The following is a 112,729-nucleotide window of genomic DNA, read 5'->3' on the forward strand; positions in this document are numbered from 1 at the left end:
CAACACGGCCCCGGTCGTCAACATCACCGGCTTCGAGGTCAGCGACCGCATGCACGCCGCAACGCTCGGCGTGAACTATCGATTCTGAGACCGCGGGCTCGCACGCACGGGATTTGTCAAGGCGGACGGCTGCCGCCGTCCGTTTCTACTTTGGCTCGCCGGGCGATGCCGCGGGCCATAAGACGCCCTTCTCGACCGCCACCTTGCGCAACAGATCCGGACGATCGGAGATGATGCCGTCGGCTCCGATATCGATCAGCCGCGCCATGTCCTCGGGCTTGTTGACCGTCCACACGACGGCTCGCAAGCCGAGCGCATGCGCCTCACTGATCAGCTCGGGCGTGACATCGGCGAAATAGGGCGACCACACCTTGCCGCCGGCCGCGCGGATTGTGCGCGGCAGCGAGCCGCCGTGATCGGCGGGGTTGAAGCCGGCAGTCCAATGCGTGGCCTGTGCGAGAGAGACGTTCGGCGACCTGCCGCGCTGGATCGTCAGATACACCGTCGGAATCTCAGGCGCACGCTGCTGCACCAGCTGCAGGGTGCGCCAGTCGAACGACTGGACCATGACGCGGTCGGTGAACGCCTCCGCCTTCAGCAGATCGAGCAGCAGCGTGACGAAGCGTTCCGGATCGGGCGCCTCCTCGGGATGATGGGGATCGAGCTTGGTCTCGATGTTGAGGCGCACATGCGTGTTGCCCGCGCTGCGCACCAGATCGATGAGCTGTTTCAGGGTCGGAATGCACGGCGGAGGAACATCACCCGACAAGGCCCGCTGCTCCGGAAACTGCCTGGCGTAGTCGCTGCCTGGACGGATCTGGCCGAGGTCGTAGGACTGCACCTCCGAGAGCGGCAGCTCGATCAGCAGCGGCCCGGGCTGAGCGACGTAGTTGCCGGCGGCATCGCGGGCGAGATCCGGATTGATGCGCCGCTCATGCGAGACCACGAGCACGCCATCGCGAGTGGCACCGATATCGAGCTCGAGCGTGTCGACACCCATTGCCAGCGCAGCGGCAAAGGCCTGCAGCGTGTTCTCCGGAAACAGACCGCGGCCGCCGCGATGAGCCTCGATGTCGAAGGCCATGGCTAGGCTCCCAGCAAAAGAGAGAAGCAGGGACAGAGACAATACGAGACATCGGCGCCACATGGCGCCAGCCTATCATACCTGCACGGAGAGCCCATTCCCCTTGTCTCCGCGCGCCTTCTGAACTAGGCCTTTTCCCATCAGACCGGCAGACGATGCCTGTCGTGGATCGAGGGGAGGCGATTCCCGCGCGCGCTGCAGCGCCCGCGCCCCCATGCCCTTTGACCCTCCTTGCGAGCCTTGTTTTCCGAGTTCACGCGCGACGGACCATGCCCATGACCGACCTCCCTGTCATCATCGCCGGCGGCGGCATCGGCGGCCTGGCGACGGCGCTGACCCTGCAGCAGATCGGCGTGCCCTGCATCGTCCATGAAAGCGTGCGCGAGATGCGGCCGCTCGGGGTCGGCATCAATTTGCAGCCCAATGCCGTGCGCGAGCTCTATGATCTCGGCATCGGCGCAGATGATCTCGACCAGGTCGGGGTCCCAGCGAAGGAATGGGCGCTGGTCGGGCTGAACGGCAACGACATCTATTCCGAGCCGCGCGGCCTGCTCGCCGGCTACAACTGGCCGCAATATGCCGTGCATCGCGGCAAGCTGCACATGCTGCTGTACAGCCGGCTGGTGGAGCGTGCCGGGCGCGACGCCGTGCGGCTCGGCAGCCGCGTCACTGGATATGACAAGAATGCCGATGGGTCGGTGATGGCCCGCGTCGAGCATGCCGACGGCTCGCGCTCCGAGCAGCGCGGGCGGCTCCTGATCGGCGCCGACGGCATCCACTCGGCGATCCGGGCGCAGATGCATCCCACGCAGCCGCCGATCCATTGGGGCGGCGCCGTGATGTGGCGCGGCGTCACCTGGGCGAAGCCGATGCGCACCGGCTCGTCCTTCGTCGGGCTGGGCACCCACCGCCATCGCGTCGTGGTCTATCCGATCTCGCATCCCGATCCGAAGACCGGACTGGCGCTGATCAACTGGATCGCGGAAGTGACGATGGACAACACCGAGGGCTGGAAGCAGACCGGCTGGTTCCGCCAGGTTCCGGTGAGCGAGTTTGCTCACCACTTCGCCGGCTGGACCTATGATTGGCTCGACGTGCCCGCGCTGATCGCCGGCGCCGACGGCGCCTACGAGAACCCGATGATCGACCGCGATCCGGTGCCGACCTGGGTCGACGGGCCGGTGGCGCTGATGGGCGACGCCGCGCATGCGATGTACCCGACTGGCTCCAATGGCGCGAGCCAGGCGATCGTCGACGCCCGCGTGCTCGGCACCTGCCTGCTCGCGCACGGCGTGACGCCCGCCGCGCTCGCGGCCTATGACGAGAAACTGTGCGCCCCGATCTCGCAGGTCATCCTGCGCAACCGCGGCGCCGGACCGTTCGGCCTGCTCAATCTGGTGGACGAGCGTTGTGGCGGGACGTTCACCGATATCGATGACGTGATCCCGCCGGCCGAACGCGACGCGTTCATGGCCGGCTACAAGAAGGCGGCCGGCTTTGCGATCGAGCAGCTGAACGCGGCGCCGCGGACGATTGCGGAAGGGGCAAGGGTCGGCGGTCTGGCGACGATCTGAGTCCTGCGGTCAGCGACGTGATCTGAACCGGTGAACCTGAGTCGCCGAAACAGCCGCCAAGCGGGGATCGCCATGCTCCGACGATTTGGCCGACGGTCCCTGGCGGCCGCATTCCTGACGCTGTCGGGTCAGACCGGCCTTGCTGCCGACTGCAGCAAGAGACCGGCAACCGCGCAACTGGTCGGCCCGATGATCATGGCCGGTTTCTTCGGGACCAAGACATCGGATCCGGGATTTCAGCAAGTCCTGTCCGATCTCGAGGAGGGGTTGATCGGCGGCGTCGTCATCCTCGGCCGCAACGTCGGAACATCGGACGATCTCACCGCGATGATCGACCGGATCCGATCATGCAAATGCGCGTCTCCTCCGTTCATCGCCATCGACGATGAAGGCGGTACGGTCGAGCGGCTCGGATCGAATGTCGGCCTTGCGGAAACACCGTCGGCCGCAGAGGTCGCTCGCGGCTCCATCACGGCGGCGCGAAGCGCTTACACCGCGCTCGCCGAGAAGCTCGCGACGCTGCACATCAACATAAATCTCGCGCCGGTGGTGGACCTCAACACCAACCCGTCGAACCCGGTCATCGGGCAGCGGCAACGCAGCTATGGCGCCGACTCCGACGCCGTCGTGCGCTATGCGGCGGCGTTCATCCAGGCGCACCGGAAGAAGGGCATCCTGACGGTGCTCAAGCATTTTCCCGGGCATGGATCATCGACCGCCGACAGCCATGCCGGCATTGCCGACGTCACAACCACCTGGTCACCGGCAGAGTTGAAGCCGTACCGGCGGCTGATGAGGCGAGGGCTCGCCGGGGCGATCATGGTCGGACATCTGGCCAATTCCCGGCGATGGGGCGGCGTTGCCACCCAGAGCGACGGACATGCGATCGATCGCCTGCTGCGCCGCGACCTCGGCTACGACGGCGTGGTGATGACGGACGATCTCGCCATGAAAGCCATCCTCGATGCCAAGCCGCCGGCCGCCGCCGCCATCGACGCGGTCAAGGCGGGCGCGGATATCATCATGTTCACCAAATTGAGCGACGCGGATCAGACCTCCGACGTCGGCCGCGAGATCAATCGCGCGCTGACCGCCGCCGTCTGCTCCGGCGAGCTCAAGGCCGGCAACCTGCAACGCTCCGCCGCGCGCATCCGAAAGTGGACGTCGGGCTGGACGCAGCACGGCCGCTCGTAAGCACAGCATCACGCGCGCGTCGCCGTGCGCTGATCTCAGCCCCATGCTGCCAGCAGGTGTGAGGCGGCATGCTGGAGCGAGCAGTGTGCGCAAGCACGCCGGCCTGCGGTTATGGATCCCGGCGTTCGCCGGGATGACGGCGGTGGGTTCGGCACACAGCTCGATCAACAGCGTCATTGCGAGCGCTGCGAGGCAATCCAGAGTCGCGGGCGGGACTCTGGATTGCTTCGCTTCGCTCGCAACGACGATGGAGAGACTGCCGCGCGCAGACCCGCGCCTACGCGTACTTTCCGTGGCAGTGCTTGTACTTCTTGCCCGAGCCGCACGGGCAATCCTCGTTGCGGCCGATCTTGCCCCAGGTGGCGGGGTCGTTCGGGTTGCGCGCTTCGGCCGGGACCGGGGCTGCACCTGACGACGGCACGAGCGACACGTTGGCGAAGGCCATTTCGTCCTCGCCGGTGTTGGGATCCGCGTGGTGCGCCTGCATCGGCGGCAGCACCTGCTGCTGCTCCTCCGGCGGCACGATCTCGACCCGCATCAGCTGCGCGGTGACGGCCTCGCGCAGATGCGCGATCATGGCCTCGAACAGCGTGAAGGCTTCCGACTTGTACTCCTGCAACGGATCGCGCTGGCCGTAGCCGCGCAAGCCGATGACCTGGCGCAGATGATCGAGCATCACCAGGTGCTCGCGCCAGAGATGGTCCAGCGTCTGCAAGAGGATCGTCTTCTCGACGTAGCGCATCACGTCGGGGCCCCATTGCGCAACCTTGGCGGCCATGCGCTCATCGGCGTGGGTCTCGATGCGCTTGAGCAGCTCCTCGTCGGCGATGCCCTCTTCCTTGGCCCAGTCCTCGACCGGCAGGTCGAGATCGAGCACGCGCTTCAGCTCCTCCTTCAGCCCGGTCACGTCCCACTGCTCGGCATAGGCGTGCTCCGGCACGTGCTTGGCGACGAGGTCGTCGATGAAGGCGTGGCGCATGTCGGTGATGGTCTCGACCACGCTCTCGTCCTGCATCAGCTCGACGCGCTGGTCGAAGATCACCTTGCGCTGGTCGTTCTGGACGTTGTCGAACTTCAGGAGGTTCTTGCGGATGTCGAAGTTGCGCGCCTCGACCTTCTGCTGCGCCTTCTCCAGCGCCTTGTTGATCCAGGGATGGATGATGGCCTCGCCTTCCTTCAGGCCGAGCCGGGTCAGCATGCTGTCGAGCCGGTCGGACCCGAAGATCCGCATCAAATCGTCTTCCAGCGACAGGAAGAACTTGGAGCGGCCGGGGTCGCCCTGACGGCCGGAGCGGCCGCGCAACTGGTTGTCGATGCGGCGGGATTCGTGCCGCTCGGAACCGATGATGTAGAGGCCGCCCGGCTTGGTCACGGTCTTGGCAGGCTTCGAGCCCTTGGCCGGCTCGATCTCGACCGTCTCCTCGGCCTTCAGCACGATCTCGCGGAAACGGGCGATGTCGGCCTTGATCTGCTCGATCTTGGCGGCCTTCTCGGCCTCATCAGTAATGCCACCGGTCTCCTGCTGGATGCGCATCTCCAAGGAGCCACCGAGCTTGATGTCGGTGCCGCGGCCGGCCATGTTGGTCGCGATCGTGATCGCGCCGGGCACGCCGGCTTCCGCCACGATGTAGGCTTCCTGCTCGTGGAAGCGCGCGTTCAGCACTGCGAACAGCTTGGCCGGCTTGCCGGCGCGGGCCGCAGCATAGAGCTTGTCGAGCGCGCGCTCGCTGCCGAAATCGATCTGCTTGTAGCCGTGCTGCTTGAGATAGGCGGCCAGCACCTCGGACTTCTCGATCGAGGCGGTGCCGACCAGCACCGGCTGCAGGCGCGAATTCGCTCGCTCGATCTCGGCGAGGATCGCGGCGTATTTCTCCTGCTGGGTGCGATAGACCTCGTCATCCTCGTCGAGACGCGCGACCGGCAGGTTGGTCGGGATCTCCAGCACCTCGAGCTTGTAGATGTCGAACAGCTCGTCGGCCTCGGTGGCGGCCGTGCCGGTCATGCCGGCGAGCTTGGCGTACATGCGGAAGTAGTTCTGGAAGGTGATCGAGGCCAGCGTCTGGTTCTCGGGCTGAACCGGCTGATGCTCCTTGGCTTCGAGCGCCTGGTGCAGGCCTTCCGAATAGCGCCGGCCCGGCATCATGCGGCCGGTGAATTCGTCGATGATCACGACCTCGCCGTCGCGGACGATGTAGTCCTTGTCGCGGGTGAACAGCGTGTGTGCGCGCAGCGCCTGGTTGATGTGATGGACGACGGAGACGTTCTCGACGTCGTAGAGCGAGTCGCCCTTGAGCTGGCCGGCGTCACGCAGCAGGGTCTCGATCTTCTCCATGCCGGCTTCGGTGAGCGTCACCGTGCGCTGCTTCTCGTCGACCTCGTAGTCGGTCTTGTCGAGCTTCGGCACGAAGGTGTCGATGGTGTTGTAGAACTCCGAGCGATCGTCGAGCGGGCCGGAGATGATCAGCGGCGTGCGCGCCTCGTCGATCAGGATCGAGTCCACCTCGTCGACGATCGCGAAATAGTGCCCGCGCTGGACCATGTCCTCCAGCCGGTACTTCATGTTGTCGCGCAGATAGTCGAAGCCGTATTCGTTGTTGGTGCCGTAGGTGATGTCGCAGGCATAGGCCGCCTTGCGCTCGGCATCGTCGAGGCCGTGCACGATCACGCCGGTGGTCAGGCCGAGGAAGCCGTAGATCTGGCTCATCCAGCCGGCGTCGCGGCGGGCGAGGTAGTCGTTCACCGTCACGACGTGGACGCCCTTGCCGGCGAGCGCGTTGAGGTAGACCGCGAGGGTCGCCACCAGGGTCTTGCCTTCGCCGGTCTTCATCTCGGCGATGTCGCCCTCGTGCAGCACCATGCCGCCGATCAGCTGGACGTCGAAATGGCGCTGGCCGAGGGTGCGCTTGGAGGCCTCGCGGACGGTGGCGAAGGCCGGGACCAGGAGGTCGTCGAGCGTCTTGCCGTCGGCGAGCTGCGTCTTGAACTCCTCGGTGCGCGCCTTGAGCTGCTCGTCGGTCAGCTTGGCGAGCTCCGGCTCCAGCGCGTTGATGGCGTTGACACGGGACTGGTAGCCCTTGACGCGACGGTCGTTGGCGGAGCCGAATAGCTTACGGGCGAGCGCGCCGATCATTGCTGAAATCCTGCCTCTATGGGGTCTGCGTAGCAGCCGTAACTCGTGGTTTGGGTTTGCTGTTCCCGACGTGATGCACCGCAGCACCCGCGCCAGCCTCGACCTTCGGCGCCGGGCGGCGTCCGCCAGATGAGTGGGAGACAGGCAAACCAGGGTTCAACGGCCAAAAACGCAGCAAAATAAGCGCTATCGCCCTTGAAGCGACCGGGGAGAGATATGGCTGGGGGGGAACGTTGTCAACGGCGCCCGACGGCGGGCCGTCGCCGCCAACATGTCGCCGATTTCACGAAATTGACAGACTTTTCGCGTTGCCAAGGCCCGGCGATTGGGCGAGTGTCCCGGCCGCCCTGAGGCCTCCCCCTCGAGCCCCCTCTTCTCAACAAGGATTTTCCATGACCACGTCGTTCCCGGTTACGAAAACCGGCCTGCGCCTCGGCCTTGCCACCGCTCTCGCCGGAAGTCTCGCGTTGTCCCTGCTTGCCGCGCCCGCACGCGCCGCCGACGATGCCAACCCGGTGCTGGCCAAGGTGAACGGCGCCGAGATCCGCAAGAGCGACGTGACGCTCGCCGAGGAGGAGCTCGGACAGAGCCTCGCGCAGATGGATCCGGCGACCAAGGACGAGAACGTGCTGTCGTTCCTGATCGACATGAAGCTGGTCGCCAAGGCGGCCGAGGACAAGAAGGTCGCCGACACCGAGGAGTTCAAGAAGCGCCTCGCCTTCACCCGCAACCGGCTGCTGATGGACAGCCTGCTCGCCACCGAGGGCAAGGCCGCGACCACGCCGGACGCGATGAAGAAGGTCTATGAGGAAGCCGCCAAGCAGATCGGCGGCGAACAGGAGGTCCACGCCCGCCACATTCTGGTGGAGACCGAGGACGAGGCCAAGGCCGTCAAGGCCGAGCTCGCCAAGGGTGCCGATTTCGCCGAGCTCGCCAAGAAGAAGTCCAAGGATCCCGGCGCCTCGGACGGCGGCGACCTCGGCTTCTTCACCAAGGAGCAGATGGTGCCGGAATTCGCCAACGTCGCCTTCTCGCTGGAGCCGGGCAAGATCTCCGATCCGGTGAAGACCCAGTTCGGCTGGCACGTCATCAAGGTCGAGGAAAAGCGCAGCCGCAAGCCGCCGGAGTTCGACCAGGTCAAGGGCCAGATCGAGACCTACGTCACCCGCAAGGCGCAGGCCGACTACGTCGGCAAGCTGCGCGAGGCCGCCAAGATCGAGCGCCTGGACAAGCCGGCCGCGACCGACACGGCCAAGCCGGCGGATGCCAAGCCCGCCGATGCGAAGCCGGCCGAGCCGGCGAAGAAGTAAGCGGCATCGCCACTTGGCTTGAGACGCGACGGCGCCATCTCAAAAGAGAGCCGTCACCGTCGCGTCACAAAAGGTGTCGTCCCGGCGAACGCCGGGACCCCTACCGCGTGATCTGTGGAACAGGCACGTGGCCAGTACCGAGCCTTACAACAACGCCCTGTGGTTATGGATCCCCGCGTTCGCGGGGATGACAGCGGAGTATTGGGAGCGCATCTACTCCCACAACGCCGACTGAGATGATACAGAGCGCTTCCCGCTCATCCTGCCGGAAGCCTCTCCGATGTCCTCAGCCGTCTCCCCGCTCGCCCCGACCGAAATCCCCGACATGCCCGCCGTCGCGGGCGTCAAGCTCGCGACTGCGGCGGCCGGCATCCGCTACAAGAACCGTACCGACGTGCTGCTGGCGCTGGTCGATCCCGGCACCACGGTGGCCGGCGTGTTCACGCTGTCGAAATGCCCGTCGGCGCCGGTCGAATGGTGCCGGGCCAAGCTGAAGGGCGGCAAGGCGCGCGCGCTGGTGGTGAACTCCGGCAACGCCAACGCCTTCACCGGCAAGACCGGCAAGCAGTCGACGGCGCTGACGGCGGCCATCGCCGCCAAGGCGGTCGGCTGCAAGCAGGACGAGATCTTCCTGGCCTCGACCGGCGTGATCGGCGAGCCGCTGGATGCGACCAAATTCGACGGCGTGCTCGAAGGGTTGGCCGGCACCGCGGCGCCTGAGGACTGGATGGGCGCGGCGCGCGCCATCATGACCACCGACACCTTCCCGAAGGTGGCGACCGCCACCGTGAAGCTCGGCAAGGCCAGGGTGACGATCAACGGCATGGCCAAGGGCGCCGGCATGATCGCGCCAGACATGGCGACAATGCTGTCGTTCATCTTCACTGATGCGCCGATCACGGCCCCCGCACTGCAGGCGCTGCTCAAGGCCGGCGTCGAGGACACCTTCAACGCGGTGACGATCGACGGCGATACCTCGACCTCCGACACCCTGCTCGCCTTCGCCACCGGCGCCGCCGCGGCGAAGGGCGCGCCGAAGATCAGCCGCGCCAGCGATCCGCGCGCCAAAGCATTCGTCAAGGCGTTCAACGCCGTGCTGGCCGACCTCGCCGAGCAGGTCGCGCGCGACGGCGAGGGCGCCCGCAAGCTGGTCGAGATCATCGTCGAGGGCGCCAAGAGCAAGCCGTCGGCGCGCAAGATCGCCATGTCGATCGCCAACTCGCCGCTGGTGAAGACCGCGATCGCCGGCGAGGACGCCAACTGGGGCCGCGTGGTGATGGCGGTCGGCAAGGCCGGCGAGCCGGCCGATCGCGACAAGCTCTCGATCTCGTTCAACGGCATCCGCGTCGCCTCCAAGGGCGCGCGCGATCCGTCCTATGACGAGGCGGAAGTCTCCGAGGCGATGAAGGCGCAGAAGGTGCAGATCAAGGTCGCGCTCGGCCTCGGCAAGGGCCGCGACCGCGTGCTGACCTGCGATCTCACCAAGGAGTATGTCGCGATCAACGGCGACTACCGGTCCTGATTCCGCAACCGACCGCGGCAAGGAAGCGCGCAAATGCCGGCGCGCTTCCGGGGGGCGTTTTGATCAGCTCGCGATCCGTGCGTCGGCGACCGCCTTCTGGAACAGGGCCTTCATCGCCTCGGCGATGCCCTGGGTCGGCGAGACCTCGAAGTAGAAGCCGTCTGAGGCGCAGGCCTGCATCTTCTGCGCGATCTCGCTGTTCGGCGACGGACCGAACGGTCCTTTGTTGAAAGGATCGATCCAGCTCATGTACCAGCTGTTGGTCGGCAGCTGCAGATAGGTGGTATAGAGCACGGCGATCTTGATGCCGCGGTTCTTGAGCGTGGTGCAGAGCGCCGGATTGATCGGCGACTGGCAGCGATTGCCGCTGGCCTTGGGCTTCAGGCAGGACGCGTTGCTCTCGTCCGCGACCCCGTCGGAGACGAAGAACAGGTATTTCAGCGGCGAGCCGGTGGTGCCGTCGCCGGGCGTCGCGATCTCGTTGTTGATGGCCGGGAATACCGAGGTGAACGGCGTATCCTTGTCGGCGGTGTAGGCGTCATTGTTGCCGTAGACGCCCATCAGGTCGATGTTGCCGGCGGCGCTCTTGGCGCTGGACAGGCTCGACGACAGCGAAAACAGCGCCCGCAATCCGATCGTCTTCGACGCCGCGCCGAAATCATAGATCGCCATGCGGAACTGGTTCGTATAGGTCTGCGTCTGCTGCGCCGTGTCCATCAGCTGCTGGGTGGCGTTGCGCAGCACGTCGATCCGGGTGGTGACGTTGAGCGTCTTGGCGAGGTTGTAGTAGTTGTTGGCGTCGTTGTAGTCGTGGCAGGCGAAGGCGCATTTGTCGGAGGTCGCATTGACCATCTTGGTCACGTCCGCCGGCGTCGCCGCCACGCCCATCGACGGCGAATTGTCGAGCAGCAGGTAGAAATCGATGTATCGCGGCATCGAAGCCTTGGCCGTCGACGAGCCCTGCAGGGCCAGGGTCTTGAACCCGACGATGTTCATGAACATCATCGGCACGGTGGCCGAGAACGACACGGTGGCGGTCAGCACCGAGCCGGCCTTCTTCACCTCCGGCGTCAGGCTGGTCAGCGTATAGCCCGACGTGCCGGACATGTTGCCGTTGAAGATCTTTGCCGCGTCGTCGTTGCCGGCGGCAATCACGCCGTCCGAGGTCATCGTGCCCGCGGCGATGAAGGCCGGCGCGGTGCGGGACACTGCGCCGACCGAGGCAGCGTCGACCGCCGCCTGCAGCTTGGCGCGCATCTGGTTGGCGCGGCTGTAGTCGACGCCGCAGCCGACCGCGGTGATCAGCGGAACGCAGACGATCGCGAACGTCACTGCGACGTTGCCGCTGACGTCGCGGCGCAGGCGGCCGAGCAGGCTAGATAGAATTCGCATGAATGATGCCTAACAAACCATGAGGAGGCCACGGCGTTCACCCGTGAAAATACGCGGCCGGCCATTAAGGTTGGCTTATTTCAACCGTGGAAACGGGGCGCGAAACGGCCTAGGTTAAAATTCCCTCAACAGCGTGCCTGGTTCTCGGACCGGCGCATCCCTCTCGCAACCGATCGGATCATGCCCGACCTGAAACTCACGCTCGTCGTCGCCTGCGCGCTCGTCGACGCCGATAATCGTGTGCTGCTGGCGCAGCGGCCGCCCGGCAAGACGCTCGCGGGACTCTGGGAGTTTCCCGGCGGCAAGCTCGAGCCGGGTGAGCGCCCCGAAGCGAGCCTGATCCGCGAACTCGACGAGGAGCTCGGCATCACCGTGCGCGAGGCCTGCCTCGCACCGCTGACCTTTGCCAGCCACGCCTATGAGACGTTCCATCTGCTGATGCCGCTCTACATCTGCCGGCGCTGGGAAGGCCTGGTGACCGCGCGCGAGGGCCAGCAACTGGCCTGGGTGCGGCCGAACAAGCTGCGCGACTATCCGATGCCGCCCGCGGACATTCCGCTGCTGCCGCATCTGATTGATTTATTGATGTAGCTGGGACGGCGCCCAACCTCACTCGTCATGCGCGGACTTGATCCGCGCATCCATCCTCTTCCGAAGACTCTCGAAGAGGATGGATCGCCGGGTCAAGCCCGGCGATGACGAGTCTGCTTACTCGCGATCACCGGCTCCCTGGCTCCGCTTCACCGCGGCCTCCAGGCTCGCTGTCGCCGAGCCCGGCTTCAGCGGCTTCTGCTGGCTTTCGTGCGGCGCCCAGCCGGAGATCCAGATGATGTCGAAAGTGGCGCGGATGCGGCCGTCGGGATCGGCGAAGCGCTCGGCATAGATTTCGGCCATTCGCAGCAAGGTCGCACGACGCAGCGGCGTGCGGCGGCGCTCGACCAGACTGTTGGTCGCGCCCATGCGGCGGAGATCCTGCATCAGGCCGAACGCACTGGCATAGCGCACCACGACCCGGTCGACGTCGGTGACCGGCAGCGCGAAGCCGGCACGCTGCAACAGCCCGCCGACATCGCGCAGATCGGCGAACGGGACGACACGCGGCGACACACCGCCCTCGCATTCGGCCTCGGCGGCCGCGAAGGATTGCCGGAGCTCGGCCAGCGTATCGCCGCCGATCATCGCCGCAAGCAGCAGACCATCTGGGCGCAAGGCCCGGCGAACCTGCACCAGCAGGCCGGGCAGGTCATTGACGAATTGGAACGCCAGCGCCGACAGCGCCAGATCGAGCGATTGCGGCGCCAGCGGCAGCGTCTCATCCGCCGTGGCGGGCGCCGCCAGATGGGCCAGTTGCGCAACACCGCCTGTGAGATGTGGCGCCAAACCGGCGCCGGGCGTCCAGATATCGGCGGCCGCATCGAACGACCGGTTCACCGCGGCGAGGCGGTCCGCGATGTCCTCGGCGACGCGCTCCAGCAGGAACGTCTCGGGCGCGCCCGCAGCCCGCCGCTGCCGCTGCGCAAGCAGGGGACGGTCGAACAGAATGGGAGCTGTCGCGGGCTGGGTCATCGGGGCTGGTTACGCCGATCCTGGTGGCCGGGCAATGCGCCGCTTGAGCGGCGCGGGTTGCGACGCTAGCCTCAACACATGGGCGTGACGTTTGCTCCAATCAGCGTCGGACGACTTCGTGCAGCCGTAGGCGCGCTGCACGGCGGTCTCGCGCATGTCGCGAAGCTCGCACTCGACGTCGCGCTCCCCACACTGTGCATCGCCTGCCGCGCGCCGGTCGACGGCGAGGGCGTGTGCGCCGCCTGCTGGGGCAAATTATCGTTCATCGAGCGGCCGTATTGCCCGAAGCTCGGCATCCCCTTCGTCTACGATCCCGGCCCCGAGCTGCTGTCGATGGAAGCGATCGCGGCGCCGCCGGCTTACGCCCGCGCCCGCGCGGCGGTGCGCTATGACGAGGTCGCACGCACCCTGGTGCATCAGCTGAAATATCAGGATCGCACCGATCTGGCGCCGATCATGGGACGCTGGATGGCCCGCGCCGGCCGTGAGCTGCTGGCCGAAGCCGACCTCGTGGTCCCCGTGCCCCTGCATTGGCGGCGCGGCTTTTCCCGCCGCTATAACCAGTCCGGCGCCCTTGCCCGGGTGGTCGCCCGCTGTAGCCGCGTCCGAATGAGCGGCGATACGCTGCGCCGTGTCCGCGCCACCGAGCAGCAGGTCGGCTTGTCGCGCGCCCAGCGCGCCAGCAATGTGCAGGGCGCATTCCAGGTATCTTCAGACCGCCTGCATGACGTGCAGGGGCGCCGCATCGTGATCGTCGACGACGTGCTGACCACCGGCGCGACGGTGGATGCCTGCGCCCGCGCTCTGCTGCGCGCCAAGGCGGCCGAGGTCAGCGTGCTGGTCTTCGCCCGGGTTGTCGATGCCCCCCGCGCCCCCATATAATCTGTCGTTCCGAAACAGCTGAGCGCGACATGACCGCTGCGATCGAAATCTATACCCGTCCGGGGTGCGGCTACTGCACGGCCGCCAAATCGCTCCTGACCCGCAAGAACGTTGCCTTTACCGAACACGACGCGGGCAAGGATCCGACGGTTCGGCAGAAGATGTATGATCGTGTCGGCCCGGGCTCGACCTTTCCGCAGATCTTCATCGGCCACACCCATGTCGGCGGCTGCGACGATCTCTATGCGCTCGATCGCGAGGGCAGGCTCGACGCGATGCTGGCGGGAGACAAGGCGACATCATGAGCAACGACCGCAGCTTTACCGCCGCCATGGTGCAGATGCGCACCTCGCTCCTACCCGAGCCGAGCCTCGAGCAGGGCACCAGGCTGATCCGGGAAGCGGTCGCGCAGGGCGCGGAGTACGTCCAGACGCCGGAAGTGAGCAACATGATGCAGCTCAACCGGACGGCGCTGTTCGAGCAGCTCAAGAGCGAGGCGGACGATCCCTCGCTGAAGGCCTATCAGGCACTCGCGAAGGAGCTGGGCATCCATCTGCACATCGGATCGCTGGCGCTGCGCTTCTCGGCAGACAAGGCCGTGAACCGCTCGTTCCTGATCGGGCCCGACGGCAACGTGCTGGCGAGCTACGACAAGATCCACATGTTCGACATCGACCTGCCCGGCGGCGAGAGCTATCGCGAATCCGCCAATTATCAGCCGGGCGAGACGGCCGTGATCTCGGATCTGCCCTGGGGCCGTCTGGGGCTCACGATCTGCTACGACGTGCGCTTCCCGGCGCTGTATCGTGCGCTGGCCGAGAGCGGCGCCTCGTTCATCAGCGTGCCCTCCGCCTTCACCCGCAAGACCGGCGAGGCGCACTGGCACACGCTGCTGCGCGCCCGCGCCATCGAGACCGGCTGCTTCGTATTTGCCGCCGCCCAGTGCGGCCTGCACGAGAACAAGCGCGAGACCTTCGGACACTCGCTGATCATCGATCCCTGGGGCGAGATTCTCGCCGAGGGTGGCGTCGAGCCCGGCGTCATCATGGCGCGGATCGATCCCGCGCGGGTCGAGAGCGTGCGCCAGACCATTCCTTCGCTGCAGCACGGCCGCCGCTTCGGCATCGCCGACCCCAACGCGGGCCCGGACTATCTGCACCTGGTGCGGGGCTCGGCATGATCCGCTATGCGCTGCGCTGCGAGCGTGACCACACGTTCGAAAGCTGGTTCCAGAGCTCCTCGGCCTACGATTCGCAGGTGAAACGCAAGCTGGTGGAATGCCCGGCCTGCGGCTCGACCAAGGTCGAGAAGGCCATCATGGCGCCGCGCATCGTCAGCAAGAAGGGCCGCGACGCGGCGCCCGTGCCTGCCGCGCCTGCTCCGGTACCGACGCCCGCTCAGGAGGTCATTCCGCCCGGATCGACGTCGCTGATGATGGCGCAGGAGCGCGAGCTGCGCGCCAAGCTCAAGGAGCTGCGCGACCACATCGTCAAGAACGCCGACGACGTCGGCGAGCGTTTCCCGACGGAAGCGCGCAAGATGCATTATGGCGAGACCGAGCACCGGCCGATCTATGGCGAGGCTTCGCTCGACGAGGCCCGCGAGCTGATCGAGGAAGGCATCGAGGTCGCGCCGATCCCGGTGCTGCCGGACGACCGGAATTGACAGGCTCGGCGCGTTCTTCGGCGAGAGCCTGCCAGTGATGCGCGCACGATCTCGGCAACCTCTCCGTCATTGCGAACGCAGCGAAGCAATCCAGAGTCCCACCTACAGCCCTGGATTGCTTCGCTGCGCTCGCAATGACGGTTGAAATGTCTCGACATGCACTGCGACCCTTCCTCCGAGAGATGACATGTCTCCCCTCTCCGCCTCCTGGCAGCTCTGGGCTCTGCTTTCCGCGCTGTTCGCGGCGCTGACCGCGATCTTCGCCAAGGTTGGCGTCGAGGGTCTCAACTCCGATCTCGCCACGCTGATCCGCACCGCGATCGTGCTGGTGACGCTGGCGCTGATCCTGTTCGCGACCGGCCAGCTGACGAGCCCCGGCCCGATCTCGATGAAGAGCTGGCTCTTCCTGACGCTGTCGGCGCTCGGCACCGGCGCCTCGTGGCTGTGCTATTTCCGCGCCCTGAAGCTCGGGCCGGCGACGCTGGTCGCGCCGATCGACAAGCTCAGCGTCGTGCTGGTCGCCTTGTTCGGGGCCGTGTTTCTCGGCGAGCGACCGAGTCCCCAGGGCTGGATCGGCATCGCGCTGATCGCGGCCGGTGCCGTGCTGATCGCGCTCAAGGGTTGACTACACCGCGATCAGCAGCGCCACCCCGGCGACGATCAGCGCGATGCCGCCGATCTCGCGCAGCGAAACCGGCTGCTTGAACGAGTAGTACGACACGCCTTGCGCGAACAGCACCTCGATCAGCGCCAGCGTGCGGACATTGGCGGCCGCGGTCAGCGCAAACGCCAGGAACCAGAATTGCGACGCGAAGGCGCCGACGAAGCCGGCCATCATCGACGGCCGCCACAGCGACAGGATCCCGCGCAGGATGCCGGGGGCGCGCGCCAGCAGATAGACGGTGAGGAGCGCCGTCTGCACGAACAGGCCCCAGACCAGCGTGTAGGACGCCGCCGTGACGAAGGAGACGCCGTCGACGGTGATGATGGCACCGCGGAAGCCGACGGCCGACAAGGCGAACGCGGCGGCTGCGACCAGTCCGGTCACCGTCGGCTTCAACTCTGCGAAGCCCTTCTCGCCACCGGGACGCAGCGCGGTGATAACGACGCCGATGGTGGCGATCAGGATGGCGACCAGCTTCGGCAGCGAGAGCGGATCACCGAGGAAGATGAAGCCGAAGATCGCGGTCTGGATCGCCTCGGTCTTCAGATAGGCGGTGGTGACGACGAACGAGCGATCGGTCATCGCCAGCAGCATCAGCCCGGTGGCGATGATCTGGCTGAGCGCGCCGAGCAGCAGCCACGGCCAGAACACAGCAGGCGGCCATGGCAGATGGTCGCCGGTGGCCAGCAGCACCACGGTCAGGAACACCAGCGAGAACGGAAAGCCGAACAGGAAGCGGATATTGGTCGCACCCCAGGTACCGAGCTTCGCCGTCAGCGACCGCTGCATCGCGTTGCGCGCGACCTGGCCGGCGGCGGCGACCAGGGTGAAGGGAATCCAGAGGGAGGCGATGGAGAGCATGGGGCACGGAGCGGCTATGAGGGCCGGCCACCGTGACCAGCGCGGAGCGCCCGGTCAACAGCGCACGTGGCGATTCAGCCGCATGTCAGGCTTGCAGCTCTCGCTGGATGGGCGGGCATTTTCGGCGCTTTGTGGTACGCTCGCGCCACAACAACGGTGTCGTCCCTGCGTTCGCAGGGACGACACTGGAATTTGGAGCGGCTACCTGTTGTTCTTCGCGCGCCATGCCGCGAAGTCGGCGGGCGTCTGCGGGTCGGTTGCCGGATAGAGGCCGAGGATCGAGCGGCCCTTGGCAACTTCCTCGGCAACGAAATCCTCGAACGCGGTCATCTCGAACGTCTCGTCCGCGATCTCGTCGGCGAGATGGGCTGGGATGACGATGACGCCGTCGGAATCGCCGAGGATGACGTCGCCGGGAAACACCGGGGCGTCGCCGCAGGCGATCGGGCCATTGATCTCGATGGCATGATGCAAGGTGAGATTGGTCGGCGCGCTCGGGCGCTGGTGGAAGGCGGGGATGCCGAGTCTCGCGATGTCGGCGGCATCACGGAAGCCGCCGTCGGTGACGACGCCGGCGACGCCGCGCTGCTGCAGCCGGCTGACCAGGATCGCGCCGGCCGAAGCAGCGCGCGCGTCCTTGCGGCTGTCCATCACCAGCACGGCGCCGGGCGGACAATCCTCGACGGCCTTGCGCTGCGGATGGCCGCGGTCGCGAAACACCTCGATCGTGTTGAGATCCTCGCGCGCCGGGATGTAGCGCAGCGTGAAGGCCTCGCCGACCATGGTCGGCTGCGCCGAGCTGAGCGGATGGATGTTCTGGATGCACTGGATGCGCAGGCCGCGCTTGAACAGCGCGGTGGCGACGGTCGCGGTCGAGACGGTCTTGAGCTTGTTGCGGGTGGCGGTGCTGAGTCTGGTCATGTCTTGGTCTTGCTCGCTGCGCTCCCTCCCCCTTACGGGGAGGGGTTGGGGGTGGGGGTCCACATCAATGGTGTCGCTTGGGGCTACCCCCTCCCCAGCCCTCCTCCACAAGGGGGGAGGGAGCGCGCCTTTGTTGCGGTGATAGCTTGAATCCCAATCTCGAAGTTCCAGACTCAGGCTTCGCCTGCCTAGGAACGACAATCGCTAACTAATAAATAGCCGGCTCGCCCACCGGCGCGCCGAAGCCGGTTTCCAGGAAGTCGAAGTCGCAGCCATCATTGGCCTGCCTGATGTGGCGGGCGAACATCCAGCCATAGCCGCGCTCGAAGCGCGGCGTGGGCGGCTGCCATTCGGCACGGCGGCGGGCCAGCTCGTCCTCGGGAACGTCGAGATCGATGGTGCGGGCGGCGACGTCGAGCGTGATGAGATCGCCGTTGCGCACCAGCGCCAGGGGACCGCCGATATAGGACTCTGGCGATACGTGCAGGATGCAGGCGCCGTAGCTGGTGCCGCTCATGCGAGCGTCCGACAGGCGCACCATGTCGCGGACGCCCTGCTTCACCAGCTTGGTCGGGATCGGCAGCATGCCCCATTCCGGCATGCCCGGGCCGCCCTGCGGCCCGGCATTGCGCAGGATCAGCACATGATCAGCGGTAACATCGAGATCGGGATCGTCGATCGCCTTCTTCATCGACGGATAGTCGTCGAACACCAGCGCCGGGCCGGTATGCTTGAGGAAGCGTGACTCGCAAGCCGAAGGCTTGATGACGCAGCCGTCCGGCGCAAGATTGCCCTTGAGCACGGCGAGTGCGCCCTCGCGGTAGATCGGGTTGGACTGCGGACGGATGACGTCGTCGTTGTAGACGCCGGCATCCGCGATGTTGTCACCGAGCGTACGGCCGTTGACGGTGAGGCATTCGAGATGGAGGTGCTCCGTCATCCGGTTCATCAGTCCCGGCAAGCCGCCGGCGTAGTAGAAGTCCTCCATCAGATAGGTGTCGCCGCTCGGCCGCACATTGGCGAGCACCGGCACCTTGCGGCTCGCGGCCTCGAAATCATCGAGGCCAATGTCTGCACCCGCGCGGCGCGCCTGCGCGATCACATGGATGATGGCGTTGGTCGAGCAACCCATTGCCATCGCCACCGCGATCGCGTTCTCGAACGCGGCCTTGGTCTGGATCTTCGACGGCGTCAGGTCCTCCCACACCATCTCGACGATGCGGCGGCCGCATTCCGAGCTCATCCGGATGTGCTCGGCATCGGCGGCGGGGATCGACGAGGCGCCCGGGAGGGTCATGCCGATCGCTTCCGCGATCGCAGTCATGGTCGACGCCGTGCCCATGGTCATGCAGGTGCCGTGGCTGCGGGCGATACCCGCCTCCATCGCATTCCAGTCGGCGTCCGACAGCTTGCCGGCGCGGCGCTCGTCCCAGTATTTCCAGGCGTCGGAGCCGGAGCCGAGCGTCTTGCCTTTCCAATTGCCGCGCAGCATCGGCCCCGCGGGAAGATAGATCGCCGGCAGGTTCATGCTGGTGGCGCCGAGCAGCAACGCCGGCGTGGTCTTGTCGCAGCCGCCCATCAGTACCACGCCATCGACGGGATGGCTGCGCAAGAGCTCCTCGACATCCATCGCCAGCATGTTGCGATAGAGCATCGTGGTCGGCTTCAACAGCGACTCCGACAGCGACAGCGCCGGCAGCTCGATCGGGAAGCCGCCGGCCATCAGCACGCCGCGCTTGACGTCGTCGACGCGCTGCTTGAAGTGCATGTGGCAGGGCTGCGCATCCGACCAGGTGTTGACGATGGCGATGACCGGGCGGCCCTTCCATTCCTCCTGGGCGTAGCCCATCTGCATCACCCGCGAGCGGTGGCCGAAGGAGCGGAGATCGTCGGGCGCGAACCAGCGCGCGCTGCGCAGCTGATCGGGTTGCTTGCGGTCGTTCATGATTGGGTGCCCCAGGTCAGCACGGTCTTGCGCTCGATGGTCCGGAAGATCAGGTTCTCGACCACGAGACCGATCAGGATCACGGTCAGGAGGCCGGCGAACACCGCCGGGATTTCGAGCAGGTTGCGGTTCTCGAAGATGAACCAGCCGAGACCGCCCTGGCCAGAGGAGACACCGAAGACCAGCTCCGCGGCAATCAGGGTGCGCCAGGCAAAGGCCCAGCCGATCTTCAGGCCGGTGAGGATGGCCCCGAACGCCGCCGGGATCAGGATGCGGATCACGTAGGAGAAGCCGGTGAGGCCATAGTTGCGGCCGACCATGCGCAGCGTGTTCGACACGCTCTTGAAGCCCGAATGGGTGTTGAGCGCGACCGGCCACAGCACCGAATGGATCAGCACGAACACGAGACTGCCGCTGCCGAGCCCGAACCAGATCAGGGCCAGCGGCAACAGCGCGATCGCCGGCAAGGGATTGAACATCGCCGTGATCGTCTCGAGGAAATCGGTGCCGATGCGGGTCGAGATCGCGAGCACAGTCAGGATCGCCGCGAGAACGATGCCGGCGGCATAGCCCATGAACAGCACCTTCAGCGAGGTCCAGACGCGCATCGGAATGGTGCCGTCGCGGACCTTCTCCCACAGCGCCGCGATGGTGTCGGAGAAGGTCGGGAACAGCAGGGGATTGTCGAGATAGCTGCCATAGGCCTGCCAGATCGCGGCGAGCAGGACAATGATCAGGGTCTTGCGCACGAAGCCGTCGTTCCACAGCAGCTCGAGCACGCCGAGCTTGCGCGCGACATCTGCAGGCGCGGCGCTCGCGGCCGACGTATCACGCAGGATGATCTTGGCTTCAGCCATGGGCGCCGTCCTCAATGCGTCGTTGCGGGTTCGGAGAACAAGAGATCATGGATCTGCTTCTCCAGGCGCGCCGCGCTGCCGTCCTCGGCCGACACCTTGTCGACGTCGATGACCTCGGCCTTGACCCGGCCGGGATGCGGCGACAGCAGCAGGATGCGGTTGCCGATCTTGATCGCCTCCGCGATCGAATGCGTCACGAACAGCACCGTGAACTTGGTCTCATTCCAGAGCTGCAGCAGCTCGTCCTGGCAGGTCCGCCGCGTCAGCGCATCGAGCGCCGCGAACGGCTCGTCCATCAGCAGGATGTCCGGCTCCATCGCCATGCCCCTGGCAATTGCGACGCGCTGCTTCATGCCGCCCGACAGCGTGTGCGGATAGGCATCGACGACGCGCGTCAGCCCGACCTTTTCGATGTAGGCGCGGGCGCGGCTCTCGGCCTCCTTGCGCGGCATGCGTCGCGCCGTCAGCAGTGGAAACATGACGTTGGCGAGCACGGTCTTCCAGGGCAGCAGCTGGTCGAACTCCTGGAAGATCATCATGCGGTCGGCGCCGGGCCCGGTGATCTCGCGGCCGTTGATGCGCATCCGGCCTTCGCTCGGCTTGATGTAGCCGCCGACCGCCTTCAGCAAGGTCGACTTGCCGCATCCCGACGGCCCCAGCAGCACGAAGCGGTCGGAGCGGTCGACGGAGAAGCCGACCCGCTCCGTCGCGGTGATCACCGCGCTGGAGGTCTTGTAGCGGAGGGTGACGCCATCGACGTCGAGCAGCGCGGACATCAGTTGCCCTTCAGATCATGCGCGACCGGCAGATAATAGTCGGTCCAGGCCTTTGGCTGGGTCTTGATGGTGCCGATCTTGGCGAGATGGGCGGCGAACTTCATCGTGCCCTGCGGCTCCAGATTCCATTCCATCATGCCGGGCTCCTTGAGCCAGGCAAGCAGGTCCTCGACCGAGGTCTTGTCGCCGGTGATCTCCTTGTAGATATCAACCGCCGCTTTCGTATCGCTACGGATGAAGTCCTGCGCTTCCTTGGTGGCGTCGCGCACCGCCTGGATGATCTTCGGATTGGCGTCGGCGAACTTCGTCGTGGTGAAGAACTGCGCCTGGCTGAGCGGCCCGCCCATCACGTCGGCCGAATTCAGCACGACATGCGCACCGGGCACGTTCTTCAATTCGAGGAACGTGTAGGGCGGGATCGAGAAATGATTGTGCACCTCGTGCTGCGGATTCGACAGCGCCGTATAGGCGTCGGGGTGACCGAGCTGCACGGTGTTGGCGTCGAGTTTGTTCCACTGATCGGCGCCGAACGCCTCGGCGGCCGCGATCTGCAGCACGATGGCTTGGGTCGAGACCTTCACGGTCGGCACCGCGATCTTGTCGCTGGGGCCAAAATCCTTGATCGACTTGATGTTGGGATCGCGGCTGATCAGGGTCATCGGCTGCGCCGAGGTCGCGACGATGCCCTTCACGCCACCGCGGGTGCGATCCCACAGCAGCAGCAGATTGCCGGTGCCGGTGTTGAGGATGTCGACGCTGCCCGACAGCAGCGCATCGGTCTGCGCGCCGCCGCCGGAGAAGGTCAGCCATTTGGTGGTGACGCCGGGCACGCCGAGCGCGGCAGCATGCTTCTCGATCAGCTTGTTCTTCTCGATGATGTGGCTCGGCATGTAGAAGATGCCGGGCTGGCGCGACAGCGAGATTTCGGTCTTCTGCTGGGCCTGCGCGGCGTCATTCCAGGCCGGCGCGACCAGCAGCGCGGCCAGCAGGCCGGCGGCTCGTGCGGCCGAGCGCGCGAACTTCTCGAACATGGGACATCCCTCCTCGCGTGCCGGCTCCTTCTTGACGGCCGGCGGGGAGATGCACTAATGCATTAGTGCATCTCTGACAAGGGCTGTTCTCCCCCTGCGACATTCGAGCCGGACGTCCGACCCCATGGCATTGCCTGCGACGCCTGCTGCGGTTCTACCGCCCGAACGGCTCGATCCGAGCCGGCGCGCGGCACCGCAGGTCTTCGAGCGGTTGCGCGACCAGATCATCGCCCTGGCGCTGCCACCGGGAGCACCATTGTCGCGGCCGGCGCTGCAGGCCGAGTTCGGCCTCAGCTCGACGCCGATCCGCGACGCGCTGATGCGCCTCGCCGAAGAAGGCCTCGTCGACGTGTTCCCGCAGCACGCGACCCTGGTCAGCCGCATCGATGTTGGTCGGGCGCAGCAGGCGCAGTTCCTGCGCCAGGCGCTGGAGCTCGAGATCGTGCGCCTGCTCGCGCTGCGGCCTGCGACGGCCCCGATCGACGAGCTGAACGCGCTGATCGCCCAGCAGCGGCGCTTCGCCAGGGACGGCGACTTCGCGTCATTCACGGTGGTCGACAACGCATTCCACGAGCGGCTCTACACCGCCGCGGACAAGCACGAGCTGTGGACCCTGGTGCGGAGCCGCAGCGGTCACATCGACCGGCTGCGCCGGCTGCATCTGCCGTCCCCCGGCAAGGCGCAGACGATCCTGCGCCACCACAAGCAGATCGTCGACGCGATCGCCGCGGGCCGCCCGGACGACGCGCAGACGCATCTGCGCGAGCACCTGACCGGCACGCTGAGCGACCTCGCGACCATTCGGGGCCGCTGGCCGGACTATCTCAGCGGCTAGTGGCACGCCGATACGAGCAAAACAGGAGCCCTGGCAAATCGTCCATCACCCAGATTAATCGAATGTGAAAGCGTTCCAGCCTTACAACCACGGCGCGAATGCCTCAAATGCAGGCAAGAACGCCGTTCGAGCACACGCCTCGCTCCCGCAACGCAAGGCGCCCGGATTGTCTCCCGATTGGCGCGTCCGGAACAGCGGTGTCTGCCCGCGTCCCATCCTGCATGTGACTTGTCCGGCGAAACGCTTGCGGCGCGCCGCGAATTGGGCAAAACCTTACAACTGACCGTTGGTCTTGCTGCCAGCCAATCGGGAGATGCGGAGCGTGGCGAAGATTCTGGTCGTGGACGACGATCCGCTCATGCAGCTGACAATTCAGCGCGTGCTCGAACGGGCCGGTCACGTCGTCGGCATCGCCGGCGACGGCCAGAAGGCGCTCGTCCGCTTCAAGAGCGAGAGCTTTGACCTGGTGATCCTGGACATCTTCATGCCGGGCATGGACGGGCTGGAGGCGATGCGCATGATCCTCAGGCACACGCCGGGTGTTCCGATCATCATGACCTCGGGACGTTCCCACACCCCGGCCTCGATGTCTGAGCCCGACTATCTTACCATGGCCACCAAGCTCGGAGCGGTTTCCGCGTTGCCCAAGCCGTTCAAACCGGCAGCCCTCCTGACGATGGTTTCCGAATGCCTGGCATCGGCAGGCGATCGGGCTACTCGACCCCGGCCAGGCCAAGATGCTGTTCCGAAATCCTGACGGCCGAACCGAAGGGCTGCTGCTCAGCAGCGCGCAGCGCGCGAGCGAGGCTTCGCGGTTCGGCGGGCGCCTCACGCTGACGACGCGGCTGGCGATCGCGATGATCCTGCTGGTCGCGATCGCGGTGTTCGCCGTCGGCTGGCTCGGCTATCGCAGCCTCGAGCGGGCGCTGTTGCCGCGCGCGCTCGATCGAATCGAGTCGCATTCGCGCCTGATGGCGACCGAGCTCGAAAACTATGTCGGCAGCGCCCGCAACGACATCAACGGCTATCGCGCCTCGCCGAATCTGGCAACGTTGATACGCACACTGAAGACGGGGGCTCCCGATCCCCGCGAAGGGCTGCCGGCGCAGTCGTGGCGCGAGCGGGTCGCAACGCGCTACTTCGCCGAGCTGCAGGCCAAGCAGACCTACGCGATGATCCGCCTGGTCGGGATCGAGAACGATTATCGCGAGCTGATCCGGGTCGACCGGCTCGGGCCGGGCAACACGGTGCGGATCGTTCCGGAGAACGAGCTGATCACGCGCGGCGAGCGCAACTACATCAAGGAGACGCTGAGCCTGCCGCCCGGCGGCATCCGGCTGTCGCCGATCATTCTCGACGGCAACACGACGGACCCCAAGACAGGCGTGCCGATGCTGTGCGTCGGCACGCCGGTGTTCGGGGCGGACGGCAAGCCGTTCGCGATCCTGATGGTCGATCTCGACATGCGCCCGGTGTTCGCGCATCTGCGCACGGCGGCCCGCCCGGGCGCACAGCTCTATGTCGTGAACGCCCGCGGCGACTATCTCTTCCATCCCGAATCAGACCGGGAATTCGCCTCGAAACGCGGCCGATCGACGCGATGGCAGGACGATTTTCCGACGCTCGCAGGCGCAACCGGCAGCGCCGAGGGTTTCGCGCAGATCCTGCACGACGAGGCCGATCGTCCCGGCGGCGTCGCCTTCGCGCCGGCGCTGCTCGCAGGACAGGAATGGGTGGCGGTGATCGAGACGATCCCGAACACCGCCTTCATGGCGCCCGCCCTCGCCATCCGCAAGACGGCGATCGAGGTCGGCCTGATCGCAATGCTGTGCGCGGCCGCGCTCGCCTTCGTGGTCGCGCGCTCGCTGACGCGGCCGATCAACCAGCTCACCCAGGCCGTCGAGGGCGTGGGGCGCGGCGAGACGGTGAATATCCCGCTCGAGGCGGTCGGCGAGACCGGCGTGCTGGCGCGGGCCTTCGCCCGCGTGCTGGACGAGGTTCGCACCAAGACCGCCGAGCTCGAGCGCGAGGTCCAGGAGCATTACCTGACCGAAGCGGCGCGCGACCATTTCGCCGCCCGCGAACGGCTCTACAGTGCCGCGGTGGAATCGTCGAACGACGCGATCGTGACGCTGTCGCTGGACGGCACCATCACCGCCTGGAATCCGGCAGCCGAGGCCATGCTGGGCTACTCCGCCGAGGAGGCCGTGGGCCGCCTTGCCGATTTCCTCGTGCCGCCCGAGCGCATGCCCGAGGCCCAGGACTTCCTCGTGCGCGTGGCGCGCGGCGAGCGGATCCAGCATTTCGAGACGGTGCGGATCCGCAAGGACGGTGAGCTGGTCCAGGTCTCGCTCAGCGTCTCGCCGATCAAATCACCGACGGGCCAGATCATCGGCGCCTCCAAGATCGCACGCGACGTCACCGAGAGCCGCCGGACCGAGCTGGCGCTGCGCCAGCAGACCGAGGAGCGGCGGCGCATCTTCGAGACGTCGCAGGACCTGATCCTCATCACCGACCGCAATGGCATCCTGATTCAGGTCTCACCGAGCGTGGAGACGATTCTCGGCTATACGCCAGCCGAGATGATCGGCCGCAGCGGCGCGGATTTCATCCACTCGGACGATCTGCTCAAAGCACGCGAGGAGCTGCGCGCCTCGCGCCTCGGCCTTCGGGCGCGCACCTCCGACTGCCGCTACGTCCACAAGGACGGCCGCGTGGTGACGCTGTCCTGGACCTCGAACTGGTCGGAGCCGGTGCAGCGCCACTTCTTCATCGGCCGCGACATGACCGAGAGCCGGCTGGCGCAGGAGACGCTGCGGGAAAGCGAACAGCTCGCCCGCAACATCATCGAGACCGCGCTCGATGCCTTCGTCCAGGTCGACGACAACGGCGCCATTCTCAACTGGAACTCCCAGGCCGAGAAGATCTTCGGCTGGTCGCGCGCCGAGATCATCGGCAAGGACGTCTTCGACGTCATCACGGTCGGGGATGTCGGCGAGGAGCTGCGCGCCGCGCTCGGCCGTATCCTGATGACCGGACAAGCGAGCGCGCTCGGGGGCGGCCGCCGACGCGAGGTCATGGTGAAGCGGCGCGACGGTCGCGAGTTCAAGGCCGAGCTCAGCGTGACCGCGCTGAAGACCCGCAACGGTGTCGTGCTGAACGGCTTCTTCCGCGACCTCACCGACAAGATCGCGACCGAGGAACGGATCCGCCAGTCCGAGAAGATGGAGGCGATCGGCCAGCTCACCGGCGGCATCGCACACGACTTCAACAACATCCTCACCGTGATCACCGGCACGATCGAGATTCTCGCCGCGGCCGTGGCCAAGGAGCCGCAGCTCGCCGCGATCACCAGGATGATCGACGAGGCCGCCGCGCGCGGGGCCGATCTCACCCAGCATCTGCTCGCCTTTGCGCGCCGGCAGCCGCTGCAGCCGCGCGAGGTCGACGTCAACACGCTGATGATCGACACGGCCAAGCTGCTGCGGCCGACGCTCGGAGAGCAGATCGAGATCGAGTCCGTCTTCCAGGACGAGACCTGCGTGGCGCATGTCGATCCGAACCAGCTCGCCACGGCGGTCATCAACCTCGCGCTCAATGCCCGCGACGCGATGCTGAATGGCGGCAAGCTCATCCTGGAGACCGGCTGGGCCGACCTCGACGAGAACTACGCAAGTCTCTACGACGACGTGCGGCCCGGTCGCTACGCGATGATCGCGGTGAGCGACAGTGGCAGCGGCATTCCCGCCGCCATCATCGACAAGGTGTTCAATCCGTTCTTCACCTCGAAGGGGCCGGGCAAGGGGACGGGGCTCGGATTGTCGATGGTGTACGGCTTCGTGAAGCAATCGGCCGGCCACATCAGGATCTACAGCGAAGAGGGCCACGGCACCACGATCCGGATGTACCTGCCGCCGGGCAGCGAAGAAGCGATCACGCAGCCATCGGGCGCCGCGCCGGCGATCCAGGGCGGCCAGGAGACGATCCTGGTGGTGGAGGACGACCGGCTGGTGCGCGGCTACGTTCTCGCCCAGCTCCATGCGCTGGGCTACGCGACGCTGGAGGCGGCCAATGCCGCCGAAGCGCTGGCGATCACCAATGCCGGAGAGCCGTTCGATCTACTCTTCACCGACATCATCATGCCGGGGACGATGAACGGCCGCCAGCTCGCATCCGAGATCCAGCGGCTTCGTCCCACGCAGCGGGTCCTGTTCACCTCCGGCTATACCGAGAATGCCGTGGTGCATCACGGCCGGCTCGACGAAGGAATTCTTCTGTTGCCGAAACCGTACCGCAAATCCGAGCTGGCCAGGATGATCCGCAAGGCGCTCGCCGCGACCGAGGCTTGAAAAGCGAGGCTTGACCAATGCGGCCTGACCGACGCGGCCTGCGCCTGCGATTGCCGCTGCTCCAGAGCGCGGCCACGTGCGGGCGGCCCGGCCATCGGCTCAATTGGCGCGCGACGCCGTCATCACGATGCGGATCAGATCGGCCGCGTTGCGCGCACCGAGCTTCTTCATGATGTTGGCGCGGTGATCCTCGATCGTGCGCGGGCTGATGCCCAGCGTGCGCCCCGCCTCCTTGTTCGAGGCCCCCGCCGTGAACTGTTCCAGGACCTCGCGCTCGCGCCGCGTCAGCGGCTCGCGGCCGGGGAAATGCAGCGAGCCGATCTTCGGCGAGGCATTCTCCTTCTGCCGCCGCGCGAACGCGCCAATCGCCTCGTTCAGACGGGCCACGATCTCACTGCCGCGGAACGGCTTCTCGATGAAGTCGAGCGCCCCGTTCTTGATCGCATTCACGGCCATCGGGATGTCGCCCTGGCCTGAGATCATGAAGATCGGAGCCGGATAGTCCTCGCCGTGCAATTCCCTGAGAATGTCGAGACCGGACTTTCCGGGGATGTGCACATCGAGCAGGATGCAGGCCGGTGTCCTGCTCCGCGCCACCGCCAGGAGCGCGGCGCCGTCCGCAAAACAGATCACTTCATACCCACCTGCCGACAAGACCATCGAGAGGGTGTCGCGCACGGCTGGGTCGTCATCGACGACAAAAATCTCACCGCGGGAAGTTGTTTGTTCGGCCATGGGCGATTGCTCTTGCAAAGGAGAAGAAACAATGAAAGCGCGTCTTATGATACCATACTCGTCGGGTGCTTTGGGCACCCGTATTTGTACGGTTTATGATCCTAACCCACAAGTAGTAGCTGCAGATCGGTGATCGCCTTCACGAGACCACGATCTGGACACGATCTCAAGGCAGTCGTCTCAAGCAGCATGCTGCCTTGCAAAACACATCAACGCCGACAGCATCATGATCGACATCAAACTCTGATCGCATCAGCGTTGCCGACGTGCACCACGCCGAACAGACATGCTCGGCGCCAGACGCGTGCACGGCTCTCTGTCCACGAAAATCTGCACGGCATTTGACACAAGACGTACAGGCGTCAGCCGGCCTTGCCCTCGTTTTGATCAGAGATCGGCGGGATTTGGACGTTGCACAGGATTGTGCACTCCGGACGGCGGCTTGCGCCGATGCGGCTCTCTCAGGACCGATGCTTCGCGGCAACACTTTCGGCTGCGACGCCGCCCCAGGTGTGAACCACGGGCAGGCCGAGCGCAGTCTTGCCGAGATTGGCCAGGCAGATGCGCAGCGCCGCCAGATCGACTGGCTTCGGCAGGCTCTGCAGGTCGATTCCGAGCGAGCGCGCGAACAGCCGGGCCTCAATTCGCTTGGCCGCGTCCATGCCGCTGATCACGATCACGGAACCGGCGAAGCGGGTATCTGCGATGACCTTGAGGACCTCGGTCCCGTCGCCGTCCTCGAGCATGAGATCGAGCGTGACGCAGTCAAAGCGCTTGTTGCGCACCTCGCGGATCGCATCGCTGCACGTGGCCGCGACCGTCACGGCGTGGCCGGCCTGCTTGGCCGCCAGCGCGATCAGCGTCCGCTGCGCGGCGTCGTCGTCGACGACCAAGAGCTGCAGCGCGCGCCGCTCGCCATCATCGGCGCGCTCCGACCGGCTGGATGCAAGTTCCGAACTCATGACCGGCATTGGCCGTCCCTGGAAATTTGACCGACGTCATTGTCTTACACGTCCGAGCCTGCGGCGACGTAAAGCGGCTCTCCGAAAAACCGCCACCCGTCTTAGGACTTGCGCAGGACCCGGGCTGGCGCGTCTCCTCGTCGCTCCGCGCGCGGAAGCTTCCCAAGCCGCGGGCGAGCAATGCGCCGTGCCGCCGGAAGGCGAACTAGTTGACGGTCGCTTCCTGGCCGGCGGAGGCGTTGCCACGCTTCTTCTTGTTCTTTCCCTTGATGAACTGGATGTCCATCTCGGAGCCGTTGACCCGGACCAGCTCGCAGCGGCGGTAGGCGAGCCCCGTCGAGGACAGCAGTAGAAAGAACTCCTTCAGGTTCAATCCCTGGATCGATCCTTCGACCGTCAGCACCGCGTCGTTGTCCGAGATGGCGTTGAGCTGGCAGTCCCTGCGCCAGGTCCCGTCGATGCCCATGATGCAGACATCGTAGCCGCGGCTGAAGGTGACGCGCTCCGTACCTTTGTTGTCGTCAGACATCTTCGCGTCCTGCTCTATTGGGCTGCCGAAACATCTAGTTGCCCGCGGCCGCGATCCTGGGCATTCCCGGAGCCGGCGCCTTCGCCGCGGAAACGATCCCGCTCGGGCGATACAGGCCACGCCGGTCCGTAAGGGGCTTGAACACGTCGGTGAGGCCGACGACGGTCTCCGCGGCGCCGAGAACGAGGAAGCCGTCCGGCTCCATCAACTTGGCGAGCCGGCCGAAAATGTTGATCTTGGTGTCCTGGTCGAAATAGATCAGCACGTTGCGGCAGAACACGACGTCGAACGTGCCGAGCTGGGAGAAGTCGTGCAGCAGATTGAGCTGGCGATGCTGGACCATGCCGCGCACGTCGGAATTGATCTGCCAGAGTTCGCCCGCCTGCTTGAAATATTTGACCAGAAGCTGGATCGGCAGCCCGCGCTGCACCTCGAACTGGCTGTAGAGACCCGCCTTGGACTTCTCGAGCACCTCCTGGGAGAGATCGGTGGCGATGATCTCGATGCGCCATCCACTGAGCGCAGATCCCATCTCCTTGAGCGACATCGCCAGCGAATACGGCTCCTGGCCGGTCGAGCAAGCGGCGCACCAGATCCGGATCGACTTGCGGTTGGCTCGCGCCTTGAGGAGCTCCGGCATGATCACGTCGCGAAAGTGATCGAACGGGACCTTGTCGCGGAAGAAGAACGTCTCGTTGGTCGTCATCGCTTCGACGACCTGGCTGATCAAGGCGCTCGACCCGTCCTTCAGCTTCTGGACGAGATCGCTGATGCTGGCCAGGCCGGCCTTGCGCGCGAGCGGAAGCAGGCGGCTCTCGATCAGATATTGCTTGTCGGCAGACAGATCGAGACCCGATTTGTCTCGAAGCAGTTTGCGCAGGAACTCATAATCGGGCTGGTTCACGGGCGGCCTCTTCTGGGCAGACGAAGGGATCAGGCGGATTCGGCTGACAGCGCCTGGATGAGACCGACTTCCTGGAATTTGGCGGCGACGATTTCCTTGTCGAACGGCTTCATGATGTACTCGTTGGCGCCGGCGTTGAGCGCGCGCGAGATGTGATCGATGTCATTCTCGGTGGTGCAGAACACCACCTTCGGGCCTTCGCCGCCCGGCAGCCGGCGCAGGCGCCCGAGGAAATCATAACCGTCCATGACGGGCATGTTCCAGTCGAGCAGAATGGCGTCCGGCAGGCTCTTGGTGCAGATCTCGAGCGCCCGCTCGCCATCCTCCGCCTCGACGACGGAAAAGCCCAGCTCCTCCAGGATGCGGCGTGCGATCTTGCGCACGACGCTGGAGTCATCCACGACCAGACAGCTCTTCATTGTTGTCTCCCCTATGGGACGGTTGACGGGCTAGGCGGCGATTGCTGCCTTCGGCAGGAGTTCGAGCACGCGATCGACGTCGAGAATGACCATCAGCTGGCCGTCGAGGCGGTGCACGCCGCCGGCGAATTTCGCCATGCGCGGGTCGAGGTTGACGGGGTTCTCCTCCCGGCCCTCCTCGGGCAGCCGCAGCACCTCGCCGATCTGGTCGATCAGGAGACCATAGGACTCGCCGCGCAGATCGACGCCGACCGCCATCGGCGGCTTGCCGTCCTCGGCGCGGGCAAGGCCGAGCCGCGCCCGCATGTCGACGACGGTCACGATGCGGCCGCGCAGGTTCAGGACGCCTGCGATCTCCGCCGATGACAGCGGCACCCGCGTCACCCGCTCCGGCATGAACACGTCCTGGACCCGGGAGATCGGCAGGCCGAACAGCTGGCCGCCGATCATCGCGGTGACGTATTCGACGGCGGCGCCCTCGGTGGTTTCGATCTTGCTGCTCATCGCACGCTACTCCTGTCCGCTTGCTGTCACGCGGCCCGCCGGTTGGCTTCGGCGCGGGCCCGTTCCTCGATCTGTTCCTTCAGCGCCGCGATCAGGCCGGGCCGGTCGAACTTGGCGATGTAGTCGTAGAGCCCCGCCTGGCGGCCGCGCTCGATCGCCGCCGGCGACACCAGCGACGACACCGCGATGACCGGCATCTGGTTCAGGTTCTGGTCGGCGCGGATCGCCTCGGTGAACTCGAAGCCGTTCATCTCCGGCATCTCGATGTCGGTGACGACGATGTCGAAGCTGTGCCCGGAGCGCAGCGTGGCCAGGCCCTCGAGCGCCGAGGCCGCGGTACGCACCTTGTAGCCGGCCGACTTCAACACCGGCGCCAGCATGTTGCGGAAGAACGGCGAGTCGTCGACCAGCAGCACCGACTGCGTCTGCGACTCGGTGGCCATCTCCTTGCGGATGAACCAGTCGGCGAACGCCATCGGCAGGAAGTGGCCGACGTCGATCACCTCGGTCGCCTGGCCCTTGATCACCGCCGAGCCGAGGATGCCGTCCTTGGCGCCGGAGACCTGGATGTTGAGCCGCTCCTCGACGATGTCGATGATCTCGTCGACCACGAGGCCCATCGCGCGGGTCTCGTCGGCGAACACCAGGATCGGCTGCGAGCCCGACGTCTGCACCGACACGCCTTCCATCTGCACCAAGGGCATCAGCTGGTCGCGGTACTGCACCATGTAGCGGCCGTTGGAGATCTCGATCTTGTCGGCCGCGATCTCCTCGAGCCGCGTGACCAGCGCCAGCGGCACCGCCTTGGGCTGCGCCGTGCCGGCGCGGAACACCAGCAGCGAGGTGAGCTGCTCGCCGCCGATGGCGTGATGCGCGGCGTGCTCGTCGGACACCGCCTGCGAGGCCGAGCCGGCGGCGCCGAGCGCTTTCGCAATGCCGTTCGGATCGATGATCATGATCACGGCGCCGTCGCCCAGGATGGTGTTGCCCGAGAACATGTCGATGTGACGCAGCTTGGTCGACATCGGCTTGACCACGATTTCCTCGGTGTGGAACACGCAGTCCACCACGATGCCGAAGGTCTGGTTGCCGACCTGCGTCACCACGATGAAGCCGTTCTCCGGATCGGTCGACGAGCCGTCGTCGATCTTCAGGAGCTTCTTCAGATGCATCAGCGGCAAGAGCTTGTTGCGCAGGCGCAAGACCGCGGTGTCCTTGATGCGCTCGATGCGGTGCTCGGAGTTGGCGCGCGCGCGCACCAGCTCGACGACCGACAATTGCGGGATCGCGAAGCGGTCGCCGCCGGCTTCGACGATCAGCGCCGAGACGATCGCGAGCGTCAGCGGGATCTTGATGGTGACCGAGGTGCCCTCGCCGACCACCGACTTGATGTCGATGGTGCCGCCGATCTGGTCGATGTTGGTGCGCACCACGTCCATGCCGACGCCGCGGCCCGAGACCGAGGTGACGGCGGCCGCGGTCGAGAAGCCCGGCTCGAAGATGAACTTGTGGATCTGCGCTTCGGTCATCTTCTCGAGCTCGGCCTCGGTGACGAGGCCGTTCGCCAGGGCCTTGGCCTTGATGCGCTCGGTGTTGAGGCCGCGGCCGTTGTCGGCGATGCAGATGATGATATGGCCGCCTTCATGATAGGCGGAGAGCCGGATGGTGCCCTGCTCGGCCTTGCCGGCCGCGGCGCGCTCGGCCATCGTCTCCAGGCCGTGATCGGCGGAGTTGCGCACCATGTGGGTGAGCGGATCCTTGATCAGGTCGAGCACCTGGCGGTCGAGCTCGGTGTCGGCGCCGTGCATCTCGAGCTCGATCTGCTTGCCGAGTTCGGTCGCGAGATCGCGGACGATGCGCGGCAGCTTCTGCCAGGCATTGCCGATCGGCTGCATGCGCGTCTTCATGACGCCCTCCTGCAGCTCGGCGGTGACGTTGGACAGCCGCTGCAGCGGCACCTTGAACTCGGTGTCCTCGTTGCGGCGGGCGATCTCTAGCAGCTGGTTGCGCGTCAGCACCAGCTCGGAGACCATCGTCATCAGATGTTCGAGCGTGTCGACGTTGACGCGGATCGACTGGTTGGCGACCTTGTCGTTCTCGTGCACCTCGCCGTCGGCATTGGCCTTCGGCCGCGCCGCCTTCTTCGGCTCGGCCTTCTCTGCCTCCGCCTTGGCAGGCCCGGCCTTGGCGACCGGCGCCGGGGCAGCGGCTTTGGGCTCAGGCGCCTTCTCATGCGCGGGCGGCATCTCGATCGCGGTCTCGCGGAAGGCGCGCTCGAGCTCGTCGAGCGACACTTCGCCCGGACGCAGCGGACGCTCCAGCGTCTGGTCGATCAAGGAGCCCTGCGTCACCGCGGGCTTGGGCGGCGGTTCGGGCGCCGCGGGCGCGAGCGGGGGCGCGGCCTCGCCGGCGGCCATCGCGGCCATGCCGCGCTCGACCATGGCTTCGAGCTCGCTGATGAGGTCGCGGTCCTCGCCCTCCGGCTCGGCCTCGTTGGCCTCGAGCTGTCCCAGGATGTCCTTGATGCGGTCGATGGTGGTGAGGATCAGCGTCACGGCCTCGCCGGTGACCGGCATGCCGTCGCGGAATTTGCCCATCAGGGTTTCGGCGGCATGCGCCAGCGCCTCGAGCCGCGGCAGGCCGAGGAAACCGCAGGTCCCCTTGATCGTGTGCACCAGCCGGAAGATGTTATCGAGGATCTTGGCGTTGTTCGGCTCCTGCTCGAACCGCACCAATTGATTGTCGACGGTATCCAGGCTCTCGCTGGTCTCCGTCAGGAACTCACGCAACAGATCGTCCATGAAACTGGCCTTCCAAGAATTGGCGCCGCGGTCACGGGGCGACCGCTGATCCTGTCAGAGCGACGGTCGGTCCCGGCCTTCACCAGCAGCGCGGATCGATACCCGGCCCTCGCCGACTCGGCTGAACAGACTTTCGTCCAAGCCATCGTTAGGTGGGGCTTTTATCCGTCCCGTTAATTTTATCGTCCGTGCTAATACGGACGTAGCACCGACCTCTCAGGCTGAGGTGAGCCCGGCCCCTTTCCGCGGCCGGAATGTCAAGGCATCGCTTCTGCCGGCGCGACTGCGCGATCCTCTCGCTCGATCAGCGCCCTGATCTCCTTCAGCGCCTTGTACAGCGCTCCTTCCGTGACATGGCGATCCACCATCTCGGCTTGGCCGGCGGCTTCCGGAATCGCCCTGCGCAACTCGTTCATACAGGCGAGATAGGACGCGCGATAACGGATCGCGTCGTTCTTCAGATACATCGTCTGGACGCAGAGGTAGAGGCGCTTGGCCGGCGTATCGGCGGTCTCGGCGGTGACGGTGTCACGCTCGCGGAGGATAGGCGCGTCGCCTTCGACGATGAAGCGGGCGCGCGTGTTCGAATTCACGATGACACTGTCGCCGATCACGATGCGCTCGAAAGGCTTCAGCTCGACCCGCAGGGGCATGGCCCAGTCTCCTCTCAGAAGGCTCCTCTCGGGAGTCTCCTCTCGGGAGCGGCGTCGTCGGCAGGCTGCACTCGCGTCGACACGACGTTGCTCTCGTGCTCGCTGTCCGGCTGATCCGGCGCCGCAGCCGAGCGGCGTCAATTTGCGAATAGTCTAGAGCCGAAAACGGCGGGGCAAGCCCCGCCGCCTCCGATATTCGTGGGTGCCGTCCGCGCCTTAGCGCAGCAGCTGCAGCACGCTCGCCTGCGACTGGTTGGCGAGCGACAGCGCGGACACCGCGATCGACTGGCGGGTCGACAGCGCCTGGCTGTTGGCCGCTTCCTCGTTGGTGTCGGCCAAGGTCAGGTTCGACGAGCCGGTCTGCAGCACGTTGATCAGGTTCTTGTTGAAGTCCTGACGAACCTGCACGACCGAGAGGTTCGAACCCAGCGTGGAGGCCTCGTTGCGCAGCGTCGAGCTCGCCGAGTTGAGCACGCCGATGACCTTGTTCGCCGAGTTGTTGTCGAGGAAGTCGGTGCCCGAGGTCAACGTCGAGAGGCCGAGGCCCGCCGAGTTGAACGTGACACCGGTGATCGACAGCGTCGACTTGCCGGTTTCGTTGAAGGTCAGCTTCAGCGTGTCGCCGTTCAGCAGGTTGATGCCGTTGAACGAGGCGTCAGCCGCGGTCGTGTTGATCTGCGCCAGCACGTTGTTGTACTGGGAGACCAGGCTCGCGCGCTGCGTCTGAGCAGTCGCGTCCGCCACCGGAGCCGCCGCCGTCAGGCCGTTGAAGGACTGGCTGGAAGCAGCCGCCGTACCACCGATCGCGCCGATCGTGGCCGAAGCCGCGTCGTTGGTCGTGGTGATCGAGATCTTGCCGGTGGACGAGTCAACGGTGGCCTGCAGGTTGTTGGCTGCGAGCTTGGCGTTGAGATCGTTCAGCGACTTGACCTGCCCTGTCCCCAGGCCGAACGTGATGCTGGTCGCCGTGCCACCTCCTGTGGCGCCGACCGTCAGCGTCTGTCCGGATAGGCCATCGCCGACGGCAGTCAGTCCGAGCTTGGCCAAGGTGCCGGTGCTGCCCGAGAGCGTCAATCCGGACGCCGGCGGCGTCAGGGTGATCGCACCCGCGGTGATCGACGCGGTGACGCCGGTCTGGGTCTGGATCGCCGAGAGCAGATTGCTGACGCTGTCGCCAATGCCGATGTTGGTGCCCGTCGAGGACGTGCCGGTGACGAAGGTGAAGGTGGTGCCGTTGACGACCAGCGTCTCGCCCGAGGTGATGCCGGTGGACAGATCGTTCGACGAGCTGCCCGACGTACCCGACAGCTTGGTCGAGCCGGTGATCGCCGCCGGCGTCGTGTTGTCGTTCTGCACGACCGAGCCGGTCACCGCCGTCGAGCTGGAGCCCAGCAGGTCGGTGGCGGTCGCGCCGGTCAGAGCTGCCGAGGTCACGCTCGACTTGGTGGAGTAGCCCACCGCGCTCTGCAGCACCTGGTTGGCGATCGACTTGGCGCTGTCGACGAGCTTCTGCAGCGAGGTGATGCCGGTGTTGGCGGCCTGCAGCACCTGCACGCCGTTGCCGATACCATCGAGCAGATTGGAGATGTCGGAAGCGCGGTTGTCGAGACCCTGGGCGGTGAAGAAGTTGGTCGGATTGTCGAGCGCCGAGTTGACCTTCTTGCCCGTGGAGAGGTTGTTCTGCGTGGTCGCGAGGAGCTGAGCCGTCGACTGGAGCGAGAGCAGGTTCTGGCGAACCGACGCAGAGAGTACGATACCTGACATTGTCATTCCCTTCTGGATGAACATGAGTAGACATCGCCGCACCGTTCTGTCGGCGATGGCGCAGACTGGTCCGCGGAATCCTACCCGTTCGTTAAATTGACTTCGGAACGGCCGCGCACAGTCCCCGCCGCCGCCGTTAATCCTAATTGGCCGCTAATCAGTTTGATCAAATGCGTGCGGGCCGACGCGATTCACGGTAAAATGGCGCATGGATCCGCGTCTGACGGCCGGCGCGCGCCGACCCGCGGCGCGACCGTTAGGACAGTGCTAACTATGAGCTTGCGGACGAACGGCCGGTTACGAGGGGGCGCGGTCGGCGCACGGGAGGACGATCTCGACGCTGGCGGCCGGGCCGTGCGGCTCCTTGAGCTCCAGTCGCCCATTCGAGCGCCTGACGAAGTCCTCGACCAGCCGGATCTCCGAGAATACCGCATCGGCTGGAGCCGCGTCCGCCGCGCCCGCTGACGCCGTCAACACGATCTGCACGTCGGAGGAGTTGCCGCCGGCGCCCGAGCCGTCGGCCCTCATGCGCCTGGCCTGGATATCGATGCGGCCGCCATGCTCCAGTCGATGCCGCGCACCGATCGCAAGACACAGCAGTGCCGCCATCAGCTGACCCGGATCGGCGAAGACGGCCGGCACGTCCGCGCTCACCGATGTCGTCACCTCGACACCGGTGCCCAATGTCGGACGAAGCAGGCGAGCGACGTCGACCAGGAGCTCGTTCAACTCCACCGCACATGGCTGCGGCGGCCGGCCCCTTGCGAACGACAGAAGCTGCGACGTCAATCGAGCGCCCCGGGTCGCAGCCTCGTCGATCAGACGCGCGACGGCCGCCAGTTCGGGCTTGTCCTCGACCGCCTCGGCGAGGATGTCGATGGTCCCCGTGATCACGGTGAGAATGTTGTTGAAGTCGTGCAGCAGGCCACCGGCAACCTGACCGACGATGGCCATCCCTGGATGGATGTCCGGCGTCGCTGCAGCCGGAATGTCTGCGCCCGGGCTCGGCAGCGACTGATTGGACCGCTGGTAGGTGGAAGAGGCCATGAATCCTGCAATACCTGTTTGGGGGGGGACGGCGGGGGCTATCGGGACGCAAATGAACGGACGCCGCTGCAATGTTCAGCTTCGTCTTGACGCTCAGCCTTGGCGCTCAGTCTCATCGCTGACCATCGATCGCGCCCCGGCTGGATGCGGCATCAGTCGGACTCCTGCTCCTGCCATGACGACAACCTCGTCACCGCCAGTCGCAGGACACCGGCCGATGCCTCCACTCGCGACGAGAGTTGCATCCGACAGAAAAAGATCCGTCAACGAATCAGCGCGCTTATTAGCGATTTTGGCTTCAAGATGTCCGCTGTCAATTGCGGCGCTTGCTACGTGGTGCCGTGCCCGGCGGAGCTGCGGCGCCCGGAGCAACGAGACATTCGCCGCAAGCGTGCTGCGCTGCCTTCACGAGCCGAGGCGGGGGCCGATGCGTGCCGACTGTATACAACCGCGCGCGGTCAGACCAGCACATCGCACACACGTTGATGGCTTGAATCCGCAACGCGCATTCGCGCCCGTCTGCACGACAACGCACACAGCAGGAGCGAATGGTCTTTACTGGGAATATTACCCGCGATTCTTCTTGTCAGCGGATGGGACGCAGTTCTATGGAACCATGAGGGCATTGAGATCTGCGAGGCTTCGTTACTGCAATGCAGGAGATGGCTTTGGACCCCAGCTTGCGTTCTCCGAACGGCTTCCTGTCGTCGCTGTCCGACGATGATTTCGAGCTGATCCGACCCTATCTGCGGACCGTGGATCTGGTGCAAGACTCCGTTCTCGCCGAGGTCGGCGAAAAGCTGACACGCATCTACTTCCCCCATCGCGGTGTCATCTCGCTGGTCGTGAACCTCGCGCGCGGAGAGCGCGTTCAGGTGGCCATGATCGGTCGCGATAGTCTCTTCGGAAGCATGTCCCTGCTCGCAGGCAGCGATCCGGTGGTGCTGAACAGCGCGGCGGTCCTCGTTCCCGGTGCTGCATCGGTCGTCGACATCGACAGGGTCCGGGCAGCCGCCGAACAGAGCCCCTCGTTTCGCGCGCTGATGTTGCGCCACGCACTCGCCATCTACGTGCAGTGTCAGCAGACCGCCGGTTGCAACGCCGCCCACACCGTCGAGTCGCGTCTCGCCCGTTGCCTGCTGCAGACGCATGACCTTTCAGGCGGCAACAAGCTCTACATCACCCAGGAGTCCCTGGCGCAGATGATCGGTGCCCGTCGCAACAGCGTCTCGCTGGTGGCGAGCACGCTGCAGCAGGCCGACTTCATCCACTATAGCCGCGGCCATATCGAGATCATCGATCTGGACGGGCTGAAGAGGACGGCGTGTGAGTGCTACGGCGCCGTGAAGGCCCACTACGAGAATCTGGTCCGGCCGCGCAGCCTGCCGTAGGCAGGCGTCGTTCCGGCCGTCGCGCGCCGGCGCCTCGCCGAACGCCCTTGCCTCCGTACAACTACGGCCCATCGCATGATCCCCATCACCGATGCGGACGGAATTAACGCGCTGTTCAACGGGCGCTGATAATTGTCGACGTGCTGACGAGCGCGAGTTCCAAGAAGCGTCGAATAATCTTCGTGCTGATATATCTCGCCCGTGTTCGGCTTTTGACCAGACGCGCGGAGTAATGACATGGCCTTTGATCTGTCGATGCCGATCCTGGTGGTCGATGACTACGCCACTATGATCCGGATCATCCGCAACCTGCTGAAGCAGCTCGGATTCGAGAACGTCGACGACGCCAGCGACGGATCGGCCGCGCTCTCCAAGATGCAGGCCAAGAAGTATGGCCTCGTGATCTCCGACTGGAACATGGAGCCGATGACCGGCTACGACCTGCTGCGCGAGGTGCGTGCCAGCCCGGAACTGTCGAAGACCCCGTTCATCATGATCACGGCCGAGTCGAAGACCGAGAACGTCATCGCCGCCAAGAAGGCCGGCGTGAGCAACTACATCGTCAAGCCGTTCAATGCTGCGACGCTCAAGACCAAGATGGAAGCCGTGTTCGGCCCGGCCGAATAGCCGAACTCCCTTTGAATGCCCTGCGCGGCGGCCGGACCGGTGTCCGGCCGCTTTCTCTTTGGCGGACGAACTCCGCGCGGTTGACGTCGGTAGGACGCATACATCGCCGCCCCCTCCCCGTAGTCGTACGGAAACCAAAATTTACGAGGGGGTCAGAGCCGGCCGATAGACGTAATCCTGCTTGCCGATGACCATGTCAGGGTGGCAACGGGACAGGGAATTCATGCGCAACGAACTCCTCGTGATCGAAGATGCCGCCGTGCATCTTTCCATCTTGCGAAAGATTGCAGCCCAGGCCGGCCTCGCCACGACGGGCGTGAGCTCGGTCGACGCCGCCTCGCTCGTCCTGCACAAGAGGGACTTCGACTGCGTCACGCCTTACCCCTCCCTGGGCGACCGCTCCGGCACCGAGGGTTCTCGAGCTCGACATAGCTCCCCCCTTCTCGACGCCGATCGGCCTGATGCGGTTCCGGCAAGCTCTCAAGCAGATCGCGCAGGAGACCGATCGCCGGCGGCTTTCAGAGCGGCAGGCTGGTAGCAGGCGATGAGCAAAAAGAAGCGCTTTCTGGGAGCGCCTGCAGCGATCGCGCTGATCCTCATCTGCGTCATTGCCGGCAGCAACCTCTTCTTCCTCACCAACCTGCGCGAGAACGCGCTTCAGCACGCCGAGGAAGATCTCAGCCGCCATAGCCTCACGCTGGCGGAGAACGCCGACCGTTCGGTGAAGTCCGTCGACCTCGTGCTCACGAGCGTGCGCGACTACCTCGTGCGCGGCGGCGCTATCGACGCTGCGACGTATCGCAATGTCGCGTCAGACCATCAGACCCACCTCCTGCTCAAGGAGAAAATCGCGGGACTGCCGCAGATCGATGCGGTGACGCTGATCGACGCACAAGGCAGGCTCCTGAACTTCTCGCGCTACTGGCCGATCCCGGACGTCAACATCGCCGACCGCGACTACTTCAAGGCGCTGAAGGCCGACCCTGCGCTGCAGACGTTCCTCAGCACACCGGTTCAGAACCGCGGCGACGGCACCTGGAACATCTATTTTGCCCGGCGGCTCGACGATTCCAATGGCAAGTTCATGGGCATGATGCTCGGCGCCATGTCCGTACCCTATCTGGAGAACTTCTTCGGCTCCACCGCGCAGGGTCTCGATGCCGCGGTATCGCTGGTCCGCGAGGACGGTACGCTGCTCGCGCATTTTCCGCCCACGAGCGAGATCGGCAAGCCGACCTCCGGCTTCGGTCAGCGCGCGCTGTCGGCCGGCGGCGTGCTGCGCGAGCCCTCCGCACGAACCGGCGAGATGCGCCTGCGGGCCGCAAAGATGCTGCCCAACTATCCCGCGATGATCGTGGTGTCGGTATTCGAGCACGACGTCCTGAAGGCCTGGCGTGACATGGCGACGCTTCTGGTCATCGTGTCGCTGGTGAGCGCGATGGCCGTGCTCGCGGCCGCGGTCCTGATCTCCCGCTGGTGGGAACGCCACGAGCACCTGATCGAGGCCGCCGAGGCCGCGAACGCGGCGAAGTCCACCTTCGTCGCCATGATGAGCCACGAGATCCGCACGCCGATGAACGCGGTGCTCGGCCTCGCCACGACGCTGCTGGAAACCAATCTCGATCCCGAGCAGCGCCGCTCGGTGGTGGCGATCCACAATGCCGGCGACAATCTGCTCGAGATCCTCAACGACATTCTCGACTTCTCCAAGCTCGAATCCGGCCAGCTCTCGCTCGAGGACATCGCCTTCTCCGCCGAGGCCCTGGTCCACAACACGCTCAGCATCATCGGGCCGCGGGCTTCCGCCAAGGACCTGAAGCTGAGGAGCGTCGGCGACCCATCCGTGCCGCCGGCGCTGGTCGGCGACGCCGGCCGCATTCGCCAGATCCTGCTCAACCTGGTTTCCAACGCGGTCAAGTTCACCTCGTCCGGCGAAGTGGTCGTCACGACGCGCTGCATCGAGCAGGATGACGAGAAGGCGACCGTGGAATGGACGGTGACCGATACCGGAATCGGCATTGCCGCCGACAAGATCGGCTCGCTGTTCGCGAACTTCGTGCAGGCCGACAATTCGATCAGCCGCCGGTTCGGCGGCTCCGGACTCGGACTCGCGATCTGCAAGCGACTGATCGAGCAGATGGGGGGTGACATCAAGGTCACCTCGACGCTGGGCAGCGGATCCACGTTCTCGTTCCGCCTGACGCTGCCGATTGCCGAGACCGTCGCGGTGCCAGAGCAGAACGACGACGGCATCTACGCCTCGCTGCAGAACCGGATCGCGGCGTTCGGCCGGCCGCTGCGCGTCCTCGTGGTCGACGACAATCCGACCAACCGCCTGGTCGCGACCAAGATGCTCAAGGATTTCGACATCCAGACCGACACGGCCTGCGACGGCGCCGAGGCCGTCACCGCCGCCAGCCGCTTCAACTACGACCTGATCCTGATGGACGTCCGCATGCCGGAGATGGACGGCTTCCAGGCGACCCGCACCATTCGCGCACGTGGCGAGCGCCGCTCCAACGTGCCGATCATCGCCTTCACGGCGAACGCCTTCATGGAGGATATCCGAGCCTGCCGGGAAGCCGGGATGAACGACTTCGTCGTCAAGCCGGCCCGCAAGAAAGCGCTCGTGGAGGCGATCCTGCGCGTGCTGCCCCTGCCCGTTCCGGTGCCGGTGCCGGAAACCGCGGCGTCGGACGCCCCGCTGGTGCCGGCTCAGCCGGATGCCGCGGCCGCCGACGTTGCCGCCGACACCGAAATTGCTCCCGAAGCTGCGCTGGACCGCGAAGCCTATGCCGAGCTGGTCGGCGAGATCGGCGACGAGGCAGCACAGGAGATCCGCGACGTGTTCTTCAGCGAAACGGATGCGCGGCTGAAGCAGCTCCGCCAGCTGACGCTCGACGGCGAGCGCATCAAGATCGGCCGCGAGGCGCACTCGCTGAAGAGCGCAGCCGGCACCTTCGGGTACCGCCGGCTCGCAACCTACGCACTCGCGCTCGAGAAGAGCGCGCCGCGCCTGTCCGCCAGGGAGTATGCCGAGCTGCTCGACAACATCGAGGCCGCCTACGCCGCCGCCCGCGCCCAGGAGCTGCAATATTGAAGCGGGGAGGCCGCAGGCCTCCATGGCGCATGCCGATCGGCGCGACGTCCCCGTACGGCGCACCGCGGCGACGAGGACGGGCTCGGACGATCGAGATGGCAAACGAGACGTTCACGACGCGGATTCGCCGAACCTGATCTTCATATTCCCTTACAATGGGTTGACGCCGTACTTCTACGGCTCACGATTTTCACAATCAACTAATCATGAGCTGCCAGACTTGGGGTCACATAGGAGATGTGTCCCATGTTTACTTTTGAAACCGCCGACCAGAAGGAAGTCAGGCGTTTCCGAATTGCGCAGTTCAACGGCCGGACCGCGACCGTGAAATCCGGCGGATCCACGATCACCGGCCACGTCCGTTCAGTCATGGAAAAGGAAGCGAGCGTCCCGCCGCGCTGGACCATTACGATTGTGCCGACGCCGCCCAAAGCCCAAGCGCCGCTGCGACCGACCTCCCGGGTTCGCCCCTTCGCCGAGGATTATTTCTGACAGCACGGACGTCCGCGTCCGCAATCAGCGCGTTCGACCGAGCCGGTCGGACGCCAATTGTCGTTGTCTGCGTTGCGGGGGCACCGCGGGGTGGAAGGCGCGAGCGCGGCATTCGCGCTCGTCCGTCGTCATCCGATCTGGTTGAGGAGTGCTGCGCGGACGAGTTCGGCGGTGTTGCGCGCGCCGACCTTGCGCATGGCTTCGGCGCGATGGCTCTCGAAGGTGCGGGGGCTGATGCCCATGCGCAAGGCGCCCTCCTTGTTCGAATGGCCTTCGCTGATCAGCTTGAGGACCTCGTGTTCGCGCGGGGTCAGCGACTTGCTGGCCCGGCCGGGCGGTCGCGCGGACGCCGCGCCCTGCTCGTGAGCCGGCACCGCCCGCGACAACGGTCCGAACTGCCCGTGCGCGCCGGACATCTGGTTGACCAGGGCGCAGACCCGCTCGGTCTGTAGCAGCGCATTGTCGACGACCACCTGGACATGCCGGCGCTCGCCGGGCGTCCTGGCAATCTCGTCACTGCGCTGCTTGATCTCCTCCATGTAGAGCATCAGCGCGGTCAGCGAACCGTTCAGTTGACGAGCCAAGGCGAGCGTGCCCCGGTCGTCCTGCTGTCCCACCGCAAGCGGGGCCGGGGCGCGCAACCGGGGCGCCGGGAGGCCCGGGTCGTTAACCTCCAGGCCGCCGGGAGCAGGTGCGACGTGATCGTCGGATAGGCTGTTGTTCAGCTGTGCCATGCCTCATTCTGGCGCCACAGCGACTTTAACATGGTTAATTCTGCCGCCCGTAGCAATACGGGCTTCTCCGGCAACTCGCGCAACCGTCGATACTTTCTCCCGAAAGTTGCAAGCCGAAATAGTTAAGCCGGTGCGCGATGCCGGGCTTCGGAAGACCGTCCCCGGCGTGCGCGGCGGCGCCTGTCCAAGACGCCGCGCATTCCTACGATTGTTTACTGACATTAATTTCGCACCAACTGTTTCGTGCTTCCATGCGTTCCGTGCCCGTCCGTGGAGACGAGCGACCTTGACATGTAGCTGACAGCCTGACGCCAATGGGACCGGTCGACCGGATCTGGGAATTCCTGCAGCGGTTGTCACCGCTGACACGAAGCTGTCTGCTCAGCGAGCTCGAACGGCTGGAGCTGAGCGGCGTCGACATGCCGGGATCCGCCGACCTCCAGGCGCGGCTGCGCGCCGAGATCCGCAACAACAACGGCGCCGGCGGCCACCGCACCATCAATCCGTCGCGCTACTTCTTCATGCCGGTCGAGCAGCTTCTCATCGACGGATCGCCGGAGCATGCCAATGAGGGCCGCATTGCCCGCGGCTCCCTCACGCCGATCTGGGAATGGATCTCGCGCGATCTGCTGCCGACCATGGCGCGCGACTACAACGCACAGATGAAGGACCTCATCGCCGCGGACAAGCAGCGCGAGATCCGCCAGACGGCGAGCGCGTTCCAGACCAAGGTGACGAAGTCGCTGGAAGGCACGCTGGCGCGCGCCGAAGGCATCGAGCAGGTCCGCAGCAAGCTGAAGGCCTATACGGCATCGCCGTCGGTGTTCGACGACGTCGTGAAGCTGATGAAGGCGCTGCGCGCCCGTGAGGAACTTGCAAAGTTCGCCGATTCGTTGCCGGACCGGATCGCGGAGTTCGACGATCCGCAGGTGAAGAAGATGGTGCTGCTGCTCGATGCGCTGCGCAAGAAGCAGCCGGAAGCCGTGCCCTTTGCGTTGACGCTCGTCGCCAAGCGTCTGAAGGAGCCGTGGCAGGTGATGCGGCTGGCGACGAAGGCGGCGCGTTCGAAGAACATCGCCGACGTCATCGCGGCACCCTACGCGATGACCGTGCCGATGGTGCTCGACCAGCTGGAGGACAAGCGGCTCGCGCTCCGGATCGCGCTGAAGAACAACCGCGTCGTGACCGCCAAGGAAATCCTGACCAGCATCTATGACATCGAATATGCGATCCAGGTCCGCATCGATCGCATCGAGGACTCGGACTGGGGGACGCGCCTGAACGCCATCATGGCCAATACCGACAAGATGGTACAGGCCGAGGTCAAGCGCTTCCCCGAAGAGGTCGGACACGTGCTCGGCTCGAACAGGCTGCGCAGCCATCGCACGTTCGGCGGCCGCCTCACCTATTTCGCCTGGAAGGGCCGCGATGCGATCAAGACGGTGCTGCGGTCGGCAACCGGTTGACGGCCGCGCGTTCGAAGCGGCCCCTGGACCGATCCTCAGCCCTGCGCCATACGCTCCCGCGCCGACTTGAAGCCCGCCACGAAGCGCGCCAGCGTGTCCGAGGTCTTGCCGCGCGGCAGCATCACTTCGATCAGCGAGAACCGTCCCCGACGATGCACCGCGCGCTCCAGCGCGGCGACCAGTTCGCCGCGGGTGGCGACGCGCTCGCCCGTGCCGCCGATGGAATTGGCGATGTCGGCATAGTGCCAGTCGTCGAGATCGTTGAACCGCGACTCCGGCTGGAACACGCGCAGCATCTCCCAGCTGCAATTGTTGAACAGCACGACGATCGGATCGAGGCCGTAGCGGCGGCAATTGCCGAGCTCCCATCCGGTCATCTGGAACGCGCCGTCGCCGACCAGGATCAGCGGACGAAGCCCGGTCGCGGCCACGCCGATGCCGGCCGGCACGCCGAAGCCCATCCCGGCGTAGTAGCCCGGCGCTGCCAGCGCCGTGTTGTCGATCTCCATCGCCGTGAACAGGCAGTCGCCGATATCGGAGGTCATCGGCATCCGGCCATGGCGATCGAACATGTCGTTGATCGCGGTCGCGATGTCCGAAGGCGCGATCGGCGCGCCATCGGCAGCCAGGCCACGCGGATACGCCGAGCGCTGCCGCGGCAGACCGGGAGCCGCAGCCTGCGGTGCCGCGCGCTCGTCCAGCGCATCGATCAGATCGCCGAGCGGCATGTCGCGATAGGTGTGATGGCCGATCTGGACCTCGCGGCTGGCGGCCAGGATCATGCGGCGCGGGTCCGGCGCCCGGTTCGACAGCGCGAAATTGGTGTCCGAGAGGATGACGCCGAGCATAAGCACAAGATCGGCATTCTCGACCAGCTCCGTGATCGCCGGATTGCCCGCGGCGCCGAGATAGGTGCCGGCGACGACATCGTCGGCCCTGTCGAGCAGGCCGCGACCCATGAAGGTCGTCACGAGCGGCAGGCGGAGCTTGCGCGCCAGCGCGGCAATCCTGTCCTCGACGCCGTAGCGGCGGATTTCGACGTCGACGACGATCACGGGACGCTCTGCCTGCGCGATGCGGGCGAGGATCTCCTCGACGCACTCGTCGAGCGCCTCGCGGCTGGCCCGCCGTGGCGGCAGCGGCGCCACCGGCTCGACCTCGGCATCGACCATGTCGCGCGGAAATTCGAGATACACCGGCAGCGACATCTCCTTGGCGCTGCGCAGCACGCGCGCGATCTGCGCCGGCGCCGTGGCCGGATCGCTCAGCACCGCCTGATCGCAGGTGATCTCCTTGAACACCGCGAGCTGCGTGTCGACGGTGCGGGCCTGATGATGCAGCAGGAAGCCGGAGACGCGCTCACGCGCACCGGGCGCGCCCGCGATCACCACGACCGGCGAGCGTTCGGCATAGGCGCCGGCGACCGCGTTCACGACGTTGAAGGCGCCGGCGCCATAGGTGACGACGGCGACGCCGAGGCCGCCATGATAGCGCGCCGCCGCATCCGCCGCGAAGCCGACCGCCGGCTCATGGCTCAGCGTGACGCTCGGCAGGATGTTGCTCTCCTCGATGACCTTGAACAGCGGCAGCACGAAGTCGCCGGGAATGCCGAAGATCTCGCGGGCGCCGTGGTCCTTCAGGGCGGCAAGCAGCGCATGGGCAAGAGCAGGCATCCGGATCCCCTGAGCGTAGCGTGACGTTCAGCCGGTGCTACACGATGAGGGCCGGACTGCCAACCACCGGCCGCTCGGTCGGCGAGCCATGCCGTCCGGATCGCCCCGTCCAAACTTCATGAGGGAGCGCCAAGGCCCAAGCTCACCCGCGCCGCATCAGTTCGCCGTCAGCAGCAGGGCCTGGGCGGAGGGTGCGCCGCCATGCGGCATGGCAAGCGTAACCGTGAACAGGATGGCGACTGTCATGATCATGCAGAGCTTCATCATGACCGTCCTGCGATCGGTGATCGGCAGGAACAGGAAGAACAGCAGCATCGCCGCCAGCGCGAGTTCGAAAACGTAAGACATGGATGACCTCCTCCGTTGCCAGGAGGATGGCGCATGCCGGAAGCCCAGACTGTGCGTGCCGTCACATCGGTCCCATGGTCCACGCGAGCCAGTATCCCGGCCTCCGCAGCGGGACCGCGCAAACCAATCGATTGCCACCTCTCAGCCGTCGAACAGCGCGGCCTCGGTAAAGGCGAGATCGCCGAGACGCGGCGGATGCGGCCCTTTGGCGTATTTGCGTCCGCGCTTGTCCGAGTACCAGCCGGCCAGCCCTGCGATGGGCGCATTGGCATCGAGCCGCACCAGCAGGCCGCCGCGCCGCAGCAGCAGCCAGCCGATGTTGCCTGCCAGCCGCACGAGGTCGGCGACATCCCGGCAATACAGCAGGCGATACACCGGCAGCGCATTCATCACCCGGTGCTTCTGAAACACGAACGGATACGCCGCATCGGCCGCACGCGCGACGAGACTGAGACATCCCCACTCCGCATGCTGCCGCAACAGCTCGGCCTCGTCGGGAGACAGCCCGTGCAGATTGTCCGCGGAGAATTCATCGACACGGACATCCGGGCGCGGTCGTGACAGCGCCAGCGCGGCATAGACCTGTCCCTTGCAGTAGACCGAAAAGCCCTGAGCCTCGACCTGCGGCCAGGTGTGCGGGGCCGGCGTGATGTTGAAATAGGTCACCGTCTTGTCGCGCGTCGCCGCGCGCACCAGCATCGAGCTGAAGGCACGGAACGCCGGCTCGACATACCAGCTCGAGACATTGGCCCTGACGATCGGCTCACCGCCGATGCGGAGCGCGGAGAACAGCAGCAGGATGACGCCGACGGGGACCCCGCCATGGTCGAGACAATAGCCGAACGCCGGATAGCCGGCCGGCCGCGGGCGCGCCGCGTGGCGTTCGAGTCCGCGCAACCAATAGGCCTCACTGCGAAAGGCGAAGCCGCGCGTCAGCAGTGCGGCGACCGCCGGCAGATCCGCCGCGCCGATCTCCCGGATGCGAACGCCGGTCACGGCCCGCGCGGGCGCCGGCCTGTCGTTTGCAATCTCAGCTTTTTTGATTGGCTGCATTCCAGCATCACCCGAGAGAGGTCCAGCACACCGTCGCGTGGCGGGATCGTCATGGCGGCAATTATCGTAAAAGGCTTTGGCGGCAGTGAACCACGTCTTGCTGGCCTTACTTTTCAGTTAATGGAATGCGCGAGCCATACCCGTCACGCTTCGATCAGCGTCGACATGATCGTCGCGAACGGCGCTGCCGCTCACGGCCGCGGGATGCGAAACATGTAGGTTTCATCGGCATTGAGACCGTCGACGAAGAAGCGGCCGGGCTTCGCCTCGATCCGGCGCCGCAAGCCATCCCAGCCCCAGACCTCAAGGCTGCGCGTCCATGTCGGCAGGTCGAGCTCGACCGCGCGCCCCGGCTGGTCGGTCCAGCCGGCAATGTTCTGCCACACGATCAGATCGGCGTCGGCTCCGCGCAGCGTGTACAGCGCCAGCCGCCGGTCGATGGACACGATCTTCATGTGGCCGGCGAGCTGCAGCACCGTCTTCACCACGAGGCTGCGCGCCTCCGGGGTCCAGGGATCCTTGCCCGTCGCCATCGCATAGGCCAGGCCGTCGACATCGGGCGTGTCGCCAAGATTCCACGGAAACGCCAGCACGGATACCGGCGAGCGGCCGTCCTTGCCGACCACCGCGAGCTGGTCCCAGATCGCATTGAGAAACAATCTCGCCGCGTCCGGCTCGCTGTCCCACGCGCCGGCGCGCGCGACGTTGAACTCGGTGGCGTAGAAGTTGATGTCGCGGCTCAGCCCCATCGCCCGCTTGATGCGGTCGAAGCAGGTCTGCACCGAGAACTCGCGGCCGTGGGTCATCGGATACCATTTGTCATTGTAGTAGGTATGCAGGTCGATGCCGTCGAGACGGCCGTCCTCAAGCAGATCGGCGATCGCCGGACCGTAGCCGCGCAACGTCGCATCGCCATGCGAGTTGCAGGTGGCGAAGCCTCCGGGAACCACCCGCAGCTTGGGGTCGACGCTGTGAACACCGTCGGCAAGTCCGGCCAGCGCGTCGTGATAGTCCTGGCGCGGAATCGTGGCCTGCACATCGGGCTCGTTGATTGCGGTGAAGACCGTAGCACCCCAATCGGGAATACCGTTTTCGCGGCCCCAAGCGCCACCGGGACGGAAACGTCTTGCCATCGCCTGCCCAGCCGCGAACCAGTCCTGATAGGACCCGATCGGCTGCGGTGGATCGAGGCTCTGATAGCTGCCTTCATACTCCAGCAGGATCAGCGGCATGATACCGTTCTTGTGCGCTTCCAGCATGGCGGCATCGAAATCGTGCGGTGTCGGCAGCCGCGCCAGCGTCCGCCAGCCATAGGAGTCCATTCGCCCCATCCTGGCACCAACGCCGTGCAGCGCCTGATAGATCTGCTTGCTCCTGCCGGCCAGATGCGTGACCAGATTGCCGCCGCCGATGCGCTCGTCGATCCGCAGTGCCGAGGCGTTCGTTTCGCCGGCGCGGACAGCGCTCGGCCATGGCGACGTGAAAAACGTTAAAAGGGCTGTGCTAATGACCAGCAGATTGGAACGAAGTCGCAATGTCTGATCCCTTAGATGTCCGTTATGACGTTTGAGATCGTCCAGGTCGTTCAAGAGATAAGCAATGCCGGCGGCGTGGAAACCGTCGCTATCGAGCTGGCGCGCGTTTTCGGCCGGAATGGTTTATCGAACGTCGTGCTCGCGAGCACCGTCGCGGACAATCTCGAGCACACGATCAGGGTCGAGCGCGTCGCGCCATGGCTAGCGCGGATTCCGACGCGCGGACTGTTCCGGCACATCGGCCGCGCCATCGTCGTGCCGCTGTTCACGGTGGCCGCGACACGGGCGCTGGCGCGGCACCCCGACGCCGTCGTCGTCAGCCACGGCGACAGTCTCAAGGGCGACGTGCTGATCGTGCATGCGGTCAATGCGCAGAGCCTGGCCGAGAAGCGCGCCGCCGGCAGCTGGCGCTGGATGCTCAACCCGATGCATCTGTGGGTCGCGCTACGCGATCGGTTCATGATCGGAGGCCTGCGGTATCGGGCGTTCGTGGCGGTGTCCTCCCGCGTCACCGCGGAGCTGCAGCGCTTCTTCCGCGTGCCGGCCGCCCGCATCCACGTCATCTCCAACGGCATTGATCTCGCGCGGTTCAAGCGCGAGACCGCCAGCGGCCAGGCGATCCGGCGTGAGTTCGGCATCCCGGACAATGCGCGCCTGCTGCTGTTCGCCGGCCACGAATTCGACCGCAAGGGACTGGCGCATGCGATCGGCGCGCTCGATCGGCTCGGCGACGACGTCTGGCTGCTGGTCGTCGGCTCGGACAATCCCGCGCCCTACCGCAGGCTGACGCGCAACGCCCAGCAACGACTGATCTTCGCCGGCTCACGCTCGGACATGCCCGCGCTGTACTCGGCGGCCGACGCCTTCGTGCTTCCCACGAGCTATGAGACCTTCTCGCTGGTCTGCATGGAGGCCATGGCCTGCGGAGTGCCAGTGTTCGCAACGCCGGTCGGTGGCATCGAGGATTATCTGCACGACGGCGTCAACGGCTTCCGCATCACGGCCGATGCCATCGATATCGCGGCCAAGCTCGCTTCCGTCTTCGCCGATCCCGCGCTGATGCGCCGGCTGCAGGACGGCGCCCGGGCGACCGCGCAGACCTATGGCTGGGACCAGATCGGACTGCAATACATCGAACTGCTCAAGCAGATCGATGCCGCCAAGCGACAGCCTGGCCACGCAGCGATGGCGCTGCCGGTGAAGGCCTAGCTAATTCGTCTGCAGCCGCTGTGGGCGGGCGAGGCCGGATGCGGCTCTCGACTGATGCGCCGCACGGCATGCCGTTTCAATCGCCGCCGCGACCGCTTCATAGGTGAAGCGCCGGAGCACGTTCGCGCGGGCCGCCCCACTGCGAACGGCGAGCTCCGCCCGCCGGCCGCTGAGCTCATCGATGAGCCGACACAGGCTGCCGGGGTCCCGCTCCGGCACGATCCAGCCGCCGTCGCCGACGACATCCGGAATCGCTCCGCAGGTCGATCCGATCACCGGGATGGCACAGGCCTGGGCCTCGATGATCACCCGGCCGAACTGCTCGCGCACCGCGTCCGTGGTGCGCGTCAGCAGCAGCAATGCGTCGAGGCCGCGCAGAAAAGCTGCGACCGCAGCGGGTGCAGCCCAGCCCTGGATGGTGACGCGCCCGATCAAGCCAAGTTCGGCGACGCGCCGGCGCAGATGCGGCTCGTGCGGACCTTCGCCCATGATGCTCAGCGTCGCCGCCGACTTGCTGCGCGCGAGCGCTTCGAGCGCATCGTCGAGTCCCTTCTCGACCACCAGCCGGCCGACATAGCCGAGCCGCAGCGGTGAGCCGGCCGTCGCATTCGATCGGTCATCCGCTGGCATGAAGGTCGCGAGGTCGACGCCATAGCCGATCGGCGTCACCGGACCCGTGTAGCCACACGCCCTCACGACCTCAGCCGCATCGGGACTGCGTGACAGGATGTGGGCGGTGCGGCCGAGGACGAACTTGCGGATCGCCTCGAATGGTGGCGGCAGCCGTTTCAGGATGTTCTGGTCGACCTCGAGCACGAGCGCCGCACGGCCACGCAGCATCTGCGCCTGCAGCGCGACGATGCTCCAGGGCTCCTCCCAAAGGTGAATCACGTCGGGATCGAGCTCGCGCAAAAGGCGGCGCAGCGCCGGATAGAAGTGCAGGTACCATTTCATCGGACCCGCATCGGGGAGCCGGATCGGGAGGCGATGGATGGGAAACCCTTCGTTGGAGTGAGCCGCGGTGATGGTGCGGCCGAATTCCTTCCACACTTCGGGCACCACGAGATGCAGCTCGACGTCGGGCCGGGACGCGAGATGGCGGTAGCGCAGCCGGCCGGCCTCGCTGCTGGTGGCCGGATGCGCAATCGAGACGATCCGCAAGCGTCCCCTGCTAGACACGGCCCATCACCTTCGCTGCAGTCCCGCTGAAGCCCGTGAGATGCAGCTCCATCGCCGCCAGCGTCCGATGCGCGCCATTCATGGTGTTGCGCGGAATCGAGAACGCATCCTGCCCGGCTTTGACGAGGCCCTTGCGGGTGGTGGCAGCACTGGCAAATCCGGCCTGCCGCGCCAGCGCAAAGTCCCGCGGTCCGCAATCGGCGGCGCGCCCGTAGGGAAACGCGAAGTGCCGGACGTCGATGCCGAGCCGCTCGTTCAGCCGCAGCCGCGCGCCGGCCATCTCGTGCAGGGCGGCTTCCGGAGACAGCGACGAGATGCGCGCATGCGAGACGGTGTGAGCTCCGATCTCGACCAGGGGATCGGCTGCCAGCGCTTCCAGCATGTCCCAGGAGATCGCATGCTTCCAGTGCATTGCATCGATGTCGATGGCGTTGGCGGCACAGAACACGGCGTAACGATCCGCGGCCTGCTGGCCATCCCAGCGCGAGGCGACCTGCGCGAACACCGCGCGGCGCTGCTCGTCGCTCGACAGCGCGATCCTCTCATCGTCGACCGTGACATGGCCCCTGTGCCGCAGCGCATCCTCCAGGCCAGCGGCCCACAGCGGCAAGGTGCCGTCGGGAATCCCGGTCGTCACGAACAGCGTCACCGGCACCTTGTGCCTGCGGAACACCGGCACCAGCAGCTCGCACGTATCGCGGTAGCAGTCGTCGATCGAGAAGTTGACGTAGCGGCCGGACGGCTCGGCGCTTGCAGCCCGGCGGAGCGCCTCGCTGATTGTCACGATATCCCAACCCTGGTCGAGGACATAGCCGAGGAAGCGATCGAGAAAGTCGACATCGACGTAGAAGTCGCGATTGGGCAGACGCTCCCACTGCTCTGCCGGCGCGGTGCGATGGAACGTCAAACAGCAGCCGCGCGGGCCGAGCACACGATCGACGGCCTTGGCGACAGGAAGGACGAAGGCACCGGATGCCATCATCGCCTTGGCGGCAGCGAGGGCCAGCAGGGTCAACTCAGCTCTCCCTTCATCTTGAACGTACGACGAACATGACGGAGCGCCGTGCCCACCACGGCCGGCAGCAGGATGCCGATCGCAAAGGCCAGGCAGAGCAGATACGCCAATCCGCCGGCGAACAGGCGCGGCAGCAGGCCCGGCACGGAAGTCTGAATCATCAGGCCGAGCACGACCATCAATGCGGTCGGCAGCAGGGCCAGGCCGATCACGAGCAGGAGCTTTCGCGCATCGCCGAGCACGAACACCACGCCCGACAGCAGCACGAGGCTGCGGATCGCTTCGCCAACGCCGAGCAGCTGCATGCCGGCCGCCGGCGACGGATCGAACAGCGGCATCAGCAGGTTGAAGCCCATGTTGGCGAGATAGGCCGAGACGATGATGACCGCAGCGACGCCGTTGCGCCCCGCGCCATTGAGCAGACGGATCAGGATCCAGCCGAGGGTCGCAGCCCAGACGCCGCAGGCGATGCCCTTGAGCGCATGCGAGGTCAGCAGCAGGGCCTCGTCGCCGAACGCGCCGCGGAAATAGATCAAGCGGACGATGTCGGTCGAGAAGACCAGCAGGAACGCCGAGGCCGGCAAGGTCAGCGCGAGCAGCGGCCGCAGCAGCGCCTCGGTCTGCGCGCGCGGATCGCGCGGGGCGTGCTGCGACAGCACCGCCATGCCGAGCGGCTGGCTGATCAGCAGCAGCGCGCTCTCGGTCAGCGAGCGCGCGTAGTCCAGTGACGCAACGGCGCCGGTCGTCAGCCGCGATGCCGTGAAGCGCTCGATCCAGACGTTGCCCTGCTCCGCCAGCGGCAACGCCAGCAGGACGCGCAGCCGGCGGAAGAATTCGAACCCCTTCTCGATCACCATGCCGGCGGTCAGGCTGGAGACGCTCAGCGCGCCGTCGCGCCAGAGCGTGAACACACCCCAGGCGGCGAGGCCATTGAAAGCAACGGTGAAGGCGCAGGCGAGCATGTAGGCGTCGCCGGTCAGAACCAGCAGGCCGATGCCGCCGATCACCGCGACGTTGAGCAGGCTGGCACGGACATTGGTCAACCGCGTGCGGCCGAGCGCGATCTCGCCGGCGGCAAGCACGTTGAGCACCGCCGAGGCCGGCATGCCGAACGCCATCATCCGCACGAAGTGCAAGGTGAGCTCGCGCCCCTCCGCCGAGAAGCCGCCGACGACGGCGTTCACCCAGAGCTCACCGAGCAGCAGGATGATCGCGGTCACCAGGCTCGAGACGACGGCAATGACGATCGTCAGCGCACCGAGGCTGCGCGCGGCATCAGGCCGCTGCAGCGCCTCGCGATGCATCGGGATCATGATCGCCGGCACGCTCTCGTTCTGCAGGAACGCGAGCGGGATGAGCACGGCCGCCATGGCGGCGCGGAAGCCGTCGGCGACGAGCGAGGCGCCCAGCACATGCGCCATCAGCACCTCGCGACCGAAGCCGAGCATCTTGCTGGCCAGCGCACCGCTGATCAGCAGCGCACTGAAGCGCTTGAGCGAAGGACCGGAGGCGCTCATGCGACCCCCTCCGATACGGCCTGCGGCCCTATCCACCGCGCAGGGACTTGTCCGTCCTTGAGCAGTTTCGGCCACGGCAGCACTGGCGCGAGAATGGCGAGGGTCGGGCCGAGCGAATCGCAGTCTGCGACGAGATCGACCGTACACCGCTCGGAGGACGGGGCAGATGCAACGATCGTGCTCACACCGCCGCTCCCGCGCCGACATTGCGGATCAGAAGCCCGATCGAGTCCAGCATGCGTGCAAGACTGTAGTGGGTGCGCGCGCGGCGCGACGCGTAGTCGAGCTGTGGCGCGAGGATCTCGGGTTCAGCCAGCACCGCGTCCAAAGCCTCGGACAGCGCACGCGCATCACCTGGCGGCACGAGCAGACCGGCCCGGCCATGTTCGAGGATGTCCGGCGCAGCGCCGGCGTCAGTGGCAATCACCGGCACGCCGGCGAGCATCGCTTCGACCAGGGTGCGGCCGAACGGCTCGGGATCGATCGACGGATGCACCATCGCGTCCATCGCCTGCATCAGCAGCGGCACGTCGCTGCGATGTCCCAGGAAATGAACGCGGTCGCCGAGGCCAAGATCGGCAACGAGCCGTCTCAGCTCAGCCGCGTAGTCCTGCTCGCCGAACAATGCGTCGCCAACGATGACACCGTGCACGCCCGGCAAATCGGCCAGCGCCTCGATCAGAACATGCTGTCCCTTCCACCGCGCGAGCCGGCTGAACACGCCGACCAGCGGTCCCGACGGCAGGCCGAGTCGCTGCCTCAGCTCCTGGCGCGACGCCGGCACGGGTTCGACGGCGAGACCATTGGGCACGACCTCGACGAGAGAGCGTCGACCTCCGGCCGCGATGAAGGCGGCTGCGGCGGCTTCGGAGGGGACGACGACCTTCGCCGCAAAGCGGTTGGCGAGAAAGATCTGCATGCGACGCTGCAGCACGCCGAAATGAGCCGGGCTGATGATGTCGTGCAGATGCCAGATCAATGGCCGCCGTGCCGCGATGTTGGCGATGGCCGACAGGACAAAGGCCTTCTGCGAATTGGCATAGAGGACGTCATGCTTGCGTGCGACATGCGCGAGCTCCGCGGTGATCGCCGCGAGTCTGCCGAACAGCGGCAGCGCCTTGAGCCACGAACTGTCGCGTCTGAACTGCCCCAGGCCGCGGCCCCAGCGCGACGTGATGACCGGCATGCGACGCTCAGCCAGCGCCTTGCCGAGCGGGCCCGGCTCGAACAGGAACACCGCGGAATCCCTGCGGCCCTGGACGACATCGAGCAGGATCAGCTCGGCGCCGCCGATCTGCCCGGTATGATCGACGAACAGGACACGCTCGGTCGACATCACCCGGCTCCGGCGTAGGCTGCCACGGGCGCGGTCTGGACCACAGGCGCGCTGCGGTGCTCGACGTCGGTCATGGTGACGACGATGCCGACATCGCGGGCTCCGAGGGCCCTGCTCCTGTTCACCGTCGCGACCGCCGGCTCGATCAACGACCGGTCGCTGCGAACGCAGACGATCGCCCAGTCCGTACCGGCAAGGAAGTCGTTCCGTTGCGACGGCAATGGTGTGTCGACGATCACGGCATCATAGCCATCGAGACCAGCGAGGAGACCGTCGAGGCTGATCGCGGCGAGAATGTCGCCGACGGGACCGGTCGCCTCACCAACCGGCAGCACGTCGAGCGAGGGATGCGCGGTGGGCAGAACCATGTCCCGGAGCGGCGTCCCGCGCTCCAGCGCGCCGACCCATCCGGGGTTTGCCGGCAGCGCCATGATCTCGGCAAAGGCGGGATTCGAGACGTCGCACTCGACGACCAGCACGCGCCGGCCTGCGGCCGCGAGGTGCTCTGCCAGCGCACAGGTCGTGGTCGTCTTGCCATCTGCGGCATCAGGAGAGGTCACGACGATGCGCTGCGTTCGGGCGGACCGCTTCAAACCGAGTTCGTGGACGAGCTCATGCAGCGTGTGCTGAAAATCAGCGTCCTCGGAGGCGAGGCGCAAGACGCGCGGGATCGCCAGCGGTTGATGGCCCTGCAGGATCGCGCCGAGCGCCGACATCTCACGCAGGCTCTTCAGGCGCGGCAGGCAGGCCAGGATCGAAACGTCGGCGACGCTCGGGAGATGAGACCCTCGTTCGGGCGCTGCCGGTGGCTTCGCCGCCTCCGGTGCGGTCACACGCTCGGCCAATTCAGGGACGATGGCGGGAGCCTCGTCGACAGCGGGCGTCTCGACCTGCCCGGCCGGCGCTTCCGGAGCGACGGGCACGGGCGGGCTGATCAGGCGCGCGCCGAGCTTATCGGCGAGCAGCGCAGCGCCGACACCGAAGATCAACGCGAGCGTCATGCCGGCGGAGAGGAAGGGGATCTTCTTCGGGAAGAACGGCTTGCTCGGCAGCTCAGCGAGGCTGACGAGACGCGTGCTGCCGCGCAGGACGCGCCGTTCGGTCTCGAGCTCGCTCGCTTTCTTGTAGAGCTCGGCATATTGCTGGCGCTTGATCTCGGTGTCGCGCACCATGCTCTCGATGGAGGCCTCGTCCCGCGTGGCCGAGCCGGCCTCCGCCTTCGCCGCGTCCATCTGCTTCTTCAGCGAGGCCACCAGCGCGGTGTTGGCATCGTACGTCTTCTGCGCGCTCGCCGCGATGCTCTGCATCTCTGCGACCAGCCGCTGGTGGATGATCGCCTGCTCGCGCGTCAGCGCCAGGATCGAGGGATGCTTCGGCCCGAGCACGCCGGTCGCGCTGGCGAGCTGCGCGCTCACGGTCGTCAGTTGCTGCTTGAGGTCGGCGATGGTGCGGCTCTGCAGCACCGACGGGGCGTCGGTCGGCCCGCGCTCCTGCTCCGACTTGATCTCCTGCAGCCGCGCGGCAGCGTCGGCGCGCGCGGCCTCCGCCTGCGACAGCTGCTGGCCGATGCTGGTCAGCCGCTCCGAGGAGATCGGCGCATTGGCGCCACGCATCAGACCCTTGGTGCGGCGGAACTTCTGGATCTTGTCGTCGGCCTGACGCAGTTGCTGGTCGAGCTGCTTCAATTCCTTCCAGAGCCAGGAGCTCGCGACCTCGCGGCTGTTGGCGCCTTCGGTGCGCTGGTCCTCGAGAAAGGTCTGCGTCAACGCGTTGGCGAGCGTCTTCGCAACCTCGGGACTGCTCGACTGATAGGAGATGTTGATGACGCGCGAGCGGCCGGCCGAGGCGATGCTGAAGCGGCTGTCGACATGATCGATGAACGCGCCCGGATCGGTCTTCAGGCGCTGGCACGCATCGGCTGAACCCGTGAGACGGCCGCGCTCGCATTCGCCGACCACGGCGTCGACCACGCCGGGCGACGACATGATCTGACGCAGCAGGCGCGGCGAGCGGATCACCAGGAGCTGGCTTTCCATGTCGGCGGGATCGCCGATCTTCTGCGCCCACGCCGCCGAGGTGTTGGCACCCGGCTCCTGCTCGGCGATGATCACCGAAGCGGTGGCGAGATAGCGCACCGGCAGCAGCACGAGTGCGGCCACGGCGAGCGCGAGGACGGCGCCGGCCACGATGGCGAACACGCCGCGGCGGCGCCAGATCCGGGCGACGGCGTCAATGCCGGACAAGGCCTCGCCAAGAGCCGCCTGCCTCATGATCTGCACCCGCGCCACATCCAACACTACGCAATCAGCCGCGTCGCGCGGCCCTGATGTCCCGCACGGAAACTGTCGATCTCCTCGTTGACCGCCGCGACGAACTGGCTGCGGAAACGCTCGGCCGAGAAGAAGCCGGCGCGCTGGCGGCAATCGAGACGCGAGATCGACTTCTCCTTGGCCGCGAACGCACGCACGCAAGACGCGATCGCCTCGGGCTCGGGCGACTCGAAGAACATGCCCGTCGGGCGCGGCCCCGTGGTGAGGATCGACTCGCGCGCACCGCCGCGGCCGAGCGCCAGCACTGGTGCGCCTTCGGACTGCGCCTCGACCGGAATGATGCCGAAATCCTCCTCCGCCGCGAACACGAAGGCGCGGGCGGTGGTCATGAGGTCGCGCAACTGCTTGTCGGGCACGAAGCCGGCGAACTTCACGTTCGGCCCCGCGATCGCCTTGAGCCGTGCGGCCTCCGGGCCGTCGCCGGCCACGACCAGCTCGAGGTCCGGCATGGTGTTGAAGGCGCGCACGATCGGCTCGATGCGCTTGTAGGGCACCAGCCGGCTCGCGGCGAGGAAGTGGTTGCCGACCGGGAGGATCGCCGCGCGCTGCGCGATCGTCACCGGCGGGTAGATCACCTTGGCGTCGCGGCCGTAGATCTTCTTGATGCGGCGGGCGACGAACTGCGAATTGGTGAAGATGGCGTCGGGGCCGTGCGCGGTGCGGGCGTCCCAGATTCGCATCTTGTGCAGCAAAGCGCGGGCGATCAGGCCCTTGACGCCGGTGGCGTAGCCGCTCTCCTGCAGATACTGGTGCTGCAGATCCCAGGCATAGCGCATCGGCGAATGCACATAGGCGATGTGCAGCTGCTCCGGCCCGGTCAGAACGCCCTTGGCCACCGCGCAGCTCGAGGAGATCACCAGGTCGTAGCTCGACAGGTCGAGCTGCTCGATCGCGAGCGGCATCAGCGGCAGATAGGAGCGGTGATACTTCCGCAACAGCGGCATCTTCTGCAGGAAGCTGGTGTGCGACGTCTCGAATCCCAGCTTGGCGCGGTCCTCGGGACGCAGCAGGTCGAACAGCGTGAAGACGTCGGCGCCGGGATAGCAGCGCAGGATCTCCTGAAGGACCTTCTCGGCGCCGCCGAGAACGTAAAGCCAATCGTGGACGATCGCGACGCGCATCGCACTCTCCCAATTCCCGGGGTATTTAATAAAACCCTTAAGGGAGACGTTCACGCGCACAAACCCAATCCTAAACTTCTAGTTAATCGCCCTTCTCCTCCGACCCGTCGAATCCGCTGCTAACAAGTAAGGATCAGTTAAGGATCGGCAAGACGCATCGCGTCTCAGATCGTGACAGGCGTGTGCCGGACCAGAACGCGAAACAAGGCTTTGGTCCGCTTCGGCACACTCGGGCACCCTAGGCGGTCTTGCTTAACAGGCCCTTGCCGATTGCAACGCCTGCGCGCGCCGTGATCGGTGGAGCCAAACCGCGACGACGCGCCGCGGCCCGTTCGTTAACCTCTGCCGCCGCACACGAACGTGATCGCGATCAGCCGGCGATGGCGAGCTGCGCGACCGCGTAGCCGTGGCGGATGGCGCGGTTCAGCACGGGATCGACCAGCTCGAAATCGAAGCGGTCGGCCGGGCGGATGCCGCCCTTGGCGGCAAAGGTGCCGCCGAACATCGCGGTGCCCTCGGGCAGGCCGGCCTCACCATAACGGCGCGCGATCAGGTCGAAGGGCGCCAGCATGCCGCTCAGCGCGCCCTCCTGATACAGCACGCGCTCGCCGTCGATGGTCGCGAACGCGCGCAGCAGCAGCCGGTCCCAATGCGCGGCGACGTCGTCGACCAGCCACAGCTCCGGCGCGACCGGCTTGTCGCACATCTGCTTGGACACGGTGATGTTGTAGGTCTCGACCTTCCGGTCGGTATGATCGGAGCCGACGCCGACCAGCAGCCGACCGCCCGCCTGCACCAGCACGAACTCGACCTCGCCGGAGGAGTCGCCGCCGCTGACCTCGATGCTGTCCGACGTCGTCAGCCGGCTGGCCGCGACCTCGTAATAGATCGGCGTCGTCGCGGGCCTGGCAATGCCGAGCTCTTCCAGCTCGGCGATGTGCTTGTCGCGGGCGACCGGATCGCGCCCGGTCCAGCCGGCGATGTCGAGGCGGCTCAGCGTGATCCGCTGCCGCGTCGCCGCATCATCCGCGTGAACCAGGACATCGATCGTTGCACCGCTCATCGTCTCATCGCCTCTTGCTGACCAGCCCGCCGCTTAGCCGTCCGGCCGCACGCTGGCAAGCCGCCCGGCCGTTCACTCCTGCTCGGCCTTCTCCGCCTCGTGATCCTCCTTCAGGTGCCGCTTGCGGATCTGGTGGGTGGTGAACCAGATCAGCGCGATCGCGGCCGGCACGAAGGCGGCGGTGGCCAGCGTCGGCTCGACCGGCAGGCCGGTGTCGTGCGCGCCCTTGGCGAGATAGCCGAACAGGCTGACGACGTAATAGCCGATCGCGGCCACAGACAGGCCTTCGACCGTGCTCTGCAGGCGCAGCTGCAGCTTGGTGCGCTCGTTCATCGAGCGCAGCAGATCGCGGTTCTGCTGCTCCAGCTCGACATTGACGCGGGTGCGCAGCAGATCGGCGGCGCGCGCCAGCTTGAGCGACAGGTTCGACTGCCGGCCCTCCAGCGCGTTGCAGGTGCGCATCGCCGGCGCGGTGCGCCGCGCCAGGAACGACGACCAGCTCGAATACGGCGCGACCGGCTCGCCCTCGATCACCGCCAGGCGGGCCTGCACCAGGTCGTAATAGGCGCGGCTGGCGCCGAACCGGAACAGGCTGCCGGTGGCGCCGCGCTCCAGCAGCGCCTCGAGCTCGGTCAGCTCGCGCAGCAGGTGGTTGTTGAGCTTGAACGACTGCGCGCCCTGCATCTCCGCGAGCACCTCGACCAGCCGCCGCTCGATGCGGTCGACGTCCGGCGCCAGCGCCAGCGCCGCCGGCAGGCCGAGCAGCGCCAGGGTACGGTAGGTCTCGAGCTCCAGCACGCGCTGCACCAGCGCGCCGAGCCGCTCCGGCGTCGGGCCGTCGGCGCAGACCAGGATGCGGGTGAAGCCGTCATCGTCGAGACGAAAATCGGAGGCGACCGCGCCGGCGCTGCCCTTGATCGTCACGATGGCGAGGCTGCTCTTGTCGAAGATCTCCTCGGCGCGCGCCACCGGATCGGCCGCGTTCTCGACCTCGAGCTTGACCGCGACCAGGAGCTCGCCGGCCTGCGGCAGCGCCGCGATCAGCGCCTTCAGCTCAGGCGCGATGGCACCGAAGCGGCGCGGGCCTGAGTCCGCGGGCGGGCTCCAGATCCAGGTGAGGGTGGCGAATTCCGAATGCTGCTCGAAGCGCAGCCTGACCGGGCCGAGATCGACCTGGTGATGCTTGACGTCCGGCTCCGGCGGCAGCGCGCCATGCTGCGCGCAGAACGCGGCAAGGCTGGCGCGGTCGACCGCCGGACTGTCGCCTTTCGCCATGAAGGCGAAGCGGATCACCAGCACCGGCTGCGTCAGCGGCGTGAACGGCCGCGCATGCACCTCGTTCAGCACGCTCTCGCGCAGGGCATGCGGCGTGAAGGCGGACTTGTCGAGCGACGTCATCGGGACGGTCCGCGCGTGAGAGCGACACCTGACGCAGACGATCGCGCTGCGCCTGAATTGATCACCCCCGTCATGCCGTGCATCCCCCTGACGTTCATCGTCGCCCGGCCGCCGACGCGCCGGCAGCGTGTGACACCAGTGTAGCGCAATTCGATGACGGCGCCACGGCCGCGGCCATGCTGGGCGCGTCGGCGGCTCTCTCGGCGCCACGGCACATCGAGCATGATGCCCGCAGACACACCAACACCTCCCGCGGCGCGATCGCGCCCGGGATCATCATCACCAAGACCCTCTTCAATTGCCGAGGGCGCAGGGAAGGCCGGACCTCGACTGAGGCCCGTGGCCCCCGTGCGGAAAAATTGCACGGGGCAGGAACCACAGGTTCAGCCGGACAGACCCGGCCCTCCCTGCGCGATGGGTTTAACGGCTGCTCCGAGCTCTCCCCGGGGACCGGCTTGTTTGCCCCCGTCGCCTGATGACACGTCATGTCATCCAGGCTTGGCGCCAGCGTCGGGGCGCCAGGACCACACGGCTTGACCGTCCGCGAGCTGCCAATCGTCCAGCGCAAAAGCACCTGACAGGCCCGCGGCCACCGCTCCCCGCCTCAACGTATCGTGACGACGCGTACGCCCCTCTGCATGAGGACGGGATGCGCGGAGTAGAGCATGATTTCGGAAAAATCGCAAGTGGAATTTGTGCGGTCGATTGAGGCAGAGGCAATGGACCGCGAGCCTCATAGTTGACCTCATCGCCGTTGGTGCGCATCTTCTCAAATGGTGGACGCCACCTGCGCCAGCGGATGATCAGCGTGCGCAGTCCTGCACGGCCCACGGTGAGTTGCCCGGCCGCACGCGCTTCGTGGGTTCCGCAGCCCCCATCCGCGGCCCACGCAGTTGTCACCGTGGCTGGGGTAGATCATAACATTCCGGCCCTTCCGCCATCCTCGATGGCCCTCACCCACCACATCCATCTGCCCCACCCCCACAGGACTCCCATGACAACGCTCTCCTCGATCGTCGCGCGCGGTGTCGCGCTGGTTGGCAATGCGGCGCTGCAGTGGCGCAAGCTGCAGGGGGAGACACCGCAGCCGGCGTGGGGGGCGGCGCCGCAGATTCCGGTCGCCAAGCCGCAGGGGTTGCTGCCGACCTTGAAGATGCCGACGGCGCGCGGCTGGCGCGACGGCGAGAAGCCGGTGGCGGCGGCGGGGCTGAAGGTCAATGCGTTCGCGACCGGGCTGGATCACCCGAGATGGATCTATGTGATGCCGGACAAATCCGTGCTGATTGCGGAAGCGACGCAGGTGCCGAGCCCGGTGCGCAACATGTTCGGCTATGCGATGCAGGCGACGATGCGCCGCGCCGCGGCGCTCGGTGTCAGCGCCAACCGCATCACACGGCTGGTCGATGCCGACGGCGACGGCACCGCTGAGCGCCGCAATGCGTTCATGGAAAATCTCAGCCAGCCGTTCGGCATGGCGCTGGTCGGCGGCACCTTCTATGTCGGCAACACCGACGGCATCACAGCCTTTCCCTATAGCGCGGGCGCCGATCGCATCACCGCGCAGGGCCAGCGGCTGACGAATTTCAAGCCGGGCGGACACTGGACGCGCAGCCTGCTGGTCAGCCCCGACGGCACCAAGCTCTATGCCGGCGTCGGCTCGCTCACCAACATCGCCGAGTTGGGGTTCCAGGTCGAGGAGGGCCGCGCCTGCATCTATGAGCTGGACATCGCGAGCGGCGCGAGCCGCATCTTCGCGGCCGGCCTGCGCAACGCGGTGGGGCTGGCGTTCGAGCCGTCGACCAAGGTGCTGTGGACCGTCGTCAACGAGCGCGACGGGCTCGGCGACGAGACGCCGCCGGACTACCTGACCTCGGTGCGCGAGGGCGGCTTCTATGGCTGGCCCTATTGCTACTGGGGCAGGACGGTCGACGACCGCGTGCCGCAGGATCCGAAGCTGGTCGCGACCGCGCTGACGCCGGACTACGCGCTCGGCGGCCACACGGCCTCGCTCGGCCTGTGCTGGCTGCCGGCGGGCACCCTGCCCGGCTTCCCCGATGGCATGGTGATCGGCCAGCACGGCTCGTGGAACCGCAGCAAGCTGTCCGGCTACAAGGTCGTGTTCATTCCGTTCGAGAACGGCAGGCCGTCGGGCCCGGCGCGCGACATCCTTTCCGGCTTCCTGGCGCCGGACGAGAGCTTCTCCTATGGCCGCCCGGTCGGCGTCGCCATCGGTCCGGACGGATCGCTGCTGGTCGCCGACGACGTCGGCAACTGCATCTGGCGCGTGACGGGGGCGTGAACCTCGCGCGCGAAGGCCGCGGCCGCGTTCGGCCGCGGCCTTCGCGCATGTGCCGCCATGCTCAGTCGTGGCCGTAGAACTGGCGATTGCAGTAGCGACGGCCCTGCTCGTGGCGCGCGGCGCGCTCGGCCGGCGATGCGTTCGCCGGCATCAGGAAGTTGCCGGTGTAGAACAGTTGCAGGCAATTGATGTAGTTCTTGTTGCCGAGCCATTCCCAGCCGGCCGAGGCCGGCGATGCCGATGCGGAGGCCAGCAGAGCGGCGGCCGCGACGATGGCGGCGGCGGCAGACAGACGAATGCGGAAAGTCATGACCTTGTCCCTTGGTTCTCGAGGCTGCCTCGCGCAGCCGATGGGGGATCATGTCGAAGCCGGCCCGCGGCGACCGTGATGGTGCGCACAGAGCGGTGACCGAGGGCAGCGCGGCCCGGTCGCGGGAGATGTGAACGCCTGCGGCACGGCGCCGCGGAACCCGGGTCGTACCGGCCCGTTGTCGCCGGCACAGGAACAGTCCCGAGGAGAGTCCCATGGCCGACAACGTCAATCCGAACCGGAAGCAGCCCGGCGAGAAGCAGGAAGGGCAGTATCACTACAATCCGGGCAATCAGTCCGGCAAGACCATCGATGTGGCGAAGCCGGAAGACGAGCAGGTCAACAACAAGGACCGCATCGAGCAGCGCGAGGAGCCGCAGTCGCGGTGAGGTCCTTGAACGTCACTACTCGTCATGCCCGGGCTTGCCCCGCCTGCGCGGCCGAAGCCGCTTCGGCGCGGCGAAGGCCCGGGCATCCATCGCCTTGCGAAGAGTGATGGACGGCCGGGTCAAGCCCGGCCATGACCGCCGGGGAGAGTGTCGGCTAATCCTGCAACAAAAAGGCCAGCGCCTGATCACACGGCGCTTCCACCTTCAGCGACAGCAGATCATCCGCGCGGGTACGGCCGAGATTGACGGCGGCAATGGGGATGTTGCGGTCGGCGGCGGCGCGGACGAAGCGGAAGCCGGAATAGACCATCAGCGAGGTGCCGACGACGAGCATGGCGTCGGCCTGCTCGACATGCTCGCGCGCGGTGGCGACGACCTCGCGCGGCACTGTTTCGCCGAAGAACACGACGTCGGGCTTGAGGATGCCGCCGCAGGCCCGGCACGCGGGCACCGTGAACGTGGCGAAATCGACGCCCACGAGATCGGCATCGCCGTCGGGCGCATCGGCGGCGTCGTGCGCCAGCCAGTGCGGATTGGCGCCGGCCAGTTCGTCCTGGAAGTCGGCCCGCGACAGCATGGCGCCGCAGCCCATGCAACGGACGCGGTCGAGCCGGCCGTGCAGGTCGATGACGTTGCTGGTCCCGGCGGCCTGGTGCAGCCGGTCGACATTCTGCGTCACCAGCAGCGCGCAGCGGCCCTGCGCCTCCAGCCGCGCCAGCGCATGATGCGCGCCGTTCGGCTGGGCACGGCCGAAGCGGCGCCAGCCGACCATGCTGCGCGCCCAATAGCGCCGGCGCGTTTCGTCGCTGCCGACGAAGGCCTGGTAGGTTACCGGCGGCGTGCGCTTCCACTGCCCATCATTGTCGCGGTAATCGGGAATGCCGGAATTCGTGCTGCAGCCGGCGCCGGTGAGCACGACGATGCGGCGGTGGCTGTCGAGGAAGGATTTCAGCGCGGCGGGATCGACCATGACCTCGCAGATGTAGGTGGCCATGGCGGCCTGCGCCAGAGCGCCGCGACGCGGCGCTCTCGGTCTGAACCATTGCTCGATCCCGGCCTTATCCCGTGGGAGGACCTGCCATGACACCACGCAACGGGCATGATCGCGGACTCCGGCCGCTCGACGGGCCGGCCGACGACGCTGACATGGACGACGAGCGCGACCTCGCCACCGGCGAGGGCGGCGCAATCGAAGTGCCGCTGACCGACGACGACATCGCAAACGACGATTGACGCCGCTCAGGCGGGCGGCGGCACCGTCGCCAGCCAGTGACGGGCGATGTCGGCGCGCGGCGCGATCCACGCCGCGCCGCTGCCGGCGATGTGCGCGAGGATGCGGTCGAGCGCGCCGATCCGGCCGGGACGGCCGATCATGCGCAGATGCAGCCCGATCGACAGCATCTTCGGCGCGGTCGCGCCCTCGCGCACCAGCCAGTCGAAGGCGTCGATGACGTAGTCGGCGAAATCAGCGCCGCGGAAGCGCGAGCCGTTGAAGAACTGCATGTCGTTGCTGTCGAAGGAATAGGGCAGCACCAGATGCGGGCGGCCGGCGACGGCGACATAATATGGCAGGTCGTCGTTGTAGGCGTCGCTGTCGTAGAGGAAGCCGCCCTGCTCGACCAGCAGCCGCCGCGTGTTCGGCGAGCTCGCCGAGCGCGTGTGCCAGCCCAGCGGCGGCTGGCCGGTGACGCGCCGGATCGTCTCCACCGTGCGCGCGATCACGCGGCGCTCCTCGGTCTCGCCCATGCCGGCGTGGCTCTGCCAGCGCCAGCCATGCGCCGAGACCTCATGGCCGCGCGCCACGGCATCGCGGGCGAGCTGCGGCGAGCGCTCCACGGCGCGGCCGCAGGCGCTGACGGTGACCTTGACGCCGTGCGCGTCGAACAGACCCATGAGGCGCCACCAACCCACGCGCGTGCCGTATTCGAAATGACTGTCGATGCAGGGATCGGGGCCGTCGAGGCGATGCACGACCTCGTAGATCGCCTCGTTGCTCGTATCGCCGTCGCACACCGAGAATTCAGAGCCCTCCTCGAAATTCACCACCAGCGACACCGCGACGCGGGCGTCGTGGGGCCAACGCGGATGCGGCGGCCTGCCGGCATAGCCGGTGAGATCGCGGCGAAAGGCAGGCTGTGAGGTCATCATGTCAATCCGCGGTTCCGGCCATGCGGTGCAGGCCGACCAGGCGATCGCTGATCAGCAGCAGCACAAGCGTGCCGGCGAGAATGAGGGTGGAGAGCGCAGCCAAGGTCGGATCGGGCGCCTCCTCGATATATTGCAGCATGCGGATCGGCAGGGTTTTCGAACGCACGTCGGTGAGGAAGATCGAGACCGGATAGTTGTCGAACGAGGCGAGCAGGCTGAACAGCCCTGCGATCAGGAACGACGGCGCCAGCGCCGGCACCATCACGCGCAGAACGCTGCCGGCATAGGTGCAGCCAAGCGTGCGCGCCGCCTCGATCAGGGTGAAGTCGAAGCGGGAGAGCCCGGCGATCATGGTGCGCGCCACGTAGGGAAGCGTCACCACGAGATGGGCCACCAGCAGCGCGCTCCAGGTCGCGGTGAAGCCGACCATGCGGAAATATTGCAGCAGCGCGATGCCGAGCACGAGGCCGGGCATCATCAGCGGCGACACCAGCAGCGTGCCCAGCGCGGTCGCGCCGGGCAGCCTGCCGCGCGCGATGGCGATGGCGGCGAGCGTGCCGGCGACCATCGACAGCGCGGTCGACAGCACAGCGATCTGCAGCGACAGGACCAGCGACGGCCAGAAGCCGTCGAGCCGGCCGATGCGGCCATACCAGCGCAGCGACGCGCCCGACAGCGGCAGGTCGAACACCGGCGTCGGCGAGAACGAGGCGGCGGCGATCACGACCAGCGGCAGCAGCAGGAACAGTGCGAGGCCGATCGCGAGCACCCAGCAGATGACGATGGCGAGGCGCGACATCATTTCGGCTCCCGCGACAGCATCGTGCTGAGCGCGACGACGATGATTGCGATCGCCAGCAACACGACTCCGGCGGCCGCGCCGAAACCGGGCTCGCGCGCCAGCAGATAGGCCTTGGCGATGGTGGTGGCGAGCGTCGGATATTTCTCGCCGATGAGCAGCGTCGGCACCACATAGGCCGACACCGACAGCGAGAACACCAGCGCCACGCCGGCGATCATGCCCGGCAGGGTCAGCGGCAGGATGACGCGAAAGAACACGACCAGCGGCGAGGCGCCGAGCGTGGCCGCGGCTTCAGCGTAGCGGCCGTCGAGCTGCGCCACGACGGCGTAGATCGGCAGCACCATGAACGGCAGGAAGATGTTGACGGCACCGACGATCAGCGCGGCCTGGGTGAAGATCATGCGGATCGGATCCTCGATGATCCCCATTGCGATCAGCACCGTGTTGATGAGGCCGTCGCTGCGCAACAGGATGGTCCAGGCGAAGGCCTTGACGATGACCGAGGCGGCGAGCGGCAGGAACAGCGTGGCCAGCAGGATCGAGCGCAGCGGCCCACGTGCGCGGGCCAGCGCGAAGGCCGCGGGATAGGAGATGAGAAATGCGATCAGCGTCGTCAGCAGGCCGAGCCGCAGCGAATTCCAGATGATACCCAGATAATAGGGCGTACCGAGCAGCCTCGTGTAGTTCGCCGGCGTGATGCCGCCGTTGGCATCGAGCACGCTGACGCCGAGCAGCAGCGCCAGCGGCAGCACGAACACCAGTGCCGTTATCAGCAGCGATGGCGCGACGAAGCCGAACGCCGCGAGCCGCTCGCGATCCGGCGCGGTCTTGACGATGGGCGCGGGCAGCACGGCGTCAGTCATGATCAGGTCTCGGCGGCGAAGGCGAAGGTTTCGGCGACGGGCCAGGCGAAGCGGACCTCGTCATGCACGCGCGGCACCTCGGCCTCGCGCCCCGACAGCTCGGCGAGCAGGCTCGCGCCGGCGCCGGCATCGACGTCCACGAGGGTCCGCGAGCCCTGGAACACGACCGACCGAACGCGGCCGGCCGCGGAGTTGGCGCCCTCTCCAACGCCGAGCCGCAGCTGCTCCGGCCGCGTCACCACGATCACCGAGGCCCCGGGCTGGAACGCGCCGCGCGCCGACAGACGGCCGACCGGCGTGACGACTTCCACCGTGCCGTCCTGCGCGCCGACCACCTGGCCGGCGATGCGCGTCGACAGCCCTACGAAGTTGAGCGCGAACAGGCTGGCCGGCCGGGCATAAAGCTCGCGCGGCTCGGCGAGCTGCTCGATGCGGCCCTTGTTCATGACCGCGACGCGGTCCGACATGGTCAGCGCCTCGTCCTGGTCGTGGGTGACGAAGATCGCGGTTGCCTTGACCTCCTGCAGCAGCCGGCGCAGCTCGACCTGCATCTCCTCGCGCAGCTTGCGGTCGAGCGCCGACAGCGCTTCGTCGAACAGCAGCACGTCCGGCTCGACCGCGATGGCGCGCGCCAGCGCGACGCGCTGCTGCTGGCCGCCCGACAGCGCCGAGATGCGGCGGCTGCCGAGATGGCCGAGCTTGACCAGCGACAGCGCGCGCTCCACCGCACGATCGATCTCGGCCTTGGGCGTGCCGCGCACCTTCAGGCCGAAGGCGACATTGCCGGCAACGGTGAGATGCGGAAACAGCGCATAGCTCTGGAACACGACGCCGACATTGCGCCGGTGCGGCGGCACATGGGTGACGTCGCGCCCCGCGAGCGCGATCGTCCCGGCGTCGGGCGGTGCAAGGCCGGCGATCGCGCGCAGCAAGGTGGTCTTGCCGCAGCCGGACGGGCCGAGCAGGGTCACCAACTCGCCGCGGCGGATCGTGAGATCGACGCGATCGAGCACGGTCGCGGCGCCAAACCGCTTGGAGACCCCGCTGATGACGAGATGCGGCGCGCCGGTCATGTCATCTCCTTGCTCCAGCGATCGACCCAGCCGGCGCGGTTCTTGGCGATGAAGGCCCAGTCGGGCGCGAACAATGTCGCGGGATCGGGATAGCCTGAAGGCAGCGGCGTGGCCTGGTTGGTCGGTGCGATGAAGGCCGTCTTGGCGAGGATGCTCTGCGCCTCTGGGCTGAGGTAGAAGTCGATCACGGCGTCGGCGAGATCGCCGGCCGGCGCGCCGCTCACCTTGGCGATGCCCGACGGCATCGAGAAGCCGCCATCCTTCGGGATCGCGAGGTCGACCGGCGAGCCGTCGGCCTTGCGGATCAAGGTGTAGGCCGAGAACTGGCCGCCGATCATCCAGGCCTCGCCCTGCTCCAGCAAATTGATGGCTTGCGGGGCATTGGTATAGACGTTCAGCAGGTTGGCCTTCAGGGTCTTGATCTTCTTGAAGCCGGCGTCGATCTCGTACTGCGCCTCCTTGTAGGGCTTGCCGGTCTCGAGATGCGCGGCGGCGAGCAAGGTCCAGAACCCTTCGGTGTTGGACAGCGACGGCACGACGATCTTGGAATCGTATTTCGCATCCCACAGCTCGGCCCAGCTGCCAGGTGCCGTCTTCATGCGCCTGGTGGAATAGGCGATGCCGGCCCACGGCTTCTGATAGTTGGCCCACATGCCGTCCTGGTGCACGGCATCGCCGACAAGCTTGCCGAGATTGGGGATCGCCGAGGACGACATCTTGGTGATCAGCCCCTCGGCCGCGGCCGGCAGCATCACCGGATCGTCCATGATCACCACCGAGATCTTCGGGCTTGCCTTGTCGGCCTGCATCTTCTGCAGATTGGTCAGCGAGTTGGTGCCCTCATAGAGCACCTTGCAGTCGAGCTTCTTCTCCAGCACCGGAAACAGGTCGGAGTTGAAATATTTGGCGGCGCCGGCGGGGCCGCCGATCACGATCTCTTTCGGGGCGGCGCGCACCAAAGCGGGCGCGGCGAAGGTGGCGGCGAAGGCCGCACCAGTCTTCAGGAGGCTGCGGCGGGAGAAGGGGTGCATGAGAGGATCCCGTGTGAGCTGTCGCGTGGCGTGTCACCCGAGATCAGCAAGCGTCGTGCCAAATGTGCACATTTCTGGATTCGGCAATGAGATCAGCGTTCTGAGCTACCTCTCGATCCGCATCGTGCCCGACCACGGGCAGAATGTGCACATTTTTTGGAGGTGACGTGCCGCGCCTTTGGGCCTAGCAGTTCGCCATGGCGATGCGAGCGCAGCGAATCGGAAAGGCCAATCCCGCCGAGGACGAGGCGGTGTATCAGGCCATCCTGCGTGCGCTGCTGGAAGGCAAGCTCAAGGCCGGTACCAAGCTCGCCGAGACGCCGCTGGCTGACATCTTCGGCGTGTCGCGCGAGCGCATCCGAAAAGTTCTGCACCGGCTCGGCGCCGAGCGGCGGCTGGAGATGATCCCGAACCGTGGCGCGCGGGTGCCGCGGCCGACGCTCGATGATGTCAGGCGAGTCTATGAGGCGCATCGCGTCCTCGAGGCCGGCGTGCTCAGCCAGCTGGTGCTGCGGGTCGATGATCTCCTGCTCGCCCGGCTCGATGCGCATCTGGCGGAGGAGCGCGCGGCGGCACAGCGCGGCGATCGCGCGACCTCGGTGCGGCTGTCTGGCGCCTTCCACGTCCATCTCGTCGACTCCATCGGCAATCCCGAGCTGTCGCGCATGCTCGGCGATCTGCTCAGCCGCTCCTCGGTGATGGTGTCGGTGTACGAGCCGGCGGCGCAGTCGATCTGCGCGGTCGACGAGCACGGCGCGATCGTCGCGGCGCTGCGCGACCGCGACCTGATGCGCGCGATCGCGGTGTCGCGCGAGCACTTCCTGCATGTCGAGGGCCGGCTGCGGCTCGACCAGGACGCGGCGACGCCCACCCAGGATCTCGCCGCGGTGTTTGCCGGACGACGGCCGCTGCGCGGCAAGCGGCGCTCGGCCTAGCCGTGCCGGCAAACGCTACTTCGTGGTCAGCGCCGTCACCGGATGCCAATGATGCTCCGGCCGCGTGCCTGCCAGGGGCCTGCAGCGCGCGATCATGGACTCGGCGGAGCGATCGCCGGGCTTGAGCGCGAGGACAGCTTCGAAGGCCGCGCTGGCAGCCGCAAAGTCCTGCGCGCGATAGTCACGCAGTCCGCGCGCGTAGTGCGCGATCCAGCGCATGTCCTGCGCGGCGACATTCTCCGCAAGCCCGACCAGTTCGTGGACGCGCAGGCCCTCCTCGCGGCCATAGACGGCGATGCGGTCGATCTCGCGGGTGAGAAACGCCTCGCCCGCCAGCTGCGCGGTGCCCTCGCCGATCAGGATGTCCGTGCCGTAGACCTTGTTGGCGCCCTCGAGTCGGCTCGCGACGTTCACGGCATCGCCGATCACCGTATAGTTGAGACGCAGTTCGGAGCCGATGTTGCCGACCAGCATGGGACCGGAGTTGATGCCGATGCGGATCGCGAGCGGCCGGCCGTCATCGTCGCACAGGCCGCTGGCCGCGACCGCGTCCCGGCACGCCAGCGCGGCGCGGCAGCACAGACCCGCATGATCCGGCTGCGCGGCCGGCGCGCCCCAGAACGCCATCACGGCATCGCCGATGAACTTGTCGATCGTGCCGCCGTGATCGACGATGACGGTCGAGATCAGATCGAGATGGCGCGACAGCAGCGGCACGACGCGGTCGCCCATGCGCTCCGACAGGCCGGTGAAGCCGGCGATGTCGATGAACATGACGCTGAGCTCCTGGACATGGCCGCCCGGCCTGGCATCGACGCCCTGTCGCAGCAATTGCCGGACGAGATCGGCGGGAATGAACTTGCGGAACGACGACAGGCCGCCGGCCATCTCGGCGATGGCGCCGGACAGACTCGCGATCTCGCGCAGCCGCGACGGATGGCGGCGCACCTGCTCGAGCGCGAAGGCCTCGACGTGACGCAGTTCGGCCACCACGCGCCCGAGCGGCGCGGCGATCACGGCACGCGCCAGCGCGGCGGAAACCAGCGCCGCGAGCACGGCGCCGATGCCGAGACCGACGATCACGCGCCGCAGCGCCGCGTCGACCGGACCGAGAAATTCCGCTTCCGGAATCACCGTGACCAGCGACCAGCCGGGAAACGGCAGCGCCGTGCGCGCGACCTCGAAGGCGCCGCCGCCCGATTGCACGCGGCCGCGCCAAGCCTCGTCGCCTGCGGGCGAGGACCGCATCGCCTGCTGCGCGACCGGCAGCAACGGCTGGCGGCCCTGCCCGGCATTGACCTCGTCGGCGGTCTCGTCGGGCGCCGCGACCACGCCGCCGTCATGCGCCAGGATGAAGGCGCTGCCAGTGCGGCCGACCTGGAGCTGGGCGAGAAAGCGCGAGATGCGCGCGTGCTCGATGATGATGGCGAGCACGCCCTGCCGCTCCTGATAGACATCGATAGGCCCCGCCAGCGCGATCGCGGGACGGTCACCGCCGGGATGCACGTCGACGCTGAACCAGCGCGGCTCGTCCGCGGCGAGGCTCTCCTTGAACCAGGGCTGGTCGGCGACCTTGAAACGGGTCGGCTCGAAGCGGCGTGACGCGAACTCGATGTCGCCGGGCACGACGTCGTATTCATCGACGCGGCGCTGGCCGGGATGATCGGTCAGTGAGATCTCCATCATCTCCAGGCGCCGGTCGCCGAGCTTGTGGGCGGCGAAGAACGAGCCGTCGGGCCAGCCGAACGCCGCCGATGAGATCGTCGCCTGCGACTGCAGCTGCGACAGGAACACGAATTCGCGCTTGTCCGCCTCGCGGGTGTCGAGCACGTTCTGCAGGAACAGCGTGCGGATGGCGGTGTGCGCCGCGCGCGCCTCGCTGACGATCGCGCTCACCTCCTTGCGCACGGCGCTCGCGATCTGCGCATTGATGGTGCTGGCGAGCTGACGGCTGATCGCCTCCGAGGTGCGCCACCACAACAGGCTCGAGGCCAGCGCCGTCAGCAGGATCGCGGTCAGCACCAGCGCCGACACGGCGAAGCGGATGCTGACGGTCAACCGCTCGCCGGCGGCGTCTCGGCGCGGCACTCGGCTGTTTTCGCTTGCCATCATCGCAGGTCGATCTCCGATCGGACCGATCGGCGCGCGGGGCTGCGCCCGACGGGGAGCCGCCAGACTGCGCTCTCATGACGTGCGCCACCAATGCCGGCTGGCTAAGTCGATGATGCCTGCAAAGCATTGGCACTTCGAACCCGCCTGCGTTCGATTGGACGCAGCTCCGAAGCACGCAATACCGCTCACAGGGTCGTGAGCGGAATCGCCGCGTAACATTCTCGTGGCTGCGGGCGAAGGAGAGATGCGCATCGCCAAGCGAGCGATGCAGAACACGAGAGGAATCGTCATGCCCGCCAAGAGAACCGTCACCACGCTGGCGCTCGCCGGCGCCGTCAGCACCGCGCTCGCAAGCCTCGCAATGGCTGGGCCGCTGACCAAGGCCGAAGCGGAAGCCGCAATGGCCGCCAAGAAGGAGAAATGCTTCGGCGTTGCCCTGAAGGGCCAGAACGATTGCGCCGCCGGTCCCGGCACGACCTGCCAGGGCACCTCCACGATCGACTTCCAGGGCAACGCGTGGAAATTCGTCCAGGGCGGCACCTGCACCAGCATCGACGTGCCCGGCGGCCGCAAGGGCTCGCTGAAGCCGATCTGATCGCTCTCGTTCACCCCAAGCGGAAAGCGGAGACGCAGCATGAGCACCGATGCCCCCCCTGCACCGTGCCCCACCATGCCGCTTCGCTTTCCGCCACCTCTCGGCGGCGTCGCCGGGACCAGCTTCAAGCCGTCGCACCTGACCGCCATCCTGGCCGAGGCGCCGCAGCGCGGCTTCTTCGAGGTCCATGCCGAGAACTACATGGGCGCCGGCGGGCCGCCGCATCGTCAGCTCGAGGCGATCCGCAGGGATCATCCGCTGTCGATCCACGGCGTCTGCATGTCGATCGGCGGCCCGCAGCCGCTCGATCGCGACCACCTCGCGCGCTTCCGCAAGCTCGTCGCCCGCTATCAGCCAAGCCTGGTCTCCGAGCATCTGGCGTGGTCGACGCACGATACGACGTTCTTCAACGACCTGCTGCCGTTGCCCTACACGACCGCCACGCTGGCACGGGTCTGCGACCATATCGACGAGGTGCAGAGCGCGATCCGCCGGCCGATCCTGCTGGAAAATCCGTCGACCTACGTCGCCTTTCACGACTCGACGATGAGCGAGACCGACTTCATCCGCGCCATCGTCCGCCGCACCGGCTGCGGGCTCCTGCTCGACCTCAACAACGTGTTCGTCTCCGCGATCAATCATGGCTTCTCGCCACAGCACTATCTGGCTGACTTTCCGCTCGTCGCTGTCGGCGAGATCCATCTCGCCGGTCACGCCGTGCAGGCCGACGATGAAGGCGAGCCGCTGCTGATCGACAGCCATGACGGCCCCGTCGCCTACGATGTGTGGGCCCTGTTCGCCAGCGTGATCGCGCGCAACGGTCCGATGCCGACGCTGATCGAATGGGACAGCAACATTCCGGACTGGCCGGTGCTGAAGGCAGAGGCCGCGGCCGCGCAGACGATTCTCGATGACCACGCTTCCGGCTGCTCGCAGGAGGTGCGCGATGCCGCAGCCTGAGCAGGTTTCCGACTACGCCATCCAGTTCGCCGCGGCGCTGCTGACGCCGGATCGCGCGACGCCTGTCGCCGTCGGGGGTCCGCTGGCCAAGGCGGCCGGGCGTCGGTTCAACGTCTACCGCAACAACGTCACGGTCAGCCTGATCGAGTCGCTCATCGCGATCTATCCGGCGGTGCAGCGCATCACCGGCCCCGATTTCTTCCGCGCGATGGCGCGGGCGCATGTGCGCGAAACGCCGCCGACGTCGCCGCTGCTCTTTGACTATGGACGCGACTTCCCCGCCTTCATTGCAGCGTACGAGCACGCCCGAACGATGCCGTTCCTGACGGACGTCGCACAGATCGAGCGGGCCTGGCTCGACGCCTATCACGCGGCAGACGCCGCGCCGCTCGACGGCGCCACGCTGGCGACGGTGCCGCCCGAGCGGCTGCCCATGCTGCGCTTCGCCGCTCATCCCGCCACCCGCATCGTGCGCTCGGATTTCGCGGCGGTCACGATCTTCTCGGCCAACCGCGGCGATGCCCCGGTGCCGCGCATTGATGGCTCGGTTCCGGAGGACGCGCTGATCACGCGGCCCGCGCTCGACGTCGTCGTGCGTCACCTGCCACGAGGCGGCGCGATCTTCGCGAGCCTGCTGGTCGCGCGGCAGCCGCTCGACGTCGCTGCGGAAGCCGCGTTCGAGGCCGCGCCGGAGTTCGATCTCGCCGCCAACGTAGCCGGCCTGATCGAGGCCGGCGCCTTCACGGACATCACTTTCGAGGACGCATGATGACGACGGACCACTCCATGGCGCCGACCCCGACGCTGTCGTTGCCTTCCCTCGTCGGCCAGGCCGTGCGGCTGCTGCAGAGCGCGACCCCGCTCACCCTGGTCCAGCTCGTCACTCGCATTGCGCTCGCCGTGCCGTTCTGGCGCTCGGGCATTCTCAAATGGGACGGCTTTCTCAGGCTGAGCGACACCGCCGTGACCCTGTTCAGCGACGAGTTCATGCTGCATCTACCCGGCGGGCCATATCACTTTCCCATGCCGACGGTGATGGCGTTCCTGTCGGGCTGCGGCGAGGTCGGCTTCCCCGTCCTGCTCATTCTCGGCCTCGGCACCCGCTTCGCGGCGCTCGGCCTGCTGTTCATGACGTGCATCGTCGAGCTCACAGTGCCCGACGGCTGGCCGATCCATCTGACCTGGGCGGCGATGGCGCTGGGCCTCATCGCCCATGGCGGCGGAAAGATCTCGCTCGATCACGTTCTCGGCGGGCTGTTCGGCGGCGCGCACCAGGGCAGCGCCAGCCGTGGCATGTAGTAGCCGCGCCACTCGCAGACCTCCTCGGGCCCCCTGCGCTTGAGCGCCATCTTGACCGGCTCGGCCTGGCTGATGCCGACATGGAGCGCGAGCAGCGCCGCGCCGATCGGATAGGCGAAGCGGGAGAAGCGCAGGTCCGACAGACGATCGAGCAGGACCATGCCGGCGATGATGATCAGGGGATCGGTGAAGACGAAGTACTCGACCTTCAGCCCGCGGCGGACGCCGAGCGTGTCGATGCCGATGGCCGCCAGCATCAGGAGGACGGCCTGGATGGCCGCCTGCCGCTCACCGCGGCGCCAGGCGATGACGATGCCGGGGATGACCAGCCAGGTCAGGAACACCGCGGGGCGGGCCGACGATTGCAGCACGAAGGTGTAGCGCCGGATGACCCCCAGCACCCCCGATAGCAGCAGGCCGACTGCCCCGGCGAGGCTGCCGGCGGCCTCGGGCGCGTCGACATAGGTGATCATCTTCTCGAGAGGATTGAGCACGACCACGACATCGTTGATGTCGTAGCTCAGCTTCAGTGCCAGCACGCCGAGGCTTGTGCCGGCCACCGCCGCCAGCAGTGCCGCGACAGTCTCGGCCGCGCTCACCCGCCACCGCCACGCGAAGCCGACCATGCAGGCCGCGACCACGCCGAGCAGCGCGAACTGATAGATGCCGAAGCGGCCGAACAGTATCGGCTTGAGCCCGGCAGCCGTTGCATTGACAGGATCGAAGCCGGCGGCGATCAGCGGCCAGGCGGCGATCGCGGCGACGATTGCCGCCACGGCTGCAACCATGACGGCCGCCCACGCGCGCGAGCTTTGCCAGAACGCCACGCTTGCGCTCGCCGCCGTCCCGAACGGCAACACCAGCACAGGAATGGCGGCGATCAGCAGGATCGCATGCACCTTGTTCTCCAGGCCGAGCATGCAGAGCAGCGCGGCGAGTCCGACGGCGAGCGGCCGCGCCAGGCTGGCGCGGCGCGCCACAGCGATCAGGATCATCAGCGCGAGGATGCAGAACGACGCCGCGATCATCTCGCTGCGCAGGATGCGCAGATGCATCTGCACGCCGCCGGAGAAGGCGAAGGCGGTGACGGCGAGCATGGCGATGCGCCAATCGGACACCAGCCGGCGCGCGGCCCAGGCAAAGGCGAGGATGATGCCGGCGGCCGTCAGCAGCGCGGCGACGCGTCCGGCATGGACGGCGCTGGTCATCGCCGCGTCGAAAGCGGCGCGGTCGGCGGGGATCGCCGACAACGTCCAGGCATCGAGCAGGCCGAGCCGGTGCAGCAGCGCGAACCAGGTCTCGACCGAGAGGATGGTGAGATAGGCCGGGTGGTCGAAGAACACCTGCGCGCCGCCGTCGTTCATGGCGAGCGCGTTGTAGATCACCATGAAGTCCATGTCGGCATTGCGCCAATAGACGGTGAAATAGCCGGCGGTCAGGAACGACACGAGCGAGAGCAGCAGCGCGACCGCAACGCCGCCGCGCCAGCCGAACGGGGTGAGGCGGTCGAGCGCGTCGCGGCGCGGCATGTCCTTTGTCGCACAGTTCTGGCCGGCATCTTGGGAAGGGCCGTCACCGCGGATCACAAGCAGCTCCGGCGGGAACTCCAATGAAGCGCATCGGCGCCACCTCGCAGGCGTGGTCCGCGCGCGCACGCCATCCTCAGATCGCCTTGATCTTGAAGAACGCGAACACGACCATCTTCAGCAGCATCCAGCCGTGGCGAAAGCGGGAGATCTGGGTTTCGCCATAGCTGCGCGCGGCGTAGCGGATCGGCAGGTCGATCGATTTCAGGTTCAGCTTCGAGGCGCCGAAGATCAGGTCGAAATCGCCGAACGGATCGAAATCGCCGAAATAGGCCTTGCCGGCCTTGAGCCTGACATAGTCGCTGCGGCGGAGCACCTTGGTGCCGCAGAGCGTATCGGTGTAGCGCTGATTCAGGAGCCACGAGAACAGGTAGGAGAAGGTCTTGTTGGCGATGAGGTTGAGGAAGCGCATCGCGCCCTCGTCCATCGGATAGACCAGGCGCGAGCCGTTGATGAACTCGCCCTTGCCGGAACGCAGCGCCTCGAAGAATTTCGGCAATTGCTCCGGCGGCATGGTGAGGTCGGCATCGAGGATCATCAGCACGTCGCCGCGCGCGGCGTCGAACGCGGTGAACACCGCGTCGGCCTTGCCCTTGCCGGGCTGGCGCATCAGCTTGATGTCGTGGCCGGGGAACGCCGCGCGCACCCGCTCCATCTCCTCATAAGTGCCGTCCTGGCTGTGGCCCTCGATGAAGATGATCTCGATGTCGTTGCAGAATGCGGCGATGCGACGGACCGCCGGCTCGATGTTGCCGCGCTCGTTGCGCGCGGGAATCACCACCGTGGCCGAGCGAACGTCATCGCTCACGCAGCGCATCGAGCGCGACACCAGATAGTGCCGCAGCGACAGCGCGCGCAGGCCCGGCAGCACGCTGAGGAAGCGGTTGGCGAAGCGGCCGAGGCCGTACAGCCGCAGCGGCGACAGCACGCGCTGCTCCGATTTGACCGGGTCGAAATCGGCCAGGTGCGCCAGGCTGCGCAGGTCGGCCGGCGACAGCACGTTCTGCTCCGGCTGCGGCATCCGCAGGCCCAGTGCTTCCGCAGCCTTCAGCAGCGGATACCAGAGGTGCGAGAAGTAGCCGATGACGAGTCGCGTCTCGCGCGTGCACAGCGGGTGCAACTGCTCGATGAACTGCTGGCAGTCGTCGAGTGAGCCGATCGTGTCGAGCACCAGGATGACATCGAAAGGGCCGGTGGCGGCGGCGAGCGTGGCCGGATCCTCCGCGTCGCCCAGAATGAAGGTCAGCTCAGGATGCCGGCTGCGCGCGATCGCGATCTGCTTTTCGCTGAAGTCGATGCCGACGCCGTAGGAGGGCGCGAGCGAGGCCAGCGTATCGCCGAGGCCGCAGCCGATCTCCAGCACGCGGCTGCCCGGCGGAATCAGGAAGCGCAGATAGCACGCGTCCTCGCCATGGAAGAACGCCGCCTTGTCGCGCCAGCCGGCGCGCGCATCGGCGAATTGGTTGGCATGGTCGAGGATGGCCGCCTTGCGCGGCGACAGCGCCTTCGTTGCCGGCGACAGGGTTGCGGCAACCTGCGGCCGCTCGCGTTCGTCCTGCCGGACCGCCTCGTCCAACTCCGCCACCTGATACCACCCCCGCTAGGAACTACGTCCTTCTAGGCCAGCCCGGTTGGGCGGAGTCAAGGCGGTGGCAGAGAAGTCCTCCGCTCTGTTGGCATCGTGACGCCCCGGCTCTGACGCGCGACGGAAACGAGCAGACATCCGCCGGCCACAATGAGGCCCGCGCGATCGTTCGCGCCGCATGCGTCCGATCTTTGCTTCTCATTCGCGCTCGCAACTAAGCGGGCGCGGGAAGACCGGCGACGCGGGACCGTCGTCGCGAGATTGGCGCCGGCGCCAGCGGCTGGAGCGCCGGCGCGCCGGCCTGCGCGGGGGCACGGAAGCACCTGACGAGTCCGCAGTCGCGGCTCCCCCCTCCTATCAACACAGCGATGCACCGCGATCGAGACATGCCGCCGCGCTCACCGCCCGCAGCAGAACTTGTATTTCTTGCCGCTACCGCACGGGCATGGATCATTGCGGCCGACCTTCGCGGTGGCAGCCGCCCGCTTCGGCTCCGTGACGGCGGCGCGCGCGTCACCCTCGACGAAGCGCCAGGCGCCGTCGTCGTCGCGGCGAAACTGTGAGACCTCGTGGTGCTCGATGATCTTGCCGTCTTCGCGATAGCTGGCGATGAAGCTGACGACGCCATCGGCGTCGCCGGGCTGGCCGCGGACCGACGAGACGATGCGCAGGCCGAGCCAGGTCGCGCGCGTCGCCCAATTCTTCGCCGCGACAGGGTCGAACGCAGCACGCCTGTCGGACGCGAGCGTCGCTTCGATGTAGCCGATGTCGCCGCGCGTATAGGCCGTGTAGCGCGAGCGCATCAGCGCCTCGGCGGTGGGCGGCATCGCGTCGCCAAGCAGATAGGGACCGCAACAGCGGTCGAAGGGAAGCTGTGATCCGCAGGGACATGGCATGAGGTGACGTGGGTGCTCCGATCCCGAAATGACATCATAGTGCGATCGAGAAGCGCCGGCACCTCTTCGTTCGATCAGTGAACAGAAGTATGCCTCACGCGGCGGTTGTGACTCCAAAGACGCAGGTCGCCAGCGTTCACCACTGCCGCTGCCGCCACACGCGCCGCGCGGTTTCGAAACCGGCGAATCCGTGTTAACCATTGGTTTAGAACATGGGTGTTGGGCGCACGGCTGACCGGCCCGGCCCCGCGCGGACCAGAACCTTCCGGGCGCCGCCTCATTACGTGGCGCTTGTGACCGCAAGCCCTCCGCATCATCGGCGGACCAGGGCGCGGGAGACGCCAACGATTTCTTCGCGCGACGCCAGCCCGGCCGCAAGAACGAAGGCCCGCTTCGAGGCGGGCCGCTGCCCGATTCCCGATCAGACGTGCACCCGATGCCGGCGCGGTCAGCGCTGCGTGCAAACGCAGCGTCGCGCCCATCACCACCGATTGGAGCAGCCCCGATGGCTGATGAGTCCGTAGTCGCATCCATCATTCCCTGGCGAGAGCCGAAGACGGCCAAGCCGCGTCCGAAGCGCGCCAAGGTCGTCAAGCCACGCCCGCGGCCCCGAGCCGACAAGGCCGAGAAAGCCAAGATGGCGGCGCTCGACGACGAGATGCTCGCGTCCGAGACGCTGATCATGCCGGACTTCCTGGACTACGTGAACGAGCCGGCGAAAGCTCCGGCCGTTGCCGAGGCGTCGCGCACGGGGGCGGCTGCCAGCGCGGCCGCCGCGGCGATCCCGGCCGCAGCGCCGCCGGCCACGATACCGCCGCGCGATGCGCCGGCCGCGACCGAGGCCGAGGTCGTGCAGGCCGCCGCGCCGATCACGCCGACGAAGCCCGCGCGCGCTGGCATCACCGCCTCGTCGGTCCTGCTGCAACTGGCCGCACTGGCGCTGGCCGCGGTCGGCATGGCCATGAACGGCTGGTTCGCCCACTCGCTCGGCTCGAACAGCACCGCGGGCTATATGTTCCTGGCTGTCGGCGTGACCGCCGACCTCGTCGCGCTGGTGATGCCGACCTGCGCCGCGCGGCTGTGGCAGGCGCGCCACCGCGCCTCGGCACTGACCGGCTGGGCGGTGTGGCTGATGACCTTCGTGTTCGCGGTCACCGCCGGCATCGGCTTCGCCTCCACCAACATCAGCGACGTCACCTTGGCGCGCGCCTCGCGCGTGACGCCCGCGGTGCAGGCGGCGCAGACCGCGCTCGCCGACGCCATGACCGCGCGCGACCGCGAGTGCAAGGGCGGCGTCGGCAAGTTCTGCCGCGAGCGCGAGGCCGCCGTTGCCGAGCGCCGGCTGGCGCTGGACGCGGCGATGTCCACGGTCAGCCAGACCGCCGATCCGCAGACCGAGGCCGCGATCAAGCTGGTGGCGTGGGTGTCGCGCGGCGTGGTGAAGCCCTCCGCCGACGACTTCGTCATGCTCCGCCTGATCCTGCTGGCGCTCCTGCCGCAGATCGGCGGCATCCTGCTGATGGTCGGGCGAAGGGTGTGAGAGTTCTTGTCGCCGCCGGCGATTGTTTCGCCGGGGTCGGCTCAGCGCCTGCTGCGGCCGCGTGAACGCTGCGGACGATGCGCGGCGCGCCACGCGCTCTCGAGCACGCTGCGCAGGCGAGCGGCGTCGACGTCGGCGAGCGACACGGTGGTCCAGCCCTGATCACCCCATTTGTTGGGGACCCGGCGAAACACGCCGGGCTGCAGGCCGGCATGGTGCTCCTGCTCGTCGGGCGAGAGCAGGACATTGGCGGATGCGCCATCGGCGGCGAGGGTCGCGAAGGTCCGGTGCAGCTTGAACGCGGTGCGATCGAAGTGAGGCGCCTCGGTCGCTCCGGCGAACGACAGAGCGAGGCTGCGAAATTCGTCACCGGTCATCTCGACGCGCCTCTTGCGATCGTATTCGAAGGATATGACTAGCACCGGCCAGCGCGGTCCGCCATGCGGTGTCCCCGCCGCCCTGCACGCGAACGTGAAGACCGCCACCCCAAGCCCTTGATGCACGTCAAAACTAAACGCCATCGTTTCTATATGGCTTGTCGCAGGATGCGATCAAAGGAGAGCAAGACATGGCGGCACAGAGCACGATGCAGGTTTACTTGAACTGGGCCAGGGAGCGCCTCCATGAGATGGATGCAGCGCTGGAGTCGCTCGGCGTCAAGGCAGCCGAGGCCGAAGCAGCATCCAAAGTGAAGACCGACGAGATCATGGCGGACCTGAAGAAGCGCCGCAGCGATCTCGAGGCCCTGCTCAAGACGCAAGCCGAGGCCGGCGAAGCCGCGCTGGCCAGCGCGAAGACGGAACTGGACGCGCACTGGGCCGGATTCGAGGCGCAGATGAGTGCCTATTTCGAAGCGGCCGGCAGGCAGGCCGTGCAGCAGCAGGCGACCTTCAAGGACATTGCCGCCGCCCAGGCCAAGGCTTGGCGAGAGTCGGCCGACAGGTTTCGCGAGGCCGCGACCAAGGTGACGACGGCCGGCACCACCGACCTCGACGCCGTGCTGAAGCAGCTCAAATCCGACGCGTCGGCGGCCGGCGCCCATCTCGAGAAGCTGAAACAGACGGGCAGCGAGTCCTGGTCGGTGCTCAGCGCCGCCCTGAGCGAATCCCGCAAGGCGTTCGATCAGGCCAATCAGGCGGCCTGGAATGCGTTGAAGGGGCCGGGCGCGAAGAGCTGAGGGCAAGCCCGCGACAGCGACAAGGCAACGACCGTTGGGGACTGAGTTCAGTTCCCGTTCGGTCGATTCCGTTGCGGGGCGCCGCTGACGCCCGGGCTGATCGCGAGCGTGGTGCCGGCGGCACCTCCCGCTTCGTAAGCTGCCGTCGACACCATCCGGCTCGTGCTGCGCGCCGACCGCAGCTTCAGGTCGAGCTTGTCGAACTCGGCATCGACCACCGAGGTCTTGAGCACGACCAGGCCGCGGCCGGTGGTTTCGTTGGCCTGATCGCGGCTCGCCTTCATTGCCACGAGGCGGTCGGCGATCGACACCACCATGCCGAGGGCGAAGGAGGCATTGGCGAGATGCCGGTCCTGATGCCGGAACCGGCGGTAGTCGGCCGAGGTCTTGTAGCGGCCGAGCTCGGCGCGCACGGCGCTGTCGATCAATTCCGCCAGATAATGCGCAACCTCGACATCTGCGGGGAGGCCGAAGAACACATAGCTCGCCTCGCCGGCCGGGTTCTTCTCGCGCCAGACCCGGCAATCGCAGAAATGCGCGATCGCGCCGATGCAGTCGTCCAGCGGAATTCGCTTCTTGCGATGGGTCTCGTAGACCTTGCGCTCGCACGCCGACGCCCGCAGCTCGAGGTCGGACAGCGACAGGTCGTGGCGATCGAGCAGTTCGGCGACCTTGGCGGCCGCGGACAGCGCCTCGTCCTCGGTGCAGCCATTGGCGATGGTTTTCGCGCGCAACGCCCGGATGCGGGCCTTGAGCCTGTCGAGGGCGACAGGATCAGCGGCGGGACGATCGAATGTCTGGCTCACCGGTCAGGCTCCAAAGAAGGCGCGGCAGGATTGCGCCGTGGACACGAGCACCCACCACAGACGCCGACGACCGACGTCGTGTGATCCCTCGTTCTCATCAATGCGCAAAGCGTCGTGCGTCCCAGGCCAGTGACATCGCAGGCGTCATTCATGGTGCTGGTGAGCCGTTGGAGGACCGCAATCGACTTGGCTCATCATTGGCAGATGGAGCAACCGGGGACATTCGCAGACAGCACTCATCGACTGTATCTCACGGGCCTCGCGCCTTGAAAAGCCTGGCGGGGGGATGCCGAGGACCGGCGTTACGGCCGGGATTGCAGTGCGCGCAGCGCGAGCGTCCGACGCAGCAAATTGAGACTGGTGGTGAAACGCAGAGTGGTTCCAGCGTGGCGGATGCGCCGGTGCGATGGCACTATCGGAGAGCGTGCACGGGCGCATCCACGGGGAGAAGGGAGCATGCGATGAAGCAGATCAAGGGTCCCGCCATCTTTCTCGCCCAGTTCGCCGGAGATACTGCGCCTTTCAATTCGCTGGATTCGATTTGCGGATGGGCGGCCTCGCTCGGCTATGAGGGGGTTCAGATCCCCAGTTGGGACGGCCGGCTCTTCGACCTCCATAGGGCGTCCGAGTCGCAGGACTATGCCGACGAGGTGAAGGGCATTGCGGCGCGCCACGGATTGGCGATCACCGAGCTCTCGACGCATCTCCAAGGCCAGCTCGTTGCCGTTCACCCGGCCTATGATGCGGCCTTCGACGGGTTCGCGGCGCCCGAGGTTCGCGGCAATCCGCAAGCGCGGACCGATTGGGCCATAGATCAGGTCAAGCGGGCGATCCAGGCTTCACGGCGGCTCGGGCTCACCGCGCATGCGACGTTTTCCGGCGCCTTGGCGTGGCCCTACATCTATCCATGGCCGCAGCGTCCACCTGGACTCGTCGAAGCTGCGTTCGACGAACTCGCGCGGCGCTGGCGCCCCATCCTCGACCATGCGGAGGAACATGGGGTCGATCTCGCCTATGAGATCCATCCTGGCGAGGACCTGCACGACGGCGTCTCCTACGAGATGTTCCTGCAGCGGGTGGGCAATCACAAGCGCGCCAATCTGCTGTACGATCCCTCGCACTTCGTTCTGCAGCAGCTCGATTATCTCGCCTACATCGATATCTATCACGAGCGCATCAAGGCGTTTCACGTCAAGGACGCCGAGTTCAATCCGACCGGGCGCCAGGGCGTCTATGGCGGATTCCAGAGCTGGGCCGATCGGGCCGGCCGCTTCCGCTCGCTCGGGGACGGCCAGGTCGATTTCGGCGCGATCTTCTCGAAGCTGACGCAATACGGTTATGGCAGCTGGGCCGTGCTGGAATGGGAGTGCGCCATCAAGCATCCCGAACAGGGTGCGCGCGAGGGCGCCGAGTTCATCAGGAGCCATATCATCGAGGTCACAGAGAAGGCCTTTGATGATTTCGCCGGCTCCGGCGCGGACGACATGGCGAACCGCAAGATGCTGGGCCTGTCCTGAGGGAGGAACAGATGGCCATCGACGCAAGCCATGAAGCCGGTCGCCATGCGCGCATCCGGCTGGGAATGGTCGGCGGCGGACAAGGGGCCTTCATCGGCGCCGTCCACCGCATCGCCGCGCGCATCGACGACCAGTTCGAGCTGGTGGCCGGCGCGCTCGCATCCGAGTCCACCCGCGCCAAGGCCTCGGCCAAGGAGATCGGGCTTGCCGACGATCGCGCCTATGGCTCGTTCGAAGAGATGGCCAGGGCCGAAGCGGCGCGCGCTGACGGCATCGAGGCGGTTGCGATCGTCACGCCGAACCACATGCACGCCCCGGTCGCGAAAGCCTTCCTTCAGGCCGGCATCCACGTCATCTGCGACAAGCCGCTGACGACGACCGTGGCCGAGGCCGAAGGACTGGCTGCGCTGGTGCGGTCGACGGGCAAGGTGTTCGTGGTGACCCACAACTACACCGGCTATCCGATGGTGCGGCAGGCGCGGGCCATGGTCGCGAGCGGCGAGCTCGGCGACGTCAGGCTGGTGCACGCCGAATATCTCCAGGACTGGCTGACAGAGCGGCTGGAGCAGAGCGATCACAAGCAGGCGGCGTGGCGCACCGACCCCGCCCGCTCCGGCCCGGGCGGCTGCATCGGCGACATCGGGACGCACGCCTACAACCTCGCCTGCTTCGTCAGCGGGCTCGAGCTCGATGAGCTGCTCGCGCAGCTGTCGACCTTCGTCCCGGGGCGTCGTCTCGACGACGACGTCCAGATCCTCCTCAGATGGAAAGGCGGCGCGAGGGGCATGCTGTGGGCGAGCCAGGTGGCGGTCGGTCATGAGAACGGCCTGACCTTGCGCGTCTCCGGCAGCAAGGGCGGCCTCGAATGGGCGCAGGAGAATCCGAACCAGCTCTGGTTCACGCCCTATGGACGCCCCAAGCAGCTTCTGACCCGCGGCGGGGCGGGCACGCTCGGCGCGGCCGCGCGTGTCACCCGACTGCCCTCCGGTCACCCCGAGGGCTATCTCGAAGGCTTTGCCACCATCTACGCCGAGGCCGCCCACGCCATCCGCGCGGCCAGGGTCGGCGAGAAGCCGGGTCGCGACGTGCTCTTCCCGACCATCGAGGACGGCCTGGCCGGCGTGAAGTTCATCGATGCAGCCGTCAGATCATCGGCCGCCAAGGGCGCGTGGATCCGGATGAGTTGACGCCGACACGCCGTCCCGAAAGCTTCTGGCGTTATAGGCGCTCGAACGCCAGCCGGAAGACTGCAACGGACATCTGCGAACGTTTTGCTGGCGGAGAGGGAGGGATTCGAACCCCCGATAGGCTTGCACCTATGCCGCATTTCGAGTGCGGTGCATTCAACCACTCTGCCACCTCTCCAGGCGCAAATCAGGGGCGAGCCCCCGGGTCGGGCGCCGTTCTAGGGCACGATGCGGGGAGTGACAAGGCAGCCGGTCGAAATTTTCCGGGGGCTCGCGCAGGCGCGCCATTGCGGTCCGCTCGGGGAAGCGGACCGCACGCGGCGGCTGAACGGCTGCACCGCTCGCCCCGCGCTCCGACGGCCCCAGACTGACGCGGGCCGTCGAACCCGATGGTCTGCGCAGCGCCCGTCAGCGGAACAGGTCGAAATGGTAGTTCAAGCCGACCCGCACGGAGTGGATCTTGGCCGCCCGCCAGTCCGGCAGGTCGTCGTGCTTGAGGTCAGTGTAGAGATATTCGAGCTTCGCCGACCATTTCGGCTGGAACGCCCATTCGGCGCCAGCGCCCGCGGTCCAGCCCATCTTCATCTTGTGGATCGGCCCGTCCTTCAACTCGCCCGCCGCAAGACCCGCCGTACCATACAGCCACAGGCGCTGGTCGAGCACCGCGATGCCGGCGCGTGCGCGGCCGGAGGTGAGCCAGGGCATGCTGACGGCCGGATTGACGACGTCGCCCTTGCGCGAGAGGCCGGTGAATTCGAGATCGTTCTCGATGCCGACCACGAACATCGGCGAGATCTGGTAGTTGTAGCCGGCCTGCCCGCCGCCGATCACGCCGGACAGCTTGCCGCCATTGCCGCCGGCGGCGTTCGTGAAGGAGTCGTTTCCGGTGAAGGCGCCGCCGACATTGGCGCCGGCATAGAAGCCGGTCCAGGAGAACGGCGCCGGTGCGGCCGCATAGGCCGGCGCCTTGTAGGAAGTCGCCGCCAGGTCCGCCGCCTCCGCCCCGCCGCAGCCCAGCGCCGCCAGCGCCATGGCGGCCATCCCGTATCTCGCGCGTCCGATCATCATGTCCTCACACTCCATCCGGCGCGAGATTGCGCCGTCAAAATCCCACCGCATTTGGGACATTGATTTATAAACCGACTAGTCGGTTTGTAAATAGATCTGCGTGATATCGATGGCGATTTCTGCCTGCGGTCGGCGCGGCGGCCGGCGACGGGAGGTCAGGTACAAAGGTGGGACCGCCGTACGCTGACACATACCGGCGGTCCCGTGTCGCTACATCTTGGGGAAACCGACGGAAGAGACGGGGGTCAATCCGGCCGGCCTGAGCGACACCGGCGACCCTGGGCCATCTGCGCGTGCATCGCAATGCGAACCGTTCCTTAACCTAACCAGTCAAGGTTACCGGGTTCCATCCCATCCGACTGGTTGTACGGCGGTTTTCCGCACGTCCTGGCGCCGGGAGACACCCCTGCTGCAGCGCAACATTGCCATCCCGTCAGGCCCTGGCAGACACGGTGCGGCCGCGTCAATGCTCAATCCTTCTTCTTCTTGGCCGCCTTCTTGTCGTCGGCCTTGTCCTCCTTGGCCTTGTCGTCCTTGTCCTTGCGGCGGTTGGTGAAGCGGGCATTGCCCAGGCCGGTGCCGATGGTCAGCACGCCCCAGCGCTCGAACTCCTGCATGAACGGCACCTCGGAGAGCCCCTGCACGACGCCGTCATTGTGCATCAGCACCGCGGTGTCGTGGTCGCCGATCATCGGGATCGCCTCGACCAGGCTGGCCGGCAGGTTGAACTTGCTGCTCTCCCAATTGCCCGGCAGGTTCTGCGCGCCCTTTTCGATCGAGCCGTCCTCGTTGATGACGCCGGGACAGGCGATGCCGATGAAAGGCGCAAGCTTGAGGCCCTCGGTGTCAGCCTCCTCGATCAGCCCCTTCAGCATCTTGGCGAGCCGCTTGACCGCACCTTCCCGCGTGGGCTCGTCATCGGCATGGCGCCAGAGATCGGACTTCCACACCGACGCTTTCGACAGATCCGGCGACTTCTTCCAGGCGGTCTCGACGACGCCGCAGCGGATGTTGGTGCCGCCGATGTCGACGGCGAGGATGCTGTCATGGGCCTCGAAGATCCACGACGGCGCCAGATGCAGTGCGCCGATCAGGCCGGCATCGTCGGGATGATAGCGGATCGGCTCCAGCTCGACGCCAAAGCCCTCGTCCTTGAGGATGATCTCGGTGCGCGCGATCGCCAGCTCGCCGAGCCGGGAATCGCGAAAACCGCCGCCGACCACGATGCATTCGGTCTTGGCCCAGGCCTTGGTGCGCAGGAAGCGGCGGGTGACATGGGCAAGCTCCTGGGCGAACTCCTCGATCGCGGAATGCACGACGGCCGAGGCCTCGGTGTCGTCGCCGACCAGGATCGCATCCAGAGTCTTCTTGCTGATGGTCTCGCTGTCCTCGTCGCCGAACGGGTCCTTGCCGGACTTGCGCAACGGCTTGCGCCAGCGCTCCAGGATCTTGCGGAAGGCGCCCTTGGAGGCGCGGTCGCCGAGGAAGCCGTCCTCGTCCTTGAGCTCGATGTTGAAGCTGTCGATCTCGACCGACGGCAGCCGCGCGGCGCCGTGGCGGGCGATGCCCGTGGTGGTCATGACGTCGTCGGCCATATGATCCTGCCCTGTTGTGCGTTGGGCTCGGACAACGGCGGAGGGAACAGTTGGTTGCGGGTCCGGTGCGCCGGGTCGAGCGAATAGCGGCCGGGGCTCGGCGGGGGGGGGGGGGGGGGGCCGGGCATCCGTCCGGCCGGCAACCGTCCATTCACCTTGACTCGCCGGCTCACCCCGCTATAAGCGCCCGATCGACCGGCGCGGGCGTTCCTGCGCCGTTTGTCGTTGCGCTCTTTTCGGAGGCGTCAAAGCCTCGGGCGCAACTGCCGGCTCCAATCGGGCCGGACTCCATGAACCATAACGACTGAACAAGAAGCCGACCCGGGGCCATCGCGCTCTGAGGCCGGGATCGAACACGAAGGATGAGAACGATGTTCGCAGTCATCAAAACCGGCGGCAAGCAATACCGCGTCGCCCCGGATGATGTGCTCGAGATTGGCAAGATCGACGGTGAGCCCGGGACGATCGTGCAGCTGAACGAGGTGCTGGTGGTCGGCGGCGATACGCCGGTGCTGGGCATCCCTGCGGTGGCCGGCGCGTCCGTGGCCGTCGAGGTGCTGGACCACAAGCGCGGTCCCAAGGTCATCGCGTTCAAGAAGCGCCGCCGCAAGAATTCCCGCCGCAAGCGCGGCTACCGTGACGAGCTGACCTTGATCCGCGTCTCGGAGATCCTGACCGACAACGCCAAGCCGACCAAGGGCCCACGCCCGAAGAAGGCCAAGGCGGAAGCCCCGGCGGCCGACGCCGCGGAGTAAGCGTGCCGGCGCGCGTCTCGCGCGCCGCACCGGCTTGAACCTCATCGCGCGTGGATTTTTTGTCCGCGCAGGTTGCAAATGTGAATGATCCCTTAGCGGAATCGCGCTAAAGGTGATCGCAAGAGATCGGAGACGAGCGATGGCTCACAAAAAGGCAGGCGGTTCATCCCGCAACGGACGCGACTCCAAGGGCAAGCGCCTCGGCATCAAGGCGTTCGGCGGCGAGCGCGTGATTCCCGGCAACATCATTGCGCGTCAGCGCGGCACGACCTGGCATCCCGGCCTCAACGTCGGCATGGGCACGGATCACACGATCTTCGCGAAAATCGACGGCGTCGTCGAATTCCATGCCCGCGCCAACCGCACGTTCATTTCGGTGCGTCCGGTAGCCGCCGAGGCTGCTGAATAGAATACGGTGGAACGATACGCGTCCGCCGGGTCCTGATGAACCGGCGGAGCGCCAGATGGCTCCAGGGGAGGCGGGACAACCGGCCTCCCCTTTTCATTTTCGCTGATCCGAAACTGATCCCGAAGCGTCGATGGAGCCCGACATGCTGCAGGACATCACCACCCCCACCTTGCGCGAGGCGAGACCTTGCGTCCTCGAGACCCCCCGGCTGACGCTGCGGGCGCCGGTGCTCGCGGACGTGACAGCCATCGCCCGGCTCGCCGACGACCGTGTTATCGCCGAGAATACCCGCCGCCTGCCGCATCCCTATTCGGAGGTCGATGCCGCTCGCTTCGTTCGCGGGCTGGAGCAGACGGGTGAGACCGCCTTCCTGATCGAGCACCTCGACACGCCGATCGGGATGATCGGGATCAATCGACCAGCAACAGGCCGCGCCGAGCTCGGCTACTGGCTCGGCGTTGCGCATCGGGGCCGCGGCTTCGGCACCGAAGCCGCGCGCGCCGCGATCGACCATTTCTTCGAGACGAGCGAGGACAATGTGCTGATCGGGCACGCCCGCGTCAGCAACCCAGCCTCGCGCAACATCCTCGAAAAGTGCGGCTTCCAATGGACCGGCGTCGAGCTGCACCGCTTCGAGGTGATCGGCTCCTCCGCCCCGGTCGACGCCTTCCGCCTGACCCGGGGGGTCTGGTCGTCGCTGAAGGCCTGGGCCAATGCGGGGCGGCGGATTTAGCCGAGGCGACCGCTCCATCACTCGTGTCGTCCCGGCCTCGAGCCGGGACCCATAGCCACCGAAATCGGTGGTGGGAGCACGCTGGAGCCATAGCCTTCTCCACCACAGGCCGCACGGAGTCTGGGTCCCGGCTCGAGGCCGGGACGACGGCGGTGAACGCCGCTACACCGGGGGATTCACCGCACCCTGTCCCTGCCCCAGGCTGCGTTCGCGCAAGTAGATGTACAGCCCCGCGCCGATGATGATGATGGCGCCGATGATGGTCGCCGGGTGCGGCACATCGCCGAACACGACGAAGCCGAACAGCACGGCCCAGACGATCATCGTGTACTGATAAGGCACGACGACCGAAGCCGGGGCCAGCTTCAGCGAGCGGTTGACGCAGAAGAGAGCGGTCACCGAGATGAGACCGGCGGCGGCGAACAGCACCAGGCTGCCGGGTGTCGGCGTCACCCAGCCGAACGAGGACATCGCGGCGCCGAGCAGGAAGGTGCCGACGAACTGCGACGACGCCATCACGATGTCGGGCGTCGAGCGCAGCGAACGCGTGATCAGCATCAGCACCGCGAACGACAGACTGCCGCCTAGCGCGATCAAGGCCGGCAGGCTGAAGGTCTGCGCCGAGGGCCGCAGCGCGATCAGCACGCCGCAGAAGCCGATCAGGATCGCGGTCCAGCGCCGCCAGCCGACATGCTCGCGCAGCACCAGCGCAGACAGCGCGGTGACGAAGATGGGGCCGGCGAGATAGTAGGTGATGACGTCGGCGAGCGGCAGATAGACGGTCGCGAGAAAGAACGCCGCGACCTCCAACGTCGACAGGATCACGCGCACCAGCTGCAGCCAGGGACGCTCGAGCTGCAGGAACGCGGCGCGGTTGCGCCAGATGAACGGTGCGAGCAGCAGCAGCGCCGCACAGGCGCGCAGCCACAGCAGCTGGCCGACGGCATAGGTCGAGACCAGGAACTTGCCCAAGGCATCGCCGAACGAGAACATCGCGATCGACAGCAGCATCAGGCCGATGCCGGCGAGCCGCGCCGAGCGCTCATCGTTGGCGGTGGAGATTCGGGACAGCACGCTCATGACGAGGCTGCCTTATCAGCCCGACCGCGGTGGCTCCAGCCCTTCCGCCGAAAGCGTGACGCAGCCCTGCCGCAACCCCTGCGCAACGCTTGTCCAAGTCGTGCGCAGCGCGGCTTTACCGCTCGAAATTAAGGCTTCGGGCCGAATTAAACCCATTCCGCGGTTGCCGTGGGGACCCGCCTCGCCTACGTAGGGCGCATCATGAAATTCCTCGATGAAGCCAAGGTCTATGTGCGCTCCGGCGACGGCGGCAACGGTTGCGTTGCGTTCCGGCGCGAGAAGTTCATCGAGTTCGGTGGGCCGAACGGCGGCAATGGCGGCCGCGGCGGCGACGTGATCATCGAGGCTGTCGATGGACTCAACACCCTGATCGACTACCGCTACCAGCAGCATTTCAAGGCCCAGAAGGGCGAGAACGGCATGGGCAAGGACCGCCACGGCGCCGGCGGCAAGTCCGTGGTGCTCAAGGTTCCCGTCGGCACCCAGATCTTCGACGAGGACCGCGAGACGCTGATCCACGACTTTACCGCGGTCGGCGAACGGTTCGTGCTGGCCGAGGGCGGCAATGGCGGCTTCGGCAACGCGCACTTCAAGTCGCCGACCAACCGGGCGCCGCGCAACGCCAATCCCGGCCAGCCCGGCGAGGAGCGCTGGATCTGGCTGCGCATGAAGCTGATCGCCGATGCCGGCCTGGTCGGGCTGCCGAATGCCGGCAAGTCGACCTTCCTGTCCAAGGTCTCGGCCGCCAAGCCGAAGATCGCCGATTATCCGTTCACCACCCTGCATCCGCAGCTCGGCGTCGTGAATTCCGACGGCCGCGAGTTCGTGCTGGCCGACATTCCCGGCCTGATCGAGGGCGCGCATGAGGGCGCGGGCCTCGGCGACCGTTTCCTCGGCCATGTCGAGCGCTGCCGTGTGCTGCTGCATCTGGTCGATGCCACCTGCGAGCACGCCGGCAAGGCCTACAAGACCGTGCGGCACGAGCTCGAGGCCTATGGCGGCGAGCTGACCGACAAGATCGAGATCGTCGCGCTGAACAAGATCGACGCGGTCGACCCGGACGAGCTGAAGAAGCAGAGAGACCGGCTGAAGCGCGCCGCCAAGAAGACGCCGCTGCTGATCTCCGGCGCCACGGGCGAAGGCGTCAAGGAAGCCCTGCGCAAGCTCGCCGACGTCGTTGGGGAGTCGCCGGTCTCCAACAAGGCCAAGAACGCGGTCGAGAATGCTGCGACCGAGGAGCCGTGGGCGGCCCCGGTGCCACCGCAGGGCTGAGGCTCGAACCGAACCTTGCGCTGCGGACTGAGCCCGGCGCATATGTCGCAGCACCAAATTCGTATCTTACCTCTGAAGGACTGCCGACCGGCATTCGCTCAAGGTTGTTCGCAAGCGATCGCCTAGAGATCGGTGCACTCCCTCCCCCTTTGTGGGGGAGGGTTGGGGAGGGGGGTGCCCCGGCGGCGGTCTTGCCGTGTGGACCCCCACCCCCGACCCCTCCCCGCAAAAGGGAGGGGAGCGCACCACCTTTCGTGGCGCCAGCTCCACTCGATCTTGAGAGTCCGCCCATGGCAGCTGACTTGACCGAATTCACCATGGCACCCCGTCTCGAAAATTTCCGCCGCATCGTCGTCAAGGTCGGCTCGTCGCTGCTGGTCGATTCTGAGGCCGGCGAAGTCCGCGCCTCCTGGCTGACGGCGCTGGCCGCCGACATCGCCCGGCTGCATGGCCGCGGCTGCGAGCTGCTGGTGGTGTCGTCGGGCTCGATCGCGCTCGGCCGCAGCCGGCTGAAGCTGCCGCGGGGACCATTGAAGCTGGAGGAGAGCCAGGCGGCGGCCGCGGTCGGCCAGATCGCGCTGGCGCGGATCTGGTCGGAGGTGCTCGGCGCCCATGGCATCGGCGCCGGCCAGATCCTGGTGACCCTGCAGGACACCGAGGAGCGCCGCCGCTATCTCAACGCGCGCTCGACGATCGCCAAACTGCTGGAATGGCGCGCGGTGCCTGTCATCAACGAGAACGATACGGTCGCCACCGCCGAAATCCGCTACGGGGACAATGACCGTCTCGCCGCCCGCGTCGCCACCATGGCCAGCGCCGACCTGCTGGTGCTGCTGTCGGACATCGACGGCCTCTACACCGCGCCGCCCGCGCAGGATCCCAACGCCCGGCTGATCCCCGTGGTCGAGAGCATCACCGCCGACATCGAGGCGATGGCCGGCAGCGCGGCATCCGAACTGTCCCGCGGCGGCATGAAGACCAAGATCGAGGCCGCGAAGATCGCGACCACCGGCGGCACCCACATGCTGATCGCCTCCGGCAAGATCGAGCATCCGCTGGCGGCGATCGCCAATGGCGGCCGCTGCACCTGGTTCCTGACCCCGGCCAATCCGGTCACCTCGCGAAAACGCTGGATCGCCGGCTCGCTGGAGCCGAAGGGCACGCTGACGATCGACGCCGGTGCGGTCAACGCCCTGCGCGCCGGCAAGAGCCTGCTGCCGGCCGGCGTGATCAAGGTCGAGGGACAGTTTGCCCGCGGCGACGCGGTGGTGGTGCGCGGGCCCGACACCCACGAGATCGGCCGCGGCCTCATCGCCTACGACGCCGATGACGCCGAGCGCATCAAGGGCCGCTCCTCGCCTGACGTCGCAATCATTCTCGGCGTGTCGGGACGAGCGGAGATGATCCATCGCGACGATCTGGTGATCGGCCCGGCGGGCGTGGGGCCGGCCTAGAGCCCCGCCGCCGACGTTCGCAAATGGCTGCTTTCCGTGCTACTGGAGAGCCTTAATTCAAGGTTGAACCGCCCATGACCGCGCCTCTCAAGGCTATCGACGGCAGCGCCGATCTGCCCCAGCTGATGAACGATCTCGCCAAGCGCGCCCGTGCGGCGGCGCGTGTGCTGTCGCTGGCGCCGGCCGAGCAGAAGAACCGCGCGCTGGAGGCGATGGAGCGGCGGATCCGCGCCCGCGCCGACGCCATCATCGCCGCCAATGCCGAGGACGTCGCCGACGCCAAGGCGGCCGGCATGACCTCGTCCTTCCTTGATCGCCTGACATTGACCCCGGCCCGCCTCGCCGCGATGGCCGACGGCATCGCCGTGGTACGTGGCGTCGCCGATCCGGTCGGCGTGGTCACCGAGAGCTGGCAGCGGCCGAACGGCATGACCATCGAACGCGTGCGGGTGCCGCTTGGCGTGATCGCCGTGATCTTCGAGAGCCGCCCCAACGTCGCGGCCGACGCCGGCGTGCTCTGCCTGAAGTCCGGCAATGCCGTGATCCTGCGCGGCGGCTCGGACTCGTTCCGCTCCTGCCGCGCCATCCATGAATGCCTGGTGGAGGGCCTGCGCGAGGCGGGCCTGCCGGAGGCCGCGATCACGCTGGTGCCAACGCGCGACCGCGCGGCCGTCGGGCTGCTGCTGTCGGGCCTGAACGGCGGTGTCGACGTGATCGTGCCGCGTGGCGGCAAGAGCCTGGTCGCGCGCGTCGAGGCCGAGGCGCGCGTGCCGGTGTTCGCGCATCTCGAAGGCGTGAACCACGTCTATGTCGATGGCGCCGCCGACCTGGAGATGGCCAAGTCGATCGTGCTGAACGCCAAGATGCGCCGCACCGGCGTGTGCGGCGCGGCCGAGACCTTGCTGATCGATCGCGCCTCGCAGGACAAGATCAAGCCGCTGGTCGACCTGCTGATCGGCGCCGGCTGCGAGGTGCGTGGCGACGATGCCGTGCGCGCGGCGGATGCGCGGGTGAAGCCGGCCAGCAACGAGGATTGGGACACCGAATATCTCGACGCCATCATCGCCGCGAGGGTCGTCGACGGCGTCGATGGCGCGATCGCTCACATCCACGCGCATGGCTCGCATCATACCGATGCGATCGTCACCGACGACAATGCGGCCGCCGACAAGTTCCTCAACGAGGTCGACTCGGCGATCGTACTGCACAACGCCTCGACCCAGTTCGCGGACGGCGGCGAATTCGGTTTTGGCGCTGAGATCGGCATCGCCACGGGCAAATTCCATGCGCGCGGCCCCGTCGGCGTCGAGCAGCTCACCAGCTTCAAATACCGGATCCACGGCACCGGACAGACGCGGCCATGACGGCCGCATCCTGTGGTTGAGTCGCTCGAGCAGCAGGCGGGGGCAGCCGTGACCGACGCCACAGCCATGCGTCTTGCGATCCGCCAGGCGCTGCCGCCCTACAGTGACGGCATGCGCATCGGCCTGCTCGGCGGCTCGTTCAACCCGCCGCACCAGGCGCACCGCGCGATCAGCCTGTTCGCGCTGAAGCGGCTGCAGCTCGACCGTGTCTGGTGGCTGGTCACGCCGGGCAATCCGCTCAAGAACAATGGCGGGCTGCATGCGCTGGCCGAACGCGCCGAAGCGGCGCGCAAGGTCGCCGCCGATCCGCGCATCGAGATCAGCTGTCTCGAATCCGTCATCGGCACGCGCTACACTGCCGACACGATCGATTATCTGCGCCGGCGCGCCTCCCGCCTGCGCTTCGTGTGGATCATGGGCGCCGACAATCTCGCGCAGTTCCATCGCTGGCAGAAGTGGCAGCACATCGCGGCCCAGGTGCCGATGGCCGTGGTCGATCGTCCGCCCCGCAGCTTCCGTGCCCTGAACGCGCCCGCCGCACGCGCCCTGGCGCGGTATCGCATTCCCGAAGCGCAAGCCAGCCGTCTGGCCGACCGCGCCGCTCCAGCCTGGGTCTACCTCACCGGGCTGAAGCTCAGCCTGTCCTCGACGGGGCTGAGGAACCCGGACGGCAGTTGGAAGTCGTTCTGAATGGCCGCGCGTTCCCGTCGCGCGCGGCACCGGATATGCATGGAACTTTCCGTCCCCCGCTACGGTCCGAAGCGGGACGGCGTCGACGCTGTCGGGCCGGACGACCGGGGTACTGGATTGTTGAAACCATTAACCCCACATGCCTAGTATGGTCAGCAGGCCGGGTTGGATTCGGCCTGCGATACAGTGAAAGGAATGGTCCCTGACCACATCTGTATTGTCCCAGTCGGCCTTACCCAAGACGAAGGCAACGACTACCAAGTCGGCGACAGCCAAGTCAGCGCGTAAGACGTCGACCCAAGATGCGGCCTTGCAGGCGCAACCCGGCGCCGACAAGACCCTGCGCACGATCCTCTCCCGCCTCGAAGACATGAAGGCGGAGGAGACGATCACGATCGATCTTCGCGGCAAATCGGCGTATTCGGACTACATGGTCATCACCACGGGCCGCTCGAACCGGCACGTCGGGTCGATCGCGGAAAACGTCGCCAAGGGCCTGAAGGAAGCCGGCACCAAGAAACTCCACATCGAGGGCCTGCCCAATTGCGATTGGGTGCTGATCGATTCCGGCGACGTGATCGTGCACGTGTTCCGACCCGAGGTTCGCGAGTTCTACAATCTCGAGCGATTGTGGACTCAAGGGCCGAACCCGGCCAAGGCGGTCTAGGCGGCCCCACGCCGCGGCGGATGCGAATCGTGGCGCGCACGTGCTAGTCCGTGCGCATGCGCCTGATCGTGGTCGCCATCGGCCGGTTGAAGCAGGGTCCCGAGCGGGAGCTCGCGGAGCGCTACCGCGAGCGTTTCGACGACATCGGCCGAAAGCTCGGCTTTCGCGGCCTCGACATCCATGAAATCCCGGAAAGCCGCGCGCGCGATGCGGCGACACGCATGACCGAGGAGGCCGCCGCGATATCGGCGGCGGTCCCGGACAAGTCCGTGCTCGTCTGCCTCGACGAGCGTGGCCGGAATGTCGACAGCACAACCTTTGCGGGTTATCTTGGGCGCTGGCGGGACGAAGGCATTCCGGCTGCCGTCTTCGCAATCGGCGGTGCCGACGGACTTTCGCCCGATTTGCGGCGCAGAGCCAAGCTCGGGGTTGCGTTTGGCGCCGCCACCTGGCCGCACCAGATCGTCCGCGTCCTGCTGCTCGAGCAGATTTACCGTACTGCTACGATCCTTGCCGGTCACCCCTATCACCGCGCTTGAACAAGGGACGATGGGAGCACAATAAGGACCTCGATGTTCGCTGCGCGGCCCCTCTCCTGCTCCCCAAGACCTGCCCGCGGCGGCCAGTCCTGCCGTGCGTCGCTCATCGCGCTCGTTGTGGTGTTCTCCGGATGTCCGGCGCTGGCGCAGAGCGGACTCCGGCCATCCATCCCCGGTACGGCATCACCGACGCCGGCCACCCCGGAGCAGTTGAAGCAGCGCGAACAGGAGCTCGAGGCCGCCCGCGCGGCCCAGAAGGCCGCCGCTGAGGCCCAGGAGCGGCTGAAGGCCGACATCGCCGCGCTCGGCGAGGATCGCGGCAAGCTCAACCAGCAACTGATCGACGTCGCGGCGCAGGTGCGGAGCGTCGAAGTGCGCGTTGCCGAGGCCGAAACGCGGCTGCGCGGGCTCGACGGCCGCGAGCAGGATCTGCGGACGTCGCTGGAAACGCGGCGGACCGAGATCATCGAGGTTCTTGCCGCACTGCAGCGCGCCGGCCGCCGCACCCCGCCGGCCCTGCTCGTCCGTCCCGAGGATGCGCTGCAATCCCTGCGGACCGCGATGCTGCTGGGCTCGGTGATCCCCGAGATGCGAAGCCGAGCCGAAAAGCTCTCGACCGATCTCGGCGAGCTCGTCGCCATCCGCAAGACGATCGCCAGCGAACGCGACAAGCTCGCCGGCGACCGCGACAGGCTGCGCACCGATCAGACCCGTCTCGCGGCCCTGGTGGAGGAACGCCAGCGCAAGCAGAGCTCGGCCGAAAAGGACATGGAAGCCGAAAGCGCGCGCGCCGCCGTGCTGGCCCAGCAGATCGACTCGCTGCAGGGGCTGATCACGACGATGGAGCTGGACCTCAAGAGCGCGGCCAAGGCTGCCTCGACGGCGAGCCTGCAGGGGGTGCCGGTCAACAGCAAGCCGGACGCGAATGCGCTGCGCAACCCAGGCCGCAAGGCGCCCGCGATCGCGTTCGCCTCGACCAAGGGCATGCTGGCGTTTCCTGTCAACGGCACCAAAATCCGCGAATTTGGCGCATCGGACGGTGCCGGCGGCTCGGATAAAGGCATTTCTTTGGCAACCCGGCCAGGGGCTCAGGTCACAACCCCGTGTGATGGCTGGGTTGTGTATGCGGGTCCCTTCCGTAGCTACGGACAACTCTTGATCCTCAACGCCGGTGGCGGGTATCATGTCCTGATCGCCGGGATGGAGCGCATTTCCGTCAACATCGGGCAGTTTGTTCAGACGGGAGAGCCGGTCGCGATCATGGGTAACAGCTCCCAGGTTGCCTCCATTCTCGCTACCAACGCGAGTCAACCAGTGCTCTATGTCGAGTTCCGTAAGGACGGCACTCCAATCGATCCAGGCCCATGGTGGGCCGCAAATGAAGGCGAAAAGGTACGCGGATGATGCGTAAGACTTCGGTAATTCTCCTGAGCGCGGCCACCGGTGCGGCATTGACCCTGTTCGTCTCGCAACCGCGCGCGGTGTTGATGGGATCGACGGCGCGCGCCGCGACCGCCGATACCTATCGCCAGCTCAACCTGTTCGGCGACGTGTTCGAGCGGGTGCGCAGCGACTATGTCGAGAAGCCCGACGATTCGAAGCTGGTCGAGTCCGCGATCAGCGGCATGCTCTCGGGCCTCGATCCGCATTCGAGCTACATGGATGCGAAGAGCTTCCGCGACATGCAGGTGCAGACCCGCGGCGAGTTCGGCGGCCTCGGCATCGAGGTGACGATGGAAGACGGCCTGATCAAGGTGGTGTCGCCGATCGACGATACTCCGGCCTCGAAGGCAGGCATCCAGGCCAACGACATCATCACCAATCTCGACGACGAAGCCGTGCAGGGCCTGACCCTCAACCAGGCGGTCGAGAAGATGCGCGGCCCGGTCGGCACCAAGATCAAGCTGAAGGTCGTGCGCAAGGGCGCCGACAATCCGCTGGACGTGACGCTGACCCGCGACAACATCCGCGTCCGCTCGGTGCGCTCGCGCACCGAGAGCGACGACATCGCCTATATCCGCATCACCACCTTCAACGAACAGACCACCGAGGGCCTGAAGAAGAGCATCGCCGACCTGCAGAACCAGATCGGTGACAAGCTGAAGGGCTACATCATCGACCTGCGCAACAATCCGGGCGGCCTGCTCGAGGAGGCGGTCACCGTCTCCGACGCGTTCCTGGAGCGCGGCGAGATCGTCTCGACCCGCGGCCGCAATGCCGAGGAGACGCAGCGCCGCGCGGCACATGCCGGCGACCTCACCAAGGGCAAGCCGGTCATCGTGCTGATCAATGGCGGCTCGGCGTCGGCGTCGGAGATCGTGGCCGGCGCGCTGCAGGACCACAAGCGCGCGACGCTGGTCGGCACCCGCTCGTTCGGCAAGGGCTCGGTGCAGACCATCATCCCGCTCGGCGCCGGCAACGGCGCGCTGCGGCTGACCACCGCGCGCTACTACACGCCGTCGGGCAAATCGATCCAGGCCAAGGGCATCGTGCCCGACATCGAGGTGCTGCAGGACGTGCCGGATGAGCTGAAATCGCGCACCGACACCAAGGGCGAGGCGTCGCTGCGCGGCCATCTGAAGAACGACGGCGACGAGAAGACCGGCTCGCAGTCCTACGTGCCGCCGGACACCAAGGACGACAAGGCGCTCAAAATGGCTGCCGACCTGCTCCATGGCATCAAGAACAGCGCTAACACCCCGGCGCCGACCGAAAAGGCCGCGGCCGACAAGCCGGCCAAGGCGGCGAACTGAGGCCGCCGCCGGAGCGGCGGCCGACAGACGCGAAGTGGGTTTGAAGGGCGGCCTCCAGGCCGCCCTTTGTTTTTTGGACGGCTTCTCGTTTGCGGCTCCGCCGATCTACGGGCTTTCGGACACTGGCCCTGCGTCCGAATCCCTGCCGTGGTATCGTCGACCCGATTGATTCGGGAATTTCGATGACAGAGACGGCCGACGAACTGAGCGCCCCGCTCGGACAGACGGAAAAGCGTCGCAGGCGCCGCGTTCGGCTTCCCTTCACGGCCCTGCAGGCCCTTGCGATGCTGCTGGGGCTGTTCCTGGTCGCGTTTGCCGGCTTTGCGATGTTCAACGACAATCCACTCGGTGGCGAGCCGGTCGCCCGCGTCGCGATCAACGAGGGCGCAAAGCCCGCCGACGACAAGGCTACCGCCAAGCCGGATGGCAAGCCAGACGCAAAGGCCGACCACGGCGCGGCCCCCGCGGCCAAGCAGGAGGGCGGCGAGCGCAAGACGGTCACCATCATCGACGGCTCCAGCGGCGCCCGCCAGGAGGTCGCGATCGGTGCCGGTGGCGAGACGGCAGAGCCTGGATCGGCCACGCCGGCTGCGAGCCAGATGCCCGGCGTCGACCCGCGGCTGCTGGAGAAGTCGCGCTACGGCATGATCCCAGTGATGGCCGACGGGCTGAAGCCGTTCACCGCCTATGCGGCCGAGGCCGACCGCGCCAAGGCGGCGCGCATGCCGGCCGTCGCGATCGTGATCGGCGGTCTCGGCGTCGGCGCCGCCAAGACGGCGGACGCGATCATGAAGCTGCCGCCCGCGGTCACCCTGGCCTTCACGCCCTATGGCTCCGATCCGACCAAACTCGCCGAGCGCGCCCGGGCGCAGCGCCACGAGATCCTGTTGCAGGTCCCGATGGAGCCCTACGACTATCCCGACAACGATCCGGGTCCGCAGACGCTGCTCGCCACACTCGGACCGGACCAGAACATCGACCGGTTGTTCTGGCACATGAGCCGGCTGCAGGGTTACGTCGGCATCGGCAACTTCATGGGTGCGCGCTTCGTCGCAACGGAAGCGGCGATGCAGCCGATCGTGAACGAGGCCGCCAAGCGCGGCCTGGCCCTGTTCGACGATGGCGCAGCCCCGCGCAGCGTGGCGGCGTCACTCGCCACGGGGCTCGCGATGCCGTTCGCGAAGGGCGACGTCACCATCGACGCGGTGCCGACCCCGGTCGAGATCGACAATGCGCTCGCCAAGCTCGAAAGCCTGGCCAAGGAACGTGGCGTCGCCGTCGGGACCGCCTCGGCGCTGCCAGTCTCGATCGACCGCATCGCCACCTGGATCAAGGGGCTCGACCGCAAGGGCATTCTGCTGGTGCCATTGACAACCGCGATGCTGAAATCAAAATCGAACTGAACGAACGTGCGCCGGCCCGACCGGCGACGTGACAGCGTGAGGCCTGCGCAGCGAGGCGCAGGGTCCCCGCAGGAAGGCCGAGACCGGAATGACGCGCTACGAGGACCTGCCTTACCGCACCTGCGTCGGCATTATGCTGATCAATTCGGAGGGGCTGGTTTTCATCGGTCGCCGCGCCGGCGGGATCGAGCATGTCGACGACACCCATGTCTGGCAGATGCCGCAGGGCGGCGTCGATCCCGGCGAGGATGCCTGGGAGGCGGCCAAGCGCGAGCTGTATGAAGAGACCAGCGTGCGTTCCGTCGAGAAGCTGGCCGAGGTCGGCGACTGGCTGACCTACGACATTCCGCGTACGGTCGCAGGCCGTGCCTGGAAGGGGCGCTATCGCGGCCAGCGCCAGAAATGGTTCGCGCTGCGCTTCACCGGGTCCGATGCCGAGATCGACGTCGAGCGACCCGGCGGCGGCCACCACAAGGCGGAATTCGTCAGCTGGCGCTGGGAGCCGATGCAGAACCTGCCGGGGCTGATCGTGCCGTTCAAGCGGCCGGTCTACGAGCGCGTGGTCAAGGAATTCGCGCCGCTCGCGGGCGATTGATCGCGATCCGCGCCCTCGACGCGATACCCGACATCCGCTAGTCCGCTTCTGCGCACGGGCTGCAGGGAATCTCTGCAGATGCGACGCGACGATGCCGTCATGATGCGCTGCTATGCGATCGATAGTTCATGGATTTGCGGATGACCGAGACAAGACCCTATCGTCCGAATGTCGGGATCGCCCTGCTCAATGCCGAAGGGCTCGTGTTCCTCGGACGACGCTTTCGCGATGACGGACCGGAGATCGTCCTTCCCGGCCTCGAATGGCAGATGCCGCAGGGCGGGGTCGATCCCGGCGAGGATCTGCAGGCGGCGGCGCGGCGCGAGCTGTGGGAGGAGACCGGCATTCGCGACGCCGACATCCTTGGAGAGACCGACTGGCTGACCTACGAATTTCCGCCATTCGAGGATCCCAACCACCGGCTCGCGCGCTTTCGCGGCCAGCGGCAGAAATGGTTCGCGATGCGCTTCACCGGGCGGGAGGCCGACATCGATCCGGTGACGCCGCGCAACGGCCAGCCGGCCGAGTTCGACGCCTGGCGCTGGGAGCGGCTGGCGCGCGTACCGGAGCTGGTGGTGCCGTTTCGCCGCGAGGTCTATCGTGCGGTGGCGGAGGCCTTTGCGCATCTCGCCGAAGCGGGCGAGTGATCGACGGCAAAGAGTGAGGCTCTGCGTCATTCCGGTCTCGCGCGCGGCGCGCGTCGGAAAGCAATGTCGAGAGAGTTCGCCGGCTCAATTGTCCTCGACCGTGAACGGCCCGATCGCAATCACCCGGCAGTCGTTGTCGCGCGTGGCGCAGTCGGCCAGCGCGCCGCCGATCGCCGTCTCCTCACGGTCGCCATTGAGGCTGAAGCCGGGGTGGCCGGCCGTTCCGACCGCGACTGCATTCCAGCCCGACGTCGCGGCCTCAAGGCGCCGCGCTACCTCCTCGCGCGCCTCCGGGGCGATCGCCTGATGGATGGCCGCGTGGAAGAAGCCGGTGGCTTTCATCACGGTCGGTATCGGCACCACGAAGGCATCGTCGAGCGCAACGATGATGCAGGCGGTTCCCGCCTGAGCGCCGCAGGCTTCCAGATTGCGCCGAACCACGTCGTCGACGAGGTCGCCGCCGACGCTGTAGAAGAACTGGCCACCGGGCCCGAGCGCGATCGCCTTGGTCCGTCGCGCCGTCCCGTAGTTCGCTTCGAGCCGGGCGCGGCCGGTATCACGCACCAGCGGCATCTCGGCCGCGCTGAAGGCGCGTTCGGTCAGCGGGTCGTGGCGCACCCAGGGCTGCGGCGGCAACGGCGGCTTGCTGTGCACGTAGACGACATTGTCACCAACGGCGTAGAGCTCGCATTTGCGCGGTCCGTTCGCGTTGTCCGCGCGCTGCTGGCACTGCTCCAGCGCGGCCGACTTCGCCGCGTCGTCGCTCGCCTGCCCGGTGACGTAGGCGCTGACGCCGTTGATCGTGGTCGCGAACGCCTTGTGCTCGGGCGCCGGCACGTAGTCGCGCGCCAGCGCAATGCGAGTCCGCTCGCTCACGAACGGCACGGCTTCAGGTGCAAACTTCTCGGCAGCGACAGAGGATGAAGGCGAGGGCGACTGTTGCGGCTGCGGCGAGTCGGCCGGCTGCATGGCGACGGATGACTGCGTCGGCGCGGCGGATGGAGATGAAGACGGGACCGAGGACGGCGAAGCCGGCGTGGCCGACAGCCGGGCCAACGCTTCCGCCGCCGCCTTGGCGGCATCGCGCTGCGCGGGATGCGGATCGCGATAATCCAGGTAGAGCTCGGTCCCGACCCCGACCGCGCCGAGCGCAACCAGGGCGGCCGTAATTCGCCAGATCATGCGGAGCCCGCCGCCGCGGGCGGCTTTCTTTTCTTCCGGCGGCGCGTAGGTGCCGTCCTCGCGGCGCATCGCCACGCGAAAGGCGTGCACCGGGGTGGGGATGTTCTTGACCTCCCGCGCGCCCATGTCGGCGAACTGCACCGACAGCTTGTTGGCAACCTGCTCATGGACGGCGCGCGAGATGCAGATGCCGCCGACGTCGGCGAGGCCCTCGAGGCGCGCTGCAATGTTGACGCCGTCGCCGAGCAGATCGCCGTCGCGCTCGACGACGTCGCCGATGGTGATGCCGATGCGATAGCTCATCTGCCGGCTCGGCGGATAGGCCATGTTGCGCGTGCGCAGGCTCTCCTGGATGTCGATCGCGCAACGCACCGCTTCGACCGCGCTGGGGAATTCCGCGAGCACCGCATCGCCGGCGGTGTTGAAGATGCGGCCGCCGGCGCGCGCGATGAAGTCGTCAACGACCTCGCGATAGGCCGCCAGTCGCCGTAGCGTTTCTTCTTCATCCTCCGCGACCAGGCGCGAATAGCCGGCGATATCGGCGGCGAAAATCGCCGCGATCTTGCGTTTCAAGACGATCTGTCCTGCCATGTCACCGCGCCCGCTGGATCGGCCGGGAGCATGCCGTCAGATCGGTGAGCATGCAACCGGCCCCTTGAAGTAGTCATCGACCGGCGCACGTCGTTCGAGCCCCAAACGAAAATGGCCGGGCAGAGCCCGGCCATGAACGTTCATTCATACGTCGTGCGGTTGGATCAATGCAGCGCGGTCGTATTGAGCTGCTGCTGGATCGTCTTGAAGTGATCGAGCCGCTCGATCGCGCGATCGAGCTCGTTGCCCTGCTTCTCGTTCAGCTTGGATTCCATGCCGGCGATCTCGGCCGCGAAGGCGGTCTGGTCGAGCTCCTTCAGCGACGTGGCGACGTCGGCGAGAACCGTCAGACCTTTGTCCGAGATCTCGGCAAGACCGCCGAGCACGATGATCTTCTGCTGCGATCCGCCTGATGTCACTGTCAGGATGCCCGGCCGCAGCGTCGCCACGAACGGCGCGTGGCCCGCGAGCACGCCGAAATCACCCTCCTGGCCGGGAACGTCGACCTGGTCGACCTCACCCGAGAAGGCGATCTTTTCCGGCGAGACGAGATCGAAATGGAAAGTAGCCATGAGGAAACCTGCGAGTAGCGAATAGCGAATGGCGAGTAGTGAATGGAGAAGGGAGCAGCGGATAACCCTATTCGCTACTCCCTATTCGCCATTCGCCCTTAGGCGGCTTCCGCCGCCAGCTTCTTGCCCTTCTCGACCGCCTCGTCGATGTTGCCGACCATGTAGAAGGCGGCCTCCGGCAGGTGGTCGTACTTGCCTTCACACAGGCCCTTGAAGCCCTTGATGGTGTCGGCGAGGTCGACGAACTTGCCCGGCGATCCCGTGAAGATTTCGGCGACGTGGAACGGCTGCGACAGGAAGCGCTCGATCTTGCGGGCGCGGGCCACCGTCAGCTTGTCCTCTTCCGAGAGCTCGTCCATGCCCAGAATGGCGATGATGTCCTGCAGCGACTTGTAGCGCTGGAGGATCTGCTGGACCATGCGCGCGGTTTGATAGTGCTCCTCGCCGACGACCAGCGGGGACAGCATGCGCGACGTGGAGTCGAGCGGGTCCACCGCCGGGTAGATGCCCTTTTCCGAGATCGCGCGGTTGAGCACGGTGGTCGCGTCCAAGTGCGCGAACGACGTCGCCGGCGCCGGGTCGGTCAAGTCGTCGGCCGGCACGTAGATCGCCTGCACCGAGGTGATCGAGCCCTTGTTGGTGGTGGTGATACGCTCCTGCAGCGCGCCCATGTCGGTGGCGAGCGTCGGCTGATAACCCACCGCCGACGGGATACGGCCGAGCAGCGCCGACACTTCCGAGCCCGCCTGCGTGAAGCGGAAGATGTTGTCGACGAAGAACAGCACGTCCTGGCCCTGGTCGCGGAAGTGCTCGGCGACGGTGAGGCCGGTCAGGCCGACGCGGGCGCGGGCGCCGGGCGGCTCGTTCATCTGACCGAACACCAGCGCGCACTTCGACTTGACGCTCGGATCCGGATTGTGCGGATCGGCGTTGACCTTGGACTCGATGAACTCGTGATAGAGGTCGTTGCCCTCTCGCGTACGCTCGCCGACGCCGGCGAACACCGAGTAACCGCCGTGCGCCTTGGCGACGTTGTTGATCAGCTCCTGGATCAGCACGGTCTTGCCGACGCCGGCGCCGCCGAACAGGCCGATCTTGCCGCCCTTGGCATAGGGCGCCAGGAGGTCGACGACCTTGATGCCGGTGACGAGAATTTCAGCTTCCGTCGACTGGTCGGTGTAGCTCGGCGCGTCCGCGTGGATCGGGCGCAGGCCTTCCGCCTTGACGGGGCCGGCTTCGTCGATCGGCTCGCCGATCACGTTCATGATGCGGCCGAGCGTGCCCTCGCCGACCGGCACCCGGATCGGCGAGCCGGTGTCGGTCACCTCCTGGCCGCGCACCAGACCTTCGGTGGTGTCCATCGCGATCGTGCGGACGGTGGATTCACCGAGATGCTGGGCGACCTCCAGCACAAGGCGGTTGCCGGCGTTCTTGGTTTCGAGCGAATTGAGAATGGCCGGCAGGTGACCTTCGAACTGCACGTCGACGACGGCGCCGATGACCTGGGTGATGCGACCGATCTGGTTGGCTGCGGTAGCCATTGAGTGTCTCTCCTTACGATCCGTATACGAAACCACGGTCGGCTCGACCGGGATATGTTCCTGGGTTGCGCTTCAAAGAGGCGCGACGCGATCTGGCTAGACCGCCTCGGCGCCCGAAATGATTTCGATCAGTTCCTTGGTGATCATCGCCTGACGCGTGCGGTTGTAGATCAGCGTCTGCTTGCGGATCATCTCGCCGGCGTTGCGCGTGGCATTGTCCATCGCCGACATCTGCGCACCGTAGAACGAGGCGTTGTTTTCGAGCAGCGCGCGGAAGATCTGCACGGCGAGATTGCGCGGCAGCAGCCCGGCGAGGATCTCGTCCTCCTCCGGCTCGTATTCGTAAGGCGCCAGCGGCGCAGCATTGGCAGGCCGCGCCTCGACCACCAGCGGAATGATCTGCTGTGCCGTCGGGATCTGCGCGATCACCGAGCGGAAGCGCGAATAGAACAGCGTGCAGACGTCGAACTCGCCGGCCTCGAAGCGGGCGATCACCTTCTTGGCGATCTCGTCGGCATTGGCAAAACCGATCTGGCGAACCGAGCGCAGATCCATGTGCTCGACGATCTGCTTGTCGAACTGACGGCGCAGTTGCTCGTAGCCCTTGCGGCCGACGCAGAAGAATTTCACTTCCTTGCCCTGGTTCATCAGGGCTAGCGCACGCTCGCGCGCCAGACGCACGATCGAGGAGTTGAACGCGCCGGACAGGCCGCGCTCGCCGGTGCAGACCAGCAGCAGATGCACCTGGTCGCGCCCGGTGCCCGCGAGCAGGCTCGGGCCGCCGGCGGAGGCAATGGTGGCGCTCGCGATGTTGGAGATCACGGCGTCCATCTTCTCGGCATAGGGACGCGCCGCTTCGGCCGCCTGCTGCGCGCGGCGCAGCTTGGAGGCGGCGACCATCTGCATGGCCTTGGTGATCTTCTGCGTCGCCTTGGTCGAGGCGATGCGGACCCGCATGTCTTTCAGTGACGCCATTGTTCGTCTAGCTCACCCCGGCGGCCGATCCCCTGGAGACCCGACCGCTCAACCCTGAGATTGGTCATGCCCGGCCTGATGCTGGGCATGAGATGTCACGTTGTCCACCCCGAAGGCGTGGATGGCCGGCCGGAGCCGGCCACGACCTCTAGCGATCAGGCGAAGGTCTTGGCGAAGCCTTCGACCACCGCCTTCAGCTTGGCGGCGCTGTCGTCGGACAGATCCTTGCTGTCGCGGATCGCGTTCAGGAGGTCGGCATTCTTGCCGCGCAGCAGCGACAGGAGGCCGTCCTCGAAGGCGCGCACCTTGCCGAGCGGAAGCGCGTCGAGATAGCCGTTGGTGCCGGCCCAGATCACGCAGACCTGCTCTTCCATCTTCAGCGGCGAGAACTGCGGCTGCTTCAGGAGCTCGGTCAGGCGCGAACCACGGTTCAGCAGGCGCTGGGTCGAGGCGTCGAGATCGGAGCCGAACTGCGCGAACGCGGCCATCTCGCGGTACTGCGCCAGCTCGCCCTTGATCTTGCCGGCGACCTTCTTCATCGCCTTGGTCTGCGCCGAGGAGCCGACGCGCGACACCGACAGACCGACGTTCACCGCAGGACGAATGCCCTGGAAGAACAAATCGGTCTCCAGGAAGATCTGGCCGTCGGTGATCGAGATGACGTTGGTCGGAATGTAGGCCGACACGTCGTTGGCCTGCGTCTCGATGACCGGCAGCGCGGTCAGCGAGCCCAGACCATGGTCCTTGCCGAGCTTCGCAGCGCGCTCCAGCAGGCGGGAGTGCAGGTAGAACACGTCGCCCGGATAGGCTTCGCGGCCCGGCGGGCGGCGCAGCAGCAGCGACATCTGGCGATAGGCGACGGCCTGCTTGGACAGATCGTCATAGATGATGACGGCGTGCATGCCGTTGTCGCGGAAGTACTCGCCCATCGTGCAGCCGGTGAACGGCGCGAGATACTGCATCGGGGCCGGATCGGAGGCGGTCGCGGCGACGACGATCGAGTATTCCAGCGCGCCCTGCTCCTCGAGCACCTTGACGAACTGGGCGACGGTCGAGCGCTTCTGGCCGACGGCGACGTAGACGCAGTACAGCTTCTGGCTCTCGGGAGCGCCAGCGACGTTCAGCGGCTTCTGGTTCAGGATGGTGTCGAGCGCGATCGCGGTCTTGCCGGTCTGGCGATCGCCGATGATCAGCTCGCGCTGGCCGCGGCCGACCGGGATCAGGGCGTCGATTGCCTTCAGGCCGGTGGCCATCGGCTCGTTGACCGACTTGCGCGGAATGATGCCGGGCGCCTTGACGTCCACGCGCTTGCGCTCGGTGAACTGGATCGGACCCTTGCCGTCGATCGGGTTGCCGAGCGCGTCGACGACGCGGCCGAGCAGGCCCTTGCCGACCGGCGCGTCCACGATGGCGCGGGTGCGCTTGACGGTCTGGCCTTCCTTGATCTCGCGGTCGGCGCCGAAGATGACGACGCCGACGTTGTCGGTCTCGAGGTTCAGCGCCATGCCGCGGGTGCCGTTCTCGAACTCGACCATCTCACCGGCCTGGACGTTGTCGAGACCGTAGACGCGGGCGATACCGTCGCCGACGGACAGCACCTGTCCGACTTCGGTGACTTCGGCTTCCTGCCCGAAATTCTTGATCTGGTCCTTGAGGATCGCGGAAATTTCCGCGGCGCGGATGTCCATCAGCCTGCCTCTTTCATCGCGTGCTTGATCGAGTTGAGTTTGGTGCGAAGCGAACTATCGATCATGCGGCTGCCGAGCTTGACGACGAGCCCGCCGATAATCGCTGGATCGACTTTCACGTTGAGCGCGACGTCCTTGCCGGTCACCGTCTTCAGTGAGGCCTTCAAGGCGTCGAGATTCTTGTCCGAGAGCGGCTCGGCGACGACGACGTCGGCCGTGGCCTCTCCCTTATACTTGGCGACCAGCGCGTTGAAGGCGCGGATCACGTCGGCGACCGCGAACAGGCGGCGGTTGGTGGTCAGCACACGCAGCACGTTGGCGGCGACGCCGGCGATGCCGGCCTTGTCCAGCACCGCATTGAGCGCCTTGAGCTGCACGTCCGCGCCGAACACCGGGCTGCGGACCAGGCGCTTGAGGTCGGCGCTCTCATCGAGAAGGGCATTGAACTTGTCGAGATCGGCCTTGACCGCATCGACGGACTTTTCGTCACGGGCCAGTTCAAACAGGGCCGTCGCGTAACGACCGGACACACCGGATACGGAGGGATCTTCAGCAGCCACAGACGTGCTCTTTTTATATGCGCCCAACCCACAAGAGGGACACCGGCGCGCCGCTGCGGCGCAAACCAGTTAAGCCCTTGGAATTCAAGCAGGACTTTGATTTTCGATCGCCGCGAGAGCAGCTTGATCACGAAAAGCGGCGCTTTGCTAACATAGCGTACGCGCAGCCGCAACAAGCGGTGGCCCGCTATTCGGCACCTTGTTGCCGCGCTGCGGTCGGAGCCCGGGACGGACCCGGAAACGGCGCGATCGCCGCCGGCGATGCACCCCGAACCCAGTACCGACGATCCGCGTATTCGTTCCGCCTGTTGCTGCATGGCCGCTATGTCCGTTTGGCCTTGACTGCCGCCTTGGCCGCTCCAGCGGCGATCGGCCGGATCGATATCAATTACTTGGCAACATCTTCACAACCTCAATGACGACTTAACACGACAGTACTTAAAAGTATTAATGAGTTAATGAAGCGTTAAACGGGCGGATTACGGAATTTTCGGTGATGAAGATCACCAGTCCCAAGATATTCCGATCCGAGCGGAACAATTTCTACTGCCCCATTCGTGCCTCATTGCGACATCAAACGGCGCGCGCCTCAACACCTGACGGGGGTCCACTGGCTGCAGAACGCAGCAATACTGTTTCGAGGGACAGATCCAGATGCTGAAACTGAAGAACCTCTCGGCTGGCAAGATCGCCGGCTCGCGCACCGCGCTCGCTGTTGCCGTGACGCTGATCGTCGGCGGCAGCGCCACCGAAGCCTCGGCCCGGTCCAGGCACCACCATCATCACGCGCGCCACCACCATCATCACATGGCGCGCCATGCGGCTCAGCCCGCAGCCGACGCGTTCTCGAACGGCTGGTCGAACAATTCCTCCTGGATGAACTCCAACGCATCGGTCGCGCCGTCGTCCGGAACGGGCCGCACCTTCTCCGGGATGGCATCGTACTACGGCAACGAGTCAGGCAGCCGCACCGCATCCGGCCAGCGCATGAACGCCAATGCCATGACCTGCGCCCACCGCTCG

At 66.6% G+C, this 112,729-nt stretch carries 103 protein-coding genes, 1 tRNA gene and 1 pseudogene (2 of these 105 only partly in view); 49 read left to right on the plus strand and 56 right to left on the minus strand.

Translation table 11 applies throughout. The annotated features are described in order from the left end of the window. Positions 1–88, plus strand: partial view of a porin family protein gene (locus QW845_RS05440; RefSeq protein ID WP_315800607.1) — the final stretch only. 641 nt of this gene lie to the left of the window's left edge; only the last 88 of its 729 coding nucleotides appear in the window; its start codon lies off the left edge, out of view; it ends in the stop codon at positions 86–88. Positions 89–145: 57 nt separating this feature from the next. Here the strand turns inward: QW845_RS05440 and QW845_RS05445 are convergent, their stop codons facing one another. Next, positions 146–1,084, minus strand: a complete 939-nt coding sequence (locus tag QW845_RS05445) for a glycerophosphodiester phosphodiesterase (protein ID WP_315800608.1) — start codon at positions 1,082–1,084, stop codon at positions 146–148. A 275-nt stretch (positions 1,085–1,359) separates the two neighbouring features. Here QW845_RS05445 and QW845_RS05450 point away from each other — a divergent pair, with 275 nt between their 5' ends. Together QW845_RS05450 and QW845_RS05455 are read left to right on the plus strand one after the other, a co-directional pair. Further along, positions 1,360–2,658 carry a flavin-dependent oxidoreductase gene (locus QW845_RS05450; protein WP_315800609.1) on the plus strand — a complete coding sequence of 433 codons (1,299 nt, stop codon included), beginning with the start codon at positions 1,360–1,362 and terminating at the stop codon, positions 2,656–2,658. A 72-nt stretch (positions 2,659–2,730) separates the two neighbouring features. Beyond that, positions 2,731–3,852: a glycoside hydrolase family 3 N-terminal domain-containing protein gene (locus tag QW845_RS05455; RefSeq protein ID WP_315800610.1), complete on the plus strand. Its 1,122-nt coding sequence runs from the start codon at positions 2,731–2,733 to the stop codon at positions 3,850–3,852. Positions 3,853–4,129: 277 nt separating this feature from the next. Here the strand turns inward: QW845_RS05455 and secA are convergent, their stop codons facing one another. Continuing rightward, on the minus strand, positions 4,130–6,982 hold the full coding sequence (gene secA, locus QW845_RS05460; RefSeq protein WP_315800611.1) for a preprotein translocase subunit SecA: 2,853 nt from the start codon (positions 6,980–6,982) through the stop codon (positions 4,130–4,132). 392 nt (positions 6,983–7,374) lie between these two features. Between secA and QW845_RS05465 the strand changes: the two genes are divergently transcribed. Further along, on the plus strand, positions 7,375–8,292 hold the full coding sequence (locus QW845_RS05465) for a peptidylprolyl isomerase (protein ID WP_315800612.1): 918 nt from the start codon (positions 7,375–7,377) through the stop codon (positions 8,290–8,292). Between the two features lie 280 nt (positions 8,293–8,572). Then, positions 8,573–9,814: a bifunctional glutamate N-acetyltransferase/amino-acid acetyltransferase ArgJ gene (argJ, locus tag QW845_RS05470; protein WP_315800613.1), complete on the plus strand. Its 1,242-nt coding sequence runs from the start codon at positions 8,573–8,575 to the stop codon at positions 9,812–9,814. 63 nt (positions 9,815–9,877) lie between these two features. On the opposite strand, the gene QW845_RS05475 is transcribed toward argJ, so the two are convergent. Beyond that, the gene (locus QW845_RS05475) at positions 9,878–11,206 is read right to left on the minus strand and encodes a TadE/TadG family type IV pilus assembly protein (protein ID WP_315800614.1); all 1,329 of its coding nucleotides are present in this window, start codon (positions 11,204–11,206) and stop codon (positions 9,878–9,880) included. A gap of 180 nt (positions 11,207–11,386) precedes the next feature. Between QW845_RS05475 and QW845_RS05480 the strand changes: the two genes are divergently transcribed. Continuing rightward, positions 11,387–11,797 (plus strand): (deoxy)nucleoside triphosphate pyrophosphohydrolase, encoded by a 411-nt coding sequence (locus tag QW845_RS05480; protein WP_315800615.1) that lies wholly within the window; start codon positions 11,387–11,389, stop codon positions 11,795–11,797. A gap of 117 nt (positions 11,798–11,914) precedes the next feature. On the opposite strand, the gene QW845_RS05485 is transcribed toward QW845_RS05480, so the two are convergent. Then, positions 11,915–12,772 carry a methyltransferase domain-containing protein gene (locus QW845_RS05485; RefSeq protein ID WP_315800616.1) on the minus strand — a complete coding sequence of 286 codons (858 nt, stop codon included), beginning with the start codon at positions 12,770–12,772 and terminating at the stop codon, positions 11,915–11,917. A 78-nt stretch (positions 12,773–12,850) separates the two neighbouring features. Between QW845_RS05485 and QW845_RS05490 the strand changes: the two genes are divergently transcribed. The 5 genes from QW845_RS05490 to QW845_RS05510 all read left to right on the plus strand — a co-directional run bounded on the left by QW845_RS05490 (position 12,851) and on the right by QW845_RS05510 (position 15,944). Further along, positions 12,851–13,654, plus strand: a complete 804-nt coding sequence (locus QW845_RS05490; protein ID WP_315800617.1) for a ComF family protein — start codon at positions 12,851–12,853, stop codon at positions 13,652–13,654. Positions 13,655–13,683: 29 nt separating this feature from the next. Continuing rightward, positions 13,684–13,959, plus strand: a complete 276-nt coding sequence (grxC, locus tag QW845_RS05495; protein WP_315800618.1) for a glutaredoxin 3 — start codon at positions 13,684–13,686, stop codon at positions 13,957–13,959. Further along, on the plus strand, positions 13,956–14,834 hold the full coding sequence (locus QW845_RS05500; protein ID WP_315800619.1) for a carbon-nitrogen hydrolase family protein: 879 nt from the start codon (positions 13,956–13,958) through the stop codon (positions 14,832–14,834). The genes grxC and QW845_RS05500 overlap by 4 nt, the downstream gene beginning before the upstream one ends. Continuing rightward, positions 14,831–15,319, plus strand: a complete 489-nt coding sequence (locus QW845_RS05505; protein ID WP_315800620.1) for a DUF1178 family protein — start codon at positions 14,831–14,833, stop codon at positions 15,317–15,319. The genes QW845_RS05500 and QW845_RS05505 overlap by 4 nt, the downstream gene beginning before the upstream one ends. Before the next feature lie 187 nt (positions 15,320–15,506). Continuing rightward, positions 15,507–15,944, plus strand: a complete 438-nt coding sequence (locus QW845_RS05510) for an EamA family transporter (protein WP_315800621.1) — start codon at positions 15,507–15,509, stop codon at positions 15,942–15,944. Here QW845_RS05510 and QW845_RS05515 read toward each other — a convergent pair whose 3' ends face one another. From QW845_RS05515 to QW845_RS05540, 6 genes are all read right to left on the minus strand, one after another. Continuing rightward, on the minus strand, positions 15,945–16,844 hold the full coding sequence (locus QW845_RS05515; protein WP_315800622.1) for an EamA family transporter: 900 nt from the start codon (positions 16,842–16,844) through the stop codon (positions 15,945–15,947). 201 nt (positions 16,845–17,045) lie between these two features. Further along, complete coding sequence (locus QW845_RS05520; RefSeq protein WP_315800623.1) at positions 17,046–17,765, minus strand: ribonuclease activity regulator RraA; 720 nt, start codon at positions 17,763–17,765, stop codon at positions 17,046–17,048. A 208-nt stretch (positions 17,766–17,973) separates the two neighbouring features. Beyond that, positions 17,974–19,710: an L-arabinonate dehydratase gene (gene araD, locus QW845_RS05525; RefSeq protein ID WP_315800624.1), complete on the minus strand. Its 1,737-nt coding sequence runs from the start codon at positions 19,708–19,710 to the stop codon at positions 17,974–17,976. Continuing rightward, positions 19,707–20,567 (minus strand): ABC transporter permease, encoded by an 861-nt coding sequence (locus QW845_RS05530; RefSeq protein WP_315800625.1) that lies wholly within the window; start codon positions 20,565–20,567, stop codon positions 19,707–19,709. Before QW845_RS05530 ends, araD begins: the two co-directional genes overlap by 4 nt. A gap of 11 nt (positions 20,568–20,578) precedes the next feature. After that, positions 20,579–21,343, minus strand: a complete 765-nt coding sequence (locus tag QW845_RS05535) for an ABC transporter ATP-binding protein (protein ID WP_315800626.1) — start codon at positions 21,341–21,343, stop codon at positions 20,579–20,581. Continuing rightward, positions 21,343–22,374 (minus strand): ABC transporter substrate-binding protein, encoded by a 1,032-nt coding sequence (locus QW845_RS05540; RefSeq protein ID WP_315800627.1) that lies wholly within the window; start codon positions 22,372–22,374, stop codon positions 21,343–21,345. The genes QW845_RS05535 and QW845_RS05540 overlap by 1 nt, the downstream gene beginning before the upstream one ends. A gap of 124 nt (positions 22,375–22,498) precedes the next feature. Here QW845_RS05540 and QW845_RS05545 point away from each other — a divergent pair, with 124 nt between their 5' ends. The 3 genes from QW845_RS05545 to QW845_RS05555 all read left to right on the plus strand — a co-directional run bounded on the left by QW845_RS05545 (position 22,499) and on the right by QW845_RS05555 (position 27,558). Beyond that, a complete protein-coding gene (locus QW845_RS05545; RefSeq protein ID WP_315800628.1) occupies positions 22,499–23,209 on the plus strand; it encodes a GntR family transcriptional regulator in 711 nt (236 codons plus the stop codon). A 322-nt stretch (positions 23,210–23,531) separates the two neighbouring features. Further along, entirely contained in the window at positions 23,532–23,966 is a 435-nt protein-coding gene (locus tag QW845_RS05550) for a response regulator (RefSeq protein ID WP_315800629.1), read from the plus strand. After that, the gene (locus QW845_RS05555; protein WP_315800630.1) at positions 23,947–27,558 is read left to right on the plus strand and encodes a PAS domain S-box protein; all 3,612 of its coding nucleotides are present in this window, start codon (positions 23,947–23,949) and stop codon (positions 27,556–27,558) included. Before QW845_RS05550 ends, QW845_RS05555 begins: the two co-directional genes overlap by 20 nt. 99 nt (positions 27,559–27,657) lie before the next feature. On the opposite strand, the gene QW845_RS05560 is transcribed toward QW845_RS05555, so the two are convergent. From QW845_RS05560 to QW845_RS05605, 10 genes are all read right to left on the minus strand, one after another. Next, on the minus strand, positions 27,658–28,293 hold the full coding sequence (locus tag QW845_RS05560) for a response regulator transcription factor (RefSeq protein WP_315717165.1): 636 nt from the start codon (positions 28,291–28,293) through the stop codon (positions 27,658–27,660). A 461-nt stretch (positions 28,294–28,754) separates the two neighbouring features. Continuing rightward, positions 28,755–29,264 carry a response regulator gene (locus tag QW845_RS05565; protein WP_315800631.1) on the minus strand — a complete coding sequence of 170 codons (510 nt, stop codon included), beginning with the start codon at positions 29,262–29,264 and terminating at the stop codon, positions 28,755–28,757. A 196-nt stretch (positions 29,265–29,460) separates the two neighbouring features. Next, complete coding sequence (locus QW845_RS05570; protein WP_315800632.1) at positions 29,461–29,784, minus strand: PilZ domain-containing protein; 324 nt, start codon at positions 29,782–29,784, stop codon at positions 29,461–29,463. Between the two features lie 34 nt (positions 29,785–29,818). Next, on the minus strand, positions 29,819–30,688 hold the full coding sequence (locus QW845_RS05575) for a protein-glutamate O-methyltransferase CheR (RefSeq protein WP_315800633.1): 870 nt from the start codon (positions 30,686–30,688) through the stop codon (positions 29,819–29,821). Between the two features lie 29 nt (positions 30,689–30,717). Further along, on the minus strand, positions 30,718–31,107 hold the full coding sequence (locus tag QW845_RS05580) for a response regulator (RefSeq protein WP_315716971.1): 390 nt from the start codon (positions 31,105–31,107) through the stop codon (positions 30,718–30,720). Between the two features lie 30 nt (positions 31,108–31,137). Beyond that, positions 31,138–31,611, minus strand: coding sequence for a chemotaxis protein CheW (locus tag QW845_RS05585; RefSeq protein WP_315800634.1), 474 nt, complete (start codon positions 31,609–31,611; stop codon positions 31,138–31,140). A gap of 26 nt (positions 31,612–31,637) precedes the next feature. Continuing rightward, the gene (locus tag QW845_RS05590; protein ID WP_315800635.1) at positions 31,638–34,412 is read right to left on the minus strand and encodes a hybrid sensor histidine kinase/response regulator; all 2,775 of its coding nucleotides are present in this window, start codon (positions 34,410–34,412) and stop codon (positions 31,638–31,640) included. Positions 34,413–34,669: 257 nt separating this feature from the next. Continuing rightward, on the minus strand, positions 34,670–35,065 hold the full coding sequence (gene flbT, locus QW845_RS05595) for a flagellar biosynthesis repressor FlbT (RefSeq protein ID WP_315716969.1): 396 nt from the start codon (positions 35,063–35,065) through the stop codon (positions 34,670–34,672). Positions 35,066–35,281: 216 nt separating this feature from the next. Continuing rightward, a complete protein-coding gene (locus QW845_RS05600) occupies positions 35,282–36,829 on the minus strand; it encodes a flagellin (RefSeq protein ID WP_315800636.1) in 1,548 nt (515 codons plus the stop codon). Positions 36,830–37,126: 297 nt separating this feature from the next. Next, positions 37,127–37,876, minus strand: a complete 750-nt coding sequence (locus tag QW845_RS05605; protein WP_315800637.1) for a histidine kinase dimerization/phospho-acceptor domain-containing protein — start codon at positions 37,874–37,876, stop codon at positions 37,127–37,129. A 668-nt stretch (positions 37,877–38,544) separates the two neighbouring features. On the opposite strand from QW845_RS05605, the gene QW845_RS05610 reads away from it, so the two are divergent. The 5 genes and pseudogenes from QW845_RS05610 to QW845_RS05630 all read left to right on the plus strand — a co-directional run bounded on the left by QW845_RS05610 (position 38,545) and on the right by QW845_RS05630 (position 43,486). Then, positions 38,545–39,267 (plus strand): Crp/Fnr family transcriptional regulator, encoded by a 723-nt coding sequence (locus tag QW845_RS05610; protein ID WP_315800638.1) that lies wholly within the window; start codon positions 38,545–38,547, stop codon positions 39,265–39,267. Positions 39,268–39,504: 237 nt separating this feature from the next. Beyond that, entirely contained in the window at positions 39,505–39,894 is a 390-nt protein-coding gene (locus tag QW845_RS05615) for a response regulator (RefSeq protein WP_008968243.1), read from the plus strand. A gap of 223 nt (positions 39,895–40,117) precedes the next feature. Continuing rightward, positions 40,118–40,442: pseudogene (locus tag QW845_RS05620) on the plus strand (response regulator). Next, positions 40,439–42,994: a hybrid sensor histidine kinase/response regulator gene (locus tag QW845_RS05625; RefSeq protein WP_315800639.1), complete on the plus strand. Its 2,556-nt coding sequence runs from the start codon at positions 40,439–40,441 to the stop codon at positions 42,992–42,994. The pseudogene QW845_RS05620 and the gene QW845_RS05625 overlap by 4 nt, the downstream one beginning before the upstream one ends. Before the next feature lie 246 nt (positions 42,995–43,240). After that, complete coding sequence (locus QW845_RS05630; protein WP_006614403.1) at positions 43,241–43,486, plus strand: hypothetical protein; 246 nt, start codon at positions 43,241–43,243, stop codon at positions 43,484–43,486. Between the two features lie 128 nt (positions 43,487–43,614). Here the strand turns inward: QW845_RS05630 and QW845_RS05635 are convergent, their stop codons facing one another. Then, positions 43,615–44,220 carry a helix-turn-helix transcriptional regulator gene (locus QW845_RS05635; protein ID WP_315800640.1) on the minus strand — a complete coding sequence of 202 codons (606 nt, stop codon included), beginning with the start codon at positions 44,218–44,220 and terminating at the stop codon, positions 43,615–43,617. A 314-nt stretch (positions 44,221–44,534) separates the two neighbouring features. On the opposite strand from QW845_RS05635, the gene QW845_RS05640 reads away from it, so the two are divergent. Continuing rightward, entirely contained in the window at positions 44,535–45,686 is a 1,152-nt protein-coding gene (locus QW845_RS05640) for a hypothetical protein (RefSeq protein WP_315800641.1), read from the plus strand. A 35-nt stretch (positions 45,687–45,721) separates the two neighbouring features. On the opposite strand, the gene ipdC is transcribed toward QW845_RS05640, so the two are convergent. The 4 genes from ipdC to QW845_RS05660 all read right to left on the minus strand — a co-directional run bounded on the left by ipdC (position 45,722) and on the right by QW845_RS05660 (position 50,172). After that, a complete protein-coding gene (gene ipdC, locus QW845_RS05645) occupies positions 45,722–47,359 on the minus strand; it encodes an indolepyruvate/phenylpyruvate decarboxylase (RefSeq protein ID WP_315800642.1) in 1,638 nt (545 codons plus the stop codon). 156 nt (positions 47,360–47,515) lie between these two features. Next, positions 47,516–47,707 (minus strand): hypothetical protein, encoded by a 192-nt coding sequence (locus QW845_RS05650; RefSeq protein WP_315800643.1) that lies wholly within the window; start codon positions 47,705–47,707, stop codon positions 47,516–47,518. Between the two features lie 141 nt (positions 47,708–47,848). After that, positions 47,849–48,760, minus strand: coding sequence for an acyl-CoA acyltransferase (locus QW845_RS05655; RefSeq protein ID WP_315800644.1), 912 nt, complete (start codon positions 48,758–48,760; stop codon positions 47,849–47,851). 191 nt (positions 48,761–48,951) lie between these two features. Then, entirely contained in the window at positions 48,952–50,172 is a 1,221-nt protein-coding gene (locus tag QW845_RS05660; RefSeq protein ID WP_315800920.1) for a hypothetical protein, read from the minus strand. Between the two features lie 147 nt (positions 50,173–50,319). On the opposite strand from QW845_RS05660, the gene QW845_RS05665 reads away from it, so the two are divergent. Then, positions 50,320–51,504, plus strand: a complete 1,185-nt coding sequence (locus QW845_RS05665; RefSeq protein ID WP_315800645.1) for a glycosyltransferase family 4 protein — start codon at positions 50,320–50,322, stop codon at positions 51,502–51,504. Here QW845_RS05665 and QW845_RS05670 read toward each other — a convergent pair whose 3' ends face one another. From QW845_RS05670 to QW845_RS05705, 8 genes are all read right to left on the minus strand, one after another. Further along, positions 51,505–52,683, minus strand: a complete 1,179-nt coding sequence (locus tag QW845_RS05670; RefSeq protein WP_315800646.1) for a glycosyltransferase — start codon at positions 52,681–52,683, stop codon at positions 51,505–51,507. It abuts the gene before it with no gap. Next, positions 52,676–53,698 (minus strand): polysaccharide deacetylase family protein, encoded by a 1,023-nt coding sequence (locus QW845_RS05675; protein ID WP_315800647.1) that lies wholly within the window; start codon positions 53,696–53,698, stop codon positions 52,676–52,678. The genes QW845_RS05670 and QW845_RS05675 overlap by 8 nt, the downstream gene beginning before the upstream one ends. Continuing rightward, positions 53,695–55,215, minus strand: coding sequence for a lipid II flippase MurJ (locus QW845_RS05680; RefSeq protein ID WP_315800648.1), 1,521 nt, complete (start codon positions 55,213–55,215; stop codon positions 53,695–53,697). The genes QW845_RS05675 and QW845_RS05680 overlap by 4 nt, the downstream gene beginning before the upstream one ends. 181 nt (positions 55,216–55,396) lie before the next feature. Continuing rightward, positions 55,397–56,554 (minus strand): glycosyltransferase, encoded by a 1,158-nt coding sequence (locus QW845_RS05685; RefSeq protein WP_315800649.1) that lies wholly within the window; start codon positions 56,552–56,554, stop codon positions 55,397–55,399. Beyond that, the gene (locus tag QW845_RS05690) at positions 56,551–58,821 is read right to left on the minus strand and encodes an exopolysaccharide transport family protein (RefSeq protein ID WP_315800650.1); all 2,271 of its coding nucleotides are present in this window, start codon (positions 58,819–58,821) and stop codon (positions 56,551–56,553) included. Before QW845_RS05690 ends, QW845_RS05685 begins: the two co-directional genes overlap by 4 nt. 26 nt (positions 58,822–58,847) lie before the next feature. After that, positions 58,848–60,002, minus strand: a complete 1,155-nt coding sequence (locus QW845_RS05695; protein ID WP_315800651.1) for a glycosyltransferase — start codon at positions 60,000–60,002, stop codon at positions 58,848–58,850. Between the two features lie 370 nt (positions 60,003–60,372). Then, positions 60,373–61,065, minus strand: coding sequence for a DUF2848 domain-containing protein (locus tag QW845_RS05700; protein WP_315800652.1), 693 nt, complete (start codon positions 61,063–61,065; stop codon positions 60,373–60,375). Between the two features lie 72 nt (positions 61,066–61,137). After that, the gene (locus tag QW845_RS05705; protein WP_315800653.1) at positions 61,138–62,463 is read right to left on the minus strand and encodes a DUF3422 domain-containing protein; all 1,326 of its coding nucleotides are present in this window, start codon (positions 62,461–62,463) and stop codon (positions 61,138–61,140) included. 994 nt (positions 62,464–63,457) lie between these two features. On the opposite strand from QW845_RS05705, the gene QW845_RS05710 reads away from it, so the two are divergent. Beyond that, positions 63,458–64,762: a sorbosone dehydrogenase family protein gene (locus tag QW845_RS05710; protein ID WP_315800654.1), complete on the plus strand. Its 1,305-nt coding sequence runs from the start codon at positions 63,458–63,460 to the stop codon at positions 64,760–64,762. A gap of 61 nt (positions 64,763–64,823) precedes the next feature. Here QW845_RS05710 and QW845_RS05715 read toward each other — a convergent pair whose 3' ends face one another. Next, complete coding sequence (locus QW845_RS05715) at positions 64,824–65,072, minus strand: hypothetical protein (protein WP_315800655.1); 249 nt, start codon at positions 65,070–65,072, stop codon at positions 64,824–64,826. A 215-nt stretch (positions 65,073–65,287) separates the two neighbouring features. On the opposite strand from QW845_RS05715, the gene QW845_RS05720 reads away from it, so the two are divergent. Then, entirely contained in the window at positions 65,288–65,461 is a 174-nt protein-coding gene (locus QW845_RS05720) for a hypothetical protein (RefSeq protein WP_315800656.1), read from the plus strand. Between the two features lie 154 nt (positions 65,462–65,615). Here QW845_RS05720 and QW845_RS05725 read toward each other — a convergent pair whose 3' ends face one another. Then, complete coding sequence (locus tag QW845_RS05725; protein WP_409997872.1) at positions 65,616–66,431, minus strand: NAD-dependent protein deacetylase; 816 nt, start codon at positions 66,429–66,431, stop codon at positions 65,616–65,618. 110 nt (positions 66,432–66,541) lie between these two features. Here QW845_RS05725 and QW845_RS05730 point away from each other — a divergent pair, with 110 nt between their 5' ends. After that, positions 66,542–66,694, plus strand: a complete 153-nt coding sequence (locus QW845_RS05730; protein WP_315800658.1) for a hypothetical protein — start codon at positions 66,542–66,544, stop codon at positions 66,692–66,694. Between the two features lie 6 nt (positions 66,695–66,700). On the opposite strand, the gene QW845_RS05735 is transcribed toward QW845_RS05730, so the two are convergent. The 5 genes from QW845_RS05735 to QW845_RS05755 are packed head-to-tail and all read right to left on the minus strand — an operon-like array spanning position 66,701 to position 71,378. Beyond that, positions 66,701–67,606 (minus strand): polysaccharide deacetylase family protein, encoded by a 906-nt coding sequence (locus QW845_RS05735; RefSeq protein WP_315800659.1) that lies wholly within the window; start codon positions 67,604–67,606, stop codon positions 66,701–66,703. A 4-nt stretch (positions 67,607–67,610) separates the two neighbouring features. Next, entirely contained in the window at positions 67,611–68,411 is an 801-nt protein-coding gene (locus QW845_RS05740; RefSeq protein WP_315800660.1) for an ABC transporter permease, read from the minus strand. Next, positions 68,408–69,274, minus strand: a complete 867-nt coding sequence (locus QW845_RS05745) for an ABC transporter permease (RefSeq protein WP_315800661.1) — start codon at positions 69,272–69,274, stop codon at positions 68,408–68,410. Before QW845_RS05745 ends, QW845_RS05740 begins: the two co-directional genes overlap by 4 nt. A 2-nt stretch (positions 69,275–69,276) precedes the next feature. Next, a complete protein-coding gene (locus tag QW845_RS05750) occupies positions 69,277–70,347 on the minus strand; it encodes an ABC transporter ATP-binding protein (RefSeq protein ID WP_315800662.1) in 1,071 nt (356 codons plus the stop codon). Continuing rightward, the gene (locus QW845_RS05755) at positions 70,344–71,378 is read right to left on the minus strand and encodes an extracellular solute-binding protein (protein WP_315800663.1); all 1,035 of its coding nucleotides are present in this window, start codon (positions 71,376–71,378) and stop codon (positions 70,344–70,346) included. Before QW845_RS05755 ends, QW845_RS05750 begins: the two co-directional genes overlap by 4 nt. A gap of 197 nt (positions 71,379–71,575) precedes the next feature. Here QW845_RS05755 and QW845_RS05760 point away from each other — a divergent pair, with 197 nt between their 5' ends. After that, positions 71,576–72,313 carry a GntR family transcriptional regulator gene (locus QW845_RS05760; protein WP_315800664.1) on the plus strand — a complete coding sequence of 246 codons (738 nt, stop codon included), beginning with the start codon at positions 71,576–71,578 and terminating at the stop codon, positions 72,311–72,313. A gap of 15 nt (positions 72,314–72,328) precedes the next feature. Here the strand turns inward: QW845_RS05760 and QW845_RS05765 are convergent, their stop codons facing one another. After that, positions 72,329–74,422 carry an adenylate/guanylate cyclase domain-containing protein gene (locus QW845_RS05765; RefSeq protein ID WP_315800921.1) on the minus strand — a complete coding sequence of 698 codons (2,094 nt, stop codon included), beginning with the start codon at positions 74,420–74,422 and terminating at the stop codon, positions 72,329–72,331. A gap of 292 nt (positions 74,423–74,714) precedes the next feature. On the opposite strand from QW845_RS05765, the gene QW845_RS05770 reads away from it, so the two are divergent. The 4 genes from QW845_RS05770 to QW845_RS05785 are packed head-to-tail and all read left to right on the plus strand — an operon-like array spanning position 74,715 to position 77,279. Further along, positions 74,715–75,020 carry a DUF2282 domain-containing protein gene (locus tag QW845_RS05770; protein WP_315800665.1) on the plus strand — a complete coding sequence of 102 codons (306 nt, stop codon included), beginning with the start codon at positions 74,715–74,717 and terminating at the stop codon, positions 75,018–75,020. 39 nt (positions 75,021–75,059) lie between these two features. Beyond that, positions 75,060–75,980: a DUF692 domain-containing protein gene (locus QW845_RS05775; RefSeq protein WP_315800666.1), complete on the plus strand. Its 921-nt coding sequence runs from the start codon at positions 75,060–75,062 to the stop codon at positions 75,978–75,980. Beyond that, positions 75,967–76,749: a DNA-binding domain-containing protein gene (locus QW845_RS05780; RefSeq protein ID WP_315800667.1), complete on the plus strand. Its 783-nt coding sequence runs from the start codon at positions 75,967–75,969 to the stop codon at positions 76,747–76,749. Before QW845_RS05775 ends, QW845_RS05780 begins: the two co-directional genes overlap by 14 nt. Continuing rightward, positions 76,749–77,279, plus strand: coding sequence for a DoxX family protein (locus QW845_RS05785; RefSeq protein ID WP_409997873.1), 531 nt, complete (start codon positions 76,749–76,751; stop codon positions 77,277–77,279). The genes QW845_RS05780 and QW845_RS05785 overlap by 1 nt, the downstream gene beginning before the upstream one ends. Here QW845_RS05785 and QW845_RS05790 read toward each other — a convergent pair. From QW845_RS05790 to QW845_RS05800, 3 genes are all read right to left on the minus strand, one after another. Beyond that, complete coding sequence (locus QW845_RS05790) at positions 77,219–78,808, minus strand: hypothetical protein (RefSeq protein WP_315800669.1); 1,590 nt, start codon at positions 78,806–78,808, stop codon at positions 77,219–77,221. The two genes, QW845_RS05785 and QW845_RS05790, sit on opposite strands and share 61 nt — an antisense overlap. A 133-nt stretch (positions 78,809–78,941) precedes the next feature. Beyond that, entirely contained in the window at positions 78,942–80,450 is a 1,509-nt protein-coding gene (locus tag QW845_RS05795; RefSeq protein ID WP_315800670.1) for a bifunctional class I SAM-dependent methyltransferase/glycosyltransferase family 2 protein, read from the minus strand. 398 nt (positions 80,451–80,848) lie between these two features. After that, positions 80,849–81,346, minus strand: a complete 498-nt coding sequence (locus tag QW845_RS05800; protein ID WP_315800671.1) for a YchJ family protein — start codon at positions 81,344–81,346, stop codon at positions 80,849–80,851. A gap of 505 nt (positions 81,347–81,851) precedes the next feature. Between QW845_RS05800 and QW845_RS05805 the strand changes: the two genes are divergently transcribed. After that, positions 81,852–82,886 carry a hypothetical protein gene (locus tag QW845_RS05805; RefSeq protein WP_315800672.1) on the plus strand — a complete coding sequence of 345 codons (1,035 nt, stop codon included), beginning with the start codon at positions 81,852–81,854 and terminating at the stop codon, positions 82,884–82,886. A gap of 41 nt (positions 82,887–82,927) precedes the next feature. Here the strand turns inward: QW845_RS05805 and QW845_RS05810 are convergent, their stop codons facing one another. Then, positions 82,928–83,263, minus strand: coding sequence for an MmcQ/YjbR family DNA-binding protein (locus QW845_RS05810; protein WP_315800673.1), 336 nt, complete (start codon positions 83,261–83,263; stop codon positions 82,928–82,930). Between the two features lie 191 nt (positions 83,264–83,454). Here QW845_RS05810 and QW845_RS05815 point away from each other — a divergent pair, with 191 nt between their 5' ends. Continuing rightward, complete coding sequence (locus tag QW845_RS05815) at positions 83,455–84,063, plus strand: hypothetical protein (RefSeq protein ID WP_315800922.1); 609 nt, start codon at positions 83,455–83,457, stop codon at positions 84,061–84,063. Between the two features lie 47 nt (positions 84,064–84,110). Here QW845_RS05815 and QW845_RS05820 read toward each other — a convergent pair whose 3' ends face one another. Beyond that, positions 84,111–84,869: a DUF2786 domain-containing protein gene (locus QW845_RS05820; RefSeq protein ID WP_315800674.1), complete on the minus strand. Its 759-nt coding sequence runs from the start codon at positions 84,867–84,869 to the stop codon at positions 84,111–84,113. A gap of 461 nt (positions 84,870–85,330) precedes the next feature. On the opposite strand from QW845_RS05820, the gene QW845_RS05825 reads away from it, so the two are divergent. Next, complete coding sequence (locus QW845_RS05825) at positions 85,331–86,386, plus strand: sugar phosphate isomerase/epimerase (protein WP_315800675.1); 1,056 nt, start codon at positions 85,331–85,333, stop codon at positions 86,384–86,386. Between the two features lie 11 nt (positions 86,387–86,397). Beyond that, positions 86,398–87,573 (plus strand): Gfo/Idh/MocA family oxidoreductase, encoded by a 1,176-nt coding sequence (locus tag QW845_RS05830; protein ID WP_315800676.1) that lies wholly within the window; start codon positions 86,398–86,400, stop codon positions 87,571–87,573. An 88-nt stretch (positions 87,574–87,661) separates the two neighbouring features. Here the strand turns inward: QW845_RS05830 and QW845_RS05835 are convergent. The 3 genes from QW845_RS05835 to QW845_RS05845 form a co-directional block, all read right to left on the minus strand. Further along, positions 87,662–87,751: transfer RNA gene (locus QW845_RS05835), tRNA-Ser, on the minus strand. 230 nt (positions 87,752–87,981) lie between these two features. Then, entirely contained in the window at positions 87,982–88,638 is a 657-nt protein-coding gene (locus QW845_RS05840; RefSeq protein WP_409997874.1) for an outer membrane protein, read from the minus strand. A 473-nt stretch (positions 88,639–89,111) separates the two neighbouring features. Continuing rightward, positions 89,112–90,236, minus strand: coding sequence for an ROK family protein (locus tag QW845_RS05845; protein WP_315800678.1), 1,125 nt, complete (start codon positions 90,234–90,236; stop codon positions 89,112–89,114). Between the two features lie 371 nt (positions 90,237–90,607). Here QW845_RS05845 and rplU point away from each other — a divergent pair, with 371 nt between their 5' ends. From rplU to QW845_RS05860, 3 genes are all read left to right on the plus strand, one after another. After that, a complete protein-coding gene (rplU, locus tag QW845_RS05850) occupies positions 90,608–90,991 on the plus strand; it encodes a 50S ribosomal protein L21 (RefSeq protein WP_035648644.1) in 384 nt (127 codons plus the stop codon). A 139-nt stretch (positions 90,992–91,130) separates the two neighbouring features. Next, entirely contained in the window at positions 91,131–91,400 is a 270-nt protein-coding gene (gene rpmA / locus QW845_RS05855; protein ID WP_315715952.1) for a 50S ribosomal protein L27, read from the plus strand. 142 nt (positions 91,401–91,542) lie between these two features. Next, positions 91,543–92,133 carry a GNAT family N-acetyltransferase gene (locus QW845_RS05860; protein WP_315800679.1) on the plus strand — a complete coding sequence of 197 codons (591 nt, stop codon included), beginning with the start codon at positions 91,543–91,545 and terminating at the stop codon, positions 92,131–92,133. Between the two features lie 162 nt (positions 92,134–92,295). Here QW845_RS05860 and QW845_RS05865 read toward each other — a convergent pair whose 3' ends face one another. Next, positions 92,296–93,213 (minus strand): DMT family transporter, encoded by a 918-nt coding sequence (locus tag QW845_RS05865; RefSeq protein WP_315800680.1) that lies wholly within the window; start codon positions 93,211–93,213, stop codon positions 92,296–92,298. A 201-nt stretch (positions 93,214–93,414) separates the two neighbouring features. Between QW845_RS05865 and obgE the strand changes: the two genes are divergently transcribed. The 11 genes from obgE (at position 93,415) to QW845_RS05920 (ending at position 104,597) form a co-directional block, all read left to right on the plus strand. Further along, the gene (gene obgE / locus QW845_RS05870; RefSeq protein ID WP_315800681.1) at positions 93,415–94,485 is read left to right on the plus strand and encodes a GTPase ObgE; all 1,071 of its coding nucleotides are present in this window, start codon (positions 93,415–93,417) and stop codon (positions 94,483–94,485) included. 317 nt (positions 94,486–94,802) lie between these two features. Continuing rightward, positions 94,803–95,939 (plus strand): glutamate 5-kinase, encoded by a 1,137-nt coding sequence (proB, locus tag QW845_RS05875; protein WP_315800923.1) that lies wholly within the window; start codon positions 94,803–94,805, stop codon positions 95,937–95,939. Positions 95,940–96,013: 74 nt separating this feature from the next. Continuing rightward, positions 96,014–97,303: a glutamate-5-semialdehyde dehydrogenase gene (locus tag QW845_RS05880; RefSeq protein WP_315800682.1), complete on the plus strand. Its 1,290-nt coding sequence runs from the start codon at positions 96,014–96,016 to the stop codon at positions 97,301–97,303. Between the two features lie 66 nt (positions 97,304–97,369). Continuing rightward, positions 97,370–97,993: a nicotinate-nucleotide adenylyltransferase gene (locus tag QW845_RS05885; RefSeq protein ID WP_315800924.1), complete on the plus strand. Its 624-nt coding sequence runs from the start codon at positions 97,370–97,372 to the stop codon at positions 97,991–97,993. Positions 97,994–98,303: 310 nt separating this feature from the next. Next, on the plus strand, positions 98,304–98,660 hold the full coding sequence (rsfS, locus tag QW845_RS05890) for a ribosome silencing factor (RefSeq protein WP_315800683.1): 357 nt from the start codon (positions 98,304–98,306) through the stop codon (positions 98,658–98,660). A gap of 56 nt (positions 98,661–98,716) precedes the next feature. Then, on the plus strand, positions 98,717–99,199 hold the full coding sequence (rlmH, locus tag QW845_RS05895) for a 23S rRNA (pseudouridine(1915)-N(3))-methyltransferase RlmH (protein WP_315800684.1): 483 nt from the start codon (positions 98,717–98,719) through the stop codon (positions 99,197–99,199). 33 nt (positions 99,200–99,232) lie between these two features. After that, positions 99,233–100,603: a murein hydrolase activator EnvC family protein gene (locus tag QW845_RS05900; protein WP_315800685.1), complete on the plus strand. Its 1,371-nt coding sequence runs from the start codon at positions 99,233–99,235 to the stop codon at positions 100,601–100,603. Next, a complete protein-coding gene (locus QW845_RS05905) occupies positions 100,600–101,952 on the plus strand; it encodes a S41 family peptidase (protein ID WP_315715943.1) in 1,353 nt (450 codons plus the stop codon). The genes QW845_RS05900 and QW845_RS05905 overlap by 4 nt, the downstream gene beginning before the upstream one ends. Positions 101,953–102,134: 182 nt before the next feature. After that, entirely contained in the window at positions 102,135–103,355 is a 1,221-nt protein-coding gene (locus tag QW845_RS05910; protein WP_315800686.1) for a divergent polysaccharide deacetylase family protein, read from the plus strand. Positions 103,356–103,443: 88 nt separating this feature from the next. Continuing rightward, complete coding sequence (locus tag QW845_RS05915; protein WP_315800687.1) at positions 103,444–103,950, plus strand: RNA pyrophosphohydrolase; 507 nt, start codon at positions 103,444–103,446, stop codon at positions 103,948–103,950. Positions 103,951–104,090: 140 nt separating this feature from the next. Beyond that, positions 104,091–104,597: an RNA pyrophosphohydrolase gene (locus QW845_RS05920; RefSeq protein ID WP_315800688.1), complete on the plus strand. Its 507-nt coding sequence runs from the start codon at positions 104,091–104,093 to the stop codon at positions 104,595–104,597. 84 nt (positions 104,598–104,681) lie between these two features. On the opposite strand, the gene QW845_RS05925 is transcribed toward QW845_RS05920, so the two are convergent. The 6 genes from QW845_RS05925 to QW845_RS05950 form a co-directional block, all read right to left on the minus strand. Beyond that, complete coding sequence (locus tag QW845_RS05925) at positions 104,682–106,370, minus strand: adenylate/guanylate cyclase domain-containing protein (RefSeq protein ID WP_315800689.1); 1,689 nt, start codon at positions 106,368–106,370, stop codon at positions 104,682–104,684. Between the two features lie 164 nt (positions 106,371–106,534). After that, positions 106,535–106,942, minus strand: coding sequence for a F0F1 ATP synthase subunit epsilon (locus tag QW845_RS05930; RefSeq protein ID WP_315715938.1), 408 nt, complete (start codon positions 106,940–106,942; stop codon positions 106,535–106,537). A gap of 98 nt (positions 106,943–107,040) precedes the next feature. Then, on the minus strand, positions 107,041–108,483 hold the full coding sequence (atpD, locus tag QW845_RS05935; protein ID WP_172112903.1) for a F0F1 ATP synthase subunit beta: 1,443 nt from the start codon (positions 108,481–108,483) through the stop codon (positions 107,041–107,043). A 96-nt stretch (positions 108,484–108,579) separates the two neighbouring features. After that, a complete protein-coding gene (locus QW845_RS05940; protein WP_315800690.1) occupies positions 108,580–109,458 on the minus strand; it encodes a F0F1 ATP synthase subunit gamma in 879 nt (292 codons plus the stop codon). 155 nt (positions 109,459–109,613) lie between these two features. Next, a complete protein-coding gene (gene atpA, locus QW845_RS05945; protein WP_172112905.1) occupies positions 109,614–111,146 on the minus strand; it encodes a F0F1 ATP synthase subunit alpha in 1,533 nt (510 codons plus the stop codon). Continuing rightward, a complete protein-coding gene (locus QW845_RS05950; protein ID WP_315800691.1) occupies positions 111,146–111,706 on the minus strand; it encodes a F0F1 ATP synthase subunit delta in 561 nt (186 codons plus the stop codon). The genes atpA and QW845_RS05950 overlap by 1 nt, the downstream gene beginning before the upstream one ends. Positions 111,707–111,783: 77 nt before the next feature. On the opposite strand from QW845_RS05950, the gene QW845_RS05955 reads away from it, so the two are divergent. Further along, complete coding sequence (locus tag QW845_RS05955; RefSeq protein ID WP_315800692.1) at positions 111,784–112,125, plus strand: hypothetical protein; 342 nt, start codon at positions 111,784–111,786, stop codon at positions 112,123–112,125. A 235-nt stretch (positions 112,126–112,360) separates the two neighbouring features. Continuing rightward, positions 112,361–112,729: the 5' portion of a septal ring lytic transglycosylase RlpA family protein gene (locus tag QW845_RS05960; protein ID WP_315800693.1), read on the plus strand. The gene runs 177 nt beyond the window's last position; 369 of the gene's 546 nt are visible here — the first part of the coding sequence; the start codon lies at positions 112,361–112,363; its stop codon lies beyond the right edge, outside the window.

It is taken from the genome of Bradyrhizobium sp. SZCCHNS3002, assembly GCF_032377435.1.
In the GTDB taxonomy this organism is placed as follows: domain Bacteria; phylum Pseudomonadota; class Alphaproteobacteria; order Rhizobiales; family Xanthobacteraceae; genus Bradyrhizobium.

What these genes read in the sequence shown, in the direction of transcription:
- QW845_RS05445 (WP_315800608.1), bottom strand. Translation starts at nt 1,084, where the DNA reads ATGGCCTTCGACATCGAGGCTCATCGCGGCGGCCGCGGTCTGTTTCCG.
- QW845_RS05450 (WP_315800609.1), top strand. Translation starts at nt 1,360, where the DNA reads ATGACCGACCTCCCTGTCATCATCGCCGGCGGCGGCATCGGCGGCCTG.
- QW845_RS05455 (WP_315800610.1), top strand. Translation starts at nt 2,731, where the DNA reads ATGCTCCGACGATTTGGCCGACGGTCCCTGGCGGCCGCATTCCTGACG.
- secA (WP_315800611.1), bottom strand. Translation starts at nt 6,982, where the DNA reads ATGATCGGCGCGCTCGCCCGTAAGCTATTCGGCTCCGCCAACGACCGT.
- QW845_RS05465 (WP_315800612.1), top strand. Translation starts at nt 7,375, where the DNA reads ATGACCACGTCGTTCCCGGTTACGAAAACCGGCCTGCGCCTCGGCCTT.
- argJ (WP_315800613.1), top strand. Translation starts at nt 8,573, where the DNA reads ATGTCCTCAGCCGTCTCCCCGCTCGCCCCGACCGAAATCCCCGACATG.
- QW845_RS05475 (WP_315800614.1), bottom strand. Translation starts at nt 11,206, where the DNA reads ATGCGAATTCTATCTAGCCTGCTCGGCCGCCTGCGCCGCGACGTCAGC.
- QW845_RS05480 (WP_315800615.1), top strand. Translation starts at nt 11,387, where the DNA reads ATGCCCGACCTGAAACTCACGCTCGTCGTCGCCTGCGCGCTCGTCGAC.
- QW845_RS05485 (WP_315800616.1), bottom strand. Translation starts at nt 12,772, where the DNA reads ATGACCCAGCCCGCGACAGCTCCCATTCTGTTCGACCGTCCCCTGCTT.
- QW845_RS05490 (WP_315800617.1), top strand. Translation starts at nt 12,851, where the DNA reads ATGGGCGTGACGTTTGCTCCAATCAGCGTCGGACGACTTCGTGCAGCC.
- grxC (WP_315800618.1), top strand. Translation starts at nt 13,684, where the DNA reads ATGACCGCTGCGATCGAAATCTATACCCGTCCGGGGTGCGGCTACTGC.
- QW845_RS05500 (WP_315800619.1), top strand. Translation starts at nt 13,956, where the DNA reads ATGAGCAACGACCGCAGCTTTACCGCCGCCATGGTGCAGATGCGCACC.
- QW845_RS05505 (WP_315800620.1), top strand. Translation starts at nt 14,831, where the DNA reads ATGATCCGCTATGCGCTGCGCTGCGAGCGTGACCACACGTTCGAAAGC.
- QW845_RS05510 (WP_315800621.1), top strand. Translation starts at nt 15,507, where the DNA reads ATGTCTCCCCTCTCCGCCTCCTGGCAGCTCTGGGCTCTGCTTTCCGCG.
- QW845_RS05515 (WP_315800622.1), bottom strand. Translation starts at nt 16,844, where the DNA reads ATGCTCTCCATCGCCTCCCTCTGGATTCCCTTCACCCTGGTCGCCGCC.
- QW845_RS05520 (WP_315800623.1), bottom strand. Translation starts at nt 17,765, where the DNA reads ATGACCAGACTCAGCACCGCCACCCGCAACAAGCTCAAGACCGTCTCG.
- araD (WP_315800624.1), bottom strand. Translation starts at nt 19,710, where the DNA reads ATGAACGACCGCAAGCAACCCGATCAGCTGCGCAGCGCGCGCTGGTTC.
- QW845_RS05530 (WP_315800625.1), bottom strand. Translation starts at nt 20,567, where the DNA reads ATGGCTGAAGCCAAGATCATCCTGCGTGATACGTCGGCCGCGAGCGCC.
- QW845_RS05535 (WP_315800626.1), bottom strand. Translation starts at nt 21,343, where the DNA reads ATGTCCGCGCTGCTCGACGTCGATGGCGTCACCCTCCGCTACAAGACC.
- QW845_RS05540 (WP_315800627.1), bottom strand. Translation starts at nt 22,374, where the DNA reads ATGTTCGAGAAGTTCGCGCGCTCGGCCGCACGAGCCGCCGGCCTGCTG.
- QW845_RS05545 (WP_315800628.1), top strand. Translation starts at nt 22,499, where the DNA reads ATGGCATTGCCTGCGACGCCTGCTGCGGTTCTACCGCCCGAACGGCTC.
- QW845_RS05555 (WP_315800630.1), top strand. Translation starts at nt 23,947, where the DNA reads ATGCTGTTCCGAAATCCTGACGGCCGAACCGAAGGGCTGCTGCTCAGC.
- QW845_RS05560 (WP_315717165.1), bottom strand. Translation starts at nt 28,293, where the DNA reads ATGGCCGAACAAACAACTTCCCGCGGTGAGATTTTTGTCGTCGATGAC.
- QW845_RS05565 (WP_315800631.1), bottom strand. Translation starts at nt 29,264, where the DNA reads ATGCCGGTCATGAGTTCGGAACTTGCATCCAGCCGGTCGGAGCGCGCC.
- QW845_RS05570 (WP_315800632.1), bottom strand. Translation starts at nt 29,784, where the DNA reads ATGTCTGACGACAACAAAGGTACGGAGCGCGTCACCTTCAGCCGCGGC.
- QW845_RS05580 (WP_315716971.1), bottom strand. Translation starts at nt 31,107, where the DNA reads ATGAAGAGCTGTCTGGTCGTGGATGACTCCAGCGTCGTGCGCAAGATC.
- QW845_RS05585 (WP_315800634.1), bottom strand. Translation starts at nt 31,611, where the DNA reads ATGAGCAGCAAGATCGAAACCACCGAGGGCGCCGCCGTCGAATACGTC.
- QW845_RS05590 (WP_315800635.1), bottom strand. Translation starts at nt 34,412, where the DNA reads ATGGACGATCTGTTGCGTGAGTTCCTGACGGAGACCAGCGAGAGCCTG.
- flbT (WP_315716969.1), bottom strand. Translation starts at nt 35,065, where the DNA reads ATGCCCCTGCGGGTCGAGCTGAAGCCTTTCGAGCGCATCGTGATCGGC.
- QW845_RS05600 (WP_315800636.1), bottom strand. Translation starts at nt 36,829, where the DNA reads ATGTCAGGTATCGTACTCTCTGCGTCGGTTCGCCAGAACCTGCTCTCG.
- QW845_RS05605 (WP_315800637.1), bottom strand. Translation starts at nt 37,876, where the DNA reads ATGGCCTCTTCCACCTACCAGCGGTCCAATCAGTCGCTGCCGAGCCCG.
- QW845_RS05615 (WP_008968243.1), top strand. Translation starts at nt 39,505, where the DNA reads ATGGCCTTTGATCTGTCGATGCCGATCCTGGTGGTCGATGACTACGCC.
- QW845_RS05625 (WP_315800639.1), top strand. Translation starts at nt 40,439, where the DNA reads ATGAGCAAAAAGAAGCGCTTTCTGGGAGCGCCTGCAGCGATCGCGCTG.
- QW845_RS05630 (WP_006614403.1), top strand. Translation starts at nt 43,241, where the DNA reads ATGTTTACTTTTGAAACCGCCGACCAGAAGGAAGTCAGGCGTTTCCGA.
- QW845_RS05635 (WP_315800640.1), bottom strand. Translation starts at nt 44,220, where the DNA reads ATGGCACAGCTGAACAACAGCCTATCCGACGATCACGTCGCACCTGCT.
- QW845_RS05640 (WP_315800641.1), top strand. Translation starts at nt 44,535, where the DNA reads ATGGGACCGGTCGACCGGATCTGGGAATTCCTGCAGCGGTTGTCACCG.
- ipdC (WP_315800642.1), bottom strand. Translation starts at nt 47,359, where the DNA reads ATGCCTGCTCTTGCCCATGCGCTGCTTGCCGCCCTGAAGGACCACGGC.
- QW845_RS05650 (WP_315800643.1), bottom strand. Translation starts at nt 47,707, where the DNA reads ATGTCTTACGTTTTCGAACTCGCGCTGGCGGCGATGCTGCTGTTCTTC.
- QW845_RS05655 (WP_315800644.1), bottom strand. Translation starts at nt 48,760, where the DNA reads ATGCAGCCAATCAAAAAAGCTGAGATTGCAAACGACAGGCCGGCGCCC.
- QW845_RS05665 (WP_315800645.1), top strand. Translation starts at nt 50,320, where the DNA reads ATGACGTTTGAGATCGTCCAGGTCGTTCAAGAGATAAGCAATGCCGGC.
- QW845_RS05680 (WP_315800648.1), bottom strand. Translation starts at nt 55,215, where the DNA reads ATGAGCGCCTCCGGTCCTTCGCTCAAGCGCTTCAGTGCGCTGCTGATC.
- QW845_RS05690 (WP_315800650.1), bottom strand. Translation starts at nt 58,821, where the DNA reads ATGAGGCAGGCGGCTCTTGGCGAGGCCTTGTCCGGCATTGACGCCGTC.
- QW845_RS05695 (WP_315800651.1), bottom strand. Translation starts at nt 60,002, where the DNA reads ATGCGCGTCGCGATCGTCCACGATTGGCTTTACGTTCTCGGCGGCGCC.
- QW845_RS05700 (WP_315800652.1), bottom strand. Translation starts at nt 61,065, where the DNA reads ATGAGCGGTGCAACGATCGATGTCCTGGTTCACGCGGATGATGCGGCG.
- QW845_RS05705 (WP_315800653.1), bottom strand. Translation starts at nt 62,463, where the DNA reads ATGACGTCGCTCGACAAGTCCGCCTTCACGCCGCATGCCCTGCGCGAG.
- QW845_RS05710 (WP_315800654.1), top strand. Translation starts at nt 63,458, where the DNA reads ATGACAACGCTCTCCTCGATCGTCGCGCGCGGTGTCGCGCTGGTTGGC.
- QW845_RS05715 (WP_315800655.1), bottom strand. Translation starts at nt 65,072, where the DNA reads ATGACTTTCCGCATTCGTCTGTCTGCCGCCGCCGCCATCGTCGCGGCC.
- QW845_RS05720 (WP_315800656.1), top strand. Translation starts at nt 65,288, where the DNA reads ATGGCCGACAACGTCAATCCGAACCGGAAGCAGCCCGGCGAGAAGCAG.
- QW845_RS05725 (WP_409997872.1), bottom strand. Translation starts at nt 66,431, where the DNA reads ATGGTCGATCCCGCCGCGCTGAAATCCTTCCTCGACAGCCACCGCCGC.
- QW845_RS05730 (WP_315800658.1), top strand. Translation starts at nt 66,542, where the DNA reads ATGACACCACGCAACGGGCATGATCGCGGACTCCGGCCGCTCGACGGG.
- QW845_RS05735 (WP_315800659.1), bottom strand. Translation starts at nt 67,606, where the DNA reads ATGACCTCACAGCCTGCCTTTCGCCGCGATCTCACCGGCTATGCCGGC.
- QW845_RS05740 (WP_315800660.1), bottom strand. Translation starts at nt 68,411, where the DNA reads ATGATGTCGCGCCTCGCCATCGTCATCTGCTGGGTGCTCGCGATCGGC.
- QW845_RS05745 (WP_315800661.1), bottom strand. Translation starts at nt 69,274, where the DNA reads ATGACTGACGCCGTGCTGCCCGCGCCCATCGTCAAGACCGCGCCGGAT.
- QW845_RS05750 (WP_315800662.1), bottom strand. Translation starts at nt 70,347, where the DNA reads ATGACCGGCGCGCCGCATCTCGTCATCAGCGGGGTCTCCAAGCGGTTT.
- QW845_RS05755 (WP_315800663.1), bottom strand. Translation starts at nt 71,378, where the DNA reads ATGCACCCCTTCTCCCGCCGCAGCCTCCTGAAGACTGGTGCGGCCTTC.
- QW845_RS05760 (WP_315800664.1), top strand. Translation starts at nt 71,576, where the DNA reads ATGGCGATGCGAGCGCAGCGAATCGGAAAGGCCAATCCCGCCGAGGAC.
- QW845_RS05765 (WP_315800921.1), bottom strand. Translation starts at nt 74,422, where the DNA reads ATGGCAAGCGAAAACAGCCGAGTGCCGCGCCGAGACGCCGCCGGCGAG.
- QW845_RS05770 (WP_315800665.1), top strand. Translation starts at nt 74,715, where the DNA reads ATGCCCGCCAAGAGAACCGTCACCACGCTGGCGCTCGCCGGCGCCGTC.
- QW845_RS05775 (WP_315800666.1), top strand. Translation starts at nt 75,060, where the DNA reads ATGAGCACCGATGCCCCCCCTGCACCGTGCCCCACCATGCCGCTTCGC.
- QW845_RS05780 (WP_315800667.1), top strand. Translation starts at nt 75,967, where the DNA reads ATGCCGCAGCCTGAGCAGGTTTCCGACTACGCCATCCAGTTCGCCGCG.
- QW845_RS05785 (WP_409997873.1), top strand. Translation starts at nt 76,749, where the DNA reads ATGACGACGGACCACTCCATGGCGCCGACCCCGACGCTGTCGTTGCCT.
- QW845_RS05790 (WP_315800669.1), bottom strand. Translation starts at nt 78,808, where the DNA reads ATGCCGCGCCGCGACGCGCTCGACCGCCTCACCCCGTTCGGCTGGCGC.
- QW845_RS05800 (WP_315800671.1), bottom strand. Translation starts at nt 81,346, where the DNA reads ATGCCATGTCCCTGCGGATCACAGCTTCCCTTCGACCGCTGTTGCGGT.
- QW845_RS05805 (WP_315800672.1), top strand. Translation starts at nt 81,852, where the DNA reads ATGGCTGATGAGTCCGTAGTCGCATCCATCATTCCCTGGCGAGAGCCG.
- QW845_RS05810 (WP_315800673.1), bottom strand. Translation starts at nt 83,263, where the DNA reads ATGACCGGTGACGAATTTCGCAGCCTCGCTCTGTCGTTCGCCGGAGCG.
- QW845_RS05815 (WP_315800922.1), top strand. Translation starts at nt 83,455, where the DNA reads ATGGCGGCACAGAGCACGATGCAGGTTTACTTGAACTGGGCCAGGGAG.
- QW845_RS05825 (WP_315800675.1), top strand. Translation starts at nt 85,331, where the DNA reads ATGAAGCAGATCAAGGGTCCCGCCATCTTTCTCGCCCAGTTCGCCGGA.
- QW845_RS05830 (WP_315800676.1), top strand. Translation starts at nt 86,398, where the DNA reads ATGGCCATCGACGCAAGCCATGAAGCCGGTCGCCATGCGCGCATCCGG.
- QW845_RS05840 (WP_409997874.1), bottom strand. Translation starts at nt 88,638, where the DNA reads ATGATCGGACGCGCGAGATACGGGATGGCCGCCATGGCGCTGGCGGCG.
- QW845_RS05845 (WP_315800678.1), bottom strand. Translation starts at nt 90,236, where the DNA reads ATGGCCGACGACGTCATGACCACCACGGGCATCGCCCGCCACGGCGCC.
- rplU (WP_035648644.1), top strand. Translation starts at nt 90,608, where the DNA reads ATGTTCGCAGTCATCAAAACCGGCGGCAAGCAATACCGCGTCGCCCCG.
- rpmA (WP_315715952.1), top strand. Translation starts at nt 91,131, where the DNA reads ATGGCTCACAAAAAGGCAGGCGGTTCATCCCGCAACGGACGCGACTCC.
- QW845_RS05860 (WP_315800679.1), top strand. Translation starts at nt 91,543, where the DNA reads ATGCTGCAGGACATCACCACCCCCACCTTGCGCGAGGCGAGACCTTGC.
- QW845_RS05865 (WP_315800680.1), bottom strand. Translation starts at nt 93,213, where the DNA reads ATGAGCGTGCTGTCCCGAATCTCCACCGCCAACGATGAGCGCTCGGCG.
- obgE (WP_315800681.1), top strand. Translation starts at nt 93,415, where the DNA reads ATGAAATTCCTCGATGAAGCCAAGGTCTATGTGCGCTCCGGCGACGGC.
- proB (WP_315800923.1), top strand. Translation starts at nt 94,803, where the DNA reads ATGGCACCCCGTCTCGAAAATTTCCGCCGCATCGTCGTCAAGGTCGGC.
- QW845_RS05880 (WP_315800682.1), top strand. Translation starts at nt 96,014, where the DNA reads ATGACCGCGCCTCTCAAGGCTATCGACGGCAGCGCCGATCTGCCCCAG.
- QW845_RS05885 (WP_315800924.1), top strand. Translation starts at nt 97,370, where the DNA reads ATGCGTCTTGCGATCCGCCAGGCGCTGCCGCCCTACAGTGACGGCATG.
- rlmH (WP_315800684.1), top strand. Translation starts at nt 98,717, where the DNA reads ATGCGCCTGATCGTGGTCGCCATCGGCCGGTTGAAGCAGGGTCCCGAG.
- QW845_RS05900 (WP_315800685.1), top strand. Translation starts at nt 99,233, where the DNA reads ATGTTCGCTGCGCGGCCCCTCTCCTGCTCCCCAAGACCTGCCCGCGGC.
- QW845_RS05905 (WP_315715943.1), top strand. Translation starts at nt 100,600, where the DNA reads ATGATGCGTAAGACTTCGGTAATTCTCCTGAGCGCGGCCACCGGTGCG.
- QW845_RS05910 (WP_315800686.1), top strand. Translation starts at nt 102,135, where the DNA reads ATGACAGAGACGGCCGACGAACTGAGCGCCCCGCTCGGACAGACGGAA.
- QW845_RS05915 (WP_315800687.1), top strand. Translation starts at nt 103,444, where the DNA reads ATGACGCGCTACGAGGACCTGCCTTACCGCACCTGCGTCGGCATTATG.
- QW845_RS05920 (WP_315800688.1), top strand. Translation starts at nt 104,091, where the DNA reads ATGACCGAGACAAGACCCTATCGTCCGAATGTCGGGATCGCCCTGCTC.
- QW845_RS05925 (WP_315800689.1), bottom strand. Translation starts at nt 106,370, where the DNA reads ATGGCAGGACAGATCGTCTTGAAACGCAAGATCGCGGCGATTTTCGCC.
- QW845_RS05930 (WP_315715938.1), bottom strand. Translation starts at nt 106,942, where the DNA reads ATGGCTACTTTCCATTTCGATCTCGTCTCGCCGGAAAAGATCGCCTTC.
- atpD (WP_172112903.1), bottom strand. Translation starts at nt 108,483, where the DNA reads ATGGCTACCGCAGCCAACCAGATCGGTCGCATCACCCAGGTCATCGGC.
- QW845_RS05940 (WP_315800690.1), bottom strand. Translation starts at nt 109,458, where the DNA reads ATGGCGTCACTGAAAGACATGCGGGTCCGCATCGCCTCGACCAAGGCG.
- atpA (WP_172112905.1), bottom strand. Translation starts at nt 111,146, where the DNA reads ATGGACATCCGCGCCGCGGAAATTTCCGCGATCCTCAAGGACCAGATC.